Origin of the sequence: Pseudomonas sp. YQ_5, assembly GCF_043103305.1 — a bacterium.
Classification (GTDB): Bacteria; Pseudomonadota; Gammaproteobacteria; order Pseudomonadales; family Pseudomonadaceae; genus Aquipseudomonas; species Aquipseudomonas putida_Y.
In genome coordinates this window covers 1-104,253 of sequence record NZ_JBICJS010000044.1, presented here as the reverse complement: position 1 = coordinate 104,253, position 104,253 = coordinate 1, and the positions used below count along the sequence as shown (strand labels likewise).

Here is a 104,253-nt window from a genome sequence, read left to right as displayed (position 1 = left end):
GATATGTCGAGCGAGCATGGCCTTACCCATAAGATTATCTGATTGCATGCATAATAAATGAGACTTTTACCTTATGTCATGCACTGCTTAATCTTTGTCTCACACCCAGCGACATCGAGACAGCCACCATGAAAGCGATCATCGACGGTTTTCTGAAATTTCAGCAAAACGCCTTCCCGGAGCGGGTCAAACTGTTCAAGGACCTGGCCACCCAACAAAGCCCAAAGGCACTGTTCATCTCTTGCTCGGACAGCCGGCTGGTGCCTGAACTGGTTACCCAGCGCGAGCCAGGCGATCTGTTTGTAATCCGCAACGCCGGCAACATCGTGCCCTCCTATGGCCCGGAACCGGGCGGCGTTTCGGCCTCGGTCGAATACGCGGTGGCTGGCCTCAACGTCGCAGACATCGTGATCTGCGGCCACTCGGACTGCGGCGCGATGACCGCCATTGCCACCTGCAAGTGCCTGGACCACATGCCTGCCGTATCCGGCTGGTTGCGGTACGCAGACTCGGCCAAGGTGGTCAACGAAGCCCGTCAGCACCCGGACGAGCCGAGCAAAATCGCTGCCATGGTGCGCGAAAACGTCATCGCGCAGTTGGCCAACATCCAGACCCACCCATCCGTGCGTCTGGCGCTCGAAGAAGGCCGCGTGACCCTGCATGGCTGGATTTATGACATCGAGACCGGATGCATCGACGCCTTTGATGGCAGTAGCGGGACCTTCGTGTCTCTCGCAGCAAACCCGGAAGTCCACGCCGTTTCCCAGCAAGCCAGGCACGTTGCCTGAAACCTTACCTGTACCTTTGCCTACCCAGGAGATTCACCATGATCCAGACTCAAGCTACCCGCACTGCTCGCCAGGAACTGACCGAGACCATCATTTTGGCCAAGGCCCGCAAAGACCTCTCCTTCGCCGAAATCGTTGACGGCACCGGCCTGTCCGAAGCTTTCGTTACAGCAGCACTGCTCGGCCAGCATCCGCTGCCTGAAAGCGCCGCGAAGGTCGTAGGCGAGAAACTCGGCCTCGATGCTGATCAAGTCGCGCTGCTGCAATCGATGCCTATCCGCGGCAGCTTCTTCGACGGCGTGCCGAGCGACCCGACCATCTACCGTTTCTACGAAATGATGTCGGTATACGGCACCACCCTCAAAGCACTGGTGCACGAGAAGTTCGGCGACGGCATCATCAGCGCCATCAACTTCAAGCTGGACATCAAGAAAGTCGAAGACCCGGACGGTGGCCACCGCGCTGTGATCACCCTGGACGGCAAGTACCTGCCTACCAAGCCTTTCTGATGCAATTCAGCCCGGCGTCAGACGGCGCCGGGCTACATCCAACCTTGTTTGACAGGGCATGACGCTGCGCTTAGGCATATTTCTTAGCCCCGTAAACGCAGATGACAGCACCCAGCGTCACGAGCAGCATCGTCCAGCTGACATGCTCGTGCAGAAGCAACGCTGCCAGCCCAAGCCCCATGAACGGCTGAAAGAGTTGCAGTTGGCCCACAGCCGCAATCCCCCCCTGGACGAGCCCTCGGTACCAGAACACAAACCCGATCAGCATGCTGAACAGTGAAACGTAGCCAAAGCTGAGCCACGCAGGGGCACTTACCCTGGCAAAGTCATCAGGGGCTGGAAGATTGACCACCGTCAGCAGCAGCATGAACGGTAACGCTACCAGCAATGCCCAGCTGATCACCTGCCATCCCCCCAATGTCCGCGACAGACGCGCGCCTTCGGCATAACCCAACCCACAGACCGCAACCGCAGCCAACATCAGCAGATCGCCCACCGCCGATGCCTCACCTCCGTTCATCAAGGCATAGCCAGCGACCAACCCGGCACCTGTCAACGAGAACAGCCAGAACAATGGCCGAGGTCGTTCACCGCCCCGCAGAACGGCAAAGCCTGCGGTACACAATGGCAGGAGCCCGACAAAGACAATGGAGTGAGCAGAACTGATGTGCTGAAGGGCAAATGCGGTCAGTAGCGGGAAACCGATAACAACGCCGAGCGCAGTTACGGCCAAGGGCGACAAGTCCTCCCGTTTGGGTCGAGGCTGGCGTAGCACGATCAGAAAAAGCGCGCCCAGCATGGCGGCAATGGTTGCCCGGGCACAGGTGAGGAACGTCGGTTCGAAGTCGGCCACTGCCACTCGGGTTGCCGGCAACGACCCCGCAAAGATGGCGACGCCTATGAAGCCGTTGATCCACCCGCTTGCTGATTTTTCCATCGGTAAGTCCTCGATAAGCCAAGGCTCAGTACATCACCGACAGGCTCACCCAGGCCATGTACAATCCAATACACTTAAACCAAACTGTTATGCATATGACTCCAGCACAGTTGAGGGTGCGATGAAACGGGACGGAACGCGAATTCGAGCTGTCATGGGTGAAATCCAGTCGCGGATCGCCTCTCGAACCTACACACCAGGCGCGAGAATTCCCTCGGTCCGCGCTATGGCGCAGACCATGCAAGTGTCGGTTTCTACGGTTCTTGAGGCCTATGAAAGGTTGATGGCAGAGGGTGTACTCAATTCTCGCCCTGGCTCCGGCTTTTACGTAGCCGGACCAGTGGCGCCCTTGGTACTCACCGAACTCGGCCCCAGGCTTGATCGTGAAGTGGACCCGCTGTGGATCTCCCGCCAGTCGCTTGAAACCGCTAGCGATGCGTTGAAACCGGGGTGCGGGTGGCTACCTCCCTCCTGGATGTTCGAAGCGGGCTTGCGGAAAGCGCTTCGAACCGTTGCCCGTTCTGACACGCTGAAACTGACTGAGTACGCCTCACCGCTTGGGCATCTGCCACTCAGGCAATTCTTGTCACGAAGGCTGACAGGCATCGGGATCGAAGCCCCTCTCGAGCAGATCATGCTCACGGAGTCCGGCACCCACGCCATCGACCTGATCTGCCGTTTTCTGCTGGAGCCGGGGGACACCGTGCTGGTCGACGACCCCTGCTATTTCAATTTTCACGCACTGCTCAAAGCGCACAGGGTGAACATCGTAGGCGTACCCTATACGGCAATGGGCCCGGACATCGATGCTTTTGGCGCCGCCCTGCTAGCGCATGCTCCCCGGTTGTACATAACAAATGCTGGCATCCATAACCCAACCGGCGCCACCCTGTCTCCGGTCACGGCGCACAGGCTGCTGAAGCTGGCCGACAACTCCAGCCTGGTGATTGTAGAGGACGACATCTTCGGGGATTTCGAGAATGCACCAGCGCCACGGCTGTCTGCCTTCGATGGTCTCTCTCGTGTCATCCAGATAGGCAGTTTTTCCAAAACCATCTCCGCGTCGATTCGATGCGGCTACATCGCGGCTCGCAGTGACTGGATCCAGAGCCTGGTCGATCTCAAGATTGCGACTACATTCGGGGGTGGCCGCCTGGCCGCGGACATCATCCATCTGGCGATTACCGATAGCGGGTACCGCAAACACATGGAAAGCGTTCGCCTCAGGCTGGCCGAGGCCATGGAGAGAACGGTAGCGAAACTAAGGGCCGTTGGTATCAAGCCCTGGATAACGCCCCATTCAGGCATGTATGTCTGGTGCCAACTCCCTCAAGGCACGGATGCAGCCACGCTGGCCCGGGCTTGCTTGAATGAAGGTGTAGTGCTGGCGCCCGGAAATGCGTTTAGCCAGTCCATGACTGCGGGTGATTTCATCCGTTTCAACGTTGCCCAATCGGCTGATGCCAGGATTTACGAAGTGTTGAAACGAGTGCTGAGCGCCTGATAGCGAGCCCCATGGACTTTCATGATGGGGCAAGCGGTAACCAGATGCAGACTTCAAACCCGTCCTGTCGACCTGTTGCCGGGGAGACCAATTTCATCCGCGCGTTTACTCCCTGCACGATGGTTTTGGCAATCGCCAAGCCCAACCCCGAACCACTGATCTCACTGTGACCACGTACAAAACGCTCGGTCAGGTGTTCTAATACAGGCTGCGGCACTGCCGGGCCGCTATTGACTACCCGCAGCTGTGCCTGCTCGGTGAGGCTGACTTCGACCGGCTGGTCCGTTGCACCATACTTCAGCGCATTCTCAATCAGGTTGCGCAGCAGGATGCCAAAGGCGTCCGGGTCAATGATCGAATACACGCTGGTCTGGCTTGGCAACTGCAACTTGATGCGCTGCCCGCTGCGTTGGTTCCACTCGTCCACGCCATGGGCAAGCAACGGGATCAGGTCTTGTGGCGTTTCGGACAACAGCCCGCCGCCCTCGGCTTTGGCCAACTGCATGAGCTTTTCTGAAAGCCTTGAAAGCTCGTGCAACGCGTGCTCGATCTTCTGCGCGCGCACCCGCAGCGGCCCCTCCGGCGCTTCGTGGTGTAACCGCTGGATCTGCGCCAGGGTCGAGGCCAATGGTGTGCGTAGTTCGTGGGCGCTGTTGGCGGTAAAGCTGCGCTCGGCCTCAAGGGCGTTGCGTAAGCGCTCCAGCAGGTGATTGACCGCCTCAGCCAACGGATCGATTTCTGCAGGCAGGTGCTCCACCTTGATCGGAGACAGGTCACCCACACCGCGCGCTTCAATAGCACGACGGTAAGCCAGCACGCTGCGCAGGCTGAAACGCACCAATAACCAGGTGCCCACCAGGCTGACAGGAATCAACACCATGAGGGGCAACAACAACGCAAACAAGGCCTCCCGCGCGGCTTCACGACGATGACCAAGCGGTTCGGCCACCTCGATGAACAGCGTCTGACGCAATGCGCTAGCGCCATACAATCGGTACTTTTCAGAAGTGGAGAAACCTTCAGTTGGTTGTCGGTTGAAAATCTGCGGGTTGGCGTCGTGAGATTGCATCAGAATCTTGCCCTTGGCATCGCGCACCAGGTAAGTCAGGTATTCCTTGTGCATCTTCAGTGTCGCGACGTGTTGGGCTGTGCTGGATTCTTCCCGGTTGCTGATTTCCAGCACGGCCAAGGGCAGAATGCGTTGTGCAGTTTCTTCCAACGCGCTATCGAACGCTTCGTTCAACTCATGCCGCACCACTAGCCAGGCACCCACTGTCGCCACCAGCCAGAGTAAAGTCATACCAAGCGTCAGCCCTAGACCGAGACGTATTTGCAGGCTCGAAGAAGGCTTCATGCGGACATTAACCGGTAACCCATGCCTCGCACGGTTTCGATCAGCTCGCGTCCGAGTTTTTTACGCAGACGGCTGATGTATACCTCGATGGTATTGCTCTCGATCTCGGCGCCAAAAGCATACAGCCGCTCTTCGAGCTGCGACTTGGACAGTAGCGCGCCGGGGCGTTGCACAAACGCCTCGAACAGCGCCCACTCCCGCGACGTGAGGTCCACCGTCGCACTGCCCCGTTGCACCGTGCGGGCACTCATGTCGACCTGCAAATCACCGAGTTTGATCTGTGGATTGGGATTGCCGCTATAACGCCGCCCCACCGCTGCCACGCGGGCCGAGAGTTCAAACAGGTCGAACGGTTTGACCAGGTAGTCATCGGCACCGGCGTTGAGGCCGGCGATACGATCGGAAATCTGATCCTGGGCGGTCAGGATAATCACCGGGGTCACGTGTCCTGCCGAGCGTTGTTGACGCAGAAAATCCAACCCGCGCCCGTCGGGGAGCATCAGGTCCAGCAAGATCAAGTCGTAAGGCGTGCTGCGGACGCTGTTGCGCGCGTGGTCCAAGCGCTGTACCCAATCGACGGCGTGGCCATCATCGGCAATCTGCTCGCGCACCGCTTCACCCAGGCCTGGAGCGTCCTCGACCAGTAGAACCCGCATCTGACACCTCCTGTGATGGTTGTCTTGCAGCACCTTAATCGCCTTGCCTGACGTGAATCTGAAAATTCAGCTGGCTGTCAGGAAGGCCCTTTAGGTTATGCCACAGACGCCGCCCTCGACAGGAGACAAGTCATGAAATCAGGTTTTATTGCCAATGCCACGCTGATGGGCTTGCTGCTCAGCGGTTACGCCCTGGCTGGTGACGACTGCAGCGACCCGGTAAGCGACTGGCAACCTCGTGAAACCCTGCGTCAGCAGGTAGAGCGCCAATACGGCTGGCGGGTGCAGCGCATCAAGGTCGACGATGGCTGTTACGAACTCAAGGGCCAGGACCGCAAAGGCAATGACATCGAAGCCAGCTACTCCCCGGCATCGCTGCACCTGAGGACACTCGAGGTCCATTTCCGCAATGACGGCGATGCCAGGGACTATCTCGGCAGCCCGCTCGCCGAATGACAACTCACCTGTCTATGAATTTTCCTGTCGTTCAGGTTGCTGTCAGCCGGCAGGTCCAGGCTCTCGACCTAACGATCAAGAGGACACGCTCATGAAAAAGATCATCGCAGCAACCTGCCTCATCGGCGCCATTACCCTGCCGGCGCTGGCCCAGGCCCGTGAAGTGACCTTGACCACGCAGCTCAAGGACTACAGCGGCAATGATGCCTACCTGGCGATCTACGTCACCGACGCCAATGGCCAGTACCAGAAAACCCTCTGGGTGGCCGGCAAGAAGGCCAAATATTACAAGCACCTGGCCGACTGGGCCCGTGGCAGCGGGATGAACCCGAGCGAGTTCGACGGGGTCAGCGGCGCCAGCGTCGGCAGTGGGCGCACGCTGAAAGTCAGCGTAGAACTGGCGGACACCCTGATTGATGCCGGGTATCAGATCCGCATCGACAGCGCCGTCGAGGACAAACGCGACGCCCGCGGCGATGTCAGCGTGCCGCTGACATCCAAGGGTGCAGGCAAGCCCGCGACGGGCAGTACCTACGTCGACTCCTTTACTTACGATCTGTAGCACCCGCCACCTCCGGAGGCTGAACATGCTTCGTCAGTTCCATTCCCTTCCTGGCCTGATCGCCGCCCTGTTGGTCATGGTATTGGCCATCAGCGGCGCGATCCTGTCTGTCGAGCCGGCGCTGGAACGTCTGCACAATACGTCCACTTCTGCCGGGCAACTGAACGTCGGCCAACTTGCCGGGCGCGTTGCCAGCCACTTTACGGGGGTGGAGCAGATCCAGCGCTCAGCGTCCGGCACGGTGATCGTCTACTACAACCAGAACGGCAAGGCCGGGGCGGAGAAGGTCGACCCACTGACCGGCCAAGGGCTCGCCCCTTACGAGCCATCCGCGTTCACCCGCTGGGTGAAAGACCTGCACCGCTCGCTGTTCCTTGGCACGCCGGGCCATGGCGTATCGGGTGTTGGTGCCCTGCTCATGCTGGCGCTGTCAGTGTCCGGCGCGCTATTGCTGGCCCGACGCCTGGGTGGCTGGCGCAACCTGCTGCGGCCGCTGCGGGGCACTTTCAGCCAGCGCTGGCATGCTGAAGTCGGGCGACTGGCCTTGCTCGGGCTGTTGTTGTCGGCACTGAGCGGGGCCTACATGTCCGCCACCACGTTTGGTTTTATCGCCGACGGCAGTCAAGGTGAACCCGCCTTCCCTGCGCACGTCAGCGCCGGTCCGGCCTTGCCGGTGGCGAAGCTGCAGGCCTTGCAGGCCACCGACTTGAACGACTTGCGCGAGCTGGTCTACCCGAGCCCCGGCAACCCCCGCGATGTGTTCTCCCTGCGCACAGCACAGGGCGACGGTTACGTGGATCAGGCCAGCGGCGCCTTGCTGTCCTATCAAGCTCACGACCCAATGCTCAACCTCTATGAATTGGTCTACCAGTTGCACACTGGCGAAGGCCTCTGGTGGCTGGGCCTGTTGCTCGGGCTCTGCGCCCTCTGCGTGCCGTTGATGAGCGTGACCGGCATTCTGTTATGGTGGCGCCGCCGCAAGGCTGGCCCGAGCCTCCGCCACAACAGCCCTGCGCATGCCGCCGACAGCGTGATTCTGGTGGGCAGTGAAAACAACAGCACCTGGGGTTTTGCCAAAACCTTGCATGACGCCTTGCACCAGAGCGGCCATCAGGTGCACAGCGCGGCGATGAATGACTGGTTGGGCGATTACCGTAGTGCCCAACGGGTGTTCATCCTCACCGCGACCCACGGTGACGGCGATGCGCCGGCCTCGGCTTCGCAGTTCCTGGCACGGCTGGCCAATACCGGCATCAAGCCCGGCCTACCCTTTGCGGTGCTGGGCCTGGGCGACCGCCAGTTTGCGCAGTTCTGTCAGTACGCCCATCAAGTGCAGGACGCCATGTTGCAGGCCGGTGGCTCGCCATTGCTGGGGCTGGAAACCGTCAACCGCCAGTCCCCTCAGGAGTTTGCGCGCTGGGGCCACGCGTTGGGCGACGTGTTGGGGCACGCGCTGGCGCTGGTTCATACCCCGCAGCGGCCGCGTACCCATTCACTAGAGCTGACAGAGCGGATTGCCTATGGCGAACAGGTAAATGCACCGACCCATGTCCTGCGCTTCAAAGCGCGCGGCGGACTGCCGAGCTTTCTGGCCGGCGACCTGGTCGGGATTCTGCCCCCGGGCAGCCCAATCCCGCGCTTCTACTCGCTGGCCAGCGGTTCCCAGGACGGCGTGCTGGAGATCTGTGTGCGTAAACACAACGGGGGCATGTGCTCGGAGTTTCTTCACGGCCTGGACATTGGCGCCCAGATTGACGCCTTCATTCAGCCCAACCCGCAATTTCGTCCGGCATCGGGCACGCACCCGGTAATCCTGATCGGCGCCGGTACCGGTATCGGTCCTTTGGCCGGCTTTATCCGCAACAACAAGGCCCGACACCCGATGCACTTGTATTGGGGCGGGCGCAACCCGGCCTCGGACTTTCTCTACGAACCGGAACTCAACCAATACTTGTCGGACCGCCGCCTTACGCAATTGCACGCCGCCTTTTCTCAGGTCCCGGAGCGCAGCTACGTACAAGACCGACTGATCAGTGATGCCCTCGCCTTGCGCCGGCTGATTGAAAAAGGTGCCCAAGTACTGGTGTGTGGCAGTCGCGAAATGGCCAAAGGCGTGATGCAGGCCCTGGATGAAGTCTTGGCGCCCCTCAACCTCAGCGTGCTGACCCTCAAGGCACAAGGACGCTACCGTGAAGATGTCTACTGAGTTGCAGCGTTACAGCCTGAACGGCGAAACCATGGGCACCCGCTACACTGCCCTGTTTTATGCCGGGGCCGGGCTTGATACCGACGAAATTGGCCAGCAACTGGCCCGCGCCGTGGCCCGGGTGGACCAGCAAATGTCCACCTGGAAACCCGACTCGGACCTTAACCGCCTCAATGCCGCCCCCGAGCAGCAATGGGTGTCGGTACCCAACGAACTGGCCACGGTGCTGTCTGCTGCATTGCGCGTCAGCCGGCAATCCGGCGGCGCCTTCGACATCGCTGTTGGTGACCTGGTGAACGCGTGGGGCTTCGGCCCAGCGGCGCGGCAGGTCACAGCGCAGGGGACCGGCACAATTGCGCCGCGCTCCCGGCTGTCAGCCGACGCCGCATTGGAGGTTGAGCCACAACGCAATCAGGTGCGCAAGCGCGCGCCGGCGAACCTTGACTTGAGTGGGATTGCCAAAGGTTTTGGCGTGGATGAACTGGCCCGTTGCCTGGAAGGTTCAGGTATCACTCGCTACCTGGTCGGTATCGATGGCGAAATGCGCGCCCGGGGCGTCAAACCTGACGGACAATGCTGGGTCGTGGCCCTGGAAAAGCCCAAAAGGGGCGTGCGTGAGGTCATGGGTGTGATGGAACTAAGCGATACCTCAATCGCGACCTCCGGGGACTACCGACAGTGGGTTGACGTGGCCGGTCAGTCCTATGCTCACACCATGAACCCGGCCACCGGCACGCCACTGCGCAACTCGCTCGCCGCCGTCACCGTGGTGGCGTCCTCGTGCATGCTCGCCGATGCCTGGGCCACGGCGCTGATGGTCCTGGGCGAAACCGAAGGCCCTCGTCTGGCTCAGGAGCGCGGGATGGACGCGCTGTTCGTGCTGCGCGAGGGCGAACAGTTCAAAGAAATATCCATTGTCGGCGGACAGTTGCAGGCGCAAATTGAAACCCGCTGACGCCGGCTGCAGGCGCGCTCGGCACCCGTGCAACTTGAACCGCCTGATGACAGGGAGCCCGTTAAACAGTGAAATTCATGCACAGACACACCGAGGCACACAGAAGCGATCGTATCGGCTGGCTGCGCGCCGCTGTCCTGGGTGCCAACGACGGCATTGTCTCTACCGCCAGCCTGCTGATAGGCGTCGCGGCCGCCGACGCCAGCCATGCCACGTTGCTGGTCACCGGAATGGCGGGGCTGATGGCCGGGGCCATGTCCATGGCCGCTGGCGAGTACATTTCGGTACATTCCCAGGCCGATACCGAACGGGCGGACTTGACCCGCGAACGGGCAGAACTGGCCAGCGACCCGAAAGCTGAGCACATCGAACTCGCCAACATCTACATACATCGCGGGGTAGCACCCGAGCTGGCGCATCAAGTGGCCGATCAACTGATGGCCCATGACGCACTGGGCGCCCACGCGCGGGACGAACTGGGCATCAGCGCCACGCTCGCCGCCAAACCCTTGCAAGCCGCCCTGGCGTCCGCCGCCAGTTTCGTGGTGGGCGCCGCCTTGCCACTGGCGGTGACGTTTGTCACGCCGGAGCACAGCGTGGTGCCTTGGATATCGGGCATGTCATTGGTATTTCTCGGGTCATTGGGGGCTATTGCCGCCAAGACTGGCGGGGCCAGCATCATGACGGGCGCCTGTCGGGTGACCGTCTGGGGGGCGTTGGCCATGGGCGCCACGGCTCTGGTGGGTCGCTTGTTTGGCGCGGTGGTCTAGCGTAAGAAGCGGACCTCAGGCCGTGCAGTCGGCGGCCTACGAATCGATCCGCCCTGGTGCAGTTCGGCCAGGGCGCTATACATCAGGTTTAAAGCGGTTTGAAAAGGCACATCATGCAACTGCATTTCCGACCTCTCAGCGACGCCTCCATCGCTGACATCATCGCGCTCAACAACAATCCCGATGTCTTACGCCAAATGCCCTTGGGTCGTCCCGACTTTGACGAAAGCAAGTGCAAGGTGTGGGTCGCCCAAAAAGAGGCCCAATGGGCACTGAATGGCTATGGTCCCTGGGCTTTTTTCGTTGAAGATGAATTCGCCGGCTGGGGTGGCCTGCAGCAGGAAGACGGTGACGCTGATCTTGCCTTGGTGCTTCATCCAGACTACTGGGGGCTTGGCAGAGTGATTTTCGATGAGATCGTACGGCGCGCTTTCCAGGAGATGGGGCTTGAGTCGATCACCCTGTTGCTTCCACCAACCAGAACACGAATCAAAGGTATTCTTCGCCTGGGGTTTCGCCTTGACGGAGAGGTGGATATCGACGGCACGCCCTTCTCGCGCTATCGGCTACTCGCCACGGCCAAGCATTGACTTGTTGGCTGGATCGCCGGGGCACGCCCCTGCCCTTTTTGGATTGCGGTATACCCATCCGTCAGCCGCATGACGCGCTGGGTGGCGATACACCCAAGCGCTATGCTTGCTCAGGCAGGAGGGCCGCGCATGTGTGGAAGGTTGAGCCAGTACCGAGGCATACACGATTTTGTCGAAACCCTGAGCCTGCCAGAGGCCTGGCGGAACAACGTCGGCGACCAGCCACTTGGCCGGTACAACGTCGCGCCGACCACGCCGGTGGCAGTGCTGCGAATGGATGAGGCGGGCCCGCGGGCGGACCTGGTGAGATGGGGATGGCGGCCCCATTGGGCGACCGACCGTGCTGCGCCGATCAACGCCAGGGTCGAAAAGGTGACACACGGCCCCTTCTTCCGGGCAATCTGGCCGCACCGAGGCATAACGCCGATCGACGGCTGGTATGAATGGGTCGATGAAGGCGGACCGAAGAAACAGCCGTACTACATCCGACGCTGCGACGGGCGCCCTTCCCTTTGCGCCAGCATCGGCCAGTTCGCTGGCGGCGAGCATGATGGGTTCGTCATCATTACGGCCGATGCCCAGGGCGGAATGGTAGATGTGCACGACCGCAGGCCAGTGGTTTTGGCCCCAGACCTTGCGCGTGAGTGGATGCAAACCACGACGCCGGGCGAACAGGCCGAGCAGATGGCGCTCAACCTGGGCGAGCCAGCCGAGGCCTTCGAGTGGTATCGAGTGAGCACAGCCATTGGCAATGTGCGCAACCAAGGTGCCGAACTGATACAGCCGCTTCAGTGATGCGGTAGTAAGTTCTTCCGGCTCGAGTACCGGCAGCGCAACATCACCGAACGGATGTTTGGCTGGCTGAAAGAGAGGCGCCCTGACGAAAACGCATCAGTTGGTTCGCGAATTGGTCCGAAGGGCTTCGCCCAGCGCCTATGCCGCTCCGGCATAACATGCTCCACGCAGGTGCATGCTCTGCCGGCAGATTGTAGCGTCAATCATCCAAAGACCTGGTTGAGCGCCTAAATCTCGAATGTGAAAACATGGGCGCTGTCATTGAATCAAGCTGGATACAATTGATCATCTATCGAGACTGTAAGTGGCGAACGTTCTCCGCCGGTATGGAGTGTGGTATCCGTTTCAATCAACATGACCGCACATTCATCTTCGGCGATCGGTTTGTGTCGCACCCGTTTGGGAATAATGCAAAACTCCCCTGCATTCAAGACAATGGTGCGATCTTCGAGCTGAATGCAAAGCGTGCCATAGATTACTGAAAACATCTCGTCTTCATGTTCGTGCGCATGCCAAACAAATTCTCCTTTCAGTTTTGCAATTTTGACGAACTGGTTATTGACGCGACTGAGGACTCGGGGCTTCCAGTATTCTGTGAGCGTATCCAGTTCATTTCGTAGGTTGATGCTATCCAAGGTGTTGATCATTCTTGCTCATGTCCATGTGTCAGTCTGTGCCTTGCAATCTAAAGAGGAGCGTGAACTTTGAGTAGCGACGAATTATAATGCCGGTATTAACACTGCTAATGGCTTGACATGAACAAAACTCACAACCTTGATCTGGCGCTGCTCAGAGCCTTCGTCGAGGTGGCGGATACTGGGAGCATGAGCGTTGCGTCAGTCAACCTGCACCTGACACAAGGTGCTGTTAGCCAGCGAATCAAGCGTCTGGAGGCATTCCTCGACTGCCAGTTATTGCTGCGTGATACACAGGGCAGTCGTCTGACGGCTAAGGAAACTCCGAACAAGTTGCTCATCAGTCGAAAATGGGCGGCTTAGGGATGCCGAAAAGCCCGCTTTTCAGTCGCTGATTATTGGATACCAAGGCAAAGCCTTGGTTATCTGGACTCACGGGCGCACCTCTCCCGCAGCAGGCAATAATTGCCGGCGCACCATCCACAGATTCGACAGGGCAAACAGCTTGGTCAGTTGCGCCGTGTTCTTGGCCAAGCCGCGAAAACGAGTCTTTACATAGCCGAACTGGCGTTTGATCACCCGGAACGGGTGCTCCACCTTCGCACGCACTTGCGCCTTGGCCTTTTCGATCTTGCGCTTGGCTTGGTAGAGCACGCTGCGTTTGCTCAAGTGCTTGTAGGTGCTGCGGCGGGCAGCGACCTGCCATATCACCTGCCGTCCCTCGTGTTCTGGCCGCTTTTCCACGCCTGTGTAACCCGCATCCGCACAAATGACATTCTCTTCGCCATGCAATAGCTGAGCGACCTCCGTCACGTCAGCTACGTTCGCGGCGGTGCCATGAACGTGATGCACCAGACCCGATTCAGCATCCGCGCCGATGTGGGCCTTCATGCCGAAATAGTACTGGTTGCCCTTCTTCGTTTGATGCATTTCAGGATCGCGCTTGCCTTCCTTGTTCTTGGTCGAACTGGGCGCGTGGATGATGGTAGCGTCGACAATGGTGCCCTGGCGCAACGACAGGCCCTTGTCTTGCAGGTAATTGTTGATGGTTTCCAGAATGCCGGCTGCCAACTGATGCTTCTCCAGCAGGTGCCGGAAGTTCATGATCGTCGTGTCTTCGGGGATCGGAGCGCTGAGCGTCAGACGAGCGAACTGGCGCATCGAAGTGATCTCATACAGCGCCTCTTCCATGGCGGGATCGCTCAAAGAGAACCAATTCTGCAGCAGGTGAATGCGCAGCATGGTTTCCAGAGGATAAGGCTTGCGGCCACCGCCAGCCTTTGGGTAGTGAGGCTCGATCAACGCCACCAGTCCACTCCACGGAACCACCTGTTCCATCTCGGCCAGGAAACGCTCGCGACGGGTTTGCTTGCGCTTGCCGGCGTACTCGAAATCGGAAAAGCTCATCTGACTCATGGGATGGCGGACTTGTAGAAGGCAGTTGGACGGAGGGCTATTTCAGCACAGGTCAGATGGCCTGTGCTGACTTGATCGGAGAATCCCTAGACGAAGCCATCAGGCTCGGCGAGGACATAAAAATAAACCGGCCAAGTGTATACCACAGCAATAGGGAGTTGGTTGCCGAGATCCAAGAATTCAAGAACGGCCCTTACTTTGACACGCTCAGTGCCCGCTCTTACGGAAAGCTGGACCTCACAGTAAAAGAATACATATCAAAACTGACTAAAGAAGAAAAAGCCAGCGACAGCACGCCCCTGTAACCTGCCTGCATCTCTACCAGCAGATCTCACAACAAGAGCCACGCGCTTTAATCTATTTAGAGCGCGCCCTTAGGCTGCCTCTCTCATTCCGGCTAACGCGCAATCAATCCAAGCAGCGCCCGTCCTAGCCAACTCTCTCGTTTTGCCTTCGCTAAGACCATAGTTTTTGCCCGCTCGGACCATAGACCATTTGGCGCCATAGTACAGCCAGATAATCTCTCCCATCTGCTGATCCCGGCATGTGAGCTTAGCGACAGCATTATCGACAGCAATTGCCCATTCATCAGTGATGCAGTAATTCTTACTACTATAAGCCTGCGGACAAGCCTGCCGAGAAGAAGCACCTCGCGGCCTAACCCTCCGGCGTTGCCCGCCAGCGACTAAACTGCTCCGGCATTGGCTTATCTGATCTCAGTTCCGTTTATCGTCATCCGTTGGAGGGCTGTACATCCCCCTATCCTCGCTGAGTCGGTGAAAAGGCGATCGCTTCAGCCAAGGGATTGCGAAATGGTAAACAATTAACAGCATTGCCCATCCAGCAAGGCAGAAAATCGAACACTCGCTTTTGCTCAATGCCAGGGCGAAAGAGATTGCCACTATCGCAAACATGATGCTGACGAAGAAGAATCCAGTCGCCAGGACATTGACGAGGAAATTAAGCCTGTGCCAACGATCTGGGATCAGTTCGAGGGGGCCTGTGGCGATCAGAGCAATTCCAAACGGCACGGAATAGCTGATCAACGACGCAGATGGCTTTCCCAGCCAAAGAAACGCTATCCAAATCGCGAGCCCTATGAATGATGCCGTTCGGGTCTTCATCGCGGCAGCTCCTGATCTTGGCGATCTTCCTCGATCTCGCAACCCCATTACCACCCTCCTTGTTTGGTGAGCGGCGAAGCATATCACTCGGCGCTGCCCGCCAGCGCCCTCCCCTATTAAACGATAACGCCTCCCCGGCGAGGGCGGCGCTTGCAATGGAGAAGCACATGAAAGTCGACACCGAAGTCATGGCGCTGCTTAGCGCTTCCCGCACCGAAGATAACAAGCTGTTCATCACCAGCGGCCAGCTGGATCGCAGCCTTTATGCCCGCCTGGACAAGACCCTGAAAGCTGCCGGCGGCAAGTGGAACACCAAGGCCAAAGCGCACCTGTTCGCTGATGACGCCGCCGAGGCGATCGAAAACAACATCCTCACCGGCGAGATCGCGGTACCGAAGGACTTCGGCTTCTTCCCAATGCCAGGTCCTGTGGTTGATCGGCTGCTGGAATTCGCCCAGCTGGATAATGGAATGTCAGCCCTGGAAGCCTTCGGCAGGACGCGGCGCAATTGCCAGCGCCCTGGCCATCGCCGGCTTGGAAGTCGATTGCGTCGAGCTGCTGCCGGACAACGCGAAGCACCTGGAGCAACTGCCTTTCCGCTCCGGGCGCTGCACCGACTTCCTCAGCATCGAGCCTGAGCCGATCTATGACCGCGTCGTGATGGACCCGCCGTTCGACAAGAAGCGCAGTGATATTCACCACGTAATGCACGCACTGAAATTCCTCAAGCCGCGTGGCCTGCTCTGGTGGCGATCATGCCAACCGGGGTGATCTTCCGCGAAGATGCCTTGTCACGTGACTTTCGCGGCATCATCTCATCGCGCAGCGGTAGCATCGTCAACCTACCCGACGCTTCGTTCAAAACCTCCGGCACCATGGTTAACACCTGCGTCGAGATCGTCTCAGCCTGACTACCCCGCGCCTGCCCCTCCGGCGCAGCCCGCCAGCGTATCACCCCTTCCGGTATACCTCAGGTGACCATGCGCTGCTGAAGACGATGACCCCGAAGATCAGCAGATAAAGCCAATGTTGGCTCGGGTACGAGAAAGACCCTACCTGGGCGACCACATACACAGCGCCACCCACAACTAGACGCTGGCGGCGCGTGAACCTCTGCCTTAGAGCTACCAGCTTTCCCTTCCATCCCATTACCACTCTCCTTTTTTGGTAAGCGGCGAAGCATACCAGCAAGAAGCACTGCGCGGCGCTGTGCTGAGATGAGAGATTCATCCGGACTGGTGGCAGAGCAAAATAGCCAAACCGATACAGAACCAGCATGAGGTTGTGGCCTAGATGTCTGTGGCCGTAGAGCAAGCAAGGGAAGAAACAATCCAGAACGAGCGGGCGTTCCGGGTCGCCTTTGGCCAGAAACGCTTCCTAGTCCAAGCTACCCACAGAAGCTCTGAATGCGATCGGGTGGAAGCTGTGTGACCTCTTGAGTATCGAGCGGGTCAATGACTAGATTGTGCTGAAGCGAATCCGAGAAGGCTCTGACTCACGTGATGAGGGTGATCGCGCCTGCTAGAAATCACATTGATACGATCGGGATTTGCGAATAGCGAGGCTAGCCCTTGCACTGATGATCGACCGTCCGCTATCGACCCAAAGCGGACATCTACATACTCTGATTGACTAAGCTATCGCCCACCGCACGATGGTGATCAACACTCGGACTTGAACGAATGACAGACAATCCTTTCCGTATTCCAACGGATGCTGAAATTGCTGACGCAGAGAGCAGGCTCAATTTTCGCTTTCCCGATGAATACATCCGCTTCCTGAAAGGTGGCAGCGATGTCGCAAACGCCGCATTTGAACCAGCGGTGATTTTGGGGGGATGCAGCCATCTGGATATCTTTGAAATTACCGAAGCCGCCTGGGCCCAAGGCGTTCCTCGAGATTGGTTGCCTTTCATTGAAGACAACAGCGACTACTTCTGCATATCGCGGGCTGGTGTTGTCCGGTACTGGTCACACAACGGAAGCACAAACGAAAGTTGGCCAACCTTTGCCGCCTGGTTCAAACAGGTCTGTATAGCCCTTGAGTAGCGTCTGTACGATATCTGCAACCCGTACCAAATGTTCGATTCTGGCCGAACACTGCCTTTCGTCCCCGGCAGCTATGGGTCGAAAGCTGCCAGTCGCGACTGACTGTTTTCGACCCATAGCGAACGTTTGAATGCTCGGTGATTGCTTCGGTGCTTTTCAATGAGCATCATCGGGGTTCGACAAGGAGACGTCTCTATGCCCAAACCAGTGCTGCATCTCATCTCAGGAAAAATTGCATCCGGTAAGTCAACGCTAGCCAAAAGCTTGGCAGTTGAAGGATCGACGGTTCTGCTGAGTGAGGATCATTGGCTCTCACGGCTATACCCTGAACAGATCAAGTCAGTAAACGACTATGTGCGTCTTGCGCGCCAGATTCGGCAGGTGCTGGGCCCGCTCGTCATCGATATCCTTCGGGCTGGAGTGACTGTCGTTTTGGATTTTCCTGCAAATACTCCCCAAGATCGACTATGGCTGCGCAACCTGGCTGACGCAGCCGAGGTTTCACATTGCGTCCACTACATCGAGGTGGACGATGACACCTGTCGAGACAGGTTGCATCTTCGCAACCACCGTGGTGAGCATGAGTTTGCGGCGACTGACGCGGAGTTCGATCTGATCACTAGCTACTTTCGAGCGCCGCATAAGGATGAAGGGCTTCAGATTAAAATTCACCGACATTGACGATCTCTAGTGCGGATTTGGGCCACTACCGACCCAGAGCGCACCATCACCTTCGTCTATTAGCGACCTCAAGCAACGCCGCAACAATGAACGGCCCCTTTTTCTCCAGATACTCAGCCATACCGCCGATATTGGTGGCTTCCAGTTCAATCTTGAGGTCTTGATATCGCTTCCGAAGGGAGGCGTCGTTCCTGAGCAGATCTCTGAACGTCAGCATCTGGATGACTGAGTGGTGACCACGGCTGCAAATGTGAATCTTGTGGGTCCGCAGCCCGCCAACATTGCGGCGGTAAAAGTGGTGCCCTTCCGACAAGTCACTGCCGCGCACATAATCCAGCGTCAGCAACACCTCGTCTCGCGCTGCCTCATTGCGATGCTCTGAAACCTCGACCAGCACATCGATCTCAGGCTTTGCTGCAAGTTGCGGTACAGCCGTGCTGCCTACATGGTGAATGGCGAGAAGCTCATCGCCTAATACCGAGGCCAGCAGCACTTTAACCGCCTCATACCGTTGCGGCCATGCGGAATCGTAAGCCGTGATCTTGCTGGTCAGCGCCATGGGGGCCTCCTTGGGCAAGTGAAAATGTCCTGATGCGCCTACACGGCAGGCGCCTGCCGCCACTCAAGCGCGATCTGGCATCTAATGACCTTGCGCAACCTGGTCAGGCTGCGTGCCCATACTCGCGAGAAAAACATCGGTATCCCGATTGGTCCGCAGGCAGACCACGCGACAGCCCGACGGGGCCGTCGCCACGAATCGCTTTATCGCCTCCCGAGACGAGGTTTTCGTCCGCCACATGAACCTGAAAAACTCCGGCAGGTTGGCCAGCAACTCCGGGCAGTTGTCCGGCAAGTCAGGCCGGGATCGGCCGCGGTTCAACACCGTTCTGAGGAGCACGCGCCAGAATCGAAGCGGAGCCGAGCGATCAATCCATATCAACATGTCAGCGCGGGCCAGCCGGTTGTTCCATGTGGTCGAATGCCCGCCTTCGAAGATCCAGCGCTCACGGGCCTCGACCTCATGACAAAGACGCGTCTTCTCGTCCCGGCTCCGCTCGACCCACCCTGGCTGCCAATGAATCGTGTCGATGTGCACGACCGGCAAGCCAGTGCGCTCGCCAAGCTTGCGCGCCAGGGTACTTTTCCCAGCCCCTGGCTGACCAATGATCATCACCCGCTGCATTCAAGCTCCCTCTCGCCATGCCTGCTGAATTTTGGGCGCGCGATTCTACGGCAATGGGCGACGCAGTCAACTGCAAGCGCACTCATGCTCTGGGCGTCCGCCACAAGTCGGCAGTGGATCACTCCTCAAGTGATGTAACTCATCATGGCGCTGGCCACTGAGTTCGCCGTTTGGGGGATTACGGCCGAAAGCTTGGCTTGAGGATTATCGCTGACCGCCTCGAAAGCCTCCAATTTCATGTAGCGCCTGTGTAGGCCCCACTCCTCGTCCTGCACGCGAATCGCCGCAGAGAGGGAAAGGGAGCAGTGATCGAAACACCGTTCCCGCCCCCGCCGTCGAGGAATGCCGAGTACCTGAAACAGACCTCCGATCTCCATAAACAGTGGGTGCCTGTGCTGATCGGTTTGGGGATCAGGCGTCGCCCCCATACAACTGTCGCTAACCGACCCATTGCGGTCGCTCAGTGAGTACTGCTGTAAACGCCGTGGCTTGCTAGGGCGCTGTACTCATGTGCTCTGTGAATCGAGATTCCGAAGGTCTGCTCAACCACCAGTGCATGATTGCCTAGGGTCAGGGCTACCTGGGGCCTGAGTAGTCGGCCCTGTCAGCCGCAAGTGAGCATGAAGGCCGTTGGTGTAACCAAAAGTCGGTATGGCGTTGGCAAGGGTTACGGCAAACGGTGGTTCAGAGGACTCTCTTGAACTTCAGCAGCCCTGATGTCAGTAGGAAGGGCTGCTACCGGGTCTGGGCGTAGGGAAACAAGCTCAATGTCATTGCTGGCGTGTTCCTTTCCGCACTCATTGCAGATCATCTTAAAAGCTCCCGTTGCATCTACCGGTTTAATGCCTTGTACAACGTTAGGTACAATGGCTGCGGTTGCCAGCGACGGCTGGATCCATCTGGACACCTTTGGCCTGTGGCTACTGGAATGACGATTCTGATCCAGATGAGAGAACACTGTGAGTCACTACGGAGCCGCTGTGCGGGCCGACTGGCTTCACTTTCTTAGTACTTTGGGCGTCGCCTGTGGCGGTCCAAAGAGCAACCCTTACCCGGGCAGAGCCCGGAGGATGGACAAATGCACGTACTGACTTTTAGCCAGGCTCGCGCCGAACTGAAGCAGACAATGGATGATGTTTGCCGGGACCATGAGCCCGCCGTAATCACGCGACAGCGTGGCGAACCCGTAGTGATGATGTCCCTGGAGGACTACAACGGGATGAACGAGACCATTCACCTGTTGGGATCGTCCAAAAACGCTTCGCGCTTGCGCTCATCCATCGATCAGCTCCGGGACGGCCAGGCCTTGACGAAGGAACTGGACCTCAATGAGCAAGAACCAGAAGCAGCGGAACAAGGATAAAGCCCGCGACAAGGTAAGCGTGAAGTTCACCAAAGAGGGCTGGGAGGATTACTGTCACTGGCAGAGTGCCGACCTCACCATACTTGGCAACGTCAACCGCCTGATTGACGTGTGTCTACGCACCCCCTTCACGGGTATTGGCAAGCCTGAGCCGCTGAAAGGCGATTTATCTGGCGTGTGGTCCCGCCGCATCACCCGTGAGCACCGTCTGGTCTACTTCTTCGAGGCCGGTATGCTCACCGTTCTGCAATGCCGCTACCACTAAGACGACTAAAGCGCTGTACTGTGCTGTGCGCGAGCTGCCTCCGCCACTGTTACAAGGGCGGTCGGTGAACGAAATCACACGCGCGGTCGTTTGGCGCTGGGTGTCCAGTTCTTAGGGATAGGCTATCCGCAGGCTCACGCAGAGGTGCACTACCGCGCTGCACGGGAATCGCCGTTCGTCTTGCCGCCCGGTAATAATGGGGAGCACGTCAAGCAGATGTCGGACCTGCACCACCAGTGGCGGCCAAACCTGAAAGGTTTGGGCATCAGGTACCGCCCCCGTATAACTGCCGCCACACCTATGCGACAATATGCTCAATGTCTGGTCTCAACCCCGCATTTATCGCCCAACAGCTCGGGCAAGGCGTGCAGATGCTCTTATCGACTTATGCGCGCTGGATTAACTCGTCTAACGACTGGCAGGAGCTGGATAAGCTCCAAATTGGTCCGTAGCTGCGAAGAAGCCACGTAAGTTATTGATAGGTAAGCTCCTTGATCTCCACCGCTAACATCACCATGCGATTATTTTCGCGGTTTTGAGCGGTCTGGAGTGCAATGTTTTCGGGGGTTTCAGCCTCTCAACAACGCACCAAAACGCATGCATTGGCCCAAGAATTGGCCCAAGCCTGCGCCCTCCTTCGGCGTTCTGCCGGCCTAATCCCCGCTAGTTTCAGATCCATCCAGCGCCCAAAGCCTGGCCGACTCGACGATCTCCAGCATGTCGACCAGGTCGCCGTCATCTACTTCCTGTCGCCGGTGAGCGGCATAGGCCATTTCACTGAGCACAGCCGCTCTCCCATCAGGGTCAGTTAGCAGGGCCGTCTGGTCGTCCTGTTCCGCCACCCAGGCCTGTGGTATCCCCTCCATCATTCTGCCCTGCACCACCAGGACTGCGCGTAGAGCACACCGTCGATCTCCTCTACCCCGTTGATGTTGATCCCGAGCTGGGCCATGCCGTTGACCTTGGCGTCGTGCAGCCGCGGGATGATGTCCGGCCCTGGCGACGGGTTGAACACCCAGGCCTGTGTCGATACCCGTCCCAGCGGCTCGCTGTGGTGGTCGCCAATGTGGATGTCGGCCCGAAGGGGCTGGACCTTCCTGAGCTGGTCGGAAGGGATAGCCACGCCATTCACGCGGCGGCGAACGAGGAGGAAGTACATAGGGCACCAATACTGTATGAATAAACAGTATCGTATAGGCGGGATCGGTCGCGGGCAATTGCCGATCAACGGATCAGTGAAGAGGTGGCAAATCCTTGCCTCGGGCCTTGGCGATGACGCGGAGCTGGTAATCGGACACCACCTGGAACAGCGACTCGGCCAGTAGGCGCAACCGTTCGATCTCTTCCGCCGGCGCACCGCGATCCTGGGCCTGGTGATACTCCCGCAGGGCGTCGACAGCTTGCTGGATCAGCGGCTCACCGGCCTCAACCATCCCTATGAAGGTGCGCTTGTCCACTTCCCTGCTCCGATCAGTTGACTAGCGTCATCATACTCTCGCAACCCGAGTGGCGCCGGTTTGAGGGCACCAGTGCGGCTCGAAAACCTGTTATTTGAGGAGCATCTTCTTTGCCGCCAGGATGGCCGCAGCCCCCGCAAGACCAATAGGCCCTCCGATGATAGTCGCTGCGCCGATGACTGCAGCACTACTCATTGCCTCCTTCGCCGCGACCTTGACCGCCGTCTGAACCGGCTCATCAGATTGTGAGGCTGCAGTTATGACAGCAGCTATGCCCGGGACGATAGTGGTTCCAGGAATACCGGCGGCGCGGAGTACGTTTCGAATTTGCTGGCTGGTCGAAGCTCCGTAAATACACCAGCTCACAAAATGCTCGCAATTGTTGGTGACGAGGTTATAGGAGTTCTCACCTAAGCGTGAATATCCACGGGCAATTCGCTCCTCGGCATCGTAGACAGCGGCAGGGTGAGACAAAACAGTTGTGGGATTTCCGCTGCTGAACCGATCCAAGCTGACCCTGCAGATAGGTCCCGAAACACTGTCTCCGAAGCCGGAATAGTGAAGGACCTCCCCACATCCAATGTAGATACCATGATGCGTGTAACCTGCCCGCAAGCTGACGAGATGGTCTCCTCGACGCATTTGGATTCTCCTTAAAAACGGAAACCAATCATGGCACCGCGCCATCTTTAGAACAATGGTTCCAGGAAACATGTTATCTCGGGTCGCTGAATGCTCCACTGTTTCTGATTTTGTGGTGGATGGCTTCGCATGTAATTCCTGCTATTCGACTTCGCTCAAGCGCTTTCGCGAGGTCTCCCGCCATTCGGTCAGACTCTTCAAGCAATCCCCCGAGCACCACGACGGCAGAGGTTCCTGCCTGGCGCTGCTGGGCAGCGATGGCGCCGCAGAACGTTTCACAACCTGAGTCAAGGCAGTATGTGGCGCGTTGTATGTCAGCTCCGTAATTCAGGCACAGCCCCACGATCGTGCCAGACCAAAAGTTCATACCGATTTTCAGCGACGCGTCAGCACCAACCTATTCCGCTGGAAGCTTTATACTTGTAAAGCAAATAGTGCTCATCCCCATTGAAGTTAAACTTCTCGTTACCCGACTCAAAATTCGCAAGCGATTCATTCCAATGCTTGGAGCCACTCCAGGCTGGTAATCCTCGGGAATTGCACCAAGCGAGAACAACCACATAAATCGGAGGCAACTCTTCAAGCCCCCATCGCTCTCTACAGTACGAGGGTATACGTCTATCAATTAGACGCCTAACCCCTCCATCTTCACCATGGATGCGATCAACCTGACTATTCAAGGAGGCAATCAAAGCTTTAGCCCCTGAATGGAAAGTCGTCTTCCCCTCAACAATCAGAATTGCATCCGGCGACACAATTAGAAGGTCTATCCTTCCACAATCTATTTTCACTTCATAAAAGGCAGTCGCATCTTTCCACTCTTGCGCCGCCGCCGCAGCGAAGCGCACCAGTACATTCATCTCATTCGGCGCCGACCTTTCGTTGTACCAGTCGATCACTGTAGGGTAGCCCCAAGCATCGGAAAGCTGTTTAGCAGTTCTAGTCAAAATCCCCTGAAGCATAGGGCTGCGGTCCTTTTACGAATTCAGTTCTGACACCCGGCTCCACGCCTGGTCTGCCAGGCAGGATTGTATATCTGTTAGTTCGTAGTTAAAGCATCATATTCGCGCTCGCACTGGCGGCCGGCTGCACGAGCAGCGTCATAAGCTTTCGCCAGCTCTCCCGCTCTTTCATCAGACCGTGCGAGCAGGTCGGAGAGCACCATGGCGGCGCGGGTGGCTGCTTGGCCTCGGGCGATAGCGGCGGTATCCGCGCCGGGGCAACTGATGGTGGCGGCGAGCTTTCCTGCTTCGTCGCGCAGCCGCTGGCCAGCAGCATCGGCACTAGCAGCGCCAGCATCAGCAACCTTTCTTTCTTCATGCCCTTTTACCCTCGCCTCTTGCTGCGCATCTGCGCTCCGGTGTTCTTCCTGGCGCGCCGATCGCTCACCAATCACTTCGGCGAGTCGATCGCCGCTGTCCCGCTTCGCTGATTGCTGACCGGCCTTGGCAAGCTCTACTGAACGGCCGTGCTCATAGGCTGTCCAGTGGGAGACCAACAGAACCAGCACTGCAGCGCACCCAATCCAAGGGCTCATGAAGCCAGGGCTCGCCGCACGCCCTCGTCGATCACCTTGGCCTTGTAGGGGTTACCACCGTTCTCGTGGACGATGATGCCCACCACAGCCTCACGCAGCACCTGCGGCTTGGAAATGTCGATGGAGTCGCGCACGCCCACACCCAAGCGCTGGGCAATGGCCTGGGCATACGCCAAAGTGTTGTTCTCGCTGGACGGCGCCCATCGGCTGATGAACTCCAGCGGGGTGTCGATACCGGGCCGCCCGACGCCGGGCATACCGTCCTTGCCTCGGTAGTTGAGCAGCAGCTTGCCCAGGGCGCGGATGCCGTTCTCGGCTTGGTCGAACCGGGCAAAGCGCGGCTTGCCCACGCCCACCTCAATTCCCAGCTGGCCCTGCCAAGCATTACGCGGGTTGAAATCGATGTTGCCGGGGTTGTTGTTGCGAATGCCGCGTGCGGTCATGGGTTTTCTCCAGGCAAAAAAATACCGCCAGATGGCGGTTGGTGTTTTCGGTGCAGATCAGGCCGGCGGTGCAGGCCAATCAATCTCGCTGGGGTAGCCTTCCTGCTCAGGCAGGCGGCTGAGTGCAACGCGGTAGCGCTTCCATTCGATCAGTAGGGTGGCCTCAGCCTCGGTTGCCTCTTCGAGCTCGACAGCATCCTGCAACGGCGCGATGGCAGCATCGGCGACAGCGCGGCGCTGGGCGAGATCGGCAGACACCGTGACAAGCAACTGCTCGGCAGCCTCCTGTGCCTTTGCTTCAGCAGTGATGACCTGCGACCAGTCGATCACCCCGGCAGCTGCAGTCAGACGCTCGCCCAGATCTAGGCCCGGCAACTGCACCTGGCCATCAGCTGGGTAGAGGTCGACCGGGAAGCGCGCTCCCTGCGGCGCATCGGCGGCGTGCGGCAGCATCAGGGTGAGCACCAGGTCACCGTTAATACGCTCGACTGGGGAGATCACAAAATTGCAGCCCACGGCCTCGGCCGGCAAGGTCGCCCCATCGGGCAAACGGGAAAAATCCAACGCTACGCCGTTGACCTCCAACGTATCGCCCGATTTGGATACAGACAGGCTCACATCAGAGCGAACTGGTGAAAGTTTGATGATCATGGGTTGAACCACCTTCCTATGGCCACAAGACGAGCCTGGATTTGCGAGGATACGGAGTAGGACGTTAACCCCTGCCAGTAACCCGTACCGGCCGTGGAGCCGTTGGGGTGACCGGCAATGAGCGCATGAGCCAGCGTGGCGTTACCCAATGGCACCACAGGAGCAGAAAATGCCGCAGGGTAAATCCATGGATTGGCACCCGTGGTGAATAGCGAGCCAAGAGAAGTCGTCGCCGGGCTGGCTGATGTAACCAGGGCTGTGCAAATCATAAATCCGCAGGCGAACTTCCACGCCTCACCATTGGCGTTCGACACGTACTCCATCAGCGCGCCTGTCGGGACGCCGCCGGCCTGGCTTACCGTTCCGACAATGTCAGCCACAGCCGCCTTCTTCAGCCCCAGTCCGGTGCGCGCATCTGCCTGGTTCGTGCCGCCTGTCCCGCCCTTGGAAACCGGCACCACGTTTTCGGTCGAGACCGAACCCAGCCCGGCCAACGTCGAACCCCAGGTGTTGGCAATGTCGTTGAACTTGTCGGCCAGGGTCTTGGTGTAGCCCTGCACCGGCGCGATTGCATAGGTGCCGCCGGCTACGGTTGCCCCCTTATATGCCGGCAGGATGCTGATCACCGTGCCGCTGGCAATGTTGGTCACCTCGTACCAGTTGCCGTCCGGCCCCAGCAGAGCATCGCCCACCCGGGCATTCGCGGAAAAGTTGGTGCCGGTACCGGTCACCGTTGTTTGGCCAGCCGTGATCGCGACCGTGCCTGTCCTGTACCAGGGCATAGGATGCTCCGATTAGTTGAATGGGAATGGCAGGTTGTCCGTCTTGATGACGAGCGCCTGCGGGTATCGATCGGTGGGAATGTCGAAATAGGAATTGGCAGCAGTAGTGCTGTAAATCATCGTGGTGCGCGCAGCGTCGCAGGCCATGAAGTAGATGCCTCCTGTTGCACCATATGCGCCATCCATGTGTGCTTGCATGCTCGCGTAAGCCGGGAATGGCGTGCCCGGGAAAGACATTCCATCCATGATCCCTTGCCCGAACGAGCGTGAAAACGTTGTGCTGGCAGCGTACTCACCCGCCCCGATCGCGATAAAGATCCTCGCCACGCAGTAGTAGGGGCCGCTGCTGATAAACCTGGTAGCCTGCTTGGTCGCGCCGGCGAAAGGAACGCCGTACATGGCAATACCGTTGATTACCGTCGGTGTTGGGGGTGGTGGCGCGTTTATCCTGGCGACGATGTTGAGCGGATACTGCAGAGAGTTGAAGGTGAGCGCGCCGGATTCGTCGTAGCACTTTAGGCCGGCCCCATTCAGCGTGTTCCGCATGGTGTCGAAGTAGTAGAACTTCGTTGAGGGGCTGGCCCCGATGAAGTAGAACGTCGTGGTGTCACCTGACTTTGAGGATCCGCAAGAGATCCCCGAACCCGTGATGAATACGATCGGCGCTACTGCCCCCGTAACGCTGAAACCGTGGACTGCATCGGTAATCGACGACTCTGCATAACTGCTCCCTTCATTGGGTGGCAACTGGGCTGAGCGATGATAGAGGCGTGGCCAATTGACCTGGAACGAGAGATAGCCGCTTTTAAGAAGACCGTAAGTAATCTTCTCGGTATCGAACAGTAACTGCCCGTTCTCCTTGTAAACCTTCAGACCTGCTGACATTAGTAGTAGCCATAGTGAATGCGGCAGTTGAGTGAGTAGAAGCCCCAGCCGCCGGCGTATGAGTACTGCCAAGCCAGGGTGGCGGCGGAGGCCCCCACGGCTAGGGTCACCCCCGGCCGCTTGCCGAGATACTTGTTCTGGGCGGAAAGTTCGGTGATGGCGTAGAACAGCGTTCTCCCAGCCGGCGGCAGGGGAATCGAGAGCGACCCATTGGCCGCCCCCGTATCCACGTACCCCATCATCTGGCTGATCGTGCTGGTCATATCCAGCAGCGCCAGGCCGCTCGGGTCGTAGACCTTCAGGCCTGCCGTCATACGTTTACTCCCAGGTCGATCGCCAGGTTGCCGTTGGCGTGGTAGATGCGCAGGCGCTGGTTGTTGATCAACAAGCGGCCCTGCCCTGCCACCGTGCCGTTGATTTCGAACGTCCCGCTCTTGTTCAGGATCCAGCCCTGCTGGCCGGCCACGTAGTTGGTCGAGCTGATGTAACTGCCGATCTTGGCGTTGGTAATGGTGCCGTCTTGGATGAAGGCCTCATTCATGAACACCTGGCCGCCCTGCACCGCGAATGGTGAGGAAAGCGTGCCGTTGATGCCGTTGACCACCGCGAACCGGTCGGCCGAGACCAGGAACTGGCTTTGCAGGCCGGCCGGCCCGTTCTCGATGCCAAGACCAATGCCCGCAGCAACGTACTGCCCCTGGGCGTTGACCTGCATCTTGACCGACCACATCGTGCTGGCCTTGTTATCGAGCGCGGCCAAAGCCTGGCTGGTGACCTGTACCGATGCGCTGGTTTTCTGTATTTCGCCGTTGGTTTTATCCAACGCCGAATTAAACGACACCTCCAGCGTCTCGGTGCGCCGCGCCTGGACCTCAATCTCGGACGCCCGAACCTTCGACTCGTCAGCGATCTTGGCAGTGTTCTCCCAGCCCTTCAGCGCCCCAGCCAGCTCGCCCTCGCCATTGTCGTCACGCTCACCCTGCGGCACCGTGAACGACGCCTCCATGTAACCGATGCGTGTGCCGAGCGCCTGGTCGGCATCCGCGCGGGTGGTGGCCTCGTCGCTGATGGATGCCTCGCGCAGCGCACGCTCCCCGGCGACAGCATCAGCACGGTCAGCCTTCTCCTGATCGAGCGCCGAATTCGTCGCGTCTACCCTCGAGTTGACGGTCTGCAGTCGCGACGCCGTCGACGACTCGTTGTCGGTGACCGTCTTCTCCAGCGCTGAGATGCTGGCCGAGTTGGTCCCGACCTTGGTGTTCACGTCGATGAACCTGCTGGCCGTGGCCTGCTCGTTCGTGACCACCGTCTGCTCAAGGCTGCGGATGCTGCCCGTGTTGCCGTCAACGCGCGCTTCGACCGTGGTCACCCGGCTGGCCATGGCCTCGTTCTGGGTCGCTCGGGTGCGAGCCTCTTCGGAAACCTTGGCCAGGGTGTCCCAACCGCGCAGCGCGTCGTTTAGATCCCCCTCCCCGCTATCGTCACGGTACGCCGACTGAACAGCCTGGAGCATCGCGGCAGTGACCTCGATTTTGCCCTCGACTGTCTTGATGTCTGTGGTGTTCTTGGCCACTGCCTGCGCCAGCCCATTAGCCGTCTCGGCAATGCTGCCGATATCTACCCAGTAAGTCGGGTTCGGCGGGGCGCTGCTGCCATCCGCCGCCGCCGGCACATCAGCGATGGCCATGTACAAACGCCGACCGCTGCGCACCGCATCATTCGTGGCGTAAGCGGCGGTGGGCACGTACTCCAGCGGGTCGGTCAGATCGGTGATCAGGTCCTCCAGCTCCTGCTTCGCCTCGTTGATCCGGTCGTTGACGGAACCTGGGAAGTCGCCGGAAATCTTCTGGATCTCCGTCAGCAACTCCTGTCCCAGCTCACTGTTGGTGACCTGCCCGCTAATCAGCTCCAGTACTGGGCTGGCGTCCGACCCCGACTGGCCAAGCACGCCACTACCTGCCGGATACCATGGGCCGATATTGCCGGTCCGGTCCACCAGGCGCGCCCAGAAGAAGAACGACACACCGGCCTTCAGGCCTTGCATTACGTGCTCGGTCTGCGGGTAGGCCAGGTCGGCGAGCTTCGTTGCTGCCTCCAGGCTGTTCGTTGGGCCGTACCAGATCTCCGTCCGCTGGGTGTCCTCGGCGCCTGGTGGGATTCCCCACTTGAGCGATATCCCGAAGATCAGCGGATCGGCCGCCAAGTAAGTGACCGCCGGCGGCAACCCCTCCTTGCCCTTCAGCTCAGTGAGCGTCGAGTCCCGCCAGGTTGACGTTATGTCGAACGAGCTGACGGCGCGCACCCTGGCCAGGTAAGCGCCAGCGTAGATCCCAACAACGTCGACCGACGTAGTACCGGTGCGCTGCAGGCGGATCCAGTTGCCGTTGTCCTTGCGCCATTCCACATCGTAAGCAGCTGCCCCCTGGACCGCCGGCCAGCTGATGGTCATGGTGCTGACCGCGATACCCTGATCCACCGCATAGGCCGAAGTCAGCGAAACGCTGGCAGGCGGCGACACGGTAGTGACCGGAATGACGCTGATCGGGCGCTCGTCCAGCTTGGCGCCGGTGTCGATTGCTGCGAACTTGCTTGGGTTGAATTCGAGCGCAGTGATCTCGTACTCACCTTCCTGGGTGCGCACTGTCTTCAGCACGCGGAAGAGCTGCACCGCCAGGTCGTCGTAGTCGATTGCCCACTGCAGCTCGGGTTCTGGCTGCACGCTGTAGGCCACGGTAACCGTGACGGCACGCCCGTTGACCGACTGGACCGTCCTGGCCTGCGCAGTGCCGTTGGGCAGGTTCAGGATCAGGCGGTCCCCTGGCTTGATCGGTGTGTCACGGTCGAGCGTCACGACGCGCCCGGCAGCCGCCGAGATCCGGCCACCGTTGGGACGCCCCGCCCCCAGTTCGTCCGCCACCGGGATGACGAACCCAGGCAGCGGAATACGGCCCTCCATGCCAGTCTTGAAGGTGACAGTCCGGTCCTGGCTGTTGCTCAACAGCGCCCATTTTCCGCGACGCTGGGCTTCGGAGGCGCGCGTGCAGCCGATGGCTGAAATCTCAATTGGCCGGTCCCGGTACCGGCGCTGAAGCGCCAGGTCGGTCACCGGGATAACGTCGGTGTCGTAGTTGTTGGCCGGGTTGTCGTAGCTGACCAGGGCGCGGCTGTAGTGGGTGTTGCGCTCGGCCCCGCCATACACGAACTCGCCGTCGATGACGTTGGCCCGGGTGAACACGTAGTCGATGTCCTGCGCGCGCGGCATGTCTGCCTGCATGAACAGCGAGCCGTGGGCCCAGTACACCATGCCCCGGTAGATGGCCGACAGGTCGCGGAGCAAGCTCCAGGCCTCGGCGCGGCCCTGCAGGTTCATGTCGCACAAGTAACGCGGCTCCTGACCACCTACTCCATCCGGCACCAACTGGTCGCAATACTGAGCGATGCGGTACATCTCCCACTTGTCGACCATCCACGATTTGATGCGCTTGCCCAGGCCAAAACGGTCTTCAACGCACAAACCGTAGGTGACGAACGCCGGATTGTTGGTCCAGGCCTGCTTGAAAGTGCCATCCCACACGCCCGTATAGGTGCGGGTTTCGGGGTCGTAGTTACTTGGTACCGGCCAGCGCTTGGCCTTGCAATCGACAGTTACAGCCGGGATGTTCTGGAACTGCTGGGCGTCGAACTCGATGTACAGCAGCGCGGTGTTTGGGTAACGCAGCTTCTCGTCGATGATCTCGGTGTAGCCGGCAATGGTCATCGTGTCGGCTACGGTGCCGCTGTTGGCGTTCGGCGTGATGCGGCGGACACGCAGCATCCAGCCGGAAATGGCCGGGGGCAGATTCACGCGAACAGAGCGCTGGTAGCCGTTGGTGGTTTTACCGTCAACGGCGCCGCGGTGAGCCTCCACGTATGCCCCGCCGTCGGTTGCAATGTCGATCGCATATTCGATGCGGTAACCATTGGTGTTGCCGCTACTGTCCTGCTTGACCAGGCGAGGCCAGGACATGCGCACGCGCACCGCCGACAGCTGCGTATTGCTCAGCGACCGGGTGAATGGGCTGTCGCTGCGCAGCTCGACGTTGACGGTGGTTTCGCTCTCCACCGACGGGATGCCCTGAATGTAGTCCTGTTCAACGGTGCCACGCCGCCACTCCCACCTCACCCCCGGAAAGTTGACGTTGCCGCTGGCGTCCATGATAGGGGTGTTGTCGAGGTAGATGTCCCGATCGGTCGGCGTGCCATCGAACTCTCCCTCTCCAACCGCCAAGAGGATCTTCGCGATGTTCGTGGACTGAAGGCTGTCCGGTGCCTCTACCGGCGTCTTCGGCTTGCTCTCGCCGCCCTTGGCGCCGCCGATATCCAGGTGAGTTGCTGCGCCCATGCTTTCCTCCAGGCATTAAAAAACCGCCCGGAGGCGGTTTGTAAGGTGAACTGGTCCTAAGTCTTGTCTTGCGCTTCGATGGACACGGAGATAATCGCCCCGCCCCAGCGACGTTTGCCGATACAGATCGGCACGGGGTTGCCGCTGGCTGTTGTGTTCCTGGCACTACCAAAGGCATAGGACGGCTTGTTCTCAGCCGCAGCGCTCAGTGATAGACCTTGAGCCTGAGGGCTGAGCAGTTGGATTACGCCGCCGATGGCCATGGATGCCCCCACCGCGGCTGCAACCCCCCAACCACCAGCGCCAGCACCAAAGGCCGCACCAAGCCCGCCAGTCGCGAAGGTTGCTGCAGCAATCAGGGCTATCCCAACGACGGTCTGCAGTAAGCCGCCGCGCTTGCTCCCGCCGATTACCGGAACAATACGCAGCTCGCGAACACCACCGCGGTCAAACGCATCTGCGCCGACGTTCTGCCGGTTCCGGAAAACCGCGAACCGTAGGCCCAGGCCATCGAGGCGGCGGATTTCGTCTTCGAATCCTACCAGTGTGGCTTTCAAGGCCTGGAACGCCTCCCAAGTGTCGCAACTATCGAGCTGCCGGCGGTGGGTACGGCCAAACTTCTGAGCCAATGAGCCGGACAACTTAATGGTTGTCATGGGGGTGTAGTGGATTGCTGAACTAGACATACCGGCCTCCAGGCAATAAAAAACCGCCCGAGGGCGGTTTGATCAAAGGCAGCTTTCGACTGCCTCGATTCGTCGATTTTTTCTCCAGTCCATCAAGCCAGTTTGGAAATAAAGGCGCACCTGGGTTTTGCCTTTCGCAGCCTGAAAATCCACGAATTCGACCTCTCCGGCGCTTATTACCGTTTTCCCTCCACCAGCCAATGGCTGTAATGCGGCAGCGTAATGAGCCCCCATCAAAGACTGGTTCTGCCATGCGAACAAAACACACTCTGCGACTTGGTCCACGGATTTCGAACTGTTGGCGGTAAAGGCTGGCCCCTCAGCACGCTTCTCATTCATCGAAGCGCATCCGCCCAAGAGCGCAAGGCTTAGTATCGTGACCGCTACTCGCATGTGATCCCTCCCTGAAAAGCAAGACTGTACCAGCCGGCCTGGCCAGGTATCCAGCGTGGATGAAATGCCAGTACCGCGCCAGCATTTCGCCATAGTAGCTTTGCACCTCCAACGAACCGCCCCGGTCCGCTGCCGGAAAGCCCATGGACTGGGGCATGATGACCTAGGAGGTCGATGTGAGCCACGAGCATGAACCAATGACCGAAGACACAATTGCTGGATCCCACAATTATGGGGTCTTGAGTGTTTTGCAGGTATTAGCGGGAGTCGTTTATGAGTCGGGGAGCCCTGCACTAAGAGCGCACCTTAAAGAGCAGATCGCGAACGCGAAAAAGAATCCGATTAAGGCATGGAACCGCAAGGAAGAGATTGACGCATTCGAAACCCCATTTGAATCCGTTGAGATAGCTTTTAAGACGGTCGACGCGGCTGCCAAGTAAAAGACTTGACAGCCTCTTTTATGGTAGCCATAGCAGCGACCCTGCTCCGCAGATCAAGTTGATCTGCGGTTTTCGCTTTTACAACGCTTCCTGAAAGCATAATCACTCCTGCGGCCTGGCCGCTCACTTCGCGTCTCGATGACGCAACACAAGACGCGTTCGGTCGAGCCATGGCCCGCCGAACACGACGATTTCAGATAGCCGCCCCAGCAGGTGGTGCAGCATGAACGGGCCAGGCCCGAAGACCTCCACCGCTTCCTCCGGCAGCCGAGCGTCAGCGCCGAGGTAGATGCCAGCATGGTTCGGGTGAGCCGTTCGGCCAGCGGCCATGACGATCATGTCGCCGCGCTGCGGCTGGCTGACCTGATAGAACCCGGCGGACTCGTAGGCCTGCTCGTAAAGGCTCGGGCCATCCGCCTGCTCCCACCATCCCTCCTCCCGGGCATAGTCCGGAAACTCCAGGCCCCACTCCCGCTTGTACCAGTCCGCGCAGACCTGCCAGCAGTCCCATGCTCCGTGCACGAACGGCCGCCCGAGCAGCGGTGCGTGACCAGTTGGCGTGACGGTGCGCAGATCACCCTCCGGCCAGGACAGGATGTACCAGGGCAGCTCAGTGGCCTCGCACATGGCCAGGTCACGGGGCGACGGCCTGCTGGTGGCATCTGGATGCGAGTGCACGATGCCGATCACCTCACCCTGATCTTCGGCCGCGGCGTACTGCTCCGGCGAGATACGGAACTCCTCCGCTGGATCGGTTGCAGTGTTCTCGCACGGGACGTACCGCTGGGCGCGGCCCACGGAGATGAGCAGCCCGCAGCACTCCCGCGGGTACTCCGCCGCAGCATGCGCTTGCACGGCGGCGAGGATGTGTTTTCGCATGGTCAGCTCCGTGCGATGAGGGAAACAGCCGGGAAGCCGCCAAATGGCAGTTGGTTGCCCTGACCAAACCTAACGGTGCAGCCTGAGTCCAGGCAGCCGTTGCATTGGTCCTTGGCCGGATCATCCGTGGGGTTGCCGTCAAGGTCGAAGTAAGGGCCGGTGTATCCGCAGTTGGGGCCGCGGTAGCCGGCGGTCATCGCCCAGTGGCAAAGCTGGGTCATCTGCCGGCCGATCGTCTCCCCGCCAACGTCGCCAGGGCTGGCCAGCTCCCAGGCCACCGTCTTGCCGTTTTCCGACACCTTCTGATCGATGTACCAGACCTCGATGGCTTCCTCGGTTGGGTCGGCCTCCGGGTTGCCTGCCTGAAAATTCACCGCATCCAGATAACGCGCCATCGTATGGCGCATGGTCAATTTGAACTCGAGCAGGTTGTCGAAGGCCACGCACAGCGCCGTGATTCTACCGTTGACGTTCCCAACCGTCAGCGTTGGGCGCACGGCGGTACCGTCCGAGTTCGCTTCGATGCCCTCGATCTGCATGGGCCAGGCGCCGTACTCGTTGCCCTGCCACCAGATCGACTTGGCCGGCAGCTGGTCGGCGTTCGCGCCAACCGCTGCAAGCTCCTGAGGCGTGTGTGGAATCGCATGCCCGTGGAAACGCAGCGTGTCGGCACCAAAGTCCGAGCCATCCAGCTCGAACAGCAGTACTTCGCTGCCAGGCTCCAGGGTCTGGATGTCCTTGATCAGTGACATGGACGTTCCTTACGGGTGGAAAGCCCGCTCAAAGGTGGCTGATATTTTGAACCGACCTCCACCCACAGGGGTGGGCTTAGGGTCTGCGCAGGTGAACAGGCCCAGATCACCGAGCGGCGTAGACCAAAGGAAAGCCTTGGCGCCGCCGTGCCGATCGAAGAACTCCATGATCTTGCGGACCTGGACCTTCGTGCCGGTTACGGTGATTGGGTAGCTGTCCTCCTTGTTATTGGGGCCGTCGCCCACCACCTGACGGTACCCGCCGCCAAACCTGGACTCGCGGACCCGGTAGGTGATGTCTGGTGCTTCGCCGCGATGCGTCGGCCAGTTGAACGTCTCGATGGCCATCAGCGCCCTCCTTTAGTGTTCCGGTAGCTCACTCCGCCGGGTCGCCAAGAATCTGCGACAGCCTTCTCGGCAGCGAGCTGCATCTGCTTCTGCATGTTTTGCTGAAGCAGCGTCTGGTCGAGCTCCATGCCTTCTTCACTTCGATCAGCCACGGCCACGTTGACCGGTGCCGACACGCTGATCATCGTGCCTGAAGCGTTCGTGGTAGTGAGGGCTGGAGCGGGCCCAGTGCCGAGCGGGGTGATGGTGCCGCCCTGCTCCCCCATCATCAGATAGGTCTTACCCCCCTGGCTCAGCAGTTCTGGCCCAAGCTCGTTGACCTGGTAGAGCGAGTTTGCTGCTACCGGGCCGCCACCTGCGCGCTGGCCGGAGACGAAGTTATCCATGATGTCCGGGCTGTATCCGGCCTGGGTCGATCCTGCGGAAGTCGTTCCGCTGCCGAACCACGCAGAGGCTGCCGTAGCCCCCCAGCCGGCCAAACTGCTGAGCAAGCCAGACGCTGCGCGCTGTGTTTCGATTCTCACCATGTCCGCCAGTATCGACTTGGTGAAGTCAGCGAACGAGAACTTGCCGGTCATGGCGAAGTTCACGACAGCATCTTCCATAGAGCTGAAGGCGTTGCTGAACAGAGTTTTCGTCTGCCCCGCAACATCCCGCGCTTGCTCCAGGTAGTTCTGGAAGGCCGACGACGCCCCCTTGCGCCAATCCCCCTGCGCGGCGGTCATCTGGTCGTAGTTGGCGATGGTGGTTTCCTGCAGGTCCTTTTCGGTCTTGCTCAGGGCCGCAAGCTTCTGGTTGTACTCATCGAGGCTCATGCCGCGGGAACCGTCGCCATACTGGTTGGCAAGGTCAAGCCGCTGCTGGTTCATCCGGTCGGTGATGCCGCTCTGCTGATCCTGCAAGCCGCGCTGTCGATCGCCGAGGCCAAGGCCTTCAGCGGAGCGCTTCCCCTGTAGCCTCAGCGCCTGGACCTGCTGGTCGAGTGCGTCGGTGTAGGTCTGCACGGCCCTGGCCTGCTTGGCCAGACGGCCCTGCTCGTTGGTCGCGAGCACCGCCAGTTCGGTGTCGGCATCCTTCTGGGCCTTTACCATAGCAGCTCGGGCATCGGCGATCTTTTGGTCCAGCTGGATGCGCTGCGCGGCGCTGGTGCTGCTGCGGGCCTTGGCATCCTCCAGGGCCTTGATCTCAAGCTCGTAGGCGTTCGTGACCTCAGCCTTCTGCTGTTCGATGATCGCTGCGCGCTGGGATGCATACGGCTCTTGGGAGATCAGCCCGGCCTTCTGCGCCGCGTCCAGCTCCTTCTGGTGGTTCTTGTATTCGGCCAGAATGGCGCTCAGCGCGTTCTTCTGGTCGTTGAACCCGGAGAGGTCGACTGGCGTAGTGCGGCCAGTAGCGTCCTTGTACTGCTTGTCGATGTCCGCTTTGACGCGGGCGATACTCTCCGGCTTGAGGCGCTCGTCATTGGGGCTAACCTTGCGGATCGCATCCAGTGATTTTGCGTATTCCTTCTGCGCATCAGCTCGCTTCTCGGCGTTAGTCCTGGCCGACTTTTCCAGCGCATCGATCTTGCCTGTAGCGATGATTGCCGCCTGTTGCTGTTGGGCATCCAGGGCGCGCGCCTTGGCGATTGCGTCGAGGGTGTCCCGCTGCTGAATGAGACCCTTCAGCTCAAGGTTGGCGTTGGTCAGCTTTTTCTGAGCATCGCTGTCATCTTTGTCGGCATTGACGGCGCTTTGTGCTGCCGCTACCTGGCGCTGAAGATCGACGATACGACTTGCGATATCCTGATCCCGGCCAATGTTCTTGACCGAATCGACCGTGGCAGCAACCTCACCACGCAGAGTCTTCCATCCGCGCTCCCAGATGGACAGGTTCTCGGTGACTTCCTTGCTGCGGTTTTTGATGGTATCGACGTAGGTGTCGGTGAGCAGCTTTGCAGCCCCAATAGTGTCGCCCTGCTCCTTCAAGGCAACGATCTGCGAGTAGGTCGCAGCAGTCAGGAAGTTGTACTGCTCGTTGAGGTCCTTGGCGGCAGCCACTGGATCCTTCCCGATCTTCACGAACTCGGCCACGGTCTCCTCGACCGCTGTACCGGTCGCCGAGCGCCACTCCAGTGCGGCCTCGGTGATTTCGACGAAGCTATCGGAGGCGATCTTCCCGCTACCGGCCAGCTGGGTGAGAACCTCAGCCGCGGCACCAGTGGTGCCGACGGTCGCCGCGACCTGCCGAGCCATTCCGGACATCTGATCCGCCGTTGTGCCGGCGGCATTACCGGTCTTGATCAGCTCCTTCTGGAAGCCGACCGCCTCCTCGCTGCCCGAGTAGTAGGCGTACCCGAGCACGCCCACTGCTGCAGCCGCGACGGTGAACGGGTTCACCAGGCCCATGACATAGCCGCCGAGCGCCTGAATGGCCGGACCCACACCGCCAAACATATCCTTGAGCTGCCCGCCCTGCTGCAGCAGTACAGTGAGCGGCGCCTGTCCGCCCTGCAGGGATACCACGATGTCGGTGAACTGTGCCGGAACGCCCCGCAGTGCAGCAGCGGTGGCCTTTGCCGACATCCCGGTCTTGTTCAGCGCAGCATCGGCACCGCCCAACGCTGTGCGCGCCTGGTCGATCTTCGTCTGATACTCGCCGAATGTCTCCGCATCAAGCGCGCCACTGGTGCGGAAGCCCTTCAGCTTCTGCTCCATCTGATCCAGGCGGCTCATGGCTGCGACGGCCGGGTCAATCTTGCCCAGCAGCTCTTCCAGCGCCTGGCCTTCTTCCCGATGCGCGCCGGCGGCCTTCTTCGCCGCCTCCGCTTGGCGCTCTTCCGTGGCGATGAGGGCCTGGGCCCGGCTGTTGATGGACGCCTGACGGCTGGCACTGTCCGACAGCACGGCGTTCGCCTGGGCGGTGACCTCGGCGCTCTGCTCGGTCGCCCGGTTCAGCGACTGAACGTATTGGCTGGCCTCCAGCGAGGCCTTGGCCACGGCCAAAATCCTGGCCTGCTGCTCGTCTGCTGATTCGGCAGCGCGCCGACCAGCTTGGGCGCCGGCATCCGTGGCGCTGGTGAGCGCCTCCTGAACCTTGCCCGCCTGCGCGGCCTCAGTCCGAAACGCGCCCATGTTCGCTGCGGCGGTGCTGAAGGCCGTAGAGGCGCTGGTGACAGCGCGGCCCACGGTGGCCATCTGCTGCGCCAGTTCAGTCTGCTTGGCGTTGAGCGCCTGCAGCTCCTGCACTATCTGCCGGGTGTCGCCCTGCAGGCTGCCCAAGGCAGTCTCCCAGGCACGCCCAGTTCGTCCAGCCGACTCCTCGCTGCGTTTGCCGGCGTCCGTCAGCTGGTCGAGGTTGTCCTTAGCCTCGACGGCATCACCGGAGTCGATCTGAAGACCGAGGGAGGCAATGGTGGTCATGATCTACTCCATCGATTCGGCCATGACGGCCAAGGCCTCAACCTCCATGACTCGGAGATCGGGGAAAATATCAGTGAGGTCTCGGCGCTTGATGCCGAGCATTGAGGCAGTTGCGGGGATGGCGGTGTAGTCCAGGCCCGAAGCCCCGCCCTGCCCAACCCGCCACTGCGTGCCCATCGCATCGAACAGGCGGAAGGCTGGCCATGCATCTGGCCAGACCTCTACCACCTCCTCCTCGATGTCATCGAGGGTCAGCCCCAGCGCCGCCAGTTGCTCGGCGGACGGGCCGCGCTCGTAGCAGGCCCGTGCCGCCGCCCTCAGTTTCCCAGGCGGGCCGGGCTGTAGGCGGACTGGAAGGCGTCGATGACCGCCTTCGGAGCGCCGGTGCAGGTGCGCACCAGGTCGGCGATGGCCTCGGCGCTGAACTCGTCCTCGAGATCCCAGCCAGTGACGATCTCGCCCAGTTGCTCGGCCTGCAGAGCGATTTCACCGGTGGTGACCTCCTCCCACGTCGCCCCGTCCTTCTGTGCCTTCTCCGCCCAGGCATCACGCGCCTTGTTCCAGCGGTCGAACATTGCGGACAGGGCCACGCGGTCCATGTAGCGGAACTGGAATACCACCGACGCCGGCTCGGCGCCAATGCGCGGAACCTGCACCACGGCGGTGAACGTTGGGTTCTGCGCGATCTTGATCTTCGCCATGAGAACTCCTTACGCGCCGGCCAGGATGCGAACAGGACGACCCGACAGCGCGATGCTGATGGTTCGCGTCATGAGGCTGTTCCGGTCCATGGTCGGGGTAGTGGTGATGCTCACGTAGCCTGGGTAGAGGATCTGGTCGCCCCCTGGCAGCTTGAGGCGCACCACCGCGAGCTCCTTGCTGTCACCGTAGTTTTCGACCAGAGCCACGTAGGCTGCGGTCGGCTGATCCTCAACGGTGATCGACAGCGTGATCGGGTTGCGGTTGGTCGGGAACTGGCGGTCGTCGTCATCCTCCAGGTAACCCACGGTGAGGTACTGCTGCTCACCGCCAGCCGAGGTGAACGCGGTCACCTTGGAAATCTGCGCCCAGGCGGTCACAGGCAGAACCGAGCCTACGCCAGCACCAGGGGTGTACTTGTCCACGTTGGTGGTGTTGAGGCCTTTCAAGGCGAACGTGTCGGCGGCCACGCTTGCGGCACTGACGGCGCGGTCGGCGATGAGCGCCCAACCGGAGCTGACCAGCAGGACATCGCCATTCTCGATGTCGTGACCGGCAGAGGTGGCCACCGGTGGCGCGGCGTTGGTCAGGGCGGTAAAGGCGACGGCGGCGCCAAAAACGCTGGCGATTTCCAGCACAGAACCGTTCGGCAGCGGGAATTTTGCGGCCATGAAGTGTTTCCTCGTTATTGCCCGCCGGGCGGCGGTTGGTTATGCCCCAGCGGGCGGTTGGTCCGCGACACCGCGGTAGGTGAAGCTGGCCGGGACCGTGTAGGTCGCCGACTCGGGGATTGTTGGGCCCTGGTCAACCGGTTCGGTCACCAGGCCCTCGAAGCCGTCGCGGCTGAGTTCCGAATCAACCCGGAAGAGGCTCGAAAGCTCGCCGACCAAGGCCTCGGCAGTAGCTAGTGGCTGGCCAGCCGGGCAAACGATGCTCACCTGGTAAACTCCGGTGTACTCGTAGGCATCGCTGCCCAGGTAGCGGCAGGTGGTGCCCGCAGGTAGCTGGAACGCCTGCAGGTAGGTTTCGTCGGGACCGGCCTCGAATCCTTGCTCGAAGTTCGCGACCCGTATCGGGCGCGCCGTGGCCCAGGCCATCAGCTTGATCTCGATGGCCTGTCTGGCACGTGCTTGGCTCATACTCGATGCGTCCTGATGGCTTCTTCGACGATGCGCTGGAAGTCTGCGACGGTGACGCGCACCATGCCGCCAGGCGCCTGTGAACTGTGGCCGTACTCCAAGGGGATGGCATACGGCAGGTTGTTGACGATAAAGGCGACCTCGCCGGCGGAGAGATCACCGGCAGCCAGAAGAAGCCTGTCCAGCGTCTCTCCGGCGCTCTCGATATCCTCGATCTCGCCAGCTGCTGGGGCGTCAGTGGTGAGCTGCCAGTTGCTGCGGAAGCGCCCGCCCACATAGCCCTGGCCAACCCGCCGAACGCCGAACCCGAAGTTCTCGCGCTGCTCGCGCTTGGTCAGCGGCTTACGCAGCCGCAGGCCGCCCTTCAGGTTTCCGCTCTTGGTGTAGTTGGATTGATCGGATGTGATACCGGCATTGATGGCCGCCGCCTTGGCGTTGTAAGCCGCGATCTGCTCCGCAGCGCTGCCTTGGGCCTCGACGTTTACCTTCCAGAGATCCGGGTTGCCGACCGGCGACATGGTCACCAGCCTGCGGCCAACCATGATGACGACCTCACGGAAGGTCAGGTCCATCGCCTCCTTGGCTGCCTCTGCGAACTGTTCCAGCTGCGCGGCAAAGCCTCCATCCAGCCCGCCGTAGCGGCTGGTCATGTATGAGCCGCGGGGCATGTTCACTTCCTCAGTTGGATGGTCCAGGTGGCCTTGGCCGCGTCCTGTCCGACGTTCATGACTCGGTAGCCGCTGATGCGATCACCGATCGCTGGGGTGGCAAGGCTATCCGTGACCACGCCGCCTTCATTCATCAGCAGCTCGTTCTGCAGCGCCTTGAGGCGGACGTCGGACGCCAGAATGCGTGTGCCGTCGATCTCCCTGGCCTTGTACTGGCCGAAGACTCCCCGACCGGTGTAGTGCAACGTTGTCGCTGGCGTATTCCCGCCCTTTTCGGGGTCATACGCCCCCGGCACCGTCCGGCTACCATCGACCGCCGCCACCGCATCGGCCAGATCCATATCGAAGGCCCGGCCCAGGTCGGCCTGCAACTCGCTTCGAAGCCCCATGTCACCCCCTGACGATCTTGACCTGACCAGTGCCCAGATACCGAGCCAGCAGGGCCAGAGCGAAGGATTCGCCCGCACTGATGGCCTTTGAAGTGGCCGAGTAGGTCTTGCTGCTCGACACACCGTCAGCATCCACGGACTTGCTCAGCACGCCAGTTTCCTTCGCCTGGTACAGGTTGCCTGCTGCAGCCTCCACCGCCACCTCTGCGCCGGCCTGCGCGACGCCGGCGGGAACCGTGTCGAACTCAGGCAGGCCCTGATTGGTGAGCCAGGTGTTGGCCATCAGCACCGCTCGCGCCTTCTTTTCATCCGGCGCCCAGGTCTGGCCCAGCAGCGCGTCGACCTGCTCGATGCTGATGTAGGTCGTCATTACGCGGCCCCGTCCAGCAGCTTCTGCAGGTCTTCCAGGCTGGCATCAGGCGCGAACTGCACGCCCTTCTCAGTCAATGCAGCCTGAAGCTTTGCCTTCAGTTCAGCCTCTTCAGCGGCTTTCGTTTCAGCTGCGGACTTGCCGCCCTTTGAGGTTTTACCCTCTTTGACCGGCTCGGGATGCTCATAACCATCCGGCGCGAACTTGGCGTCGACGATCTTGTAGCCTTTGCGGCGCAGGTAGGCCTTGCGCTCCGCCGAGACGGGGTGTTGCTCGTAAATGATGGTCTCGCTCATGGCGATCTCCTGAGAAATGCGCCCCGGAGGGCGCGAACCGGTTACTTGGTGGCGTCGCCTATGGTCAGGACGCCGGCCGAGCCCTTGATGCTGTTCGCCACCAGGTCCCAGTTGGTACCGGTGGACAGCTCGGAGTTGGTCGGCGACTTGCCGCCGTTGGCGGTGTCCCAGGTGTAGCCCTTGAGGCCCAGGCCGAAGGTGTAGTCGGCCTGCATGGTGGTCTCGATGCGCTCCTTGCCGTTGGAGGTCTGGATGTTGGTGATCAGGTCGGAACCGTCCATCACCATTGCGGCGCCGTCGGCAAGGCTCAGCACCTTCTGCTTGTTCGGGGTGCCGGCTTCGAACAGCGCTGGGGCGTCGGTGACAATGACCGATTTACCCAGCACATCTACGACCAGAACACCGCCGGCCTGGAACAGTTGCTCGTTGTTCGCCAGGTTCTTGCCGATCAGGGCGTGGTACTGGGCACCGGTCATGACCTGGGCGATGAGGCGGGCAGATGCGTCGCCGAAGAGTGCGTGCGCGCCGTTGATGGCGATGTAATCGACACCGGCGGTAGCGGATACGTCGTTGATCGCGCCTGGTTGATTGCCGATGGCGGCGACCAGAGCGGCGATGGCGGTGTTCAGCTGATCCGAGACGATCGCCTCGGACAGGTTGCGGCTGATAACTTCCAGCGCTTCCTCGGGGTTCTTCTGAACCCAGGACAGCTGTGCAGGCTCCCACAGGATCGGCCCAAAACCGCCGGCGATCTTCACCGAGTCGTACTGCTTCTGCGACAGCGGGGTCGCGGACTGGTTGCCGTTGGCGGCGTAGCGATCGACGCGACGCTGAGCGCCGTGCAGGCCCGCCCAGAACGATTCCTGCAGGAAGTCACCGTCGATGCCCTGAGTGGTCAGACGGATCGCACCGGCCGAGGCCGCGTTGAACTTGTCGACGTCCTGGGTCAGGGTTTCGATGGTGGCGTGGCGAAGGTATTCGTTAAACACCTTCATGTTCGAAAGGGCCATTGGGCCTCCTTATTCGCTTGCGATCAGGCCCTTCATGGCTTCCAGGCGCTCTGCCTTGGTGCCGCCGAAGTTGCCCTTTGTGGTTTTGGTGCTGCCACCGCCGTTCGGAGCGCCGCCGCCATTGGCACCGGAGCTCTTCAGGATGTGGTCGCGATGGGGGTACTGCGAGACGAGGGTTTCGAGCGCTTCGTTGAAGTCGGCCAGCTCACCAGGGCGGCTGCGGCTGAAGATTTTCTGGCCTTGGGCGTCGTAGGCGACGACCTTGCCTTCCTCGATCTTGAAGCTGTTGCCGAAGGTGGCCTGGACCATGTCAGCCGGTACCGCCATCTTCTCGGCGATGAACTGGGATCGGGCGAAGCTGCCACCGATCTTCTCGGCGTACAGCTGCTGCTCGAAGCCCTGCGCCTTGGTGTTGGCTTCGTCCAGCTGGGTCTGGAAGGCCTTGCTGATTTCACCCTTCACCTTCTCGATCTCGCCGGCATCCACCAGTTTCTTGGCGTCGAGGTTGGCGACGATCTCCAGCGCCTTCTTGGCGGCCGCGGCATCTTCGATGCCTTCGAACGCCTTGGCGGTCTTCTCAAAGCCGTCGGCGCGCTCGCGGTGCGACTTGGCTTCGGCATTCAGCCGGGTGATGGTGTTACGGGTGCCCACAGCATCGAAGGCGACTTCCTTGCCATCGTCCTCGACGTAGACCGGCTTGCCATCTTCGATCACGGCGTACTGCTTGCCATCCACTTCAACGGTCTTGAGTTTCATGTCGTCTCTCTGGGCCATCCGGCCAGTTGATGAGCCATCCGGCTCCAGTTGCGCCCCGTCCATCCGAACCGCAGGCATAAAAAAGCCCCGGCATTGGCCAGGGCTGTTGGTTGCAAAGTCAGAAGCTAGAGGTAGGATCCGAGGCTCGCTTACCTGAGAACCTTGGAGCTTCAAATGGAATTAGGCGCATCCACAACCGCGCGATGGACGATTGCAATTGGATTTCTTGGAGTCGTTGCCAGCGTGTGCGCGGCGGCGCTGACGTATTACGCCAGCTACCTCTCCACCCACCAGGCCGCCATTGAAACGTGCATGCGGCGAGTCGACAAGCAGGAAGCAGTCATCAGAGAAAAATCCGAAGCTGTGCTGGGCTCAATCGCGGCATTTGGCAGTAAAATCCAGGCGCCCGACAGTACTAAAGACAAGCAAGCCCTTTTCCACGTTCTCGGTCAGGCCGTGGTCGAAAGTTCAATGCGCCTCGTTGCATATGCGCCCGCAGAGCTAGTCGTTCCGACGCTCAAGCTTGCAGCTACCGTCCAAATAGGGCTTATGGCAGAGACGACCGAAGAGAAGCTCGAATCGCTATCGATGGCCCCTACAGCAATGAAGGATTGGCCAAAGCAGTATTTTTCCCTGATGGATAAATTTGAAAGCCGGAGAAAAGACTGTTTCAAATAAACTCGCGCCACAGATTGGAAGCTCTCTATTTCGTGGCGCGGGATTAGTTAAGCCGATGCTTTAACTCATCGAGAGTCAAAAGCTTCCCCTTGTCATTGTAAAACGCGCCGAGCTTCAACCCGCCCTGGCGCATCAGCCGGGCGCGCTCAGGTCCGAGTATCTCGTCCTGACGTGCTGCTGACTGCTTCCTGAGCCATTCGGCATAGGTGGTCGACTCCGGCACTTGGCCATCCATGCTCGCCCGCGTAGCTCCGTCGCTGAAGCCCAGGGCCTTGGCGCTCTTGAGCACCGGAACCTTGGAGGAACGGCAGCAGAAGTGGATACGCCCAGGCCCGGCCAGCCACGGGATCGTATGGCCGATGGGCTTGTAGTTGCCCAGCGTGTACGGCAGTCGGTCACGCATCCGGCAGTCGCTTGATGTGTGGTTGTCCAGCGTACTCAGCCACTCAACGTGGCTGATGATGTCGCTGTTTGCCTCGTACGCTGCGTCGCTGGCTGTTTCAGCCGTGTGGGATACCGCAGACCGCACTACCGCCTCTACGTCACGCCTGGACTTCTGGAGGGCACCGTCGGCGTATTGCTGAGCCCGGCTGCCCATGACCGTGCGCACGATCTCGGCAGTGGTACGCCCATCGACCAAGCCCGAGCGTACAGCGTCGCGCACTGCAGCAGCACGGCCGGACTCGATACCGACCATCCACTCCCTCAGCAGGCGACCCTGGAACGGTCGCGCCTGTGCGATCGCCTTCACTACACTGAACGCCGGGGAGACTACCGGGTATGCCTCCTGCACCAGCGCCGGGAGGACGGCCCGCAGCGCGCTCTGCTGGAACGTCAACTCGTAGCTGATCAGCCCGTCGGTCACCTGGTCCATGGCCAGGCGGATTTCGACGAAGGTCTGCTGGTTGATCCGTAGCACCGCCGACAGCGCGACATCGACAGCTGCGGCCGATAGGTCGGTGCCAAGGTTGTCGATGGCCCCGATCAGCGCGGCGCGCAGGTCGGCGTCTTTGCTGTTGAGGATCTTGATGATTGTCACAACCTGGCTGTTGCTCAGTCTGGATAGATCAACCTCATGGCCGATCAGTTCGTCCAGAAGCCTTTCGTTGGCCGTCTTCATCACAGCGTACCGAGAGCCGGGCCCTGGGCCTCAATCTTCGCCAGTTCCTCGTCCCAGTCGTATTCATCACTGATTACGCCCCGGCGCTGCATCTCGGTGAACAGCGTTTCCTTGCTGATCATCCCGGCATTGGCCATAGACACCAGCGTCGGCAGCGACACCTCAGGCATGTAGTCGACATCGAAGTTGCCGCGCATCTCGACCGTACCGCCGTCGCCCAGGCCGCGATAATCGGCCATGAACTGGAGCAGCTGGGCCAGGCAGTCGGCGAAGTGGTGCGCCATGCGTGCCAGTGGCGACAACTCCTGCGCTGCCTCCTCCTCCGCCTGGGTGGCGGTCTTGGTAGCCGTTCTGTCCGGCGTCAGCAGCTTGGCCCCGGCCATGCGCATCTCGTTGATCAGATCCTGCAGCGCGGTGCGACCCGCATCGACGGCCTGGCCGGTGTGCTCGACGTACTTGAGGTCGCCGTCCTTGGGCAGATCGGTCAGCTGGCCAGTGCCCACCTTGAACTCTGGTGGGACCACCCTCCCCTGATTGTCGTACTGGGTCTGGATGCCGATGCGCACCAGGATCGGGACGCGGATAACGTGCAGGATGTTGTCCTGGTCGCTCTGGCTCTGCCAGTGCTTCACGTTTAGGTGCGCCAGTTCGATCAGTGGTGGCTTGGCCGTCATGAAACCGGTGCGGCCGGTGTAGAAGGTCACCCAAGGGATAGCGGTCAGGCTATTGGTGCCCTCGTCGTACAGCTTCCAGGTTCCGCCAGATGCAGCCTGCTTGCCCCGTACGGCCTTGGCTGACCTGCGATAGGTCCGCCAGGATCCCGGCTCCAGCACGCGAATCTGCTCGACGCACTCGGAGCCGAACTCTCCGTCCTCCTCCTCGACCACCTCGATGTAGCGAATCATGGTCAGGACGCCGGCCTTCGAACGCCAGCCCAGCACTTGCTCGGGCCTCACCATCACAACGTATGGGCGCACACCGGCTGCCTGCTCGTCGGCCTGGGTCTTCAATTCGGCCGCGGGCGGGTGATCGACGAAGGCGTGGCATAGGCCGTGACTCAGGCCCTCCGTGAAGAACCCCACCGCCCACGAGTTAAGGTCGTTGCCAGCGTGGTCAATGTCCGCGGTCATCTCGACAATGGCCCCTGGCACATCGTCACCCACCTGCAGCGGCTCGGCGAACACACGGGACGTCATGTTGCCGACTGTTTCGGAGTAAGCAGGCAGCAGGGTCGAGAGACGCAGGCGTTCCTTGTAGGCCTCGTCGTCTTCGGCTGGATACTGCGGCAGCAGGGCCTTGCCCGCCGCGCGCATCGCCATCGTCCCGCCCATGAGCGGCGAGATCACGGCCCAGTAGGCGCGCATCGCGTCGACAGCGGGCAGCGTGATGCTCGGGTTATCGCTCATGGTCACATTCTCAGGGATTGGGTCGTGAAGACCGGTCGCTCAATTGGGTAGTCGTGGTGGATGAAGTAGCCACCCGCGTCGTTCGCGTGGTCCACGCCGGACTTCTTGTCGGGCTCACCGTTTGGCGCCCACACCTGCTGCTCCAGGCCATCCGCATAGGTCGGGCAGCGCAGCGGGTTGATCAAGTAGCGGCGCTCGCCATTGGCGTTGCAGAACATCGCGTTCATGGCGTTGATCCGGTCCTTTACAGGCGGGTTGGCGTCGGGCGCGATCACGCTGAAGCCGGCCTGGCGCAGGATGGCGATATCCGTCTCGCTGGCATTGACCGACTTGCGCGACCCGCCCGACGCATCCGGATAGATCCTGATCTCGCAGGTCTTCTCGTAGTCCCTGCCGTTGTGCCGCCAGTAGCGCTCCTTGATGCGCCGGATCATGTCCGGAGTGTCGAACCCATCGATCAGCTCATCCACGGCCCGAGGCCTGCCGTCTGCGCGCTTGACGTGCGTGATAGCCGCCATTTTGCCGACGTTGAAGTCCATCCCGATGAATAGGGGCTCTCCAGGCTCTACAGTGTCGAAGCAGGAATTCAGCTTCCGGTCGTAGGCGTGGTAGATCGACCCGGCGTTCAGGTTGACGAACTGGCCGTTCAGGTACGCCAGGATCAGTTGGGCCGGGTAGGATTCCATCAGTGATGGTATGTAGTCCGGGGGCAGGTTCAGCTCGTTGTCGAACGTGCTGGCCTGCACCAAGCCGTACATGCCCTGCAGGGCCGGCTTCTCGCGCAACTGCCTCACGAACTGCTGATAGACGAACTTGAACCCCTCCGGGGTCGTCGTCACATCCACGCCGTTCTTCAGCCCAGGGACGTTGTAGCGCATCCGGGCAATGATCTTGCGCCAGGCGTGCTCAGCCTTCAGCGCGGGCAGAACATCGAGTTCGTCGACCAGGGCGTGGCCGATCTTGAAGCCCACGATGGTCTGCGGCTTCTCCATCGAGCGGCAGATGGTCGTGCTGCGATACTGGCCGCCACTGTAGAACTCGACCTCCTTGTCGCTCTCCTTCGTCTTGACCTTCAGGCCCCAGTCGAAGGCGACCTCCTCGATGGTCGGAAAGAAGATGTCACGGATCTGCGGGTAAGTCGGGGCGAAGTAGCCGGAGTCGATCCGAGGCCACTCCCAGACGTGCTTGCATAGCGCTGCACAGCCTACCCAGGTCTTGCCGGAGCCGAAACCGGCCACGAACCCGCGAAACTTGTTCTCCATGCGCAGGAAGCTGGCCTGGGGCACGTTAAGTGACGGCATCAGGCTTCCTCGCATCCACCACATCGACCTGCACCCGGGTGGGCGGCACGTTGTCGTGGGGATTCTCGTTCTTGGTCTGGCGGTTCACGTAGACATCGCCGACCTCTTTGGCCGCCTGTTCCAGAAGCTGGGCAGTCAGGGCCATGTTCTTCATCGACTCGGCCTTTTCCGCCATCCTGGCAAGCGCACGTAGGCGATAGGCACGGTGCGCGATAGGAATATCGGCCGTCTCGGTAGTGAACCGCTCTCGGCATGCATGGAACATTTCCACCCAGCGCTTTGCCAGGCCGCGCCCGGCGTACTTGGTTGGGTCATGCCCTTCGCACACTTGGCGACTGACATCTACCCCGAATTCTTTCTTGACGGCCTCCACCACCTGGGTCGGTGTATCGAAGCAGGCCAGAGCCTGAACAATGAAGGCTTTGACCTCGCTTCGTAGTGCTGCCATGTGAATGTCATCCGTCAGGACCTGTCAGGATTCAGGCCGACTTGAGTAGGCAGGTTCCGCAGGCCCTCGAAATGTTGATCTTGGCCACCTCTGGCGGCCGACTTGCAGCGTCGATCAGTTGCTGGACTTCTTCGCTGGCACCGTAGCGCCTCACCACGCCGACGAACTCTTCTACGTCATGTCCGCGCATCTTGAGCTTCGGCATGCCTTCCTCTGTGAAGGCCGGGGCGCCATACTTATCGGTCGCCTGTGCAATGTGATAGAGCTCATGCTCGACCAGAGCGCTGAACTCGAGATCTGAGCATTGGGAGCAGTAATCGGCAGCCAAGGTGATGAGGTAGGCTGGCACACGGCCGAACCACTCCACCATCTGCTGCTCCATCCGGGCCTTCTGCCATCCGCCAGCGCGGAAAGCGACCTGCTCGGCTTGGCCAAGAACAGTTCGCCCCTGCTTCTCGAAGTGTGAACTTGCCCAGAGGACTCCAATGTCAGCATCGATCAGGTGAGCATGGTCGGGATTATGGATGTCCCCGGTTTCGACCAGCACTTGAGCCTCTATCCACTCCCATATTTCAGTGGCTGGCTCCAGGCGGATATTCAGTTCAGCGAACTCTGAAAGCTCAAGCAGCGCAGCTGGCGGGAATGGTCGCTTCATCTCCACCCTCAAATCTGCCAGTTGATTAACTTGTCCAGCCAAACCGCCAAATTAGGTATGCCACCAACAATGCAACCGGTATCCCGAGTATGACCGGCACCAAATGCTCAGTCAGGAGACTCAGAAAGGTTCGTTTGGGTGACTCTACCGACTTGGCAGGAGGAGTGACAGCAAAGGAGTCCTTGACCTCAATTCGCTTCAAGGCTTCCCCCTCGACTAATGTCGATGAGTTGGTCTTACACCCATCAATTTTGATGTCTTCCGAGTCCTTGAGATTAAACATTGCCATGAATGACTCTCCAGACGGCCATTGCGAGTGGCGAAACTCTTGGAGCCCAACCGGCATCACTGTGCTGAACATTTTTGGCGGCAAGCCTTCGCACACGCTCACCAGTTACAGCTGTTCGGGTTGAGTGAAGCTGAACGTCATTCAATCGGATGTCTTCGGAGTCGTAAATTTCAAATGCAGTGTCCAACCCCTCCATCGAAACGTTATTAATTCTCACATCCGTGCAGTTTCGCATCACAATTCCAGTAACCATTAACTACTTCCTGCCAATCCCGACACAAATAGATGGCACAACAATAGCACTGCCAGTTACTTTGCGCTGCCTCACGCATGCTTGCGCCACAAAACGGCGCCTCTCGAATTTGTGGCGCCCTACCCCGGCTGGAACACATGGCCGCGCCGGGCGACGGCATACAGGACGATGCCGAGCTTCATGATCACGCCGTACAGGGTGGGCACATGGCCGCCCATGGCCAGGACGAACGAGCCGAAGGCGCCGATGGCCACCAGGTAGAACGCGACCGCCAGCAGCGGGTGATCCATTGGCCTGATCCGGCGCAGGTAGTCGCACGCGGCGATCACCACCAACACGCTCAGGAAAGCATTCGCGCCGATCAGAACTGAAATCAGGGTCGAGCTCATCAGGTAGCTCCCTTGGCTCCGAACTGACCCACGAGCGACTTCAGCACCGGGATGATGTTCATTGCCAGAAGGCCTATCAGAAAGGCCACGCCGTATTGGGTTTCTCCGCTTGTGCCAAGGCTGAAGTAGCTGATGGCGAGCGGGGTGCAGAAGACTGCTGAAGCGAAGCCGGTGAAGAAGGCGGCGACCGCCTGGCCCCGGGTGAGGCCTCGCAGGAAGGTCAGCGAGAGGATCGCTCCTGCGAAGCCGCCAATGATCACGCCGTACTTCACCAGCAGGACGCCGGCAGTCGTGCTTGCTGGTTCGGCCATGAGTGGTTCCTAGAATAAAAGGCCCGATTGAGGCCCTTTAAAGAGCCAGGGCAAGGGCGGAGCAGCACAAACGAAAAAGCCCCGGCAACGCCAGGGCTTAGAAATGCAAATCAATATTGAAAAGGGGCAACTCTTTTAGGCATCACCAACCGGCGCGCGAACTCGGCGTCGCAGATCTTTAGGAGCAAGCACATCACCAGCTACGGAAAATATGCCGACTCCTCCGGCTAGAGCCATGGAACCTTTAGTAGTCATTGCCAGCTCAAGAAAATCAGGGCTGAAGGCCGAAGAGACCAGAACCGCGAATGGAACAATTGTTGCGCCATTGAGGAATGCGACTACGCACTCATCTTTCTTGATGCTGAAGCCTTGCATCAGGTACCGAAGCACCACCGCAACGAAGCCAACAACAACAGTCCAGGCATCCAGCCCTAAGTCGAGTGGCATATCAGATGATGGCCACGAACTTCAAAGCAGCGACGGTGCCGCCTGCACCGATAAGAGAAGCAACACCTGCCGCCCCGAATGACGAAGTATCGAAGCCGAGTAGACCGGCGATAGCTACGCCAACGATCGCGCCGGAAAACACCAAGCGTAACGTTCTGAAATCCAGAGTCATATTCATCTCCTTGGCCTTGGCCGACTATTCGAAAGCGGGCGCATTCTGCGTCACACGTTTACGTTATGCAACGTTTCGACAGCCAAATCTAGAGGGAGATCCACACGATTTCGTGGGAATTCCTATTAATTTTGGCGGAGATTCGATGACATAGTGTCACTATGCCCCCAAATTTATCTCTAATCGTCGATGATCGCGCCACAATTTCAATTTTCATGATTTCGTGGCGCGCGCTTCAAAATCACAACAAATTTCGACGGACGGATCATTTTCTCGGGCGCGAAAAAAACCCAGCGCTATGGCTGGGCTTTCGTAATCACTCCTCAACACGCGCAGGAATGACAGGATGCAAGAATTTTGTTGCACCGTTGCAGAGTTGTCAAGCGGCATCTGCCATCAAAACGCCTTCCTCCTCCAAGATCTTGCTGGAGGCAGCCAAAGCCTCGGCGACCATATCGTCCAGCACCTTCTCAATCCCCTTCTTCCAGCGCCAGTACGTGGTCCGATTCAGGCCCTGGCCATCCCAGGTGTTGATGTCGTAGAACTCGGCCGGCAGCACGATCATGTCGGTTGAGCGCTTCACGTACTGCTCACGGCGCGCCTGGCCGGCATCCTCTGGCATCTCGCCTCCCTCCAGGTGCTTGACCACGCCTGCATGCAGCGAGTCGAATTCTGCACGCTCACGGGCAGCGCGGCTGGCCACCTCATGCCCCGAATGCGCTTGCACTCCTTTCACGGGAGGGATCGCCCAGGCGGTGACCGCCTTGTACCGGAACAGGTTCGGCGCCTGCGTGGCAATCAGCGGCACCAGCTTGCCGATCGCCTCCACCTTCTTGGCCTTGTGGGTCGAGAACCTAGCTGTCAGGGCATTCCAGTGCCGAGGGATCAACTTGCTGTGCAGGCGGGCGTGCACCCAGCAGTCCACCAGCATCGCTGCATCCTTCCCGGTGATCTCGCCCTTCAGCCTCGAAGCCTGGACCTTTGGCTCGAAGTCCCCACCACCCACGCCGCTCACGGTATCTGCCGCCAGGGCGCGCACTACCGCTGCCAACACGCTTTGGTATTTCATCGGCCCTGCTCCTTTTTCATTCGATCTTGGATTTTCATAGCCCGCCATACGCACCAGTTCGAGAGCAGGATGATGGCCAGGGCAAACACGTGGATCAGCTCGCTCCATGTCCAGATCATGCTGCAGCCCTCCTCAGGTCTTTGAGCTTCTGCCTGTACAGGGCCTTGATGGCCTGCAGGTCTTCGATGGTCAGGCGCTGGGGCTTATGAGGCCCTTCGAGCCATTCAACCTGGTCGGCGCCGATGCGCTTCACCAACCGGATGCGGTACTCGATCGCGTTACCAGACAGGTTCCGGTTGCACTTCACGCACTGGCGGTGGACGTTGAGCGGTTCAAACCGCAACTCAGGGCATGCACCCACCGACCGGTAATGCCCGGCGTCCCAGCGGCTGCCGGTGATGAGGTCGTGGTCGCTTGGGTTCGAATCGCAGCTGATGCACGGCAGACCGGCATCGCGCTCGCGGATGTAGGCATTGAACGCGGTCTGTGCCTCGGCCATGTGCTCGCGGCGGGTCTTCAGCTTCTCCCGGCGCTCCTTGAGGTCCTCCCGGGCCTGCTTGGTGATTGCCCTGGCCGCAACCTTCTGCAGCTTCGGATCTTTGGCCATGGCCTTGGCACAGGCGATGCTGCATACCTTCTGCGTGGTCATGGTCGGCTTGAAGGGCTTGCCGCAACCTGGCGCCTTGCACTTCTTCGGTTTGATCTCGGCTACGCGCATGGCTCGGCCTCCTTGGCTTTCTGCTGCTCGGGTTCAAAGTCGCCGCGCAGACGCATAAGGAACTGCTCTCTGCATGGCCCTTCGGAGGTCGTCACGCCGCGCTTGTCGGTGTACTGGCCATCGGTCAGCCGAACGAGCCAGATACGGTTCTCCTCGACGTTGTCTACCCAGCCGCCAGCCTCAAGGAAAATCACCCGGCCATTCCCAAGGTATTCAATCAGCTCCACCGTTCTGCCCAGCGTCTCGTATGCCGTGAGGGTGCCGACGATCAGCGCAAGGTCACCAGCCTTGAATTGATGCCTCATGCCGCTTCCTCCCCCAGCAGGTCAGCGAAGTGCACGCCCCGCGGCGTGAACTCCTCGACGATCCGGTCGGTGTACTGGCAGCCCTGTGCACGGTCGAACAACCGGGTGACCGGGAACCCATCCGGCCCGAACATGGCACACGGCCCCATGAGGCGCAGCTTCACGTCGTAATCCAGGTGGATGAATGACTCAGCCCAGCCGTTGCGGAACTCGGCGCAGCCGGCGCGCATGATCGGCACGCCAAGGTGCAGCTTGCAGTAGCGGCGCACGTCCTCGATGTCGCCCATCTCGGTGCTCTTGGCGATGCGTTCGTACATGGCGAACCACAGGGCGTTCTGATCCAGGGTGCGGTCCTTGCCCGGGCGCATGGTGACCACGACGAACTTCTTGTCGCGGAACAGGCGGGTGAGCATGGTGATGGCTTCGGACAGCTTGGCCTGGCTGTTGACGCTGATTTTCTCTGTCATGCCGCCTCTCCCTTGCCAAGTTTGAAGGCGTAACGCTCCATCAGGTACGCGCGATCAACGAATGCGTCGATGACGAAGCCGTTGAGCTTGACCTCGGCAAACGCGCCATCACGGACGGCGGCCACGTAGTACTTGCAGCCCTGGCGCCCCATGGCAGGGTCGTGCACGACCATCATCCCTTCGAAGCACTCGACGATGACCTGGTGCATGCCACCCTCCAAATTCAGTGAAGGCACGCCAACCAAGTAGGCGCCGTCGCGATCAAGCTTGGGCAGGTCAGCGGTATCGAACGACTTGAATGGTATGGCCTGCTGTTCCAGCGCCTCGCGGGTGCTCATATCCCCGGCGAAGTAGCGTTCGTGCAGTTGGGCAACCACCACGCCAACTGGCTCGGCTTTGATCATCGCCAAGCAGGTCGAGAAACAGGTGTTGTGCGTCGGCTGGGTTTGGTGCGAGATCAAGTAGCTCATGGCGCCACCTTCAGGCCTTGGGCCTCGATCAGCTCACGCACAGACTCGGCATCGCAGTAGTCGCGGCCCTCAAGGCGGTAAGTGACTGGCATCTCCACTTCGGTGACCGGAGAATCCTGCTCGCGAAGGATCTGAAGCAGCTGGTCATGCGCAGCGTGGAGTTCGGCGAGGCTTTCAAAACTGATCCGGATGCACTGTTTGCCATTTCCAGACTCGGTGATGATCAAACCTTTCTTGAGTGCTTCGACGCTTATGGTGTTGTCGCGCATCTTGTTGGTGTCCATCAGTGCTTCTCCCAAGGCAGGAAAATCGCTTCGCAGGCGCGGGCAATCTCAGAAAAGTCGCGACGGTTCTGCCAGAGCACGGCCCCGGCAAACAAAACCGGCATCACTGGCAGCAGCACCAGCAGGTAGATTCGGGCCAGCCACGGGCAGCGGATCATCCACGGCTTGATGCCGCGCGGATTGAACTTGCGCATCACACCCCCTCCCCGGCCGGCTGCCCGGCGCGCTTGATGTTCAATTGAGCAATGGCGACGCGTGTCTGCCGCTTGCGTAGGTAGGTGTCGACCCGGCGGCGCTGGGATTCCTTGGCGCGCTCGCGGTCTTTCTTGGCTTTCGAGGCGGTCAGGATGCAGCGCACCTCGGCCAGCTTTTCGCGCACCTTAGGGCTGGCCTCGGCTCGCACCTCGCCAGTGATCAGTCCTGCGATGGCGCGGCCATCCTCGGAGGTAGGAGCAATGCACAGGTGAGCCAGATGCTTTGCTCCAGTCTCTTGAGTGATCAGCTTCGAACGCACGGCGGATTCGATTGCGGCAACACGCCGTGCAGGGTCGTAACCCAAGGAGACTTCCCACTTGGCCGGGGAAGCCTCTGCCCTGGCAGCGATGACTAGGCGCTCGTAGGCGCTCATGAAGGCCATACGGGCGCCCACCTTGTCGCCAACCTCAAGCACGGGGCAGGATGCAGTCATTGCCTGGCGAATCTCGGCGGTCATCACCACTGTCTCGCTTTCGTCGCTGGCAGACAGGGCGATGGCCCAGGCCTCGTCCTTGCCGGGGTGCCCATCAGCGGCCTGAGCGTGTCGGAGGACTGCGGCTACGGTCAGGCGACCACCTTCACGGCGGCAAGTGCGAAGCGCATCAGCCAGCACGCCCTCGCTGTACTCGCGCAGATCCTCGACCATCAGCAGCGCAGCGCCCTGGGTGAGCTGCTGACCCATCACCTCGGCGGTGGCGAACAGGGAGAGCAGCAATTGATCTTGCTGGGTGTCATTCAGCATGGGTTGCAGCCCTCTTGGCTCGGAGCGCTTCCAGGGCCTGCTCAGCGGCGCTGACGTTGGCTTGGGTTTGCTCGATCTGGCGGGCAGTGGTGCCCGTCATCTGGCGATTTGTGACCCACTGGGTGTGGTAGGCCTCGGCCTTGGCCAGCAGGTCGCCCAGGTTGTGGCAGCCGTTGATCAGCTTGGCGTCGTTGATCCGCAGGTAGAACGCGGCCACGTGGTGGGCAACCTCTATCCCGAGGCGATCAATCAGCTGGCCCATCTGCCCACCGGCCTTGGCATTCCAGACCGGCCAGGTGTGGTAGCGCTTGCGGTAGGCCATCGCGTAGTTGGCCCAGGCCTTGAAGGTTTTGCAGGATTGGTCCTTTGGCCCTGGCATGTCTGCCGGGATTTCGCAGCGCGGCTCTTCGCCCCCAACGGGGATCAGTGCAACCACTTTTCCGGCAGGCTGGTTCGGCTCGTCCGAACCTTCCTGCGAACACTGACTCGTACCCTGATTGGTATCCTGATTATTGGTATCCTGATTTGTCGGATTTTTTTCCGACCTTGGCTCGGATTTTTTTCCGACCATGCTCGGATTTTTTTCCGAGGTAGATCGGATTTTTTTCCGACCTTTGGTGCCAGTTGGTGGGGTCGGATATTTTTCCGACCCATCCAGTTTCTGATTCCACTCGGTGGCCTTCTCCGTCAGGCGGAACAGGGTGATGCTGGAGGTGCTGGAAAGCTCGATCAGGCCGACCTCTTCCAGGGCTTTCAGCATACGGTAGGCGGTGTCGGGCTTGCCGGTCAGCAGTGGCAACTCGTCGGTGATCTTGGCCTTGCTCAGAGCGAAGTAGATGCCGTCAGGCGTCTGCATAGGCTTTGCCCAGCTTGGGCAGCCGTAGACGAACGAGAACAGCAGCGCCTGCTGGGAGTTGAGCCCCCATTCCAGAGCTTTTACCTGGTTGATGGTGAGGGTGAACTGCATATCAAATACCCCCCTGGGCTTTTTCGGCGCGGCGCTTGTCGCGGTAGGCATACACCTCTTCAAGGCCTTCCTCGATCTTCGCCACCTCACGGTCGAAGTAGGCTTGGGCCTGCGTTTCTTCTTCCGGAGGCAGCTCGCCTGGGCCGGCCAGGCCATTCCAGATCCACTGCATCGCGGCGTCGGCACCCTTCCCTTTCTTCCACTCGACCACAGAGGCGCGCATACCTAGCAGGTAGCGCCCGAACGTTAGGTCGAGTTCCTTGACTTGCATGCGCAGCGCCTCGTTCTCTGCGAGCAGTTCCAGGATCGAAGCTGGGCTGGCGGCGGCGATGAACGCGGCATCGGGCATAGAGCGGCATTGGGCAACGCGATAATCTTCGACATCGTCGTTATGAACTTCGAAGCCGTCCTGGTCCCAATGGCCTTGGCTTGCAGCCCGAGCCATCGCCTTGAGTTGATCCTTGTCGATAGTCATGACGGCTCATTCCCCGCACGCATGGCGCGCAGCTTGTCGCGCCTGATGATTCCGGTGCAGGCTTCCACGCCGTGGTAGCACTGATCTGGCATGCCTTCGTTGAACGTGTAACAGCAATCGGCGCATACCCATGGGCACTCACCGCGAGCTGCCTTATCGGTCCAATCGCGCATCATCCTGTTCATGCCTTCGAGATATTCAGGGAATTCACTCGCTGGCATCTCGGTGACCTTCACGAAGTCGCTCATGCCGCACCCCGCACTGCCTTGTCGTGGGTGTGCAGGCCGTCCCAGTTCTTCTTCATGGGCAGCTCGCCGGCCAGGTACAGCTCGTACAGGCGTACGGCGCCCTTGCGCAGCAGGATCGGCGTGTAGCTGATGAACGCCTCTTTCCCGTGCGGGGTGATCTCCTGCTGGTGCTCGGTCATGTACTTGTCGCGGGCGTAGGCGGCGACGCGGTAGCGGGTACCGGACTTGCTCTCGTTGTAGAGCCAGTTGCGGCCTTCAAGGAAGTGGCCCACCTGCATGACGTTGACCCCATTGAGGCCCTTGCAGAACTGGACCGGGCTCATGCCCTCCTTGAACAGGTTCTCCAGGTGATCGATCTTCTTGGCCTGGGCCTGAACCTCGACGGTCAGCAGCAGCCGCGCCTTCTCGGCGGCCTCCTTCTGCTCGACCTGGTCAGCCCATGCGCGCGCGGCGGCAGCCGGGTTGGTGAAGTCTGGCAGCGCGACGGCGACCTGGGACTCCAGCTCTTGCCAGCGGTCGATAACCCGAGCGCGGTGCTCATCGCTGTAACCGGCTACCACCAGGTGGGTATCCCGCTCAATCAGGTCGTAGACATCGACTGGGCGCCCGCCAGTAGCCTCGCGGCGGCTTTTACGACTTGATCGTAAAAGGTTTTTGGCGAAGAGCCGCTCGATGGTGGCGACCACATCGTTGTGGCGAGCCTCCACCAATTCTGCGATTTCACGCGACGACATCGTGCGCGCCACGAAATCGTGGTTCGCATTTTGTGGCGCGGGCCGGATGAGGGCCTGTACACTTGGGGTCTGTGGATGCATAATTGGTCTCACTTTTATGCGTTGCAGAGAGCCGGGCCGCTATCCCGGCTTTTTTGTGCCCGTGATTCGGGCTTATCAGGGCCTGTTCAGGCCTTGCGCTGGAACGGAAGTACCGTTCCCCTCGCGTTTCGAGGTTTCGTTCGGCTGGCCAGCTCTCGATCAATCAGCTCGGCTGCTAGCGCTTCCGGGGTGATCCCCCGCTTTCGCGCCTCTCGCTCAAGCAACTCCATCGATCCCTGGTCCAGACCGAATTGTTCGGTCGGCATAGGGCCTCCTCGCGGCCTTCAGGCTGCGGTTTGATCGCCGGTATTCTCCGAAGCCAGCGCAGCCAACTGCGCCTCCAGCAGTTCGCGGCACAGCACGGCACGCTGAGTGCGGTGATACGCGGCCAATGCCTGGATCAGGTTGAATGTGTCCTCATCGACCCGGACCTTGATCTCACGGTCATGCAGGTGCTTGGGGTTGGCGTACATGCGGGGATAGCTCCTTGCAGTTGGAAATGGTTAAGCGGCGGATTTCTTGAGCGAGTTGGCCGGGTCGTCCTCGCGTTTCGCGATCAGCGCCCCGCTTGACTCTTTCTCCAAAACGCATTGCATTGGGTAGGAGAACCCGCCTGTCGTACGGCACTGAGAAACGCGGCTGCCGGTAACGCCCAGGGCGTCTCCGATTGCGCGGCCGGTGCCGAAATATTTCAGGGCTTCGTCGTAGGTCATGGGTGTTTCTCCGATGTCTGTTACCGAGTTTAGAGTTCTAAACTGAACAAGGCAAGTTATCTAAACAATGAAGTGTTTAGAATCCTTAATATGGAATTCAAAGACCGCGTCGTAGCGCGCATGAAGGAGCTAAATCTCAGCTCCACCGACCTCGTCAAACTGACTGGCGTGTCCAAGGGAACCGTGAGCTTCTGGATCAACGGAACGAACGGCGCCAAGGGCAAGAACCTGCTCGCCCTGGCGAAAGCACTTGAATGCTCAGCCGAATGGCTGTCGGACGGCACCGGCCAGGCTACTGATCAGTTCTCATCTGCCGGTGCTGCGTCGACTACTGCAGAGTTGGTTGCGCAGATGCTGGCCTCCAAGGCCGGGAAGAACCTCTCCGAAAAAGCGCGCGAGGTGATGATGGCCGCCGCGGCTGAGGCTGACAGTCCGGACCATGGGCAGGAGTATCTGCCTTCCGCCTACTCGAGCCTGAAGCCCACCCAGGAAGAGATCCTGATCCCCCAGTACGACGTTCGGGCAGCCATGGGCCACGGTCAGGTGCCGGCCGACTACAACGAGGCGGTACGCAACCTGGTGGTACGCGAGGAGATCCTGCGCGAAAAAGGCGTCACCTATACCGCCCCCTCGGCACTGGCGATGATCACCGGCTGGGGCCAGAGCATGGAAGGCACGATCAACGACAAGGACCTGGTCATTGTCGATCGCGGGATCAGCGAGTTCATTGGCGAAGGGATCTACGTCATCACCTGGCACCAGGAGCTGTACATCAAGCGCCTGATGCGCCTCGATGAGGACCACTTCCGCCTGATCTCGGACAACAAGCACTACGAGAACCAGACCGCGCGGATCGATGACGTTACGGTGCACGCTAAGGTGCTGCTGATCTGGAACGCAAAGAAGGCGTAGCCATGCCCCTAACCAAGCCCAACCAGCAGTTGCGCCGGGACCTGAAGGATGCTGCCTTCGCCTTGGAGAGCGCCGCACTGGAGATCTTCCACAAGGCCCAAGGTGGTGAGGAAGCCCAGTTCCTGGAGGCGATGAAGCGTGTCGGCGTGCTGCATGAGCTAGCCGATCGGTTGGTGGGGTATGGGGACGAGGTGAAGGCGGGAAGGATTGAGCGAGCTTAGGTAAGGTGGTCACGCGCCGCGAACAACGCAGAAGCCAGGAAAACAAAGACAAGGATTTCACATGCAGGTTGACGCATTCATTGAGCACGACTTCACGCTGCCGTTTGAGATTAGGTACGAAGGCCGTGATGCCGAGCACCACCTGATCGACATGGCGGCTCTCGCTGAATCCCTAGACGGGTTCAGTAGAATTTACGCGGTTGTTGGTCATTTCGTTTCCACTGGCCAATACGCAAAGCAGATGCAGGCCCTGAACGTCAGGGCCTATGCTCAAGAGTCGGAAGCAAAGTGCTTCAATGTCAGCGCGATACTTGATTTCGCTTCATCGGCAGGACTGTTTCAAGGGGTGATGGGAGCAGCGCTTACAGCTATAGTGGCTTACGTGATCCATCGGAGCAGCGGAAACAAGGAAGAGATGAAGCACCTCAAAGACCTGCTTGAGCAGCAGCTAGGTTTCAGCAAGCAAGTCACCGAGCGCATGATGGATACCATTGATCGCTTGGCTGATGGCCTCCGGCCGTCTGTCAAAAAGGCCGTGTCACCAGTAGGTGATACCTGCTCCCGAATCGACCTCTACATGGGCGGTGAGAAACACCAAACTATGGATCAGAGCCTAAAGGATTCTCTTGAGTGCGACGGCGAGAGCCAAGTTCTTCCGGAAAAAATATACGTTGTTGTAATCAGTGAGATGGACCGGATCAAGCGAACTTGCAAAGTTCACCTGGTCGGACACGATACCGAGGAGTCTACCGATGAAGATGGCTCCCCTCGTAGGATTAACGCTGACATTACCGATCCTGCGGCGCTGATCGAGCCAAATGTCTACATGGAGGCGTGGTTCAAATCCTCCAAACTGAACGTGAAGGCTAAGGCGCTTCTCAGAAATGGTCTTATCTCGAAAATGTATATTTCCGACACGGCTTGACGATGTCTCACAAGCTCTGCCTAGCCCGCTCCGGCGGGCTTTTTCATGCCTTCACGCTTTTTTCACGCCCTACCCTGCACAGTGAAGGCTCATCCGATTCCCTACGTTAGCCCGCATAGCAGTGCGGGCTTTTCTTTGCCTGCGCGCTGAAGGAACCCGAATGAAGGCAGCCATATCGTTTCTCGTCCTGAGTGTTCTCCTCGGATACGCCGCTCTAGTTCCTGCGGCGGTCATACCCAAACCATACGGCCTATGGATTTCGATCCCCCTCCTCTTTGCTAGCACCTTTGCCGCTATTGGCCTAACCATGAGAATCGACGAAGGACGGCTGCGCCGCCTGGCTGATGTCGCCGCCGCACTGAACGATGGGAAAGACCTTTTCTTGTCATGGGCGATCTACATGGGGTCGATTACCATCGTTGGTGCAGTCATCGCTCTACTAGCTTGCGCGTGATGATTGAGTGATGGCTCAGGGCCAGAGTGGTAGGATGGCGGCTTAGTTCACAGGGAGGTCGTCATGCTTCGCAAAATCCACCGTTTCCTTCTAGTTGCCGTAGTCGTAGCCCTCGCCGGCTGCGCAGGAACACCATTTACCTTTGGCCAGGCCAGCCAGGTCAAAGTCGGAATGACCGAAGACCAGCTCTACGAGATCATGGGTAACCCCTACATGGTGGTATCCAAGGAAGACGGCCAGTCCTGGGTCTACAGTCATGCAACAGCCTTCAGCGGCGCTAAATCCATTTCTTTCGTGACCAAGGATGGGGTAGTCACTCAAGTCCCGTACATCCCGAAGGACTTCATCGCAAAGCCAAGCCCTGATGAATGACGCCTTATCTCGAAAGCCCGCATACAGCGGGCTTTTTGTTCCGCGCTAGAACGGCGCCGGCTCCTCGATCGCCACGAACTCATCCTGGTTCTGCGCCTGCGGGTCATCATCCGAGAATGCCTCCCAACGCAGCGTAACCGAGGCATCCTCCTCGTTGAACTCCATTTCTATCCCGTCAGTTTCCTTGAGAACCCCCATCACCTCTTCCCACTCCCGGTCACCATCGGTGTCCAGGCGGTGAATCAAGACCCACCTTTGCTGCTGCGCGATCGGGTGGTTGATCATCGATGACACTCGAAGGCCAAGGCGCTCCACGCCCGACATAACCGCTCTCTCCTGCCGCTTCTGGGGCTTTGCCATCTGTCACTCCAATAACTGTATATCCATACAGTGATAGCACAAGATTAGCCGATCTCCTACAGAGCAGGAAGTCTTGACATTGCGTCGCCTGTAATAGCTTCCGTTCGTCTTGACTGTTTAGATATCTAAAATAATTCTTGACGTGATCTGTTTAGTTTTCTAAATTGACCTCAAGCAGTCACTCACCAGGGACTGCGGAGGCCCTCAAGCCTCACCGCTCTTTCACATTGATGGGAACCTCGCGGATCGATCCCGGCAACGGTACAGCGCGAGCAATAAATTCGATCCCCATGCCAGCTCTGGAACTGGTGAACAGACCGCATTGCCTCTACCGGCGACCGGCGATCAGACAGCCCCGAAAGGCTGCCCACGACAGGGACAACCCTGTACGGCTGACGAAGGTGAAACGCCTAAACCGAGAGAACGACCCGGGCATGCAATGCGCCCCGCCACCCCGGCGGTAATGGGACAGAACGATTCACTGAAGCACCTGGGCGACCGGGTGCTTTGGGAATCCACTGGAGGAACACGAAATGGGCTTGGACGTTTCTGCATTTAGCAAACTGGTCGAGGCGCCTGACGCCGAGCGTGATGAACACGGCGACCTGGTCGACTACGACAACTACCGCGACTTCTACTTCAACAAGGACTTCCCAGGCCGCGCCGAGGGCCTGAAAGAGGGCATGACCTACAAGCTTGGCGAGGAAGGCTCTGGCTTGAGCACTGGCTACGGTCGCTACAGCGCATGGCGCGATGAGCTGGCGAAGCTTGCCGGCTACACCCCGGATGCCAGCCCAAGCGACGAATACGAAAAGCGCTTCCCCTACTTCGGAGGCGCGAACAAGGCAGGTGAAGGCCCGTTCTACGAGCAGATCCTGTTCTCGGACTGTGACGGCACCATCGGCCCTGTAGTCAGCACGAAGCTGGCCAAGGACTACGCCGACTTTGCCGAGAAAGCTGAGGCTGTTGGCGGCTACTTCTGGGAAAAGTACCAAGAGTGGAAAGTTGCCTTCGAGGTTGCGGCCGACGGCGGCGCCGTCGTCTTCCACTGAAAATCCGTCAGCCTGACGTTAACTGCCCGATGCCCTGCTCCCCATCGCAGGCTGCATTGGAGTGCAAGTTCGCAGGAAGCATCTGCGCGCGGGGACAGAAGTCGCGGGAGTAGCTGCCCAAGACTACCTGGCCGTGGCCTGCCTGATCACCAGGCCGAGAAAGTCCGACGCAGATAGCGGTTCGATTCCGCTGAGCTTGCACCCCGATGCATCCCGCATCCCCTTCCCTTCACATACGACCGCATCGACAGGTGCCGGGCTTGGCTTTTCACGCCCAGCTTGGTCCCTGGTGCCCGGCACCTGATCAATGCGGTTGGCTACCGAGGATCACCAAATGAGCGGAATGAGCATTTCCGGCCAGATCATGATTCAAGAACCTTCGAGCAGCGGGTTCTCGGCCCATGTCTACCCGACGCGCCTTGATGCGGCCATTCAGTTGCTGCGCGTGGTGATTCGCCGCGCCCCTGACGAGCAGCAGGCCATGTCTCAAATCGAAAATGCCGTAGCCAAGCTGATCAGCGAGGAGCGACATGATTTGGATATGGAAATGGCAACCGAGCGCCGGCGCCGTGGAGAAGAGCCATGAGCAGCTGGATTAAGTGCAGCGACAGACTGCCGGTCAGCGGTTACGTGCTGGCCTACCGACCGTCAGCACCCCATGACAACAAGGTGGCCACGCTGCAGTACGAGTCTCATCGAGAGCGCTTCGGCGGCCAGTATCAGGTAACCCACTGGCAGCCCCTGCCTCCCCCACCCACCAAGTAAACCACCACCTGGAGGCGACCATGGGCGCACTTCAAGCAGCACAACGGCACTACGACAACCAGTTGCCTCCTCCGGTGAGCGAAACGCCGCAGGAGCGCACAGAGCGCCACTGGATCGAGGAAGGCGTCGACCAGCTCATGCGCGGCTCGGACTACCTGTTCCAGCGCCGCATGCGTCCCCAGCAGGGCGTGACCTACGAGCGGTTCGCCTTGGCCGTGGATGAGTTCGCAATGGATCGGCTTGCCCAGTCTCGCAGCAACTCTGCCTTGGGCCACCTGGTGCTGGACGGTCACCGCCGAAATGGCGCAGACGCTCAGATAAGCACGCACAAGCTGCTTTCAGTAGCCGATCCTGACGCCGCATTGCGCCAAATCGCTGCAGAGCTGCTGGCTCCCTTTGCTGAGCAAGGAGTTCTGGCCCAGGCCGAGGAGGCGCAATGAAAAGCCCTCACGTCCTGATCGACGAAGAGCTTGAGGCCATGGCTCACCCTGAGACACCACTGTCCTGGCAGGCCATGGTCCTCAAGCTCCTCACCGAAATGCTGGCCGACCAGCGCATCACCATCGAAGAGTTCAACCACTACTGCGGGCGCCTCAACAAGATCGTTGATGGGCGCAAGGAGGTTGCATGACAACTCCAATCGTGAAAACGCTCATTGACGAGCAGGTCGAAGGCCTGGGAGACGTACTCAAGCTACCGCGCGAAACCCTCGTTTGCGAGCTGGAATGCCCCGTCAAAGGCAGCTGGCAACAACCACCTCGCGACACCAGCGCGCTCATGGAGGGCGACTGGGGCGTTGATCCCCGCGGTCGTTTGGTGGAGCTATGACCAGCTACCAGAAAGCAAAGCGCCTTTACATCTGGCGCGGCTCCTTCTCCATGCTCTTCGCCTGCACCTTCTTCATGCTTGCCAGCGCCCTGGCCGGCAGCATCACTTCCTGAATCACACGCACCCGAGCCCGGCGGGCCCTTAGGGGATAACCGGACCTACCCGGAGCGTAAGCGGCGAGAGCGCGCAACCATCCACCGCAGCCAGGGCCTGGAGCGTACCTCCGTGCCTGGGTGACCTGGCATTTCTCTATTCCAACTGACGGCGCCGGCCTGGCGCGAGGTTTTCTAATGTCCGCAGAACAGAAACTGATCGCGATCGATGAGATCAGCGAGGCGAACGCCCCGGCCATCTACGTGGCCGGCGGCCTGCAGCAATTCATCGACCTGGTGAAGAGTGAGGTACTGGGCGAAGTGCCTGACCTGAAAACCCGCAAGGGCCGCGAGCGCATCGCCAGCCTTGCCGCCAAAGTCAGCAAGTCGAAGACCGCTGTCGAGAAGCCGGGCCGCGACTACCTGCGCCGGCTCAAGGAAATGCCGAAGGTGGTCGAGGCCGAGCTGCGCGAGTTCGTGACCAAAATGGACGCGCTACGGGACGAGACCCGCCGGCCGCTCACCGAGTGGGAAGCTGCCGAGGATGCTCGGATCGACCGCCACAACGACGCAATCAACCGTATGAAGGACCTGGCCGCCGAGCTGGGCGCCTTGGACGCCGAGCAGCTGCAGGCGCGCATTACCGAACTGTCTGCTTTCGTCCTGGGCGATACCTGGGAGGAATTCGAGGCAGAAGCTGCCCGGGCCAAAGAGACTTCGCTGAATGCTGTGCAGGCCGCCCTCGCAGTTCGCCAGAAGTACGACGCCGAACAGGCCGAGCTGGCCCGCCTGCGCCGCGAGGCAGACGAGCGCGCCGAGCAAGACCGCATCCGGGCAGCGCAGGAAGCCGCAGTCGAGCTGGAGCGACAGCGTGTGGCCCAAGAGCAGCAGGCAGCGCGTGAAGCCGCAGCCCGCCGCGAGCAGGAACTGCTTGACCAGGCTGCCGCACAAGAGCGCGAAGCCGAGAACCAGCGCCTGCAGCTCAAGCTGCAAGCCGAACAAGCCGAGCGCGCCCGGATTCAGGCCGAGGCCGACCGCGTTGCGGCCGAGCAGCGAATGGAGCAGGAGCGCCAGGACGCTGCCCGCCGGCAAGAGGAGGCAGCCGAGCAGGCGCGCCAGGACGAACGCCGCCGTGCTGATGCAGCAGCAGCCGAGATCCTCCGGCAGCAAGAGGCCCGCGAACGCGACAAGGCGCACCGGGCCAGCATCAACCGCGCCGCATTGGAGGCCTTCGTTGCCGGCGGCATGACCGAGGAATGCGCCAAGCAGGCAATTACCCTGATCGCCCAGCGCAAGATCCCGAACATCGTTATCACCTACTGAGGAACCGACCATGACCAGCGCAATCATTGTGCCGGAACAGCGCCGCCAGGCAGTGGCTGCGCCTGGCCCCGTCGACAACAGCATCATGGCGGTCATCAGCCGGGCAGCCGCCGATCCAACCTGCGACATCGAGAAGATGGAGCGCCTTCTGGCCATGCATGAGCGCATGCAGGCCAAGACAGCAGAAGCCGCCTTCAACGCCGGCATGGCGCAGATGCAATGCGAAATCCCGACCGTGTTCGAAGCGGCGGTGAATCTGCACACCGGCAACGCCTACGCCACGCTCGACGACATCACCCGGGTGGTCAAGCCGATCATGCAGCGGCACGGCTTCGCGATCACCTTCAAGGTGGAGAACCAGGACAAGTCGATCAGCGTCACCGGCATCCTGATGCACCGCGACGGCCACCGCGAGCAGACAACCATGACCCTGCCGGCCGACATCGGCAAAGGCCGGAACGATGTTCAAGCCGTCGGCTCGTCCACCACCTACGGCAAGCGCTACGTGATGTGCGCCTTGCTGAACATCACAACCGGCGACGTCAGGGACGACGACGCGCAATCGTCGGATGGCTCCGATACGGCGGAAATGCGGGCCCAGGCGCTAAACGACATCCTTGCCCAAGTCGAAGCGGCCGCCACGCCAGAAGAGCTCAAGGATGTATGGCAGGCATCCGTGAAGGTCATGCAGGCGAGCGGTGACAAAGCCGGATACGACGCGGTGAAGATCGCCGTGACTAAGCGGAAAACTGCAATGGAGACTCCCCAATGATCATCGTCAATTGCGCTCAGGGCTCCGCAGAGTGGCACGCAGCGCGTGCAGGCGTCATTACCGCCAGTATGTTTGGCGACGCCAGGGCCCGGCTGAAATCTGGTCCCAACAAAGGCGAGCCCACCGCAAAAGCTCTCGACTACGCATTCAGGCTGGCAGTCGAGCGGATCAGCGGAAAACCGCTGGATAACGGGTTCGAGACCTGGCAAATGAGGCGAGGCCACGAACTCGAACCCGAAGCTCGTATGGAGCATGAAATTCAAACGGGCCTGATCGTCACTCAAGTCGGCCTGGTCAAGACTGACGACGGCGCGTTTGGCGCCAGCGCGGACGGTTTTATCGGCGAGGATGGCGGCAGCGAGTACAAGTGCTTTCTAGCACCCGAGAAGCTGCGGTCCTTCCACATCGACAACGATGCCAGCGAGATCATGGACCAAGTCCAAGGCTGTATGTGGATCACGGGCAGGAAGTGGTGGCACATCGGCCTCTATTGCCCGGATCTGCGCCCCGTCGGCCGCCAGCTCTGGTGGCAGGAATTCAAACGTGACGACAACTACATCGAGAAGCTGGAGGAAGACCTCTGGCAGTTCAAGCTGCTCGTTGACGAATACGAGATCAAGCTGAGGAGCAAAGCAGCATGAGAGGCGTCAACAAAGTCATCCTGGTCGGCACCTGCGGCCAGGATCCCGAGGTCCGCTACCTGCCCAACGGCAACGCGGTCACGAATCTAAGCCTGGCCACCAGCGAATCGTGGAACGACAGGCAAACCGGCCAGAGGGTCGAGAAGACCGAATGGCACCGCGTGGTGCTGTTCGGCAAGGTCGCTGAGATTGCCGGCGAGTACCTGCGCAAGGGCTCCCAGTGTTACATCGAGGGCAAGCTGAAAACCCGCGAATGGGAGAAAGACGGGATCAAACGCTACGCCACAGAGGTGCACGTCGACATCAACGGCACCCTGCAGTTGCTCGGGGGGCGGCCTGACAACCAAGGCGGCGGCCAGCAGCAACAGCAACAACGCCAGCCTCAGCAGCAACGACAGCAACAACGTCAGCAGCCGCAGCGCCAGCAGTACCAACAGCAGCGCCAGGCGCCGCAGCAACAGAACCAGCAAGCAGGGTATGGGCCGGACCCCGAAAGCTTCGACGACGACATCCCGTTCGCCCCGCTCCACCACCTGGCGGGCGCATGATCGCCACCATGTCTCAGCCTGTGCCCGCCGTGAAGTACGCGGCGGCCATGGCCAGGTCCACTGGTCAGCCTTGGGGCGTATACCGAGGAAACAAGCGTCTACTGGTGGTTATGCCGTCTGGCTCGACGAAGAAAACGCCCATTGAGGTGTGCCACCCATGAGACGCATCCAGAAACTCACGCAGCAGCGTCGCCGCCAGCTGCACATACACATGCCGCCCAGCGGAATCATGGAGGTGCCGTATGGCGATGTCACCCAAGGAGCGCGACGCGAAACGCCGCGCCAAAGCCGCCCGGTTGCAGGAAGAAGACCTGCGCTTGAAGGTTCGACCAGGGACTAAACAGGCCCTGCTGGACCTGATGGAGTGGGCCGGGATTGAGGAACAGGGCGAGGCGATGACGCTGATGATTCATCACATCGAAGCGCTCGGGCATCACGCGCTGTTCAGGATCGCGCGCCACGAAATCGAAGCTCACCGATCTGTGGCGCGGACTGAGCCGCTGCGGCTGTCGGCCAGGACGCGAACCGGCCAGCACCTGCGGGCGATTTGCGACTGGGCCGATGCTACATACAGCCAGATGATCGAGGGGCTGATCCATGGCATACACGCCTTGGGCAGGCTGCACGCGGCGAAATTTCTCACCCCGCCGCGCCACGAGATCAGTATATCGCCGCGCCTGGCCCTGGCGTTCGACCGGAAGAGCATGCTGATGATTCAGCAAGACTCCGGTGACGAGATCCTACCGCCTGCCGCTCTTTGCTAGCGACGGTTCTGATGCCAGGTGGCGATAAGGCCGCTAGCGAACTTTCTGCCTTCTTTTTCCGCCCCGTCGACGTCTTCCCAGTTCTTTGGAAGAGGCTGACTGGACTGGCTGAAATTGTCAGGCTTCGCAATTTCGGCGACGTGAACTTTTACGCCTGTCGGAACTACACCGGGCTCAGCCCAAGAGAAAATCAGGGAAACCTGATAATCACCATCTTTGTAGAAAATGTTGCGAGGACGATCTTCACCCATCTTGATTTCTTCCATTTCATATACCCCTGGCCCTATGCCAGTCACCCGTAATACCCCATCCCAAACCAAATTGCCACCATGCCAAAGGTCAGTTGGGTGAGTTCTTTTGAGAGTGGAACGGCGCGAAGATCATGCCGAAAAACCAACCTGCGATCATCGCCAGCCATATTGACTGGTACCCATCGACGCTATAGGCGAGCCAATAGTTGACAGCGGTCACCACGACGAACGCTGAGAAAAATTGCTTACGGGAATACCTGCTCAGGTAAAGGGTTGCTGAGGCATTGAGGTCTTTGAGCTTCTTCACTGCGGTTCATCCTTGAAAAGACCCTGCAATCCTACCCTATCGCCCCATTTTGACACCAGGCCGCATCCGGCTCCTCGGAGGCATGACGCTGCCAACACAAATCAGGAGATCGCGATGAGCAAAGCTCTGAAGCTGGTTTATGGTGTCGGAGCAAACGATGCCGACTACCAGGTCTGCCTTACCGAAACGGTAGGCGGACGTCGACGATCCATATGGACCTGCCCGTTCTACAAGGCATGGACTGGAATGCTGGAGCGCTGCTACAGCGAGAAGTTTCAGATCAGAAACCCCACCTATCACGACTGCTCGGCGTCCAGCGACTGGTTCATCTTTTCGTCATTCAAGGCATGGATGTCCACGCAAGATCATGAAGGCAAGCACCTGGACAAAGATCTGCTTGTGCCAGGCAACAAGGTGTATTCACCGAACACTTGTGCATTTATCCCGCCTGACCTGAACCGATTCATGGTCGATAGCCAGGCGATACGGGGCGACCTGCCAATCGGAGTTTCCTGGCACAAGGCGCGGCAGAGGTTCGTGGCTCAGTGCAGGAACCCCTTCACCGGTCGTCACGAGTTTCTCGGCTATCACGCCAGCGCCTCCGAAGCGCACCAGGCGTGGCGAGAGCACAAGCACCGGATTGCAATTGCCTACGCCGAGACGCAGTCGGATCCTCGTATCGCCGCCGCACTACGGACTCGATACGCCGCCTGACCCTCCGGCGCTGCCCGCCAGTGCCTTCCCCTATTCAACGATAACGCCTCCCCGGCGAGGGCGGCGATTGCGCGCGTTATGCGAATAGCGGTTTGATCAAACCAACTACCCAATCGCCGAATCCGTTTACCATTGTCCCAAGTATCAGAAGGCTGATCTCAACATTCCGTACACGCTCGACCCTGCGCTGAATGTATGTCCGGAAAACCTCTTCAGTTTTGTTTCTGACGCCCTGTAGGAGTCGCTCTTTGAATGATGCATCTAAAGGCCCTCCCCAGAATTTCTCCCAAGCATCCTCAAGTTGCTTCAATTGCTCAGGCTCATGCTTCTTCCTGAAGTCTTCAATTTGCTGCTGAAGAATATCCTTCAGCTTGAAGGCTGCGACTGCCACGCCAACAACGATGATCAATGAGCCGCACCGATTGAGCCAGACGGCCTCCTTGGTGAAGCCGGCCCAGACACCTACTCCCAAAACGGTGGCCGACAGCCCCACTGAGATCCTTTCTAGCCAAGTAGTTCGCAACACTTACCCCCTCATGAACGAGCCGTAGCTCAAAAGCCGGCATTACATCATCACGCGGTGCATTGAGGTATCCCCATGCCCACAGAAAACCGATCCAGCAACACAGAGATGGTCAGCTTCCCCCGCGAGCTGTCCGATGAACTAGCGGAACTGATCGCCACCCGCGCCCGTGTATGCGGAGGCGGTGCCTTCGATATCTGGGAGGCCATTTGCGAGGGTTTCGCAGCGCCATCCCCGCAGCCCCACCCCGAGCCTATAGCCTGGATGGTTGGTACTGCCTTCTGGTGGACCAAAGAAGAGGCAGAACGGGATGCGGCGGCGACTGGGCTGCCGATTGTTGGCCTGGGGCCGATGACCGGCGCTGCGCCTGCAGAGCAGCACCAGGGCGAGCCGGTGGCGTGGAGAGGGCTAAATGAGCTTGGCGAGGTCGTCACCGACTGGATTGACGGATTTCCGCCATCGAGCATGGTGGACTTGTGCGGAAATCCGGCCAGCTTTGCCAGTATCGAGCTGGCCTACACCCACACCGCCCCTGGCGAGGTTGAGCGGCTGCGCACGATGCTTGATCAAACCGATGCAGACCTGCGCTCAGTTACGGCAGATCGCGACACTCTGCGCGCTGAGACTGATCGGCTGCGCCAAGAGGTTGCATCGATAGACAAGAAGCTCAGGGGAAATGTGAGTGATCCAGATCCGCTCAAACCCATCATGCCAGGCGCCCTGAGCATAACGACGACCTACGGCCTTGTGGCCGGCATCGTCCGCGAGCGTGACCAGTTGAAGAAGGCCTTGGAGCGCCAGCCTTCCTAAGAAAGAGCACATTTGTACTCCTTGCTGTAACCCCTCTCCCCTCTATTCACTGCCGCGATATGGCGGCCAAGGAGCAACCGTGCGCCTCAAGAAAGCTGAGCGTGAGCAGGTCCGCATGAAGTACGGCGGCCGCTGCGCCTACTGCGGCAACGAACTCGGCCAGCGCTGGCACGCCGACCACCTCGCCCCGGTGATTCGCCTACCTGACGACCGGGTGGCCGAGCAGCTGCAGAACCACAACCTGGCCAACATGATGCCTGCCTGCGCCCCCTGCAACCTGAGCAAGCACCGTATGCAGCTGGAGGACTGGCGCCGCTGGCTGGCCGGGCACGTCAACAGCCTCAACCAATACCACCCCATCTACCGCCTGGCCAAAGCCTACGGCTTGATCGCCGAGACTGGTGCCGAGGTCGTTTTCCACTTCGAAAAGGTGCAAAGAGATGCCATCGAAAACCTATCCGCTTGAGGTGCAAAGCGTCGGTAGCGACACCTACATCGCAATGAGCAAGGGTCACCACGACCTCGAAGTGTTCATGGCTGAAGCCGTGAAGGAGTGCCCGGGATGGTTCTTGGGCGGGCCGCAGCACAAATGGTGCAAGACGGTACCGGATCGTTCGGGTGAGTTTGCGCACCGCTACGTGTTCGTCGACGAAGGCACGCCAGGCGCATGGCCAGCGACCTACTGCTGGGAGTTCGGCGAGGACTACAAGCGCTACAACGCCGAGGTGCAGCCATGACCCGCCTCGCCCTCTGCCTCCTGCTGCTGGCCACTGGCGCCAGCGCAGACCCACGCGAAACAAGAGGAATGCCCTACGTGTTCCAGGTGTTTCACGACGACCAGCGTGCAGTGACGTGCTGGTCCTACTCGGGCGGCCTGAGCTGCATCCCCGACAGCCAGCTGCAGGCCGGCAACCAGCGCCAGCTCTCCCCGCACGAAACACAACCCGAACCTACACCCGCACTGGCGCCTGGGCGCTGGATTGATGAGAGGTATCAGCTGTGAGCGAAGCGAAGACAGTGCAGCAGCAGTTCGAGGCTTGGCACCGAAACACCTTGAGGGTACTTCAAGGAACCGGGCAGGTCAGCGCGGCACGGAAGATGATCGACCACAAGGACCTGATGCAAGTCGTCTGGGAGGAGTCCCGGGCCGAAGCGGTCGTGCAGTTCCCGATGCGCACGCCATATGTGGAGTACCCCGTTGACGTTGAAGGGGGTGAGTTCAACTACATCCGATACTTGGATGACCTCAAGAAGAACATCACGGCTCTCGGCCTGGGTATTGAGGTGTCGACATGACCGACATGATCGAAGTGAAGACGGCAGACTTGACCGGCGAGGCGCTGGGGTGGGCCGTCGGCAAGGCGGAGGGCCTGGACGTGTTCCTGGCCCCGCCAGAGTACGGCAACCCATGGCGCGTGTTCGCTCGCTACAGCTACACGGTGACCGAGCACACCAAGCGGTACAACCCTTGGGAAAACTGGGCGCTGGGTGGACCGCTGATTGATCGTCTCCGAATAGACCTATCTGCGCCTCCGGCCATTGACCTCAACAACGAAATTGGATGGCAGGCCAGGCCTGATGACGGGATGACGTTCTGGCATTCAGGAACCACAGCACTGATCGCCACCTGTCGCGCCATCGTTGCCGCAAAGCTCGGCGATACCGTCCAGGTGCCGAAGGAGCTGAGGCCATGTTCTTGATCCCGCTCGCAGCACCACTACTCATGGCCTACCTGATCTACAGGGGGCCGCGATGACCGAGATGAGCAAGATCTACCCGCATATGACAGAGAAGGAGGAACAGGAGTACTTCCGGAAATTGCTCGAAGAGGACGAGCGCCAGCGTATCGCCCAGTTCGCCTTGCTCAAGGCTGAAGATCACCACACCCACTGCCGCGACTGCGGACGGTTCGTCGACAAGGGCCGCTGGCTGCTCAAGGCCTCGGCATGGGCGCAGCGCGGCCAGCGCCCACTGTGCGCGCCCTGCTTCGCCGAATACGACTTCGACTACTAACCCCTCCCCCTACAACTCAAGCCCGCCGACATGCGCGGGCGAGGATGACCTATGTCCGCAACAGAACGATTCCACCACACCGCGAATGACTGCCTTGAGCGCCTGGCGGCAGATCTCTGGCCTGACGCCAAGCTGGCCCTGGTCATCTACACCCCGAACAAGCCTGAGCTCGACATCGTGCTCAAGGACAGCGGCCTGAACGTCGACGAGGTGATCAATACGCTGCGCCGGCGCGGCGGCCTCAGTCTTGACGGCGAGAACGTCTACAAGCGCTCGGTCTGTGACGTCATCATCGGCGCCCTCGCCACGGGCAAGCAGAACAGCAACCCACCGCCAGTCGGCCACTGGGGTCAGGAATTTTGGGATATCGGCCGGGCCGAGGGAGCGCTGCAGGAAGAACTGGTTCAGGCCCTCCGCCTAGCTCGCAAAGAGCTGGACGCCTGCCAGAGGGTGATCCACTACGCCGGCGGCTTCGATCCAGCTTACGTGGATGATGCCCGGGCCGCGATCAAGATCACCGACGCAGTGTTGGCCAAGACCCCAGCCTGACCACCAACCTGCCGCCACCGGCGGCGTGGAGACCATCATGCATTTAAAAAGGAAGAAGCCAGGCGATGAACACGCCAGGCTCGGAGAGGCAGTTGCCCAGGAAATGGACAAGGTAACGGAGGAAAAGATGGCCGAACTGCTGGGGATCACGCTGCGAGCGCTTCAGACCCGGCGCCAGCGCGGGAAAATCCCTGAAGGCGTCTGGAACAAGAACGGCCGCAACATCATGTACAGCAGATGGAGATATGAGGAATGGCTCGAAAGCCTGTGGGTCTGCCCCCTGGAATTGAAATCCGAGGAGACTCGCTCCGAATCCGTTTCACTTGGAACGGTGAGCGTCGCGGGGAAACCCTCGCCCATCCCCCGACGGCGCAGGGCATCCGCGCAGCCAGCCGTGTACGTGATCAAGTAGTAAACCTGATCCGCCACGGCCTGCTGGACGACGAGAAGTATGCCGAGCTATTCCCGGGCTCGGAGGTGGCCCGCCGGACGGCGGAGTCCATCCCGAGCCTGGGCGCCTACACCCAGATGTGGCTGGATAGCCGCCACATCGTCGAAGGCACCCGTAACAACTACAAGAGCGTGTTCAACATCTACTGGATGCCATACCTCGGCCTACGCCGGATAGACATGATCACGCCGACCATGCTTCGTGGGGTCATTTCGCAGATCCAGTGGACCTCAGTTGGCGTCAAGCGGAATGCGATCATCAAGCTGTCCAGCGTTTTCAAAACAGCGGTCCTCGATGGTTTGATCGCCAAGAACCCCACCACCTCGCTCGATAAGCCAAAGGCCGTCAAGAAAGTCGTAGACCCTTACACCAGGGCGGAAGCAGAGGCGATAATCTCCCACCTGTATGCGACGCTTCAGAAATACTCGCAGATCTACGCAGCGTTCTTCGAGTTTTGCTTCTTCACTGGGGTCCGCCCTGGCGAAGCAATGGGTCTGAAATGGGAGGATATCGACGTTGATCAGCGCTCCGCGACGGTTCGCCGGATCATCGTCAACCGTGCGCCCCAGGAACGTACGAAAACCAAGCATCATCGGGTGGTCCTGTTGAACGAGCGCGCATTGAACGCCATCAACCAGGCCCAGCGAATGGCTACCCTTCGTCGAATGGCGTCCAAGTCGGCCCACCCGACTAGTCCCTTCGTGTTCCAACCTAGCAAAGGTGGGCTGTGGATCAACGAGCCAAGTGTTACAATCCGCCACTTCAAATCGGCGCTGAAGGCGCTGAACATCCGTGAACGCCGTCAGTACGACACCCGCCACACCTACGCAACCATGTGCCTGATGTCTGGGATGAACCCCGCGTTCATCGCGAGCCAGCTTGGCCACAGCGTCGAGATGTTGCTCTCTACCTACGCGAAATGGATCAGCTCCTCCTCGGACTGGAGGGAGCTGGAGAAGCTGCCGCCCCGAGTCGAATTGGCCCAAAATTGGCCCAAAACTGACGAGAGGGCCTAAATACACCTCTGGAACCCCCGCAGGACAAGCACTTGATTTCTACCGCTAACATCACCATGCAGTTCGGCTCCAAGCCACTGTTCGAAAACGTTTCCGTCAAATTCAACAACGGCAACCGCTACGGCCTGATCGGCGCCAACGGTTGCGGCAAGTCGACCTTCATGAAAATCCTCGGCGGTGACCTGGAGCCGTCCGCAGGCCAGGTCATGCTCGAGCCGAATACCCGCCTGGGCAAGCTGCGCCAGGACCAGTTCGCCTACGAGGAATTCACCGTGATCGACACGGTGATCATGGGCCACGGCCAGCTGTGGAAAGTCAAAGCCGAGCGTGACCGTATCTACTCGCTGCCGGAAATGACCGAAGAAGACGGCATGGCCGTCGCCGAGCTGGAAACCGAATTCGCCGAAATGGACGGCTACACCGCCGAGTCCCGCGCCGGTGAACTGCTGCTGGGCCTGGGTATTCCGCTGGACCAGCACTTCGGCCCGATGAGCGAAGTGGCACCGGGCTGGAAGCTGCGTGTACTGCTGGCCCAGGCGCTGTTCTCGGACCCGGACGTGTTGCTGCTCGACGAACCGACCAACCACCTGGACATCAACACCATCCGCTGGCTCGAAACGATCCTCACGGCGCGTAACAGCACCATGATCATCATTTCCCACGACCGGCACTTCCTCAACAGCGTCTGCACCCACATGGCTGACCTGGATTACGGTGAGCTGCGCCTGTTCCCGGGCAACTATGACGAGTACATGACCGCAGCCACCCAGTCGCGTGAGCAGCTGCTGTCGGACAACGCCAAGAAGAAAGCCCAGATCGCCGAGCTGCAAACCTTCGTCAGCCGCTTCTCGGCCAACGCCTCCAAAGCCAAGCAGGCCACTTCACGTGCCAAGCAGATCGACAAGATCCAGCTGGCCGAGGTCAAGCCGTCCAGCCGCGTCAGCCCGTTCATTCGCTTCGAACAGACGAAAAAACTGCACCGCCAGGCCGTAGTCGTCGAGAAAATGGCCAAAGCCTTCGACGACAAGGTGCTGTTCAAGAACTTCGACATCACCGTCGAAGCGGGCGAGCGCGTTGCGATCATCGGCCCCAACGGTATTGGCAAGACCACCCTGCTGCGCACCCTGGTCGGCGAGATGACCCCGGATGCCGGTTCGGTAAAGTGGACCGACAGCGCCGAAGTGGGCTACTACGCCCAGGACCACGCCCACGACTTCGAAGACGACATGAGCCTGTTCGACTGGATGGGCCAGTGGACCTCTGGGGAGCAGGTGATCCGCGGCACCCTGGGGCGCATGCTGTTCTCCAACGACGAGATCCTCAAGTCGGTGAAGGTGATTTCCGGTGGTGAACAAGGTCGCATGCTGTTCGGCAAGCTGATCCTGCAGAAGCCGAACGTGCTGGTGATGGACGAGCCGACCAACCACCTGGACATGGAATCGATCGAAGCGCTGAACCTGGCGCTGGAAAACTACCCGGGTACCCTGCTGTTCGTCAGCCACGACCGTGAGTTCGTGTCGTCGCTGGCCACGCGCATCATCGAGCTGTCGGCCGATGGTGTGGTGGACTTCAGCGGTACTTACGATGACTACCTGCGTAGCCAGGGTGTGCTGGTCTGATTGAAGGCCAAGGCCTGGCCACCTTGTGTGGCTGGGCCTCTTCGCGGGCTTGCCCGCGAAGCCCCCTCCCACCAACTGACACTACCCGACGAATAATTCGTTAGCCTGCTTTCTTTTCCTTCGCGCACCAGCCATGATGGGTCCACGCCCAACCGCCCGCCCGCGAAAGAGCCCATGATCGCGCAACAACCTGCCCCCGACAGTAATACGCTGCACATCACCCTGCAGATCCTGTCGATCGTTTTCTATACCTTCATTGCCTTCCTCTGCATCGGCCTGCCGATTGCGGTACTGCCCAGCTATGTGCACGATCAACTCGGCTTTGGCGCAGTAATCGCCGGTGTAACGATTGGCCTGCAGTATCTGGCCACGCTGCTGAGCCGCCCGTTTGCAGGGAGGGTGGCGGACACCTTGGGAGGGAAACAGGCCATCCGCTTTGGCCTGCTGGGGATTGCCGGTTGTGGGGTGTTGACGTTGCTGTCAGCCTGGACCCTCACCTTACCGCAGCTGAGCCTGGCACTGCTACTCGGTGGACGTTTGCTGCTGGGCATCGCCCAAGGGCTGATCGGCGTGGCCACCTTGAGCTGGGGCATCAGCCAGGTCGGCCCCGAGCACACTGCCAGGGTTATCTCGTGGAACGGTATCGCCTCCTATGGCGCGATCGCCATCGGTGCGCCAATGGGCGTGCTGGCCGTGGACGGGCTGGACTTCAGCGTGCTGGGGCCGGCTTTGCTGGTGCTGGCAACCCTTGCCCTGCTGGTGCTTCGCAAGCGCCCCGACGTGGTCGTGGTACGCGACGAGCGCCTGCCCTTCTGGTCGGCGTTCGGCCGGGTTGCCCCGTGCGGCCTGGGTCTGACCCTGGCCTCGATCGGTTACGGCACCCTGACCACCTTCGTCACCTTGTATTACCTCGAGCGCGGCTGGGCCGGCGCGGCCTGGTGCCTGAGTGCATTTGGCGTGTGCTTCATCATTTCACGGCTGCTGTTCGTCAACGCGGTCAACCGCTTTGGTGGCTACAACGTGGCGGTCGCCTGCATGGCCACCGAAGTGCTTGGCCTGAGCCTTCTGTGGCTGGCGCCGTCGCCGCCCTGGGCGCTGGTTGGCGCCGGGCTGACCGGTTTCGGGCTGTCGCTGGTGTACCCGGCATTGGGCGTGGAGGCGATCAGGCAAGTCCCCAGCAGCAGCCGCGGCGCGGGGCTGGGTGCCTATGCAGTGTTCTTCGACATGGCCTTGGCCATTGCCGGCCCAGTGATGGGGGCCGTCGCTGCGCACCTGGGGTATGCCTCGATCTTCTGCGTGGCTGCCCTGCTCGCCTTGGCCGGGGTCGGCCTAACGTTGTTGCTGGCGCGGCGCGCCCGTCGCAGCTGAACGCTCAGCCGGCGCTGGCGCACCCAGCGCCTGGCTGAAGAACGCCGCCGTTTCTCGCTGCAGCGAGCGATGGATATGCCGGCGGTCGACGCCATCGGCATCCTTGCACAGCGCTGCCATCCGCGCGTACTGCTCGGCATCGCAACGGGCCATGAATACGAAGTGCCCGGCACCGGCCAACAGGCGGTAGTCCGGTGTGACCGGCAGTTTGCGGGCCAGGGCCTCGGCATTACGGTCCACAGCCACAAGCTGATCGCTGTCGCCACTGTAGATCAGCACGGGTACCTGCACCCCGGCCAAGGCATGGCGCCCGAACAACAGGCTCAGCGGCGCCATCAACATGATCGCACCCACCCGCTGGTCGGTCTCAGGCGCCAGTTCGCTGCGGTCGGCAATCAGTATGCCGTGGGTTTTGCAGGCGTCTGCGTCCTTCGGGCGCTCCAGGCAGTACTGACGCAGGCGGTCCAGATCAGGGCGTGCGCCAGACAGGATCAACGCGGTTTCTCCGCCGGCCGAGTAGCCGATAACACCCACCTTGCCTTCGTTCAGATAAGGCCCGACCACCCTATCAGCGCGCGCTGCGGTGATCGCCGCGCTGAGTTGTAGCGGCCGTCCATAAAGGTTGCTCAGGGTGCCAAGGCGACTGTGGTCGCGCACGTTGTCCCCCGGGTGCACAACCGCCACCACCACGAACCCTTGCCGCGCCAGCGACGTGGCCAGGTAATGCAAGGCCAATGGGCTGCCCGTATTGCCGTGAGACAGCACCAGCAACGGAAATCGGCCCATGGCCACGGGCGCCTCCTCGGCCACGTCGACGGGATACCCGTCTATTCGGCTGCGACGGGTCTTGCCAATGGCCGGGTAGAACGCAAGCGCTTGCATTGGGCGGCTATCGACCGGGTCGGTCAAGGTCATAAGATGCAGGCCGGCAACCCATGGCGCGGCCTCGGCGCGGGCCAACAGGCCGCCGAGCAGGACCAGCGCCAACACGCAGCGTGCAATGGTCATCGGCCAGCGGTTCCTTGCAGGACGAGGAGATAGCTCAGCATAAAGACGGCCGGGCTCGTGCCGGATGAAAACTGGATGAAACCGCCGTCATGCATGTTGCGCCGGCGCCCCGTGCATTTGCGTATCGCATCGAACCCGTGGCATAGATGCAGGTCCACGTTGTTACGTGATGTTCTCGCGCCATTGAAGGAGATTCATGCATGAGCAAGCCTGCCTATGTGCCACCCAAAGTCTGGCGCAACGACGCAGCCTCCGGCGGCCAGTTCGCCAGCATCAACCGCCCGGTAGCCGGCCCGACTCACGACAAGGACCTGCCGCTGGGCAAGCACCCGCTGCAGCTGTATTCCCTGGCCACGCCCAATGGCGTCAAGGTCACCATTGCCCTTGAGGAGCTGCTTGCCCTGGGTCACGCCGGTGCCGAATACGATGCCTGGCTGATTCGCATCGGCGAGGGTGATCAGTTTTCCAGTGGCTTCGTCCAGGTCAACCCCAACTCGAAGATTCCTGCCCTGCTCGACCGTAGCGTGGAGCCGCCGGTGCGGGTGTTCGAATCAGGCTCGATCCTGCTGTACCTGGCTGAGAAGTTCGGAGATTTGCTGCCAAAATCGCCGGCTGCGCGCACCGAAAGCCTGAACTGGTTGTTCTGGCAGATGGGTGCGGCGCCTTACCTGGGCGGTGGCTTTGGCCACTTCTACGTGTATGCACCAGAAAAGTTCGAGTACGCCATCAACCGCTTCACCATGGAGGCCAAACGTCAGCTGGACGTACTTGATCGTCGCTTGGCCGAAAGCCGTTATCTGGGCGGCGAGGAATACAGTATTGCCGATATTGCCGTGTGGCCTTGGTATGGCCAGCTGGTACGCGGCAACCTGTATGACGCCGCACAGTTCCTGGCGGTTGACGAGTACCCGAACGTACAGCGCTGGGCCGAGGAAATTGCCCTGCGCCCTGCGGTGCAGCGCGGTACACGGGTGAACCGTACCTGGGGAGATGAAAACAGCCAGGTGCCGGAGCGCCATAGCGCCGCAGACCTGGCCTGTTGACGCAGACGGTGTGGGGGCGGCCTTTGTCAACAAAAGGCCGCCCCGGCAAAGGACCGCGTAATGCCTGTTAATGCCCCCCGACAATGCCCCCCTGCATAAAACCATTTGCCCCTGCGCAAACCTGCGCCCACCAAGCCCTTCTTGTACACTCCTCGCATTAGCCCCTACCTGCACATTTTTTTTTGGTGAACGCATGATCGAGGTAACCGAGGTTTCCATTGCCGAGCTGCGCGACGCGCTCGAGTCGGGCCGCACGACGGCGGTCGAGCTGGTCAAGGCCTACCTGGCACGTATCGACGCCTACGATGGCGCCGACACCGCCACTGCCCTCAACGCCGTAGTGGTACGCAACCCGGAGGCGCTGAAAGAAGCCGAGGCCTCCGACGCCCGCCGTGCCAAGGGCCAGGTGCTTAGCCCGCTGGACGGTATCCCCTACACCGCCAAGGACAGCTACCTGGTCAAAGGTTTGACTGCCGCCTCCGGCAGCCCTGCCTTCAAGGACCTGGTCGCCCAGCGCGACGCCTTCACCATCGAGCGCCTGCGCGCCGCCGGAGCCGTGTGCCTGGGCAAGACCAACATGCCGCCCATGGCTAACGGTGGCATGCAGCGCGGCGTCTATGGCCGCGCCGAAAGCCCGTACAACGCCAACTACCTGACCGCGCCCTTCGCCTCGGGCTCGTCCAACGGTGCCGGTACCGCCACCGCCGCCAGTTTCAGCGCCTTTGGCCTGGCCGAAGAAACCTGGTCCAGCGGCCGTGGCCCGGCGTCCAACAACGGCCTGTGCGCCTACACCCCGTCGCGCGGGGTGATTTCGGTGCGTGGCAACTGGCCGCTGACGCCGACCATGGACGTGGTGGTGCCCTATGCCCGCACCATGGCCGACCTGCTGGAAATCCTCGACGTGGTGGTCGCCGATGACGCCGACAAGCGCGGCGACCTGTGGCGCCTGCAGCCGTGGGTGCCGATCCCGGCTGCCTCGACGGTACGTCCGGCGTCGTACCTTGAGCTGGCGGTGGATGCCAGCGCGCTCAAGGGCAAGCGCTTTGGCGTACCACGCATGTATATAAATGCCGACCCCGAAGCAGGCACCTCCGAAAAGCCGGGCATCGGCGGGCCGACCGGCCAACGCATCAACACCCGCGCTACGGTGATTGACCTGTGGCAACAAGCACGCCAAGCCTTGGAAGCAGCGGGTGCCGAAGTACTGGAAGTGGACTTCCCGCTGGTGTCCAACTGTGAAGGTGACCGCCCAGGCGCGCCGACCGTGTACAACCGCGGCATCGTCAGCAAAGCGTTCCTGCATGACGAACTGTGGGAACTGTCGGGCTGGGCCTTTGACGACTTCCTGCGCGCCAACGATGACCCCAAGCTTAACCGCCTGGCCGATGTCGACGGGCTGAAGATCTTCCCGCACGACCCGGGCACCTTGCCCAACCGTGAAGACGACCTGGCTGCCGGCATGGACGAGTACGTCAACATGGCCAAACGCGGTCTGAAGACCTGGGACCAGATCGAAACACTGCCCGACGGCCTGCGCGGCCTGGAGCAGACCCGCAAGCTGGACCTGGAAGACTGGATGGACAAGCTGGGCCTGGACGCGGTGCTGTTCCCCACCGTAGCTGACGTTGGCCCGGCCGATGCCGATATCAGCCCGGTATCGGCGGACATCGCCTGGAGCAACGGTATCTGGGTAGCCAACGGCAACCTGGCAATCCGTCACCTGGGCGTGCCGACCGTGACCGTGCCGATGGGCGTGATGGCCGATATCGGTATGCCGGTGGGGCTGACCTTTGCCGGGAAGGCCTATAGCGACAACGCGCTGCTGAGTTTTGCTGCCGCCTTCGAGTCGACCGGCTCGCGCCGGATGATCCCGCCGCGCACGCCGGCGCTTGGCTGAGTCTTACAGGGCCCCTAAAAGCAGATCGCGAATTTCAACCATATGTGTAAAAATACACAAACAGTTGATTTTGCGATCTGCCATGCCTATCACCCCCAGCGAAGAACGCCAACTCACCCTCACCGTGCTCAAGGCCGCCATCCAGGCCCTGGGCAGCGTTGCCGCGCGCAACATGGAAATTCTCCTGCACGACCTTGACCACCCCGAGCACTCGGTGGTGGCGATCGTCAATGGTCATCTTTCCGGCCGCAGCCTGGGCAGCCCGATCCTCGCCGCACCGGAGCAGGACCAGGGTTTCAAGGCACTGATGCAGGCCTCGGCCGACCAGCACGGCTGTGAGCCGGTGGTGCTGCCCGATTACCCCACTACGCTCAAAGGCCGCACGCTACGAAGTGCCACGGCAATTTTCCGTGACAGCAGCGGCCACCCGTTCGCCAGCCTGTGCGTCAACACCGACGTCACCGGCCTCGATGCTGCCATGAGCTTTCTCCAGCAGTTGCAGCCGCTGGGGGCCATACCGGCGGTCAACGAACCAGCCGACATGGAGCTGCTGATGAGCGAGATCATCCAGGCCGCCCTGCAGCGCAGCGGCCAGGGGCGAATGAACAAACAGGCCAAGGTCGAGGCCGTGCGCGTCATGCAGGAACGCGGCCTGTTCATCGTCAAGGGCGGCGTCGAGAAGGCTGCCAGCGCCCTCGGCGTGACGCGCTACACCATTTACAACTACCTCGAGCAACTACGCGGAGCCAGCCAATGACCTTGCACATTCATACACCCCTGATCGAATCGCGCCCGCTGTCGTTGGCTGCCGGCCGTAATATCTGGCTCAAGCTCGACGCCCTGCAACCCTGCGGTTCGTTCAAACTGCGCGGTGTAGGCCACGCCTGCGAGGTACACCAGGCGCGCGGCGCCCGGCACTTTGTGTCCTCGTCAGGCGGCAATGCCGGTTTGGCAGTCGCCTACGCCGGACGCAAGCTGGGGGTGCCGGTGACCGTGGTGGTACCCGAAACCACCACCGCACGGGCAAAGGAGTTGCTGCATCTGGAAAACGCCAAGGTGGTGGTGCACGGCAGTTCCTGGCAAGAGGCCAACGCCCTGGCACAGACACTAGTAGGCCCGAACGATGCCTTCATCCACCCATTCGACGACCCACTGCTGTGGGCCGGGCATGCCAGCCTGGTGGATGAAGTGGCCGAGGCTGGCCTGAAGCCGGACGCGGTGGTGCTGTCAGTCGGCGGTGGCGGCTTGCTCAGCGGCGTGGTGGAGGGCCTGAAGCGCAATGGCTGGGGCGACGTGCCGGTGCTGGCGGTAGAAACCGAGGGCGCGGCGTCGCTGCATGCGGCCATGCAGGCCGGCCATTCGGTGGAGCTGGAGCGTATCGCCTCGGTGGCGACGTCGCTGGGGGCCAAGCGTGTGGCTGATCAGGCGCTGATATGCGTGCAGCAGCATCCGGTGCACAGCCACCTGGTCAGCGATCGCGCAGCGCTGGAGGCCTGTGAGCGGTTCTTGCTGGACCACCGTGTGCTGGTCGAGCCCGCGTGCGGGGCGGCGCTGGCAGTGGCCTATGATGCCAAGGCACTGGGCGCCTTGCGCAATGTACTGGTGGTGGTCTGTGGCGGCGCTACCGCAACACTGGAGCAGATCAGGGCGTGGCTGCAGCAGGCAGACTGAAGCTGCCATCTGTCGGGGGTGATTACGACAGTCACATGCACCTGATCTACTAGGCTCGCCGCAACCGAAAAGCCCTCGCAATCGCGTCAACCCTGACGAAATGCGTATCCCGCCCTTTCGGTCTGCGGCAAGTGAAGGCACAATGCGTGTCCTTTTTTTGGCCGGCCTGGCCGGGGGCCTTTAAATGATCAAGACGCCGTATTACCTCATCGATAAAACCAAGCTGCTCAGCAACATGGAGAAGATCGCCTACGTGCGCGAACACTCCGGTGCCAAGGCGCTGCTCGCCCTCAAGTGCTTCGCCACCTGGTCGGTGTTCGACCTGATGCAGCAGTACATGGACGGCACCACCTCGTCCTCCCTGTTCGAGCTCAAGCTCGGCCGCCAGAAGTTCGCCGGCGAAACCCATGCCTATAGCGTGGCCTGGGCCGACGACGAGGTCGAGGAGATGCTTGAGAACTGCGACAAGATCATCTTCAACTCGATCGGCCAGCTGCAGCGCTTTGCCGAACAGTCCGAAGGCAAAGTGCGTGGTCTGCGCGTCAACCCGCAGGTCAGCAGCTCCGACTACCTGCTGGCCGACCCGGCCCGCCCGTTCAGCCGCCTGGGCGAATGGGACCCGGCCAAGATCGAGCAGGTGATCGAACAGATCTCCGGCTTCATGTTCCACAACAACTGCGAGAACGGTGACTTCGGCCTGTTCGACAAGATGCTCACGCACATCGAAGAGCGTTTCGGCCACCTGCTGCACAAGGTCGAGTGGGTCAGCCTTGGTGGCGGCATTCACTTCACCGGTGAAGACTATGCAGTGGACGCCTTCTGCGCGCGCCTGAAGGCGTTCTCGGAAAAATACGGCGTGCAGGTATACCTGGAGCCCGGCGAAGCAGCCATCACCAACAGCGCCTCGCTGGAAGTGACCGTGCTCGATACCCTGTACAACGGCAAGCACCTGGCCGTGGTCGACAGCTCGATCGAAGCGCACCTGCTCGACCTGCTGATCTACCGCCTCAACGCCAAGATGGCCCCCAATGACGGCGAGCATACCTACATGGTCTGCGGCAAGTCATGCCTGGCCGGTGATATCTTCGGCGAGTACCAATTCGACCGTCCGCTGGCCATTGGCGATCGCCTGTCGTTCATCGACACGGCGGGTTACACCATGGTCAAGAAAAACTGGTTCAACGGGCTGAAGATGCCTTCCATCGTGGTCAAGCAGCTCGACGGCAGCGTCGAAGTCGTCCGCGAGTTCGGTTTCGAAGACTACGTTTCCAGCCTGTCGTAAGACCGGCTTTCAAGTAAGGAGCAAAAGGTAAATTGAAGAAGAACGTTCTTATCATTGGTGCAGGAGGTGTCGCCAAGGTGGTGGCCCACAAGTGCGCGCAGCATAACGACGAACTGGGTCGTATCGCTATCGCGTCACGGAACATCTCCAAATGCCAGGCCATCATCGACAGCGTCAAGGCCAAGGGTAGCCTCAAGGTGCCCGCCGACATCCAGGCCTTCTCGCTCAATGCCCTCGATGTCGAGGCAACCAAGGCACTGATCCGCGAAACCGAATCGCAGATTGTGATCAATGTGGGTTCCGCCTTCCTCAACATGTCGGTGCTGCGTGCCTGCATCGATACGGGTGCCGCCTATCTGGACACCGCCATCCACGAAGAGCCGGGCAAGATCTGCGAGACCCCGCCGTGGTACGGCAACTACGAGTGGAAACACCTCGAAGAGTGCCAGGCCAAGAACATTACCGCCATTCTCGGCGTCGGATTCGACCCGGGTGTGGTGAACAGCTACGCCAAGCTGGCGCAGCAGCAATATTTCGACAGCATTGATTCGATCGATATTCTCGACGTCAATGCCGGTTCCCATGGCAAGTACTTTGCCACCAACTTCGACCCGGAAATCAACTTCCGCGAGTTCACCGGACAAGTGTGGAGCTGGCAGAACAGCCAGTGGACCAGCAACACCATGTTCGAGGTCAAGCGTACCGACGACCTGCCAGTGGTAGGCTCGCAAAACCTGTACCTGACCGGCCACGATGAAGTTCACTCGATTTCGAAGAACCTCAATGTACCGAACGTGCGCTTCTGGATGAGCTTCGGCGAGCACTACATCAACGTGTTCACTGTTCTGAAAAACCTGGGCCTGCTCAGCGAGCAGCCGGTGAAAACCGCCGAAGGCCTGGAAGTGGTGCCGCTGAAAGTGGTCAAGGCCGTACTGCCAGACCCAGCCTCGCTGGCCCCTGGCTACACCGGCAAGACCTGCATCGGTGACCTGGTCAAAGGCACCAAGGATGGCCAGCCGCGCGAAGTGTTCATCTACAACGTGGCTGACCACGAAGAAGCCTACGCCGAGACCGACAGCCAGGGCATTTCCTACACCGCCGGCGTACCACCAGTGGCTGCCGCCCTGCTGGTTGCCCGTGGCGAGTGGGATGCCAAGCGCATGGTCAACGTCGAGGAGTTGCCAGCCGAGCCGTTCCTCAAGGCGCTGGACGTGATGGGCCTGCCGACCCGCGTCAAAGATGAAAAAGGCGATCGTCCTTGGGACGCTGAAGCCTAAGCAACAAACAGCAGGGGCGCCACATGGCGCCCCTTCTGCTTTCCAGGTCCAGGATCGTCACAGGCCTGAAACAAGCACGTAACCTGTGGGAGCGGGCAAGCCCGCGAAGAGGCCGGCGCAGGCTTACCTCTACTTGCGGGCCTCCAGAATCAGGTTGAACGGCGTCTGCGTCGCCCGCCGGAACCTGCTGAACCCCGCCTCCTCGAAGACGGCCCGCAAGCGCGCTTCTCCGGCTTGTGCGCCCAGCCCAAAGCCCACCTCCTGCGACAGCGAATTCGGCGTGCAGATGAAGGTAGACGCGGCATAGAACAACCGTCCGACCGGTGTCAGGTTACCCTCCAGCGAGTCCTCGGCATAAGGCTCTACCAGCATGACCGTGCCATCCGCTTTCAAAGCACGGTAGGCATGCCGGGCTGCCCCGACCGGGTCACCCATGTCGTGCAGGCAATCGAAGAAACACACCAGGTCATGGTCATGCCCCGGGTAGTCCTTGGCGCTGGCCTGCTGGAAGCTCACCCGCGCCTCCAGCCCCGCTTCACGTGCACGCTCGTTGGCGGTTGCGATCGAAGGCTCATGATAGTCGTACCCCACGAAGGTCGACGCCGGAAACGCCTGCGCCATCACCAGCGTCGAGGCACCATGACCGCACCCCACGTCCGCCACCTTGGCGCCCGCCTGCAGCTTGGCCACCACACCCTCCAGCGCCGGCAGCCAATCCGCCACCAGAAAGGTGCGATACCCCGGCCGAAAAAACCGCTCGGTACCACTGAACATGCACGGGTGGTGATCGCCCCAGGCCAGCCCGCCATCGCCGCGCATGGCGGCTACCAGCTTGTCCTTGTCATGGAACAGCGCCGCCACCACTGCCGCGCCACCGGCCATATAGGCCGGGGAGTCCTCCAGCGCCAGGGCCATGGCCTGTTCCTCAGGCAGCACGAAATGGCCCTTGTCATGGACCATGTAACCCGAGGCCGCCTGGGCATTCAACCATTCGCGCACCAGCCGCGGGTGGCAGCCGGTCTTTTCCGCCAGTTGCTCCGGGGTGACCGCCTGGCTGTCCGCCAAGGCCCGGTACAGCCCCAGTTCATCGCCGAGGATGACGTTGGCCAGCGTCGCCGCTGCGCCCATGTCGCTCACCAGCTTGCCCATGAAATCGTGAAGCTTTACCTCGTCCATGACCTGCCCTCCTCTGCAAGAAGGCCATCGCCAGCGAGGGACGTCCACTCCGGGGAGGCGGTGGTCGGTTCAAGGGTGTCGGTTCGCGGTACGATTCGCTACCGCGAGCTGTCAGTAAGTTTAGATGCTCTGCCTGGGCGCCGCGGAATAACGGCCTCATGGCCCACGAAACATCCTTCAGGTAACAATTCCTAAACAACGATGTGACATTTTTTTTCAGCTTTCTTATCAAGGAGCTGTCAAATGAAGGTCACGGTTTTCGGAACCGGCTACGTCGGCCTGACCCAGGCGGTGTGCCTGGCCCAGGTGGGCCATTCGGTGCTGTGCATGGATGTCGATGCCGATCGGGTTGCCAGCCTGAGTGAAGGCCATTGCCCGATCTTCGAGCCCGGCCTTGCGCCGCTGCTGAAGAAGAACCTCGCCTGCGGTCGCCTGTCCTTCACCACCGACGCCGCAGCGGCCGCCAACTATGCCAGGTTGCAGTTCATTGCCGTCGGAACCCCGCCGCAAGCCGACGGCAGCGCCGACCTGAAGCATGTTTTTGCCGTGGTCGACAGCATACTCGAACATGCCGACGGGCCCAAAGTGATCGTCAACAAGTCCACCGTGCCGGTGGGTACGGTACACCGCATCAAGGCTCGCATCGCCCAGGCCGTGGCCGATACCAGCCGCTTCCAGGTGATCAGCAACCCGGAGTTTCTCAAGGAAGGCTCTGCGGTGGATGACTGCATGCGCCCCGAACGCATCATCATCGGCGGCGCAGAGGCGCCCGAAGTGGAGTTGCTACGCGAGCTTTACCTGCCGTTCAGCCGCAACCGCGAAAAGCTTATGGTCATGGACGCGCGCAGCGCCGAGCTGACAAAGTACGCGGCCAACTGCATGCTGGCCACCAAGATTTCCTTCATCAACGAAATCGCCAACCTGGCCGAGCACCTGGGGGCCGACATCGAAATGGTGCGCCGTGGCATCGGCTCGGACCCGCGCATCGGTTATGACTTCATCTACGCCGGCTGCGGTTTTGGCGGTTCTTGCTTCCCCAAAGACCTGCAAGCCCTGCGCCACAGTGCCGAGGCAGAAGGCTTCGAGACACAGTTGCTGCGCGCAGTAGAGTCGGTCAACGAGCAGCAGAAGGGCCGGCTGTTCAGCAAGATCCAGCGCCACTACCCCGGCGGCCTGCGGGGCAAGGTGTTTGCCCTGTGGGGGTTGTCGTTCAAACCCAATACCAATGATATCCGCGAAGCCTCCAGCCGGGTCTTGCTGGAAGCGTTGTGGGCCGCGGGTGCGCGGGTCCAGGCCCACGACCCTCAGGCCATGGAAGAAATCCGGCGCCATTACGGCCCGCGTGCCGACTTGCAACTGGTGCCCTGCAAGGACGATGCATTAAAGGGCGCAGATGCCTTGGTGATCGTCACCGAGTGGCAGGACTACCGCGTACTCAATCTGGACAAGGTGCCGCAGCAGTTGACCGACCGGGTGGTGTTCGACGGGCGCAACCTGTTCGAGCCCGAGCACATGGCCGCCGCCGGCCTGACTTATTACGGGATCGGCCGTGGCCAGGTGCAGCCAGTATGCCCGTACTGATTACCGGTGTGGCAGGTTTCATTGGCTACCACGTGGCGCGGCGCCTGTGCGAGGCCGGCATCGAAGTGGTCGGTATCGACAACCTTAATGCCTACTACAGCGTCGAGCTCAAGCGGGCGCGCCTGCAGGCGTTGTTCGGTTTTTCCAGCTTCCACTTCCATACCCTCGACATCGCCAACCCTGCCGATTTGCAACCGCTGTTCGCCAGGCAGGCGTTCAGCGAGGTGATCCACCTGGCGGCCCAGGCCGGCGTGCGCTATTCACTGGACAACCCTGGTGCCTACGGGCAGGCCAACCTGGTTGGTTTCCTCAATGTTCTCGAGGCCTGCCGAGCGCAGCCACCACGCCACTTGATCTACGCCTCCAGCAGCTCCGTGTACGGGGCCAATGCCAAGCTGCCGTTCAGCATCGACGACCCGGTCGAGCAGCCAGTGTCGCTCTATGCCGCCAGCAAGCGCGCCAATGAACTGATGGCGCACAGCTACGCGCACCTGTACCGCCTGCCGACCACCGGCCTGCGTTTTTTTACCGTCTATGGCCCCTGGGGCCGCCCCGACATGGCGCTGTTCAAGTTCACCCGCGCCATGCTCGAAGGCCGGCCGATAGCGCTTTACAACAACGGTTTGATGGGCCGCGACTTCACCTACATCGACGACATCGTCGAGAGCATCGTGCGCCTGCGCCTTAAACCGCCCCGGCCGGCCGAAGGGAAACCACCCTGCCAACTGTTCAATATTGGCCGCGGTCAGCCGGTAAGGCTGCTGCACTTTGTCGACTGCCTGGAGGACGCCTTGGGTATCAAGGCCCAGCGCGACTACCTACCGCTGCAAGCGGGGGACGTACTGGAAACCTGGGCCGACGTCAGCTCACTGACACGCTGGATCGACTTCTCCCCTGGCACGTCGCTGGAACATGGCGTCAACGCCTTCGTTGGTTGGTACCGGGATTTCTACCGGGTTTGATCCACGCACTCACAACACGATCACAGGTAGCCTCATGAGCGATCCACTTGACCTCTCGGTACTCATCCCCGCCAAGAACGAGGTCGACAACCTGCCGTCACTGCTGATGGAGATTCGCGCTGCACTCACGGCCGAAGACTACGAAGTGCTGGTGGTCGACGACGGCAGCAGCGACGGCACCCTGAACGTACTGCAACAACTGAAAAGCCAGGGCTACAGGCAATTGCGCATCCTGCGTCACGACCGTTCGCTGGGCCAGAGCACCTCGCTGTGGCATGCCGCCCAGGTGGCCCGTGGCCACTGGCTGGCGACCCTGGATGGCGACGGCCAGAACGACCCGGCAGACATCCCCGGCATGCTAGCCCTGGTGCGCGCCAGCCAGAACCTGGCCGGCGGCGTCAAGTTGGTGGCAGGGCACCGGGTCAACCGGCGTGACAGCGCCAGCAAGCGCTGGGCCTCGCGCTTTGCCAACGGCCTACGCAGCCGCCTGCTCAAGGATGCCACGCCCGACACCGGCTGCGGGCTGAAGCTGATCGAGCGGGCAGCCTTCCTGCGCCTGCCCTACTTCGACCACATGCACCGCTACATTCCGGCACTGATCCTGCGCCACAACGGCCGCATGCTGGTGCACCCGGTCAACCACCGGCCACGCCACGCCGGTGTCTCCAAGTACGGCAACCTGGACCGCGCCCTGGTCGGCATCCTCGACTTGTTCGGGGTGTGGTGGCTAATCCGCCGCACCCGCCTGCACAGCCGCCCGCAGGAGCTTGAAGGATGACCCGCGAAACCCTCTGGCTGATCATCGGCTTCGCGGGTCAGGCCGTTTTCACCGGGCGCTTCGTGCTGCAGTGGCTGTACAGCGAACTCAAACGCCGTAGCGTGATCCCGGTAGGCTTCTGGTACCTGAGCATGCTCGGCAGCGCGCTACTGCTGACTTACGCCATCTACCGCCAGGACCCGGTCTTCATTATCGGCCAAAGCTTCGGCTTTCTGGTCTACCTGCGCAACCTGCAACTGATTGCCCGTCACCAGCACCTGAAGGAATAGCCCTTTGCCTAAGTTCAAGACGCTCGGGGCCGAACGCCTGGCCCTGATTGCCCTCGCCGTATTGCTGGTGGGCGCGGGAATCGGCTGGCGTCAGCCGATGAATGTCGATGAAGAACGCTTCCTCGGCGTGGCCCTGGAAATGCTCCAGAGTGGCGACTGGTTCATTCCGCACCGGGCAGCGGAGATCTATGGCGACAAGCCACCGCTGTTCATGTGGACCGTGGCGCTGTTCAGCTACCTGACCGGCGCACCCAAAGTTGCTCTCTACCTGCCAGGGCTGCTGTCGGCGGCGACCATAACCTGGGTACTGCATGACCTCGGGCGGCGCCTGTGGAACCGGCGCACCGGCGTGATCGCTGCCTTGTTGTTCCTGGCCACCTACCAGAGCTACAGCATCCTGCGCACCGGGCAGATCGACAGTTTCCTGTGCCTTTGGGTTGCGCTGGGCCTCTACGGCATGCTGCGCCACCTGCTACTGGGGCCCGCCTGGGGCTGGTTCTACCTGGCTTGCGCATCCATGGGCCTGGGCATTATCAGCAAGGGAGTGGGTTTTGTTCCGGCGCTGATATTGCTGCCTTATGCCTGGGCGGTGCGCCATCGCTGGCGCGGCGTAGTCGCCATGCCCGGCCAGGGATGGCGCTGGAGCCTGGGGCTGCTGTGGTTACTCGCCGGTTGCGCCGTGTGGCTGCTGCCGCTGCTGGTGTCGATCGCCCATGGCGGCGGCGCCGCAGAGCTGGCCTACCTGAAGGAAATCCTGCTGCGTCAGACCGCCAGCCGCTACGCCAATGCCTGGGACCATCGCGAGCCGTTCTGGTACTTCTTCGTCAAGGTCATCCCCAAGTACTGGCTACCTCTGATCCTGGCCCTGCCCTGGCTGATACCGGCCTGGCGCCGGCAACTGCAAAAGCGCGATGGCCGCTTCCTGCTACTGCTTGGCTGGGTGGCATTAGTGCTACTGTTCTTCAGCCTCAGCACCGGCAAGCGCAAGCTGTACATTTTCCCGGCGCTGCCTGGCTTGATTCTGGCAATGGCGCCGCTCGTGCCGTGGCTGCTCAAGCGCTGGTGGCAGCGCCGGCCGGGCTGGCGCAAGGCGTTTACCACAGTAGCCCTGGTATGGTTCGCCCTGTGGTTCGCGCGTGGTTTCGTCGAGCCCGCCAAGGAGGGCCGCAACCCGCATGAGACGCTGATGAGCGACGCCGCACAGGCCACTGCCGGTGCCGAACTGGTGCTGGTCAACTGGCGCGAGGGGCATTGGCTGTTTGCCCGGCAACCCATCGTGCACTTCGGCTTCACCGGCCAATCCAAAGTGAATGCAGCGGTCTATTGGCTGCGCCAGCACCCCACCGCCTTCGCCTTGGTTCCTGCCAACCAACTGGGCCAGTGCTTCAGCGCCGACAAGGCCCGCAAGCTGCGTGAGACCTCGCGGGCCGAATGGTATGTAGTCGGTGCAGATGCCGACAACGGCCAGTGTCAGGCCAGTGCCCCCAACAACGTCTACCACTTCGCCTGGGCCGACACGGGGCACAGCCCGCCGGCGATTGAGGAACGGACCGGGCATTGACCAGCCAGCCCCTGCCGGGTGGGTGTTCTGGCGAATGACGACTCAAGGTCGAACTCGCGCTCCCCCGCCCATTACGCTTGCAATCCATCAAATCTCAAAATACTGTATGAATATTCAGTATAGCGAGACACCGCCATGCAACTCATCGCCAAACTCGGCATCCTGGCCGACGCCGCCAAGTACGACGCTTCCTGCGCCAGCAGCGGCGCGCCCAAGCGTAACTCGCGTGGTGCTGACGGCCTGGGTGCTACCAATGGCATGGGTATCTGTCATAGCTACACACCTGACGGTCGCTGCGTATCTCTGCTCAAGGTACTGCTGACCAACTTCTGCCTGTATGACTGCCAGTACTGCGTCAACCGCCGCTCCAGCAACGTGCCACGCGCGCGCTTCAGCCCCGAGGAAGTGGTACGCCTGACCCTGGACTTCTACCGGCGCAACTGCATCAGCGGCCTGTTCCTCAGCTCCGGCATCATCCGCTCAGCGGACTACACCATGGAGCAGCTGATCCGTGTGGCCCGGCTTTTGCGCGAAGAGCACAGCTTCCGCGGCTACATCCACCTCAAGGCCATCCCCGATGCCGACCCGCTGCTGATCGAAGAGGCCGGGCGCCTGGCCGATCGCCTCAGCGTCAACATCGAACTGCCCACCGAGGCCAGCCTCAAGCGCCTGGCGCCGGAAAAGCAAGGGCGCACCATTCGCCAGGCCATGGGCGTGATTCATCAGGGCCAGCAGGCCGTGGCCAATGAGCCCAGGGCGCCGCGCTTTACCCCGGCCGGTCAAAGCACCCAGGTCATCGTCGGCGCCGACAGCACCGACGACAGCACCTTGCTGCGCAATGCCGAATCGCTGTACCAAGGCTACGGCCTCAAGCGCGTGTACTATTCCGCCTTCAGCCCGATCCCCGACAGCCCCGGCAGCGTGCCCCTCGCCGCACCACCGCTGCTGCGCGAACACCGCCTGTATCAAGCCGACTTCCTGCTGCGTGGCTATGGCTACAAGGCTGGCGAGCTGCTGGGCCACAGCGGTAACCTGGCACTGGACATCGACCCCAAACTGGCTTGGGCACTGGCCAACCGCGAAGTGTTCCCACTGGACGTGAACCGCGCCGAACCGGCGTTACTGGCGCGTATCCCCGGCATCGGCCTGCGCAGCGTACAGCGCCTGGTCGCCCTGCGGCGGGAGCGGCGCATCCGTTATGACGACCTGATCCAGCTGCGCTGCGTGCTGGACAAGGCACGTCCATTCATCGTCACCAGCGACTACCGCCCCGCCCAGGCCGAACTGCGCAGCGGCTTGCTGCGAGCGCGCTTGAGTGAGCCGCCAGCGCCCGTGCAGATGGGGTTATGGGGGTGATCGCGCTCGACTGCGACGACCTGTTCGCCACCTGGCGCGATCAGGCCCGGGGCTTGTTGGGGCATGGCATCGACCCATCGGAAGTCACCTGGTCGCAAGGCCCGATGGCGGACCTGCTGGCCGTGCCGGCAGCGCCGCCTGAAGGGCCTGGCCCTTTCCGGGCCAAAGTCCCGGCCGCACTGCTGAGCCAGTTGGAGCAGGCCTCTCGCTACCGTGGCGAACAGCGCTGGAACCTGCTGTATGAAGTACTGTGGCGCGTCGCCCATGGCGACCGCACGGCAATGCTGGCGGGTGACCGGCTGGGCAGTGAGCTGCAACGGCGCATCAAGCAGGTAACCCGCGAGGCGCATCACTTGCACGCGTTTGTACGCTTCGTGCCGCTGCCTGAGGAACTGGCTGAGCACTTGCAGCTCGACCTGGTGGCCTATCACGAGCCGGCACACGACATTCTGCAAAGTGCCAGCGCCCACTTCGCCGACCGCCTGGGGCGTTTGCGCTGGTTGATTGCCACGCCACAGGATGGCATTCGCTTCGACGGCCAGGCGTTCGACTACCAGCGCCAGTGCCCCGAGCCCTGGCGCCAGTGGGCACGCAACGCCGAAGACCCCGGCGCCGAACTCTGGCGCACCTACTACCGCCACACCTTCAACCCGGCCCGCCTCAACCCGGACGCCTTGCGCCTGCACATGCCAGGGCGGTTCTGGCGGCATTTGCCGGAAGGCATGCTGATACCGCAGCTTGAAGGCCTGGCGCGCCAAGGCAAACAGCGGGACGGCCAAGCCCTTGAGGTGGCCTCGCAAACCGGCAAGACCATCAGCAAGCCTGCGCGCTCGGTGTAGCCGCGGAGCCCGTTGCGGCCCCGTCGAGACACAAGGCCGCAGCTACAGCGAAAACATCATGCTCAACTGAAGAGCCTGGCCAGGCAGGCCAGCTTCTTCTTGTACGAACGCCGCGCCTCCAGTGCCTGCTCCAGGCTCACCGGCAGGAACCGCGCCTGCTGGTTGGGCTGCATCTGCCCGATCAGGTCGAGGTCGGCACTGATCACCGTGCCGATCATGGCGTAGCCGCCCCCCGACACTGCATCGCGATGCAGGATGATCGGTTCCAACCCTGCAGGCACCTGGATCGATCCGATCGGGTAGCAGCTGTCGACGATATTGGACGGGTCCGACCCCGCACCGAACGGCTGCTCGCGCGGTTGGAAACTCAAGGCGCTGCCGCCTTTGTAGCGATAGCCGATACGGTCCGCTTCGGAGCCAACCGTCCAGGCGTCGGTGAAGAAACGTTGCGCTGCAGCTTCGGTCAGGCGGTGGAAGTACAGCCCAGGCACCACCCGCAACACCACCTCGCCCCCCAGGGCCTGACGCAGGGCCATGGGCAAGCTTGCACCGGCACGGGTCTTGCCGCTGGGCACGCCCACCGGCAGCAGGTCGCTCGCCATCAGTTTGCGCCCATGAAAGCCACCCAACGCGCCCAGCACGTAGGTGGACCGGCTACCCAGTACCTCGGGCACATCGATGCCTCCGGCCACTGCCAGGTAGGCCCGGGCGCCCGCTGTTGGAAACCCGAAACGCAACACTTGCCCCGCCCGCACGGCAAACGCAGTGTCCGGGCGCTGCTCGCGGCCATCGAGCAACGCTGGCATCTGCGCACCGCACACAGCGACCAGTGCGTCCTGCTGGAACTCCAGCTCCGGCCCCACCAGCGCACACTCCAGGCCCGCAGCGCCGGCCGGGTTGCCCACCAGGTGATTGGCTGCGCTCAAGGCGTACTGGTCGAGTGCGCCGGACGGAGGGATACCCAGGTGGTAGTAACCTTCGCGGCCCAGGTCCTGTACAGAAGTGGCCAGCCCCGGTTTGAGTACCTTGATCATGCCAGCACCTCCTGCAACGATTTGGGGTAGCCGACCGGGTCGGCGAGAAAGGCGTCCAGGAAAAACTCCACGGGACGAATGCGCAGGTCAAAACGGCCCTCCTCCACATCCGCCACCGCCTGGTCATAGGCACGGCGGTCGATGGGTTTGAACTGCACGATGTCACCCGGGCGGAAGAACACCATGTGCTCCTTGAGGTAGTTCAAGGTCTGTTGCGGGTCGTAGATCGGTGCCGGGGTGACGCCGAACATCTGGTAGCCGCCAGCCCCGCGCACCGAGTAGATGCAACCAAAGCAGCCGCCATGGCCCAGGGTGAGCTTGGGCGTGTCGGTACGGGGGCGCAGGTATTTGGGCACCTGCAGCTGCCGCTCGCGCTCGACCATCTGGAACATGAACGGCAGGCCGGCGACAAAGCCCACCATCGACACGAACCATGGCGCGCCACTGTGGGCGGCGATGAATGCCTCGACATCGGCCAGGCCGTTGATGCGCGCGGCGTACTCCAGGTCTGTGCTGGTCGGGTCCTGGTGGCGATCCCGAAAGCGCATCAGGGTTTCATGGGTCCAGGGGTCGTTGTACAGCACCGGGATCTCGATGATCCGCGTCTGCAACGAACGCTCGGCCACCGCCTGCGCCTCGGCGCCGCGCACGGCTTCAAGCAGTGCCTCGGGGGCGATACGGTCCGGGTCGAAGCGGATCTGGAAAGACGCGTTGGCCAGGCACACATCAAGCACGCCATCCAGGGCCAGCCGCTCCACCGCCCGGGTGACGGCCATACCCTTGAAAAAGGCCTCCAGCGACATGCTTTCGCTGACTTCGGCAAACAGGTGCTCGTCGGCGCCGAAGCTGTAACGAATCGGGGTTGTAGCAAGCGGTTCGGCCATGACAGTTCCTTTTCTTGGAATCTTTATAGAAAGGCAGGCGAAAACAAAATGCACGGGCTCCGGCTTGTGTGTTTGCCGGATGCCTGACGGGTTCAGCGCGGTGCCCGCACCACGATGCCAGCCGTATCCAGGGCCTTGCGCGTGGCCTCGACCAGGTCCAGCGCGCCCGGGGTGTCACTGTGCAGACAGATGGAGTCGAATTCGATGGCCAGGTCCTGGCCTTCGACCGTGCGCACCACGCCTTGGCGGCAAGCGCGCAGCACCCGCTCGGCGACCGCCTGGGGCTCGTAGCCCCGCACATTGCGGGTAAACACGATCGACCCGCTCAGGTCGTACTCGCGGTCGGCGTAGAACTCACGAACTACCGGCTGGCCCAGTGCCTGGGCAATGCGACAGATCACCGAACCTGGCATGCAAAACAGCAGCAGTTCCGGCTCGATCACCCGCAGGTTTTCCACCAGCAAATGTGCGGCTTCTTCGTCACGCGCCAGGTGCATGTACAACGCCCCGTGCGGTTTGATGTGCTGCAGACGCACGCCCTGGGCACGGGCTATTTCGCGCAGCGCGCCCAGTTGGTAGAGCATGTCGTCGACCAGCTCCTGCGCCGGTGCATTGATGTGCCGGCGGCCAAAGCCGACCAGGTCACGGAACCCCGGGTGTGCACCCACCGCAACGCCCAGTGCCTTGGCGCGCTCGACGGTGCGGCGCATGGTGCCGGGGTCACCGGCATGGAAACCGGTGGCGATGTTGGCGCTGCTGATGTAACCCATCAGCTCATTGTCGACACCATCGCCAATGGTCCACGGGCCAAAGCCCTCACCCATGTCCGAGTTGAAATCCACTGCTTGCATGACGGCATCTCCTGGCACTTGTGACTGCATGCAAGCCACGTTAGATTCTCTGCACCCCCTTGGGAAGATCTATAAACAGATGGGGTGTCTTCTGAAAATCAGATACTCCGGGAGCCTACCGTGTCACTCACCCTGCGCCAGGTCCGCTACTTCGTTGCCACCGCTGAAATCGGCCAGATCTCCCAAGCGGCGATCCACCTGAACATCTCCCAGTCGGCAGTGACCACGGCCATCAAGGAGCTGGAAGCGATGCTCGGTGTGCTGTTGTTCCAGCGCTCGGCCCAAGGCATGAGCCTGACCGAGGCCGGCCGGCACTTTTTGAACCGTGCCTACGTCATCCTGCGCAGTGTCGACGATGCGTTGAACAGCCCGCTTCCGGACGTGCGCGCCAGTGGCCTGTTGCGCCTGGCGGCGAGTTACACGGTGATCGGCTACTTCCTGCCGCACCACTTGCAGCGCCTGGAGCACTGGCATCCGGGGGTGACCCTGGAGCTGTACGAGCAGGAGCGCAGCGCCATCGAACAAGGGCTGCTGGAGGGGCGTTTTGACATGGCGGTGGTGCTCACCGCCAACCTCACCCACCCCGACATCGTTTCGGAAACCCTGTTCAACTCCGAGCGCCGGCTGTGGTTGCCCGCACACCACCCGCTGTGCGAACGCTCGGCGGTGAGCTTGGCCGATGTGGCCTGTGAGCCGTTCATCCTGTTGACCGTGGATGAGGCCGAGCAAAGTGCCATGCGTTACTGGGAGCAGGCCGGGCAGCGGCCGGGCGTAAGGGTGCGTACCAGCTCGGTGGAGGCCGTGCGCAGCATGGTGGCCAATGGCAGTGGCGTGGCAATCCTGTCAGACCTGGTGCACCGCCCGTGGTCGCTGGAGGGCAAGCGTATCGAGACGGTGACCATCAGCGACCCGGTCGCACCGATGAGCGTGGGGTTGGCCTGGCACCGGGAACGGGCATTCAGCCCGGCGATGCAGGCGGTGCGCAATTACTTCCATGATGCGTTTCTGGCGCCGCAGCAGTTGTCGGCCCGGCGCTGAGCCTACCTTTGCAGGCCCGCGAAGAAACCAACTCCCATCTCGAGCCGAACGTTCAGGCCGCAATGCCGTCATAATCTGAGCCTGTGCCGACACGCAAAGAGGACGCGAAATGACCCAGCCTGACCCGTCATACGTCAAATGGCTCGAAGACCGCGCCATGCTCAAGGCCTCCCAGGACCGCGCCAGCCTGTACTCAGGCCAGTCGCGCCTGTGGCAACAACCCTACGCCGAGGCCCAGCCCCGCCGCGCCACCGAAATCGCCTCGGTCTGGCTCACCGTCTACCCCGACGCCATCATCGCCCCTGAGGGCTGCTCGGTGCTCGGTGCCCTGGCCCACGAAGCATTGTGGAAGCGCCTGTCGGAAATCGGCGTGCAGGGCCTGCACACCGGCCCGATCAAGCTGTCCGGCGGCATTCGCGGCCGCGAGCTTACCCCCAGCGTGGACGGCAACTTCGACCGCATCAGCTTCGACATCGACCCGCTGTACGGCAGCGAGCAGGAGCTGATCCAGATGAGCCGCATGGCCGCTGCGCACAATGCCGTGACCATCGACGACCTGATCCCCTCGCACACCGGCAAGGGCGCCGACTTCCGCCTGGCCGAGATCGCCCATGGCCCTTACCCTGGGCTGTACCACATGGTCGAGATCCGCGAAGAAGACTGGCCGCTGCTGCCCGAGGTGCCCGCCGGACGCGATGCGGTCAACCTTTTGCCCGCGCAGTGTGACGAGCTGAAGGCGCGCCATTACATCGTTGGCCAGCTGCAACGGGTGATCTTCTTCGAGCCGGGCGTGAAGGAAACCGACTGGAGCGCCACGCCACCGGTCACGGGCGTGGACGGCAAGACCCGCCGCTGGGTGTACCTGCACTACTTCAAGGAGGGCCAGCCGTCGCTGAACTGGCTGGACCCGACCTTCGCCGCCCAACAAATGATCATTGGTGATGCGTTGCACGCCCTGGACTGCCTCGGTGCCCGCGGCCTGCGCCTGGACGCCAACGGCTTTCTCGGCGTGGAAACCCGCGCCAGCGGCACCGCCTGGTCGGAAAGCCACCCGCTGTCGATCGTCGGCAACCAGTTGATCGGCGGCATGATCCGCAAGGCCGGCGGTTTCAGCTTCCAGGAGCTGAACCTGACCCTCGATGACATTGCGCAGATGTCCAGGGGCGGTGCCGACCTGTCCTACGATTTCATTACCCGGCCGGCCTACCAGCATGCGCTGCTGACCGGCGACACCGAGTTCCTGCGCCTGATGCTCAAGGAGATGCACGCCTTCGGCATCGACCCGGCCTCGCTGATACATGCCCTGCAAAACCATGACGAACTGACCGTGGAGCTGGTGCACTTCTGGACACTGCACGCGCACGACATGTACCTGTACAAAGGCCAGACCCTGCCTGGCAGCATCCTGCGCGAACATATCCGCGAAGAGATCTACGAACGGCTGTCGGGGGAACATGCGCCGTATAACCTGCGTTTCGTGACCAACGGCATTGCCTGCACCACCGCCAGCCTGATCGCCGCTGCACTGGGTATTCGCGACCTCGAACAGATTGGCGCAGCGGATATCGAGTTGATCAAGAAGGTGCACCTGCTGCTGGTCATGTACAACGCCATGCAGCCGGGGGTAGTCGCCTTGTCCGGTTGGGATCTTGTCGGCGCCCTGCCCCTGCCCGCCGAAGCGGTTGCCGAACGCATGCTCGATGGCGATACCCGATGGATTCACCGGGGCGGCTATGACCTCGCCGGGCTCGACCCGCAGGCAGAGGCTTCAGTGCGTGGCATGCCGCGCGCCAGGGCGCTGTACGGCAGCCTCGACAGCCAGCTGGACGAGGGTGATTCATTTGCCTGCAAGGTGAAGAAACTGCTGGCTGTGCGCCAGGCTTACGGCATCGCTACCAGCCGTCAGGTGCTGGTACCTGAGGTGAGCAGCCCGGGGCTGCTGGTGATGGTGCATGAGCTGCCAGCCGGGCGTGGTATCCAGATCAGTGCGCTGAACTTCGGCCAGGACGCGATTGCCGAGGAACTGCTGTTGACGGGGTTCACACCTGGGCCGGTGGTCGACATGATCAACGAGACGGTTGAAGGCGATTTGACCGAGGACGGGCGCCTGATGGTGAACCTGGACCCGTACGAGGCACTGTGCCTGCGGATCGTCAACAGCAGCGGGCATGTTTGAATCTGGTGTGGCCCTGCCGTCGGCAAACAGGTTTCGCCCACAAGCACGCCGCCTGCCCAACGCTGGCGCCGGACCCGCAAGCCGGCTTGCCAACCAAGAAGCCGGTCTTGCATTTACTGCGCTACGGGCATAGCGTTCGGAAGTTTTCTTTTCCGTGCCCAGGAGCTACACCATGTACACCGGCATCGTCCAGGCCGTCCGCCCTCTGCTTGATGTGACCACCTATCCGGGCCACAACCAGTTCACCATCGACCTCACCCCGGAATTGCTCGACGAGCTGAAAATCGGTGCCAGCGTCAGTGTCGAAGGTACCTGCCTGTCCGTGACCGAAATCGACGGCAGCCAAGTCAGGTTCGACGCCATGACCGCTACCCTCGAGCGCACCAATCTGCGCAACTTCAAGCCCGGCCAGCACGTGAACATCGAACGTTCAGCGAAGATGAACGCCGAAGTCGGCGGTCACCTGATGGCCGGCCACATCGCCACCACCGCCGAAATCATCGAGCTGTCGATCAAGGAAACCGGCGCCTTCATCAAGTTCCGCATGCCGCCGCAATGGGGCAAGTACGTGTTTCCGCGCGGTTTCATCGGGGTCAATGGCTGCAGCCTGACGGTCGCTGACGTGGAGGACAACGTGATCACCATCAATTTGATCCCGGAAACCCTGCGCCAGACCACCTTCGCCAGCTACCGTGCCGGTGAGCTGCTCAATATCGAGGTCGACCACCAGACCATGGTGCTGGTCGACGTGGTGGAGCGCACCATCAAAGGTACCCTGGCCCGCGAAAACCTGCTGCCCTGAGGCCTGCACATGCTCCCTAACGCCCTCCCCGCGCGCACAGCCAGGCGTTTGCGCCTGCAGGTAATGCGTGGTCGCGTCGGCCTCGGCCTGGTCGCCGCCCTGTCGGTGCTGGCCGGCATGACCGATGCCATCGGCTTGCTGGCACTGGGCGATTTCGTCTCGTTCATGAGTGGCAACACCACACGCCTGGCGGTGGCCATCAGTGAAGCAGACCTGGCCCTGGTACTGCGCCTCAGTGGCGCCGTACTGGGCTTTGTCGCGGGCAACGCGCTGGGCGTGCTCCTGGCTCGCGGATTGCGCCGTCGAGCCTGGCCGGTGCTGCTGGTGGTTGCCGCACTGCTGGCTTTCGCGGCAGCGTGGCCGTTGCCTGCCACCTTCCCTGCGCTGTTAGCCGCCACGCTGGCCATGGGCATGATCAATGCGGTAGTCGAACAGGTGAATGGCCTGCCCATCGGCCTGACTTACGTGACTGGCGCCCTTTCGCGTTTCGGCCGCGGCCTGGGGCGCTGGCTGCTGGGCGAGCGGCGCAATGGCTGGCGGGTGCAGTTGGTGCCTTGGGCAGGCATGCTGCTGGGCGCCGCACTGGGCGCCTGGTTGCAACAACACCTGGGCCTGCAGGCGCTGGCCGGCAGCTGCGCGCTGGCCTGCGTGCTGGCGCTGGTATCGCGGTTCATCCCGCGGTCCTGGCAGCGTGGCTACATGCCGCGCTGATCATTCGATACGCGGGTGCTGCAGGGCCAGTTTCTCGCGCTTGGCTTCCAGCTCGGCGATCTGCGCATCGATGTCCTCGATTTTCTGCTCGATGTTGTCGTGGTGCTCCTGCAGCAGTTCACGCGCCTCTTCGATGTCCGATGCCGCGGGTGCCGCGCCGCGCAGGGGCTTGTTGGCAGTTTCCTTCATGGTCAGGCCGGTGACCAGCCCGACAGCGGCGATCACCATCAGGTAATAGGCCGGCATGTACAGGTCGCCTGTGCTCTCCACCAGCCACGCAGCGAGGGTCGGGGTAAGGCCGGCGATCAGCACCGAGATGTTGAAGGCGCTGGCCAGGGCACTGTAGCGGATGTGCGTGGGGAACATGGCCGGCAGCGTCGAGGCCATCACGCCGATGAAGAAATTCAGCAGCACGGCAATGATCAGCAGGCCGGCGAAAATAAGCCCGAGCACACCACTGTTTATCAGCATGAACGCCGGAATGGCCAAGGCCAACAGGCCGACACTGCCGACGATGATGAACGGCCGTCGGCCGAACTTGTCGCTGAGCAGGCCGATCATCGGCTGCACGAACAGCATGCCGACCATGATCGCGATGATGATCAGCACGCCATGGTCTTCGCTGTAGTGCAGGTTGTGCGACAGGTAGCTTGGCATGTAGGTAAGCAGCATGTAGTAGGTGACGTTGGTGGCAATCACCACGCCGATGCAGGTCACCAGGCTGCGCCAGTGCTGGGTGGCCACTTCCTTGAACGACACCTTGGGCCCGGAGGCCAGGCCTTCACGATCGCCCTGCTCCAGCTTGTCGACGTGCTGCTGGAACGCAGGTGTTTCTTCCAGTGCATGGCGCAGGTAGAGGCCGATGATGCCCAATGGCAGGGCCAGGAAGAACGGCAGGCGCCAGCCCCATTCGAGGAACTGTTCTTCACCCAGCACCGTGGAAATGAGCACCACCACCCCTGCGCCCAGCACAAAGCCGGCAATCGAACCGAAATCCAGCCAGCTGCCGAGAAAACCGCGCTTGCGGTCAGGTGCGTACTCGGCAACGAAGATTGAGGCGCCGGTGTATTCACCGCCCACCGAAAAGCCTTGGGCCATCTTGGCCAGCAACAACAGGATCGGCGCCCAGATACCAATGCTCGCGTAGGACGGTATCAGGCCGATGGCGAAGGTGCTGAGGGACATGATCACGATGGTCGCGGCGAGGATTTTCTGCCGCCCGAACCTGTCGCCCAAGGCACCGAAGAACAGCCCGCCAAGAGGCCGGATCAGGAACGGCACCGAGAAGGTGGCCAGGGCCGCGATCATTTGCACGCCGGGGTCGGCGTTGGGGAAGAACACCTTGCCCAAGGCATAAGCGACGAAGCCGTATACGCCAAAGTCGAACCACTCCATGGCGTTGCCCAGCGCGGCGGCTGTGATCGCCTTCTTCATCTTGGCGTCGTCGACGATGGTGATGTCCTTCAGGCCGATTGGCTGGACGCTTTTCTTGCGAGGTTTCATACCCGTATCCCTGTCGATGAATGCTCTAAGGGATCAGATACAACAGGACACTAAATAATTCAGCGCTTACTGTTTTTTTGTGCGTTTGCGGCACCACCAAACGGCG

General features: G+C 60.9%; 137 protein-coding genes and 3 pseudogenes (1 of these 140 only partly in view). 67 read left to right on the top strand and 73 right to left on the bottom strand.

Features of this window, described 5'->3' with window-relative positions; translation table 11 throughout:
• Positions 1 to 18, bottom strand: partial view of a transcriptional regulator CynR gene (gene cynR, locus ACF8EA_RS08720; RefSeq protein WP_028697198.1) — the start only. Its footprint begins 864 nt before the window's first position; only the first 18 of its 882 coding nucleotides appear in the window; the start codon lies at positions 16 to 18; its stop codon lies beyond the left edge, outside the window.
• Positions 19 to 128: 110 nt separating this feature from the next.
• Here cynR and ACF8EA_RS08715 point away from each other — a divergent pair, with 110 nt between their 5' ends.
• A complete protein-coding gene (locus ACF8EA_RS08715; RefSeq protein WP_392521619.1) occupies positions 129 to 788 on the top strand; it encodes a carbonic anhydrase in 660 nt (219 codons plus the stop codon).
• Positions 789 to 826: 38 nt separating this feature from the next.
• Positions 827 to 1,297 carry a cyanase gene (cynS, locus tag ACF8EA_RS08710; protein WP_021782921.1) on the top strand — a complete coding sequence of 157 codons (471 nt, stop codon included), beginning with the start codon at positions 827 to 829 and terminating at the stop codon, positions 1,295 to 1,297.
• Positions 1,298 to 1,367: 70 nt separating this feature from the next.
• Here the strand turns inward: cynS and ACF8EA_RS08705 are convergent, their stop codons facing one another.
• Complete coding sequence (locus ACF8EA_RS08705; RefSeq protein ID WP_101196010.1) at positions 1,368 to 2,234, bottom strand: DMT family transporter; 867 nt, start codon at positions 2,232 to 2,234, stop codon at positions 1,368 to 1,370.
• Positions 2,235 to 2,355: 121 nt separating this feature from the next.
• Between ACF8EA_RS08705 and ACF8EA_RS08700 the strand changes: the two genes are divergently transcribed.
• Complete coding sequence (locus tag ACF8EA_RS08700; protein WP_392521617.1) at positions 2,356 to 3,738, top strand: PLP-dependent aminotransferase family protein; 1,383 nt, start codon at positions 2,356 to 2,358, stop codon at positions 3,736 to 3,738.
• 19 nt (positions 3,739 to 3,757) lie between these two features.
• On the opposite strand, the gene ACF8EA_RS08695 is transcribed toward ACF8EA_RS08700, so the two are convergent.
• On the bottom strand, positions 3,758 to 5,092 hold the full coding sequence (locus tag ACF8EA_RS08695; protein ID WP_392521615.1) for an ATP-binding protein: 1,335 nt from the start codon (positions 5,090 to 5,092) through the stop codon (positions 3,758 to 3,760).
• The gene (locus ACF8EA_RS08690) at positions 5,089 to 5,748 is read right to left on the bottom strand and encodes a response regulator transcription factor (RefSeq protein WP_392521613.1); all 660 of its coding nucleotides are present in this window, start codon (positions 5,746 to 5,748) and stop codon (positions 5,089 to 5,091) included. Before ACF8EA_RS08690 ends, ACF8EA_RS08695 begins: the two co-directional genes overlap by 4 nt.
• Before the next feature lie 132 nt (positions 5,749 to 5,880).
• Here ACF8EA_RS08690 and ACF8EA_RS08685 point away from each other — a divergent pair, with 132 nt between their 5' ends.
• The 7 genes from ACF8EA_RS08685 (at position 5,881) to ACF8EA_RS08655 (ending at position 12,082) form a co-directional block, all read left to right on the top strand.
• Entirely contained in the window at positions 5,881 to 6,204 is a 324-nt protein-coding gene (locus ACF8EA_RS08685; RefSeq protein WP_101196008.1) for a PepSY domain-containing protein, read from the top strand.
• Positions 6,205 to 6,295: 91 nt separating this feature from the next.
• Entirely contained in the window at positions 6,296 to 6,766 is a 471-nt protein-coding gene (locus ACF8EA_RS08680) for a DUF2271 domain-containing protein (protein WP_392521611.1), read from the top strand.
• Positions 6,767 to 6,791: 25 nt separating this feature from the next.
• Entirely contained in the window at positions 6,792 to 8,972 is a 2,181-nt protein-coding gene (locus ACF8EA_RS08675) for a PepSY domain-containing protein (RefSeq protein ID WP_392521609.1), read from the top strand.
• The gene (locus ACF8EA_RS08670) at positions 8,962 to 9,927 is read left to right on the top strand and encodes an FAD:protein FMN transferase (RefSeq protein ID WP_392521953.1); all 966 of its coding nucleotides are present in this window, start codon (positions 8,962 to 8,964) and stop codon (positions 9,925 to 9,927) included. Before ACF8EA_RS08675 ends, ACF8EA_RS08670 begins: the two co-directional genes overlap by 11 nt.
• Before the next feature lie 68 nt (positions 9,928 to 9,995).
• The gene (locus ACF8EA_RS08665) at positions 9,996 to 10,697 is read left to right on the top strand and encodes a VIT family protein (RefSeq protein WP_392520731.1); all 702 of its coding nucleotides are present in this window, start codon (positions 9,996 to 9,998) and stop codon (positions 10,695 to 10,697) included.
• A gap of 113 nt (positions 10,698 to 10,810) precedes the next feature.
• Complete coding sequence (locus ACF8EA_RS08660; RefSeq protein WP_021782911.1) at positions 10,811 to 11,287, top strand: GNAT family N-acetyltransferase; 477 nt, start codon at positions 10,811 to 10,813, stop codon at positions 11,285 to 11,287.
• A gap of 129 nt (positions 11,288 to 11,416) precedes the next feature.
• Positions 11,417 to 12,082, top strand: a complete 666-nt coding sequence (locus ACF8EA_RS08655; protein WP_103469739.1) for an SOS response-associated peptidase — start codon at positions 11,417 to 11,419, stop codon at positions 12,080 to 12,082.
• 266 nt (positions 12,083 to 12,348) lie between these two features.
• Here ACF8EA_RS08655 and ACF8EA_RS08650 read toward each other — a convergent pair whose 3' ends face one another.
• Positions 12,349 to 12,729, bottom strand: coding sequence for a cupin domain-containing protein (locus ACF8EA_RS08650; protein WP_319298699.1), 381 nt, complete (start codon positions 12,727 to 12,729; stop codon positions 12,349 to 12,351).
• Positions 12,730 to 12,837: 108 nt separating this feature from the next.
• On the opposite strand from ACF8EA_RS08650, the gene ACF8EA_RS08645 reads away from it, so the two are divergent.
• A complete protein-coding gene (locus ACF8EA_RS08645; protein ID WP_392521607.1) occupies positions 12,838 to 13,080 on the top strand; it encodes a LysR family transcriptional regulator in 243 nt (80 codons plus the stop codon).
• A gap of 69 nt (positions 13,081 to 13,149) precedes the next feature.
• Here the strand turns inward: ACF8EA_RS08645 and ACF8EA_RS08640 are convergent, their stop codons facing one another.
• On the bottom strand, positions 13,150 to 14,133 hold the full coding sequence (locus tag ACF8EA_RS08640; protein ID WP_392521605.1) for an IS5-like element IS2000 family transposase: 984 nt from the start codon (positions 14,131 to 14,133) through the stop codon (positions 13,150 to 13,152).
• A gap of 71 nt (positions 14,134 to 14,204) precedes the next feature.
• Between ACF8EA_RS08640 and ACF8EA_RS08635 the strand changes: the two genes are divergently transcribed.
• The gene (locus ACF8EA_RS08635) at positions 14,205 to 14,438 is read left to right on the top strand and encodes a hypothetical protein (protein WP_392521604.1); all 234 of its coding nucleotides are present in this window, start codon (positions 14,205 to 14,207) and stop codon (positions 14,436 to 14,438) included.
• A 411-nt stretch (positions 14,439 to 14,849) separates the two neighbouring features.
• On the opposite strand, the gene ACF8EA_RS08630 is transcribed toward ACF8EA_RS08635, so the two are convergent.
• Entirely contained in the window at positions 14,850 to 15,257 is a 408-nt protein-coding gene (locus ACF8EA_RS08630) for a hypothetical protein (RefSeq protein WP_274103629.1), read from the bottom strand.
• A gap of 167 nt (positions 15,258 to 15,424) precedes the next feature.
• Here ACF8EA_RS08630 and ACF8EA_RS08625 point away from each other — a divergent pair, with 167 nt between their 5' ends.
• The 4 genes from ACF8EA_RS08625 (at position 15,425) to ACF8EA_RS08610 (ending at position 17,986) form a co-directional block, all read left to right on the top strand.
• Positions 15,425 to 15,895 (top strand): hypothetical protein, encoded by a 471-nt coding sequence (locus ACF8EA_RS08625; protein ID WP_274103627.1) that lies wholly within the window; start codon positions 15,425 to 15,427, stop codon positions 15,893 to 15,895.
• Positions 15,896 to 16,003: 108 nt separating this feature from the next.
• A complete protein-coding gene (locus ACF8EA_RS08620; RefSeq protein WP_392521601.1) occupies positions 16,004 to 16,168 on the top strand; it encodes a hypothetical protein in 165 nt (54 codons plus the stop codon).
• Positions 16,169 to 16,939: 771 nt separating this feature from the next.
• Positions 16,940 to 17,305 carry an SMI1/KNR4 family protein gene (locus ACF8EA_RS08615; RefSeq protein ID WP_021782107.1) on the top strand — a complete coding sequence of 122 codons (366 nt, stop codon included), beginning with the start codon at positions 16,940 to 16,942 and terminating at the stop codon, positions 17,303 to 17,305.
• A 195-nt stretch (positions 17,306 to 17,500) separates the two neighbouring features.
• Positions 17,501 to 17,986 (top strand): ATP-binding protein, encoded by a 486-nt coding sequence (locus ACF8EA_RS08610; protein ID WP_274101628.1) that lies wholly within the window; start codon positions 17,501 to 17,503, stop codon positions 17,984 to 17,986.
• A gap of 46 nt (positions 17,987 to 18,032) precedes the next feature.
• Here the strand turns inward: ACF8EA_RS08610 and ACF8EA_RS08605 are convergent, their stop codons facing one another.
• Both ACF8EA_RS08605 and ACF8EA_RS08600 read right to left on the bottom strand, forming a co-directional pair.
• Positions 18,033 to 18,545 carry a GrpB family protein gene (locus ACF8EA_RS08605; protein WP_392521599.1) on the bottom strand — a complete coding sequence of 171 codons (513 nt, stop codon included), beginning with the start codon at positions 18,543 to 18,545 and terminating at the stop codon, positions 18,033 to 18,035.
• Positions 18,546 to 18,626: 81 nt separating this feature from the next.
• Positions 18,627 to 19,169 carry an AAA family ATPase gene (locus tag ACF8EA_RS08600; protein ID WP_392521598.1) on the bottom strand — a complete coding sequence of 181 codons (543 nt, stop codon included), beginning with the start codon at positions 19,167 to 19,169 and terminating at the stop codon, positions 18,627 to 18,629.
• A 272-nt stretch (positions 19,170 to 19,441) separates the two neighbouring features.
• On the opposite strand from ACF8EA_RS08600, the pseudogene ACF8EA_RS08595 reads away from it, so the two are divergent.
• The 4 genes and pseudogenes from ACF8EA_RS08595 to ACF8EA_RS08580 form a co-directional block, all read left to right on the top strand.
• Positions 19,442 to 19,608, top strand: a pseudogene (locus tag ACF8EA_RS08595) (site-specific integrase); the annotation flags it as partial.
• Positions 19,609 to 20,247: 639 nt separating this feature from the next.
• Positions 20,248 to 20,532, top strand: a complete 285-nt coding sequence (locus tag ACF8EA_RS08590) for a type II toxin-antitoxin system Phd/YefM family antitoxin (protein WP_392521596.1) — start codon at positions 20,248 to 20,250, stop codon at positions 20,530 to 20,532.
• Positions 20,498 to 20,797, top strand: coding sequence for a Txe/YoeB family addiction module toxin (locus ACF8EA_RS08585; protein ID WP_392521595.1), 300 nt, complete (start codon positions 20,498 to 20,500; stop codon positions 20,795 to 20,797). Before ACF8EA_RS08590 ends, ACF8EA_RS08585 begins: the two co-directional genes overlap by 35 nt.
• A gap of 165 nt (positions 20,798 to 20,962) precedes the next feature.
• Positions 20,963 to 21,249 (top strand): annotated as a pseudogene (locus ACF8EA_RS08580) (site-specific integrase); the annotation flags it as partial.
• Positions 21,250 to 21,450: 201 nt separating this feature from the next.
• On the opposite strand, the gene ACF8EA_RS08575 reads toward ACF8EA_RS08580, so the two are convergent.
• From ACF8EA_RS08575 to ACF8EA_RS08505, 15 genes and pseudogenes are all read right to left on the bottom strand, one after another.
• Positions 21,451 to 21,666, bottom strand: coding sequence for a hypothetical protein (locus ACF8EA_RS08575; RefSeq protein WP_392521594.1), 216 nt, complete (start codon positions 21,664 to 21,666; stop codon positions 21,451 to 21,453).
• The gene (locus tag ACF8EA_RS08570; protein WP_392521592.1) at positions 21,663 to 21,956 is read right to left on the bottom strand and encodes a hypothetical protein; all 294 of its coding nucleotides are present in this window, start codon (positions 21,954 to 21,956) and stop codon (positions 21,663 to 21,665) included. Before ACF8EA_RS08570 ends, ACF8EA_RS08575 begins: the two co-directional genes overlap by 4 nt.
• A 73-nt stretch (positions 21,957 to 22,029) precedes the next feature.
• Positions 22,030 to 22,254 carry a hypothetical protein gene (locus ACF8EA_RS08565; RefSeq protein WP_274297644.1) on the bottom strand — a complete coding sequence of 75 codons (225 nt, stop codon included), beginning with the start codon at positions 22,252 to 22,254 and terminating at the stop codon, positions 22,030 to 22,032.
• A gap of 90 nt (positions 22,255 to 22,344) precedes the next feature.
• Positions 22,345 to 22,896 carry a lecithin retinol acyltransferase family protein gene (locus tag ACF8EA_RS08560; protein ID WP_392521590.1) on the bottom strand — a complete coding sequence of 184 codons (552 nt, stop codon included), beginning with the start codon at positions 22,894 to 22,896 and terminating at the stop codon, positions 22,345 to 22,347.
• Positions 22,897 to 22,969: 73 nt separating this feature from the next.
• Positions 22,970 to 23,188, bottom strand: a pseudogene (locus ACF8EA_RS08555) (DUF2514 family protein); the annotation flags it as partial.
• 94 nt (positions 23,189 to 23,282) lie between these two features.
• Positions 23,283 to 23,858 (bottom strand): hypothetical protein, encoded by a 576-nt coding sequence (locus ACF8EA_RS08550; protein WP_392521589.1) that lies wholly within the window; start codon positions 23,856 to 23,858, stop codon positions 23,283 to 23,285.
• 77 nt (positions 23,859 to 23,935) lie between these two features.
• Entirely contained in the window at positions 23,936 to 24,433 is a 498-nt protein-coding gene (locus ACF8EA_RS08545; RefSeq protein ID WP_392521587.1) for a DUF2514 domain-containing protein, read from the bottom strand.
• Positions 24,430 to 24,876 carry a structural protein P5 gene (locus ACF8EA_RS08540; RefSeq protein WP_392521585.1) on the bottom strand — a complete coding sequence of 149 codons (447 nt, stop codon included), beginning with the start codon at positions 24,874 to 24,876 and terminating at the stop codon, positions 24,430 to 24,432. Before ACF8EA_RS08540 ends, ACF8EA_RS08545 begins: the two co-directional genes overlap by 4 nt.
• Before the next feature lie 57 nt (positions 24,877 to 24,933).
• Positions 24,934 to 25,527, bottom strand: a complete 594-nt coding sequence (locus tag ACF8EA_RS08535; RefSeq protein ID WP_392521583.1) for a tail fiber assembly protein — start codon at positions 25,525 to 25,527, stop codon at positions 24,934 to 24,936.
• Positions 25,524 to 26,309 (bottom strand): phage tail protein, encoded by a 786-nt coding sequence (locus ACF8EA_RS08530; RefSeq protein ID WP_392521582.1) that lies wholly within the window; start codon positions 26,307 to 26,309, stop codon positions 25,524 to 25,526. The genes ACF8EA_RS08535 and ACF8EA_RS08530 overlap by 4 nt, the downstream gene beginning before the upstream one ends.
• Positions 26,310 to 26,321: 12 nt before the next feature.
• The gene (locus ACF8EA_RS08525; protein WP_392521580.1) at positions 26,322 to 27,194 is read right to left on the bottom strand and encodes a hypothetical protein; all 873 of its coding nucleotides are present in this window, start codon (positions 27,192 to 27,194) and stop codon (positions 26,322 to 26,324) included.
• Positions 27,194 to 27,508 carry a hypothetical protein gene (locus ACF8EA_RS08520; RefSeq protein WP_084850500.1) on the bottom strand — a complete coding sequence of 105 codons (315 nt, stop codon included), beginning with the start codon at positions 27,506 to 27,508 and terminating at the stop codon, positions 27,194 to 27,196. The genes ACF8EA_RS08525 and ACF8EA_RS08520 overlap by 1 nt, the downstream gene beginning before the upstream one ends.
• Positions 27,505 to 31,575, bottom strand: coding sequence for a phage tail protein (locus tag ACF8EA_RS08515; protein WP_392521579.1), 4,071 nt, complete (start codon positions 31,573 to 31,575; stop codon positions 27,505 to 27,507). The genes ACF8EA_RS08520 and ACF8EA_RS08515 overlap by 4 nt, the downstream gene beginning before the upstream one ends.
• A gap of 56 nt (positions 31,576 to 31,631) precedes the next feature.
• Positions 31,632 to 32,261 (bottom strand): tail assembly protein, encoded by a 630-nt coding sequence (locus tag ACF8EA_RS08510; protein ID WP_392521578.1) that lies wholly within the window; start codon positions 32,259 to 32,261, stop codon positions 31,632 to 31,634.
• Positions 32,262 to 32,303: 42 nt separating this feature from the next.
• Complete coding sequence (locus tag ACF8EA_RS08505; RefSeq protein ID WP_392521576.1) at positions 32,304 to 32,600, bottom strand: hypothetical protein; 297 nt, start codon at positions 32,598 to 32,600, stop codon at positions 32,304 to 32,306.
• 251 nt (positions 32,601 to 32,851) lie between these two features.
• Between ACF8EA_RS08505 and ACF8EA_RS08500 the strand changes: the two genes are divergently transcribed.
• Positions 32,852 to 33,094, top strand: coding sequence for a hypothetical protein (locus tag ACF8EA_RS08500; protein WP_392521575.1), 243 nt, complete (start codon positions 32,852 to 32,854; stop codon positions 33,092 to 33,094).
• A gap of 123 nt (positions 33,095 to 33,217) precedes the next feature.
• Here ACF8EA_RS08500 and ACF8EA_RS08495 read toward each other — a convergent pair whose 3' ends face one another.
• The 14 genes from ACF8EA_RS08495 to ACF8EA_RS08430 all read right to left on the bottom strand — a co-directional run bounded on the left by ACF8EA_RS08495 (position 33,218) and on the right by ACF8EA_RS08430 (position 43,801).
• Positions 33,218 to 33,973, bottom strand: coding sequence for a C40 family peptidase (locus tag ACF8EA_RS08495; RefSeq protein WP_392521573.1), 756 nt, complete (start codon positions 33,971 to 33,973; stop codon positions 33,218 to 33,220).
• A gap of 2 nt (positions 33,974 to 33,975) precedes the next feature.
• Positions 33,976 to 34,725, bottom strand: a complete 750-nt coding sequence (locus ACF8EA_RS08490; protein ID WP_392521572.1) for a phage minor tail protein L — start codon at positions 34,723 to 34,725, stop codon at positions 33,976 to 33,978.
• 9 nt (positions 34,726 to 34,734) lie between these two features.
• Positions 34,735 to 35,073 (bottom strand): phage tail protein, encoded by a 339-nt coding sequence (locus tag ACF8EA_RS08485; RefSeq protein ID WP_392521571.1) that lies wholly within the window; start codon positions 35,071 to 35,073, stop codon positions 34,735 to 34,737.
• On the bottom strand, positions 35,073 to 38,474 hold the full coding sequence (locus tag ACF8EA_RS08480; RefSeq protein WP_392521570.1) for a phage tail tape measure protein: 3,402 nt from the start codon (positions 38,472 to 38,474) through the stop codon (positions 35,073 to 35,075). The genes ACF8EA_RS08485 and ACF8EA_RS08480 overlap by 1 nt, the downstream gene beginning before the upstream one ends.
• A 3-nt stretch (positions 38,475 to 38,477) precedes the next feature.
• Positions 38,478 to 38,729 carry a DUF1799 domain-containing protein gene (locus ACF8EA_RS08475; RefSeq protein ID WP_392521951.1) on the bottom strand — a complete coding sequence of 84 codons (252 nt, stop codon included), beginning with the start codon at positions 38,727 to 38,729 and terminating at the stop codon, positions 38,478 to 38,480.
• Positions 38,730 to 38,791: 62 nt separating this feature from the next.
• Positions 38,792 to 39,175: a phage tail assembly chaperone gene (locus tag ACF8EA_RS08470; RefSeq protein WP_392521568.1), complete on the bottom strand. Its 384-nt coding sequence runs from the start codon at positions 39,173 to 39,175 to the stop codon at positions 38,792 to 38,794.
• Between the two features lie 9 nt (positions 39,176 to 39,184).
• Positions 39,185 to 39,844, bottom strand: a complete 660-nt coding sequence (locus tag ACF8EA_RS08465; protein WP_392521567.1) for a phage tail protein — start codon at positions 39,842 to 39,844, stop codon at positions 39,185 to 39,187.
• A gap of 39 nt (positions 39,845 to 39,883) precedes the next feature.
• Positions 39,884 to 40,312, bottom strand: a complete 429-nt coding sequence (locus tag ACF8EA_RS08460) for a phage tail terminator-like protein (protein WP_392521566.1) — start codon at positions 40,310 to 40,312, stop codon at positions 39,884 to 39,886.
• A complete protein-coding gene (locus ACF8EA_RS08455; protein ID WP_392521565.1) occupies positions 40,309 to 40,962 on the bottom strand; it encodes a hypothetical protein in 654 nt (217 codons plus the stop codon). Before ACF8EA_RS08455 ends, ACF8EA_RS08460 begins: the two co-directional genes overlap by 4 nt.
• 20 nt (positions 40,963 to 40,982) lie before the next feature.
• Positions 40,983 to 41,369: a hypothetical protein gene (locus tag ACF8EA_RS08450; protein ID WP_392521563.1), complete on the bottom strand. Its 387-nt coding sequence runs from the start codon at positions 41,367 to 41,369 to the stop codon at positions 40,983 to 40,985.
• A gap of 1 nt (position 41,370) precedes the next feature.
• Positions 41,371 to 41,739: a hypothetical protein gene (locus ACF8EA_RS08445; RefSeq protein ID WP_392521561.1), complete on the bottom strand. Its 369-nt coding sequence runs from the start codon at positions 41,737 to 41,739 to the stop codon at positions 41,371 to 41,373.
• The gene (locus tag ACF8EA_RS08440; RefSeq protein ID WP_392521560.1) at positions 41,739 to 42,035 is read right to left on the bottom strand and encodes a hypothetical protein; all 297 of its coding nucleotides are present in this window, start codon (positions 42,033 to 42,035) and stop codon (positions 41,739 to 41,741) included. Before ACF8EA_RS08440 ends, ACF8EA_RS08445 begins: the two co-directional genes overlap by 1 nt.
• Positions 42,036 to 42,076: 41 nt before the next feature.
• Positions 42,077 to 43,045 (bottom strand): major capsid protein, encoded by a 969-nt coding sequence (locus ACF8EA_RS08435; protein ID WP_392521558.1) that lies wholly within the window; start codon positions 43,043 to 43,045, stop codon positions 42,077 to 42,079.
• Positions 43,046 to 43,054: 9 nt separating this feature from the next.
• Positions 43,055 to 43,801 carry a DUF6651 domain-containing protein gene (locus tag ACF8EA_RS08430; RefSeq protein ID WP_392521557.1) on the bottom strand — a complete coding sequence of 249 codons (747 nt, stop codon included), beginning with the start codon at positions 43,799 to 43,801 and terminating at the stop codon, positions 43,055 to 43,057.
• 174 nt (positions 43,802 to 43,975) lie between these two features.
• Here ACF8EA_RS08430 and ACF8EA_RS08425 point away from each other — a divergent pair, with 174 nt between their 5' ends.
• Positions 43,976 to 44,479: a hypothetical protein gene (locus ACF8EA_RS08425; protein WP_392521556.1), complete on the top strand. Its 504-nt coding sequence runs from the start codon at positions 43,976 to 43,978 to the stop codon at positions 44,477 to 44,479.
• Positions 44,480 to 44,522: 43 nt separating this feature from the next.
• On the opposite strand, the gene ACF8EA_RS08420 is transcribed toward ACF8EA_RS08425, so the two are convergent.
• The 25 genes from ACF8EA_RS08420 to ACF8EA_RS08300 form a co-directional block, all read right to left on the bottom strand.
• Positions 44,523 to 45,599: a hypothetical protein gene (locus ACF8EA_RS08420; RefSeq protein ID WP_392521555.1), complete on the bottom strand. Its 1,077-nt coding sequence runs from the start codon at positions 45,597 to 45,599 to the stop codon at positions 44,523 to 44,525.
• Complete coding sequence (locus ACF8EA_RS08415; RefSeq protein WP_392521554.1) at positions 45,599 to 47,005, bottom strand: DUF4055 domain-containing protein; 1,407 nt, start codon at positions 47,003 to 47,005, stop codon at positions 45,599 to 45,601. The genes ACF8EA_RS08420 and ACF8EA_RS08415 overlap by 1 nt, the downstream gene beginning before the upstream one ends.
• Before the next feature lie 2 nt (positions 47,006 to 47,007).
• A complete protein-coding gene (locus ACF8EA_RS08410) occupies positions 47,008 to 48,306 on the bottom strand; it encodes a terminase large subunit domain-containing protein (protein ID WP_392521552.1) in 1,299 nt (432 codons plus the stop codon).
• Positions 48,293 to 48,754, bottom strand: a complete 462-nt coding sequence (locus ACF8EA_RS08405; protein WP_392521551.1) for a DUF2280 domain-containing protein — start codon at positions 48,752 to 48,754, stop codon at positions 48,293 to 48,295. Before ACF8EA_RS08405 ends, ACF8EA_RS08410 begins: the two co-directional genes overlap by 14 nt.
• Before the next feature lie 31 nt (positions 48,755 to 48,785).
• The gene (locus ACF8EA_RS08400; RefSeq protein WP_392521550.1) at positions 48,786 to 49,409 is read right to left on the bottom strand and encodes a putative metallopeptidase; all 624 of its coding nucleotides are present in this window, start codon (positions 49,407 to 49,409) and stop codon (positions 48,786 to 48,788) included.
• A gap of 661 nt (positions 49,410 to 50,070) precedes the next feature.
• The gene (locus ACF8EA_RS08395; RefSeq protein WP_392521548.1) at positions 50,071 to 50,340 is read right to left on the bottom strand and encodes a hypothetical protein; all 270 of its coding nucleotides are present in this window, start codon (positions 50,338 to 50,340) and stop codon (positions 50,071 to 50,073) included.
• Positions 50,340 to 50,651 carry a hypothetical protein gene (locus tag ACF8EA_RS08390; protein ID WP_016711287.1) on the bottom strand — a complete coding sequence of 104 codons (312 nt, stop codon included), beginning with the start codon at positions 50,649 to 50,651 and terminating at the stop codon, positions 50,340 to 50,342. The genes ACF8EA_RS08395 and ACF8EA_RS08390 overlap by 1 nt, the downstream gene beginning before the upstream one ends.
• Positions 50,652 to 50,786: 135 nt before the next feature.
• On the bottom strand, positions 50,787 to 51,098 hold the full coding sequence (locus ACF8EA_RS08385; protein WP_367868858.1) for a hypothetical protein: 312 nt from the start codon (positions 51,096 to 51,098) through the stop codon (positions 50,787 to 50,789).
• A gap of 1 nt (position 51,099) precedes the next feature.
• The gene (locus ACF8EA_RS08380; RefSeq protein ID WP_157767133.1) at positions 51,100 to 51,270 is read right to left on the bottom strand and encodes a hypothetical protein; all 171 of its coding nucleotides are present in this window, start codon (positions 51,268 to 51,270) and stop codon (positions 51,100 to 51,102) included.
• Positions 51,271 to 51,649: 379 nt separating this feature from the next.
• Positions 51,650 to 52,339, bottom strand: coding sequence for a hypothetical protein (locus tag ACF8EA_RS08375; RefSeq protein WP_392521547.1), 690 nt, complete (start codon positions 52,337 to 52,339; stop codon positions 51,650 to 51,652).
• Positions 52,336 to 52,458, bottom strand: a complete 123-nt coding sequence (locus tag ACF8EA_RS08370; protein ID WP_392521545.1) for a hypothetical protein — start codon at positions 52,456 to 52,458, stop codon at positions 52,336 to 52,338. The genes ACF8EA_RS08375 and ACF8EA_RS08370 overlap by 4 nt, the downstream gene beginning before the upstream one ends.
• Complete coding sequence (locus ACF8EA_RS08365; protein WP_392521544.1) at positions 52,455 to 53,057, bottom strand: recombination protein NinG; 603 nt, start codon at positions 53,055 to 53,057, stop codon at positions 52,455 to 52,457. Before ACF8EA_RS08365 ends, ACF8EA_RS08370 begins: the two co-directional genes overlap by 4 nt.
• Positions 53,048 to 53,362 (bottom strand): hypothetical protein, encoded by a 315-nt coding sequence (locus ACF8EA_RS08360; RefSeq protein ID WP_392521543.1) that lies wholly within the window; start codon positions 53,360 to 53,362, stop codon positions 53,048 to 53,050. Before ACF8EA_RS08360 ends, ACF8EA_RS08365 begins: the two co-directional genes overlap by 10 nt.
• Positions 53,359 to 53,829, bottom strand: coding sequence for a hypothetical protein (locus ACF8EA_RS08355; protein WP_392521542.1), 471 nt, complete (start codon positions 53,827 to 53,829; stop codon positions 53,359 to 53,361). The genes ACF8EA_RS08360 and ACF8EA_RS08355 overlap by 4 nt, the downstream gene beginning before the upstream one ends.
• Complete coding sequence (locus tag ACF8EA_RS08350) at positions 53,826 to 54,299, bottom strand: hypothetical protein (protein ID WP_392521541.1); 474 nt, start codon at positions 54,297 to 54,299, stop codon at positions 53,826 to 53,828. Before ACF8EA_RS08350 ends, ACF8EA_RS08355 begins: the two co-directional genes overlap by 4 nt.
• Positions 54,296 to 54,583, bottom strand: a complete 288-nt coding sequence (locus ACF8EA_RS08345; RefSeq protein ID WP_392521539.1) for a hypothetical protein — start codon at positions 54,581 to 54,583, stop codon at positions 54,296 to 54,298. The genes ACF8EA_RS08350 and ACF8EA_RS08345 overlap by 4 nt, the downstream gene beginning before the upstream one ends.
• A complete protein-coding gene (locus tag ACF8EA_RS08340) occupies positions 54,583 to 54,777 on the bottom strand; it encodes a hypothetical protein (protein ID WP_392521538.1) in 195 nt (64 codons plus the stop codon). The genes ACF8EA_RS08345 and ACF8EA_RS08340 overlap by 1 nt, the downstream gene beginning before the upstream one ends.
• Entirely contained in the window at positions 54,777 to 55,580 is an 804-nt protein-coding gene (locus tag ACF8EA_RS08335) for a hypothetical protein (RefSeq protein WP_392521536.1), read from the bottom strand. Before ACF8EA_RS08335 ends, ACF8EA_RS08340 begins: the two co-directional genes overlap by 1 nt.
• Positions 55,570 to 56,547, bottom strand: coding sequence for a phage replication protein (locus ACF8EA_RS08330; RefSeq protein ID WP_392521534.1), 978 nt, complete (start codon positions 56,545 to 56,547; stop codon positions 55,570 to 55,572). Before ACF8EA_RS08330 ends, ACF8EA_RS08335 begins: the two co-directional genes overlap by 11 nt.
• A 1-nt stretch (position 56,548) precedes the next feature.
• The gene (locus tag ACF8EA_RS08325; RefSeq protein WP_392521533.1) at positions 56,549 to 57,022 is read right to left on the bottom strand and encodes an ead/Ea22-like family protein; all 474 of its coding nucleotides are present in this window, start codon (positions 57,020 to 57,022) and stop codon (positions 56,549 to 56,551) included.
• Positions 57,019 to 57,270: a hypothetical protein gene (locus tag ACF8EA_RS08320; protein ID WP_392521531.1), complete on the bottom strand. Its 252-nt coding sequence runs from the start codon at positions 57,268 to 57,270 to the stop codon at positions 57,019 to 57,021. The genes ACF8EA_RS08325 and ACF8EA_RS08320 overlap by 4 nt, the downstream gene beginning before the upstream one ends.
• Positions 57,267 to 58,085 (bottom strand): Rha family transcriptional regulator, encoded by an 819-nt coding sequence (locus ACF8EA_RS08315; RefSeq protein WP_392521530.1) that lies wholly within the window; start codon positions 58,083 to 58,085, stop codon positions 57,267 to 57,269. Before ACF8EA_RS08315 ends, ACF8EA_RS08320 begins: the two co-directional genes overlap by 4 nt.
• An 86-nt stretch (positions 58,086 to 58,171) precedes the next feature.
• Positions 58,172 to 58,351, bottom strand: coding sequence for a hypothetical protein (locus ACF8EA_RS08310; protein ID WP_084850610.1), 180 nt, complete (start codon positions 58,349 to 58,351; stop codon positions 58,172 to 58,174).
• Between the two features lie 18 nt (positions 58,352 to 58,369).
• The gene (locus ACF8EA_RS08305; protein ID WP_004573832.1) at positions 58,370 to 58,558 is read right to left on the bottom strand and encodes a hypothetical protein; all 189 of its coding nucleotides are present in this window, start codon (positions 58,556 to 58,558) and stop codon (positions 58,370 to 58,372) included.
• A 30-nt stretch (positions 58,559 to 58,588) separates the two neighbouring features.
• Entirely contained in the window at positions 58,589 to 58,798 is a 210-nt protein-coding gene (locus ACF8EA_RS08300; protein WP_084850611.1) for a hypothetical protein, read from the bottom strand.
• 90 nt (positions 58,799 to 58,888) lie between these two features.
• Here ACF8EA_RS08300 and ACF8EA_RS08295 point away from each other — a divergent pair, with 90 nt between their 5' ends.
• From ACF8EA_RS08295 to bamE, 5 genes are all read left to right on the top strand, one after another.
• Complete coding sequence (locus ACF8EA_RS08295; RefSeq protein ID WP_392519489.1) at positions 58,889 to 59,710, top strand: S24 family peptidase; 822 nt, start codon at positions 58,889 to 58,891, stop codon at positions 59,708 to 59,710.
• Positions 59,711 to 59,712: 2 nt separating this feature from the next.
• On the top strand, positions 59,713 to 59,931 hold the full coding sequence (locus ACF8EA_RS08290; protein WP_392521528.1) for a hypothetical protein: 219 nt from the start codon (positions 59,713 to 59,715) through the stop codon (positions 59,929 to 59,931).
• A gap of 61 nt (positions 59,932 to 59,992) precedes the next feature.
• Positions 59,993 to 60,856, top strand: a complete 864-nt coding sequence (locus tag ACF8EA_RS08285; protein ID WP_020193005.1) for a hypothetical protein — start codon at positions 59,993 to 59,995, stop codon at positions 60,854 to 60,856.
• Between the two features lie 160 nt (positions 60,857 to 61,016).
• A complete protein-coding gene (locus ACF8EA_RS08280) occupies positions 61,017 to 61,310 on the top strand; it encodes a hypothetical protein (RefSeq protein WP_392519491.1) in 294 nt (97 codons plus the stop codon).
• A gap of 63 nt (positions 61,311 to 61,373) precedes the next feature.
• Positions 61,374 to 61,682 carry an outer membrane protein assembly factor BamE gene (bamE, locus tag ACF8EA_RS08275; protein WP_392519492.1) on the top strand — a complete coding sequence of 103 codons (309 nt, stop codon included), beginning with the start codon at positions 61,374 to 61,376 and terminating at the stop codon, positions 61,680 to 61,682.
• Positions 61,683 to 61,727: 45 nt separating this feature from the next.
• Here bamE and ACF8EA_RS08270 read toward each other — a convergent pair whose 3' ends face one another.
• Positions 61,728 to 62,042, bottom strand: a complete 315-nt coding sequence (locus ACF8EA_RS08270; protein WP_392521526.1) for a DUF1654 domain-containing protein — start codon at positions 62,040 to 62,042, stop codon at positions 61,728 to 61,730.
• 533 nt (positions 62,043 to 62,575) lie between these two features.
• On the opposite strand from ACF8EA_RS08270, the gene ACF8EA_RS08265 reads away from it, so the two are divergent.
• The 11 genes from ACF8EA_RS08265 to ACF8EA_RS08215 all read left to right on the top strand — a co-directional run bounded on the left by ACF8EA_RS08265 (position 62,576) and on the right by ACF8EA_RS08215 (position 68,827).
• Positions 62,576 to 63,094, top strand: coding sequence for a hypothetical protein (locus ACF8EA_RS08265; protein ID WP_392521524.1), 519 nt, complete (start codon positions 62,576 to 62,578; stop codon positions 63,092 to 63,094).
• A 334-nt stretch (positions 63,095 to 63,428) separates the two neighbouring features.
• Positions 63,429 to 63,680, top strand: a complete 252-nt coding sequence (locus ACF8EA_RS08260; RefSeq protein WP_392521523.1) for a hypothetical protein — start codon at positions 63,429 to 63,431, stop codon at positions 63,678 to 63,680.
• The gene (locus tag ACF8EA_RS08255) at positions 63,677 to 63,859 is read left to right on the top strand and encodes a DUF551 domain-containing protein (RefSeq protein WP_392521521.1); all 183 of its coding nucleotides are present in this window, start codon (positions 63,677 to 63,679) and stop codon (positions 63,857 to 63,859) included. The genes ACF8EA_RS08260 and ACF8EA_RS08255 overlap by 4 nt, the downstream gene beginning before the upstream one ends.
• Positions 63,860 to 63,879: 20 nt before the next feature.
• Positions 63,880 to 64,299 carry a hypothetical protein gene (locus ACF8EA_RS08250; protein ID WP_392521519.1) on the top strand — a complete coding sequence of 140 codons (420 nt, stop codon included), beginning with the start codon at positions 63,880 to 63,882 and terminating at the stop codon, positions 64,297 to 64,299.
• The gene (locus tag ACF8EA_RS08245) at positions 64,296 to 64,490 is read left to right on the top strand and encodes a hypothetical protein (RefSeq protein WP_014859727.1); all 195 of its coding nucleotides are present in this window, start codon (positions 64,296 to 64,298) and stop codon (positions 64,488 to 64,490) included. Before ACF8EA_RS08250 ends, ACF8EA_RS08245 begins: the two co-directional genes overlap by 4 nt.
• Positions 64,487 to 64,687, top strand: a complete 201-nt coding sequence (locus ACF8EA_RS08240; protein ID WP_392521518.1) for a hypothetical protein — start codon at positions 64,487 to 64,489, stop codon at positions 64,685 to 64,687. The genes ACF8EA_RS08245 and ACF8EA_RS08240 overlap by 4 nt, the downstream gene beginning before the upstream one ends.
• Positions 64,688 to 64,977: 290 nt before the next feature.
• Positions 64,978 to 66,102, top strand: a complete 1,125-nt coding sequence (locus ACF8EA_RS08235) for a hypothetical protein (protein ID WP_392521516.1) — start codon at positions 64,978 to 64,980, stop codon at positions 66,100 to 66,102.
• A 10-nt stretch (positions 66,103 to 66,112) separates the two neighbouring features.
• Entirely contained in the window at positions 66,113 to 66,874 is a 762-nt protein-coding gene (locus ACF8EA_RS08230) for an ERF family protein (RefSeq protein WP_392521515.1), read from the top strand.
• Positions 66,871 to 67,515 carry a lambda exonuclease family protein gene (locus ACF8EA_RS08225; protein WP_392521513.1) on the top strand — a complete coding sequence of 215 codons (645 nt, stop codon included), beginning with the start codon at positions 66,871 to 66,873 and terminating at the stop codon, positions 67,513 to 67,515. Before ACF8EA_RS08230 ends, ACF8EA_RS08225 begins: the two co-directional genes overlap by 4 nt.
• Entirely contained in the window at positions 67,512 to 68,063 is a 552-nt protein-coding gene (locus tag ACF8EA_RS08220; protein WP_392521512.1) for a single-stranded DNA-binding protein, read from the top strand. The genes ACF8EA_RS08225 and ACF8EA_RS08220 overlap by 4 nt, the downstream gene beginning before the upstream one ends.
• A 242-nt stretch (positions 68,064 to 68,305) precedes the next feature.
• On the top strand, positions 68,306 to 68,827 hold the full coding sequence (locus tag ACF8EA_RS08215; RefSeq protein ID WP_392521511.1) for a hypothetical protein: 522 nt from the start codon (positions 68,306 to 68,308) through the stop codon (positions 68,825 to 68,827).
• Here the strand turns inward: ACF8EA_RS08215 and ACF8EA_RS08210 are convergent.
• Positions 68,824 to 69,093 (bottom strand): hypothetical protein, encoded by a 270-nt coding sequence (locus ACF8EA_RS08210; protein ID WP_392521509.1) that lies wholly within the window; start codon positions 69,091 to 69,093, stop codon positions 68,824 to 68,826. The genes ACF8EA_RS08215 and ACF8EA_RS08210 overlap by 4 nt on opposite strands.
• A 73-nt stretch (positions 69,094 to 69,166) precedes the next feature.
• Positions 69,167 to 69,385 (bottom strand): hypothetical protein, encoded by a 219-nt coding sequence (locus tag ACF8EA_RS08205; protein WP_392521508.1) that lies wholly within the window; start codon positions 69,383 to 69,385, stop codon positions 69,167 to 69,169.
• 114 nt (positions 69,386 to 69,499) lie between these two features.
• On the opposite strand from ACF8EA_RS08205, the gene ACF8EA_RS08200 reads away from it, so the two are divergent.
• Positions 69,500 to 70,099, top strand: a complete 600-nt coding sequence (locus ACF8EA_RS08200) for a hypothetical protein (RefSeq protein ID WP_392521506.1) — start codon at positions 69,500 to 69,502, stop codon at positions 70,097 to 70,099.
• Between the two features lie 76 nt (positions 70,100 to 70,175).
• Here the strand turns inward: ACF8EA_RS08200 and ACF8EA_RS08195 are convergent, their stop codons facing one another.
• Complete coding sequence (locus ACF8EA_RS08195) at positions 70,176 to 70,592, bottom strand: hypothetical protein (RefSeq protein WP_392521505.1); 417 nt, start codon at positions 70,590 to 70,592, stop codon at positions 70,176 to 70,178.
• Between the two features lie 105 nt (positions 70,593 to 70,697).
• On the opposite strand from ACF8EA_RS08195, the gene ACF8EA_RS08190 reads away from it, so the two are divergent.
• The 11 genes from ACF8EA_RS08190 (at position 70,698) to ACF8EA_RS08140 (ending at position 78,448) form a co-directional block, all read left to right on the top strand.
• On the top strand, positions 70,698 to 71,432 hold the full coding sequence (locus ACF8EA_RS08190; protein WP_392521504.1) for a hypothetical protein: 735 nt from the start codon (positions 70,698 to 70,700) through the stop codon (positions 71,430 to 71,432).
• A gap of 79 nt (positions 71,433 to 71,511) precedes the next feature.
• Positions 71,512 to 71,898: an HNH endonuclease gene (locus tag ACF8EA_RS08185; protein WP_392521502.1), complete on the top strand. Its 387-nt coding sequence runs from the start codon at positions 71,512 to 71,514 to the stop codon at positions 71,896 to 71,898.
• Positions 71,873 to 72,169 carry a hypothetical protein gene (locus ACF8EA_RS08180; protein WP_392521500.1) on the top strand — a complete coding sequence of 99 codons (297 nt, stop codon included), beginning with the start codon at positions 71,873 to 71,875 and terminating at the stop codon, positions 72,167 to 72,169. The genes ACF8EA_RS08185 and ACF8EA_RS08180 overlap by 26 nt, the downstream gene beginning before the upstream one ends.
• Positions 72,166 to 72,435 carry a hypothetical protein gene (locus ACF8EA_RS08175; RefSeq protein WP_392513863.1) on the top strand — a complete coding sequence of 90 codons (270 nt, stop codon included), beginning with the start codon at positions 72,166 to 72,168 and terminating at the stop codon, positions 72,433 to 72,435. The genes ACF8EA_RS08180 and ACF8EA_RS08175 overlap by 4 nt, the downstream gene beginning before the upstream one ends.
• Positions 72,432 to 72,728, top strand: coding sequence for a hypothetical protein (locus tag ACF8EA_RS08170; RefSeq protein WP_392521498.1), 297 nt, complete (start codon positions 72,432 to 72,434; stop codon positions 72,726 to 72,728). The genes ACF8EA_RS08175 and ACF8EA_RS08170 overlap by 4 nt, the downstream gene beginning before the upstream one ends.
• A complete protein-coding gene (locus tag ACF8EA_RS08165) occupies positions 72,725 to 73,132 on the top strand; it encodes a DUF2591 domain-containing protein (protein ID WP_392521496.1) in 408 nt (135 codons plus the stop codon). The genes ACF8EA_RS08170 and ACF8EA_RS08165 overlap by 4 nt, the downstream gene beginning before the upstream one ends.
• Before the next feature lie 52 nt (positions 73,133 to 73,184).
• A complete protein-coding gene (locus ACF8EA_RS08160) occupies positions 73,185 to 73,445 on the top strand; it encodes a hypothetical protein (RefSeq protein WP_392521495.1) in 261 nt (86 codons plus the stop codon).
• 51 nt (positions 73,446 to 73,496) lie between these two features.
• The gene (locus tag ACF8EA_RS08155) at positions 73,497 to 73,994 is read left to right on the top strand and encodes a hypothetical protein (RefSeq protein ID WP_392521493.1); all 498 of its coding nucleotides are present in this window, start codon (positions 73,497 to 73,499) and stop codon (positions 73,992 to 73,994) included.
• A gap of 252 nt (positions 73,995 to 74,246) precedes the next feature.
• On the top strand, positions 74,247 to 75,461 hold the full coding sequence (locus ACF8EA_RS08150) for a tyrosine-type recombinase/integrase (protein WP_101196649.1): 1,215 nt from the start codon (positions 74,247 to 74,249) through the stop codon (positions 75,459 to 75,461).
• A 32-nt stretch (positions 75,462 to 75,493) separates the two neighbouring features.
• Positions 75,494 to 77,080: an ABC-F family ATPase gene (locus ACF8EA_RS08145; protein ID WP_003248141.1), complete on the top strand. Its 1,587-nt coding sequence runs from the start codon at positions 75,494 to 75,496 to the stop codon at positions 77,078 to 77,080.
• Between the two features lie 174 nt (positions 77,081 to 77,254).
• Positions 77,255 to 78,448, top strand: coding sequence for an MFS transporter (locus ACF8EA_RS08140; RefSeq protein WP_392521491.1), 1,194 nt, complete (start codon positions 77,255 to 77,257; stop codon positions 78,446 to 78,448).
• Here the strand turns inward: ACF8EA_RS08140 and ACF8EA_RS08135 are convergent.
• Positions 78,410 to 79,456, bottom strand: coding sequence for an alpha/beta hydrolase family protein (locus ACF8EA_RS08135; protein WP_392521489.1), 1,047 nt, complete (start codon positions 79,454 to 79,456; stop codon positions 78,410 to 78,412). The genes ACF8EA_RS08140 and ACF8EA_RS08135 overlap by 39 nt on opposite strands.
• 200 nt (positions 79,457 to 79,656) lie before the next feature.
• Here ACF8EA_RS08135 and yghU point away from each other — a divergent pair, with 200 nt between their 5' ends.
• The 6 genes from yghU (at position 79,657) to ACF8EA_RS08105 (ending at position 86,626) form a co-directional block, all read left to right on the top strand.
• Positions 79,657 to 80,499 (top strand): glutathione-dependent disulfide-bond oxidoreductase, encoded by an 843-nt coding sequence (yghU, locus tag ACF8EA_RS08130; protein WP_392521488.1) that lies wholly within the window; start codon positions 79,657 to 79,659, stop codon positions 80,497 to 80,499.
• A 193-nt stretch (positions 80,500 to 80,692) separates the two neighbouring features.
• Positions 80,693 to 82,396: an amidase gene (locus tag ACF8EA_RS08125; protein ID WP_338444858.1), complete on the top strand. Its 1,704-nt coding sequence runs from the start codon at positions 80,693 to 80,695 to the stop codon at positions 82,394 to 82,396.
• Between the two features lie 82 nt (positions 82,397 to 82,478).
• Positions 82,479 to 83,153, top strand: coding sequence for a transcriptional regulator (locus ACF8EA_RS08120; protein ID WP_103444498.1), 675 nt, complete (start codon positions 82,479 to 82,481; stop codon positions 83,151 to 83,153).
• Positions 83,150 to 84,067 (top strand): pyridoxal-phosphate dependent enzyme, encoded by a 918-nt coding sequence (locus ACF8EA_RS08115; RefSeq protein WP_021782416.1) that lies wholly within the window; start codon positions 83,150 to 83,152, stop codon positions 84,065 to 84,067. Before ACF8EA_RS08120 ends, ACF8EA_RS08115 begins: the two co-directional genes overlap by 4 nt.
• A 184-nt stretch (positions 84,068 to 84,251) precedes the next feature.
• Positions 84,252 to 85,349, top strand: a complete 1,098-nt coding sequence (nspC, locus tag ACF8EA_RS08110) for a carboxynorspermidine decarboxylase (RefSeq protein WP_003248125.1) — start codon at positions 84,252 to 84,254, stop codon at positions 85,347 to 85,349.
• A 32-nt stretch (positions 85,350 to 85,381) separates the two neighbouring features.
• Positions 85,382 to 86,626, top strand: coding sequence for a saccharopine dehydrogenase family protein (locus ACF8EA_RS08105; RefSeq protein ID WP_021782415.1), 1,245 nt, complete (start codon positions 85,382 to 85,384; stop codon positions 86,624 to 86,626).
• 129 nt (positions 86,627 to 86,755) lie between these two features.
• Here the strand turns inward: ACF8EA_RS08105 and ACF8EA_RS08100 are convergent, their stop codons facing one another.
• The gene (locus tag ACF8EA_RS08100; protein WP_392521486.1) at positions 86,756 to 87,802 is read right to left on the bottom strand and encodes a class I SAM-dependent methyltransferase; all 1,047 of its coding nucleotides are present in this window, start codon (positions 87,800 to 87,802) and stop codon (positions 86,756 to 86,758) included.
• Positions 87,803 to 88,045: 243 nt separating this feature from the next.
• Between ACF8EA_RS08100 and ACF8EA_RS08095 the strand changes: the two genes are divergently transcribed.
• The 7 genes from ACF8EA_RS08095 (at position 88,046) to ACF8EA_RS08065 (ending at position 95,148) form a co-directional block, all read left to right on the top strand.
• Entirely contained in the window at positions 88,046 to 89,383 is a 1,338-nt protein-coding gene (locus ACF8EA_RS08095) for a UDP-glucose/GDP-mannose dehydrogenase family protein (protein ID WP_021782413.1), read from the top strand.
• Complete coding sequence (locus ACF8EA_RS08090; RefSeq protein WP_392521484.1) at positions 89,371 to 90,345, top strand: NAD-dependent epimerase/dehydratase family protein; 975 nt, start codon at positions 89,371 to 89,373, stop codon at positions 90,343 to 90,345. Before ACF8EA_RS08095 ends, ACF8EA_RS08090 begins: the two co-directional genes overlap by 13 nt.
• A gap of 34 nt (positions 90,346 to 90,379) precedes the next feature.
• Positions 90,380 to 91,123, top strand: coding sequence for a glycosyltransferase family 2 protein (locus tag ACF8EA_RS08085; protein WP_392521483.1), 744 nt, complete (start codon positions 90,380 to 90,382; stop codon positions 91,121 to 91,123).
• On the top strand, positions 91,120 to 91,392 hold the full coding sequence (locus ACF8EA_RS08080) for a lipid-A-disaccharide synthase N-terminal domain-containing protein (RefSeq protein WP_021782410.1): 273 nt from the start codon (positions 91,120 to 91,122) through the stop codon (positions 91,390 to 91,392). Before ACF8EA_RS08085 ends, ACF8EA_RS08080 begins: the two co-directional genes overlap by 4 nt.
• A gap of 4 nt (positions 91,393 to 91,396) precedes the next feature.
• Entirely contained in the window at positions 91,397 to 92,953 is a 1,557-nt protein-coding gene (locus ACF8EA_RS08075) for an ArnT family glycosyltransferase (RefSeq protein ID WP_392521481.1), read from the top strand.
• Between the two features lie 135 nt (positions 92,954 to 93,088).
• The gene (locus ACF8EA_RS08070; protein WP_392521479.1) at positions 93,089 to 94,309 is read left to right on the top strand and encodes a putative DNA modification/repair radical SAM protein; all 1,221 of its coding nucleotides are present in this window, start codon (positions 93,089 to 93,091) and stop codon (positions 94,307 to 94,309) included.
• On the top strand, positions 94,300 to 95,148 hold the full coding sequence (locus ACF8EA_RS08065) for a TIGR03915 family putative DNA repair protein (protein ID WP_392521478.1): 849 nt from the start codon (positions 94,300 to 94,302) through the stop codon (positions 95,146 to 95,148). The genes ACF8EA_RS08070 and ACF8EA_RS08065 overlap by 10 nt, the downstream gene beginning before the upstream one ends.
• 62 nt (positions 95,149 to 95,210) lie before the next feature.
• On the opposite strand, the gene ACF8EA_RS08060 is transcribed toward ACF8EA_RS08065, so the two are convergent.
• The 3 genes from ACF8EA_RS08060 to ACF8EA_RS08050 form a co-directional block, all read right to left on the bottom strand.
• Positions 95,211 to 96,182 (bottom strand): biotin-dependent carboxyltransferase family protein, encoded by a 972-nt coding sequence (locus ACF8EA_RS08060; protein WP_392521476.1) that lies wholly within the window; start codon positions 96,180 to 96,182, stop codon positions 95,211 to 95,213.
• The gene (locus ACF8EA_RS08055) at positions 96,179 to 97,066 is read right to left on the bottom strand and encodes an allophanate hydrolase subunit 1 (protein ID WP_021782405.1); all 888 of its coding nucleotides are present in this window, start codon (positions 97,064 to 97,066) and stop codon (positions 96,179 to 96,181) included. Before ACF8EA_RS08055 ends, ACF8EA_RS08060 begins: the two co-directional genes overlap by 4 nt.
• Before the next feature lie 92 nt (positions 97,067 to 97,158).
• Positions 97,159 to 97,917, bottom strand: coding sequence for a 5-oxoprolinase subunit PxpA (locus ACF8EA_RS08050; protein WP_021782404.1), 759 nt, complete (start codon positions 97,915 to 97,917; stop codon positions 97,159 to 97,161).
• A gap of 120 nt (positions 97,918 to 98,037) precedes the next feature.
• On the opposite strand from ACF8EA_RS08050, the gene ACF8EA_RS08045 reads away from it, so the two are divergent.
• The 4 genes from ACF8EA_RS08045 to ACF8EA_RS08030 all read left to right on the top strand — a co-directional run bounded on the left by ACF8EA_RS08045 (position 98,038) and on the right by ACF8EA_RS08030 (position 102,644).
• Positions 98,038 to 98,955 (top strand): LysR family transcriptional regulator, encoded by a 918-nt coding sequence (locus ACF8EA_RS08045; protein ID WP_275966970.1) that lies wholly within the window; start codon positions 98,038 to 98,040, stop codon positions 98,953 to 98,955.
• Between the two features lie 109 nt (positions 98,956 to 99,064).
• Positions 99,065 to 101,131 (top strand): maltose alpha-D-glucosyltransferase, encoded by a 2,067-nt coding sequence (gene treS / locus ACF8EA_RS08040; protein WP_021782402.1) that lies wholly within the window; start codon positions 99,065 to 99,067, stop codon positions 101,129 to 101,131.
• Between the two features lie 172 nt (positions 101,132 to 101,303).
• Positions 101,304 to 101,933 carry a riboflavin synthase subunit alpha gene (locus tag ACF8EA_RS08035; RefSeq protein WP_392521474.1) on the top strand — a complete coding sequence of 210 codons (630 nt, stop codon included), beginning with the start codon at positions 101,304 to 101,306 and terminating at the stop codon, positions 101,931 to 101,933.
• Positions 101,934 to 101,942: 9 nt separating this feature from the next.
• Positions 101,943 to 102,644 carry a YoaK family protein gene (locus tag ACF8EA_RS08030; RefSeq protein WP_392521472.1) on the top strand — a complete coding sequence of 234 codons (702 nt, stop codon included), beginning with the start codon at positions 101,943 to 101,945 and terminating at the stop codon, positions 102,642 to 102,644.
• Here the strand turns inward: ACF8EA_RS08030 and proP are convergent, their stop codons facing one another.
• Positions 102,645 to 104,147 carry a glycine betaine/L-proline transporter ProP gene (gene proP, locus ACF8EA_RS08025; protein WP_021782399.1) on the bottom strand — a complete coding sequence of 501 codons (1,503 nt, stop codon included), beginning with the start codon at positions 104,145 to 104,147 and terminating at the stop codon, positions 102,645 to 102,647.
• Positions 104,148 to 104,253 lie beyond the last annotated feature (106 nt).

Excerpts from the sequence above, each read along its gene's own strand:
- ACF8EA_RS08715 (WP_392521619.1), top strand. The coding sequence starts at position 129 with ATGAAAGCGATCATCGACGGTTTTCTGAAATTTCAGCAAAACGCCTTC.
- cynS (WP_021782921.1), top strand. The coding sequence starts at position 827 with ATGATCCAGACTCAAGCTACCCGCACTGCTCGCCAGGAACTGACCGAG.
- ACF8EA_RS08705 (WP_101196010.1), bottom strand. The coding sequence starts at position 2,234 with ATGGAAAAATCAGCAAGCGGGTGGATCAACGGCTTCATAGGCGTCGCC.
- ACF8EA_RS08700 (WP_392521617.1), top strand. The coding sequence starts at position 2,356 with ATGAAACGGGACGGAACGCGAATTCGAGCTGTCATGGGTGAAATCCAG.
- ACF8EA_RS08695 (WP_392521615.1), bottom strand. The coding sequence starts at position 5,092 with ATGAAGCCTTCTTCGAGCCTGCAAATACGTCTCGGTCTAGGGCTGACG.
- ACF8EA_RS08690 (WP_392521613.1), bottom strand. The coding sequence starts at position 5,748 with ATGCGGGTTCTACTGGTCGAGGACGCTCCAGGCCTGGGTGAAGCGGTG.
- ACF8EA_RS08685 (WP_101196008.1), top strand. The coding sequence starts at position 5,881 with ATGAAATCAGGTTTTATTGCCAATGCCACGCTGATGGGCTTGCTGCTC.
- ACF8EA_RS08680 (WP_392521611.1), top strand. The coding sequence starts at position 6,296 with ATGAAAAAGATCATCGCAGCAACCTGCCTCATCGGCGCCATTACCCTG.
- ACF8EA_RS08675 (WP_392521609.1), top strand. The coding sequence starts at position 6,792 with ATGCTTCGTCAGTTCCATTCCCTTCCTGGCCTGATCGCCGCCCTGTTG.
- ACF8EA_RS08670 (WP_392521953.1), top strand. The coding sequence starts at position 8,962 with ATGTCTACTGAGTTGCAGCGTTACAGCCTGAACGGCGAAACCATGGGC.
- ACF8EA_RS08660 (WP_021782911.1), top strand. The coding sequence starts at position 10,811 with ATGCAACTGCATTTCCGACCTCTCAGCGACGCCTCCATCGCTGACATC.
- ACF8EA_RS08655 (WP_103469739.1), top strand. The coding sequence starts at position 11,417 with ATGTGTGGAAGGTTGAGCCAGTACCGAGGCATACACGATTTTGTCGAA.
- ACF8EA_RS08650 (WP_319298699.1), bottom strand. The coding sequence starts at position 12,729 with ATGATCAACACCTTGGATAGCATCAACCTACGAAATGAACTGGATACG.
- ACF8EA_RS08645 (WP_392521607.1), top strand. The coding sequence starts at position 12,838 with ATGAACAAAACTCACAACCTTGATCTGGCGCTGCTCAGAGCCTTCGTC.
- ACF8EA_RS08640 (WP_392521605.1), bottom strand. The coding sequence starts at position 14,133 with ATGAGTCAGATGAGCTTTTCCGATTTCGAGTACGCCGGCAAGCGCAAG.
- ACF8EA_RS08630 (WP_274103629.1), bottom strand. The coding sequence starts at position 15,257 with ATGAAGACCCGAACGGCATCATTCATAGGGCTCGCGATTTGGATAGCG.
- ACF8EA_RS08625 (WP_274103627.1), top strand. The coding sequence starts at position 15,425 with ATGAAAGTCGACACCGAAGTCATGGCGCTGCTTAGCGCTTCCCGCACC.
- ACF8EA_RS08615 (WP_021782107.1), top strand. The coding sequence starts at position 16,940 with ATGACAGACAATCCTTTCCGTATTCCAACGGATGCTGAAATTGCTGAC.
- ACF8EA_RS08610 (WP_274101628.1), top strand. The coding sequence starts at position 17,501 with ATGCCCAAACCAGTGCTGCATCTCATCTCAGGAAAAATTGCATCCGGT.
- ACF8EA_RS08605 (WP_392521599.1), bottom strand. The coding sequence starts at position 18,545 with ATGGCGCTGACCAGCAAGATCACGGCTTACGATTCCGCATGGCCGCAA.
- ACF8EA_RS08600 (WP_392521598.1), bottom strand. The coding sequence starts at position 19,169 with ATGCAGCGGGTGATGATCATTGGTCAGCCAGGGGCTGGGAAAAGTACC.
- ACF8EA_RS08590 (WP_392521596.1), top strand. The coding sequence starts at position 20,248 with ATGCACGTACTGACTTTTAGCCAGGCTCGCGCCGAACTGAAGCAGACA.
- ACF8EA_RS08585 (WP_392521595.1), top strand. The coding sequence starts at position 20,498 with ATGAGCAAGAACCAGAAGCAGCGGAACAAGGATAAAGCCCGCGACAAG.
- ACF8EA_RS08575 (WP_392521594.1), bottom strand. The coding sequence starts at position 21,666 with ATGATGGAGGGGATACCACAGGCCTGGGTGGCGGAACAGGACGACCAG.
- ACF8EA_RS08570 (WP_392521592.1), bottom strand. The coding sequence starts at position 21,956 with ATGTACTTCCTCCTCGTTCGCCGCCGCGTGAATGGCGTGGCTATCCCT.
- ACF8EA_RS08560 (WP_392521590.1), bottom strand. The coding sequence starts at position 22,896 with ATGCGTCGAGGAGACCATCTCGTCAGCTTGCGGGCAGGTTACACGCAT.
- ACF8EA_RS08550 (WP_392521589.1), bottom strand. The coding sequence starts at position 23,858 with ATGCTTCAGGGGATTTTGACTAGAACTGCTAAACAGCTTTCCGATGCT.
- ACF8EA_RS08545 (WP_392521587.1), bottom strand. The coding sequence starts at position 24,433 with ATGAGCCCTTGGATTGGGTGCGCTGCAGTGCTGGTTCTGTTGGTCTCC.
- ACF8EA_RS08540 (WP_392521585.1), bottom strand. The coding sequence starts at position 24,876 with ATGACCGCACGCGGCATTCGCAACAACAACCCCGGCAACATCGATTTC.
- ACF8EA_RS08535 (WP_392521583.1), bottom strand. The coding sequence starts at position 25,527 with ATGATCATCAAACTTTCACCAGTTCGCTCTGATGTGAGCCTGTCTGTA.
- ACF8EA_RS08530 (WP_392521582.1), bottom strand. The coding sequence starts at position 26,309 with ATGCCCTGGTACAGGACAGGCACGGTCGCGATCACGGCTGGCCAAACA.
- ACF8EA_RS08525 (WP_392521580.1), bottom strand. The coding sequence starts at position 27,194 with ATGTCAGCAGGTCTGAAGGTTTACAAGGAGAACGGGCAGTTACTGTTC.
- ACF8EA_RS08520 (WP_084850500.1), bottom strand. The coding sequence starts at position 27,508 with ATGACGGCAGGCCTGAAGGTCTACGACCCGAGCGGCCTGGCGCTGCTG.
- ACF8EA_RS08515 (WP_392521579.1), bottom strand. The coding sequence starts at position 31,575 with ATGGGCGCAGCAACTCACCTGGATATCGGCGGCGCCAAGGGCGGCGAG.
- ACF8EA_RS08510 (WP_392521578.1), bottom strand. The coding sequence starts at position 32,261 with ATGTCTAGTTCAGCAATCCACTACACCCCCATGACAACCATTAAGTTG.
- ACF8EA_RS08505 (WP_392521576.1), bottom strand. The coding sequence starts at position 32,600 with ATGAATGAGAAGCGTGCTGAGGGGCCAGCCTTTACCGCCAACAGTTCG.
- ACF8EA_RS08500 (WP_392521575.1), top strand. The coding sequence starts at position 32,852 with ATGACCGAAGACACAATTGCTGGATCCCACAATTATGGGGTCTTGAGT.
- ACF8EA_RS08495 (WP_392521573.1), bottom strand. The coding sequence starts at position 33,973 with ATGCGAAAACACATCCTCGCCGCCGTGCAAGCGCATGCTGCGGCGGAG.
- ACF8EA_RS08490 (WP_392521572.1), bottom strand. The coding sequence starts at position 34,725 with ATGTCACTGATCAAGGACATCCAGACCCTGGAGCCTGGCAGCGAAGTA.
- ACF8EA_RS08485 (WP_392521571.1), bottom strand. The coding sequence starts at position 35,073 with ATGGCCATCGAGACGTTCAACTGGCCGACGCATCGCGGCGAAGCACCA.
- ACF8EA_RS08480 (WP_392521570.1), bottom strand. The coding sequence starts at position 38,474 with ATGACCACCATTGCCTCCCTCGGTCTTCAGATCGACTCCGGTGATGCC.
- ACF8EA_RS08470 (WP_392521568.1), bottom strand. The coding sequence starts at position 39,175 with ATGGCGAAGATCAAGATCGCGCAGAACCCAACGTTCACCGCCGTGGTG.
- ACF8EA_RS08465 (WP_392521567.1), bottom strand. The coding sequence starts at position 39,844 with ATGGCCGCAAAATTCCCGCTGCCGAACGGTTCTGTGCTGGAAATCGCC.
- ACF8EA_RS08460 (WP_392521566.1), bottom strand. The coding sequence starts at position 40,312 with ATGAGCCAAGCACGTGCCAGACAGGCCATCGAGATCAAGCTGATGGCC.
- ACF8EA_RS08455 (WP_392521565.1), bottom strand. The coding sequence starts at position 40,962 with ATGACCAGCCGCTACGGCGGGCTGGATGGAGGCTTTGCCGCGCAGCTG.
- ACF8EA_RS08450 (WP_392521563.1), bottom strand. The coding sequence starts at position 41,369 with ATGGGGCTTCGAAGCGAGTTGCAGGCCGACCTGGGCCGGGCCTTCGAT.
- ACF8EA_RS08445 (WP_392521561.1), bottom strand. The coding sequence starts at position 41,739 with ATGACGACCTACATCAGCATCGAGCAGGTCGACGCGCTGCTGGGCCAG.
- ACF8EA_RS08440 (WP_392521560.1), bottom strand. The coding sequence starts at position 42,035 with ATGAGCGAGACCATCATTTACGAGCAACACCCCGTCTCGGCGGAGCGC.
- ACF8EA_RS08435 (WP_392521558.1), bottom strand. The coding sequence starts at position 43,045 with ATGGCCCTTTCGAACATGAAGGTGTTTAACGAATACCTTCGCCACGCC.
- ACF8EA_RS08430 (WP_392521557.1), bottom strand. The coding sequence starts at position 43,801 with ATGAAACTCAAGACCGTTGAAGTGGATGGCAAGCAGTACGCCGTGATC.
- ACF8EA_RS08425 (WP_392521556.1), top strand. The coding sequence starts at position 43,976 with ATGGAATTAGGCGCATCCACAACCGCGCGATGGACGATTGCAATTGGA.
- ACF8EA_RS08420 (WP_392521555.1), bottom strand. The coding sequence starts at position 45,599 with ATGAAGACGGCCAACGAAAGGCTTCTGGACGAACTGATCGGCCATGAG.
- ACF8EA_RS08415 (WP_392521554.1), bottom strand. The coding sequence starts at position 47,005 with ATGAGCGATAACCCGAGCATCACGCTGCCCGCTGTCGACGCGATGCGC.
- ACF8EA_RS08410 (WP_392521552.1), bottom strand. The coding sequence starts at position 48,306 with ATGCCGTCACTTAACGTGCCCCAGGCCAGCTTCCTGCGCATGGAGAAC.
- ACF8EA_RS08405 (WP_392521551.1), bottom strand. The coding sequence starts at position 48,754 with ATGGCAGCACTACGAAGCGAGGTCAAAGCCTTCATTGTTCAGGCTCTG.
- ACF8EA_RS08400 (WP_392521550.1), bottom strand. The coding sequence starts at position 49,409 with ATGAAGCGACCATTCCCGCCAGCTGCGCTGCTTGAGCTTTCAGAGTTC.
- ACF8EA_RS08395 (WP_392521548.1), bottom strand. The coding sequence starts at position 50,340 with ATGAGCTCGACCCTGATTTCAGTTCTGATCGGCGCGAATGCTTTCCTG.
- ACF8EA_RS08390 (WP_016711287.1), bottom strand. The coding sequence starts at position 50,651 with ATGGCCGAACCAGCAAGCACGACTGCCGGCGTCCTGCTGGTGAAGTAC.
- ACF8EA_RS08385 (WP_367868858.1), bottom strand. The coding sequence starts at position 51,098 with ATGCCACTCGACTTAGGGCTGGATGCCTGGACTGTTGTTGTTGGCTTC.
- ACF8EA_RS08380 (WP_157767133.1), bottom strand. The coding sequence starts at position 51,270 with ATGACTCTGGATTTCAGAACGTTACGCTTGGTGTTTTCCGGCGCGATC.
- ACF8EA_RS08375 (WP_392521547.1), bottom strand. The coding sequence starts at position 52,339 with ATGAAATACCAAAGCGTGTTGGCAGCGGTAGTGCGCGCCCTGGCGGCA.
- ACF8EA_RS08370 (WP_392521545.1), bottom strand. The coding sequence starts at position 52,458 with ATGATCTGGACATGGAGCGAGCTGATCCACGTGTTTGCCCTGGCCATC.
- ACF8EA_RS08365 (WP_392521544.1), bottom strand. The coding sequence starts at position 53,057 with ATGCGCGTAGCCGAGATCAAACCGAAGAAGTGCAAGGCGCCAGGTTGC.
- ACF8EA_RS08360 (WP_392521543.1), bottom strand. The coding sequence starts at position 53,362 with ATGAGGCATCAATTCAAGGCTGGTGACCTTGCGCTGATCGTCGGCACC.
- ACF8EA_RS08355 (WP_392521542.1), bottom strand. The coding sequence starts at position 53,829 with ATGACAGAGAAAATCAGCGTCAACAGCCAGGCCAAGCTGTCCGAAGCC.
- ACF8EA_RS08350 (WP_392521541.1), bottom strand. The coding sequence starts at position 54,299 with ATGAGCTACTTGATCTCGCACCAAACCCAGCCGACGCACAACACCTGT.
- ACF8EA_RS08345 (WP_392521539.1), bottom strand. The coding sequence starts at position 54,583 with ATGGACACCAACAAGATGCGCGACAACACCATAAGCGTCGAAGCACTC.
- ACF8EA_RS08340 (WP_392521538.1), bottom strand. The coding sequence starts at position 54,777 with ATGCGCAAGTTCAATCCGCGCGGCATCAAGCCGTGGATGATCCGCTGC.
- ACF8EA_RS08335 (WP_392521536.1), bottom strand. The coding sequence starts at position 55,580 with ATGCTGAATGACACCCAGCAAGATCAATTGCTGCTCTCCCTGTTCGCC.
- ACF8EA_RS08330 (WP_392521534.1), bottom strand. The coding sequence starts at position 56,547 with ATGCAGTTCACCCTCACCATCAACCAGGTAAAAGCTCTGGAATGGGGG.
- ACF8EA_RS08325 (WP_392521533.1), bottom strand. The coding sequence starts at position 57,022 with ATGACTATCGACAAGGATCAACTCAAGGCGATGGCTCGGGCTGCAAGC.
- ACF8EA_RS08320 (WP_392521531.1), bottom strand. The coding sequence starts at position 57,270 with ATGAGCGACTTCGTGAAGGTCACCGAGATGCCAGCGAGTGAATTCCCT.
- ACF8EA_RS08315 (WP_392521530.1), bottom strand. The coding sequence starts at position 58,085 with ATGCATCCACAGACCCCAAGTGTACAGGCCCTCATCCGGCCCGCGCCA.
- ACF8EA_RS08310 (WP_084850610.1), bottom strand. The coding sequence starts at position 58,351 with ATGCCGACCGAACAATTCGGTCTGGACCAGGGATCGATGGAGTTGCTT.
- ACF8EA_RS08305 (WP_004573832.1), bottom strand. The coding sequence starts at position 58,558 with ATGTACGCCAACCCCAAGCACCTGCATGACCGTGAGATCAAGGTCCGG.
- ACF8EA_RS08300 (WP_084850611.1), bottom strand. The coding sequence starts at position 58,798 with ATGACCTACGACGAAGCCCTGAAATATTTCGGCACCGGCCGCGCAATC.
- ACF8EA_RS08295 (WP_392519489.1), top strand. The coding sequence starts at position 58,889 with ATGGAATTCAAAGACCGCGTCGTAGCGCGCATGAAGGAGCTAAATCTC.
- ACF8EA_RS08290 (WP_392521528.1), top strand. The coding sequence starts at position 59,713 with ATGCCCCTAACCAAGCCCAACCAGCAGTTGCGCCGGGACCTGAAGGAT.
- ACF8EA_RS08285 (WP_020193005.1), top strand. The coding sequence starts at position 59,993 with ATGCAGGTTGACGCATTCATTGAGCACGACTTCACGCTGCCGTTTGAG.
- ACF8EA_RS08280 (WP_392519491.1), top strand. The coding sequence starts at position 61,017 with ATGAAGGCAGCCATATCGTTTCTCGTCCTGAGTGTTCTCCTCGGATAC.
- bamE (WP_392519492.1), top strand. The coding sequence starts at position 61,374 with ATGCTTCGCAAAATCCACCGTTTCCTTCTAGTTGCCGTAGTCGTAGCC.
- ACF8EA_RS08270 (WP_392521526.1), bottom strand. The coding sequence starts at position 62,042 with ATGGCAAAGCCCCAGAAGCGGCAGGAGAGAGCGGTTATGTCGGGCGTG.
- ACF8EA_RS08265 (WP_392521524.1), top strand. The coding sequence starts at position 62,576 with ATGGGCTTGGACGTTTCTGCATTTAGCAAACTGGTCGAGGCGCCTGAC.
- ACF8EA_RS08260 (WP_392521523.1), top strand. The coding sequence starts at position 63,429 with ATGAGCGGAATGAGCATTTCCGGCCAGATCATGATTCAAGAACCTTCG.
- ACF8EA_RS08255 (WP_392521521.1), top strand. The coding sequence starts at position 63,677 with ATGAGCAGCTGGATTAAGTGCAGCGACAGACTGCCGGTCAGCGGTTAC.
- ACF8EA_RS08250 (WP_392521519.1), top strand. The coding sequence starts at position 63,880 with ATGGGCGCACTTCAAGCAGCACAACGGCACTACGACAACCAGTTGCCT.
- ACF8EA_RS08245 (WP_014859727.1), top strand. The coding sequence starts at position 64,296 with ATGAAAAGCCCTCACGTCCTGATCGACGAAGAGCTTGAGGCCATGGCT.
- ACF8EA_RS08240 (WP_392521518.1), top strand. The coding sequence starts at position 64,487 with ATGACAACTCCAATCGTGAAAACGCTCATTGACGAGCAGGTCGAAGGC.
- ACF8EA_RS08235 (WP_392521516.1), top strand. The coding sequence starts at position 64,978 with ATGTCCGCAGAACAGAAACTGATCGCGATCGATGAGATCAGCGAGGCG.
- ACF8EA_RS08230 (WP_392521515.1), top strand. The coding sequence starts at position 66,113 with ATGACCAGCGCAATCATTGTGCCGGAACAGCGCCGCCAGGCAGTGGCT.
- ACF8EA_RS08225 (WP_392521513.1), top strand. The coding sequence starts at position 66,871 with ATGATCATCGTCAATTGCGCTCAGGGCTCCGCAGAGTGGCACGCAGCG.
- ACF8EA_RS08220 (WP_392521512.1), top strand. The coding sequence starts at position 67,512 with ATGAGAGGCGTCAACAAAGTCATCCTGGTCGGCACCTGCGGCCAGGAT.
- ACF8EA_RS08215 (WP_392521511.1), top strand. The coding sequence starts at position 68,306 with ATGGCGATGTCACCCAAGGAGCGCGACGCGAAACGCCGCGCCAAAGCC.
- ACF8EA_RS08210 (WP_392521509.1), bottom strand. The coding sequence starts at position 69,093 with ATGGAAGAAATCAAGATGGGTGAAGATCGTCCTCGCAACATTTTCTAC.
- ACF8EA_RS08200 (WP_392521506.1), top strand. The coding sequence starts at position 69,500 with ATGAGCAAAGCTCTGAAGCTGGTTTATGGTGTCGGAGCAAACGATGCC.
- ACF8EA_RS08190 (WP_392521504.1), top strand. The coding sequence starts at position 70,698 with ATGCCCACAGAAAACCGATCCAGCAACACAGAGATGGTCAGCTTCCCC.
- ACF8EA_RS08180 (WP_392521500.1), top strand. The coding sequence starts at position 71,873 with ATGCCATCGAAAACCTATCCGCTTGAGGTGCAAAGCGTCGGTAGCGAC.
- ACF8EA_RS08175 (WP_392513863.1), top strand. The coding sequence starts at position 72,166 with ATGACCCGCCTCGCCCTCTGCCTCCTGCTGCTGGCCACTGGCGCCAGC.
- ACF8EA_RS08165 (WP_392521496.1), top strand. The coding sequence starts at position 72,725 with ATGACCGACATGATCGAAGTGAAGACGGCAGACTTGACCGGCGAGGCG.
- ACF8EA_RS08160 (WP_392521495.1), top strand. The coding sequence starts at position 73,185 with ATGACCGAGATGAGCAAGATCTACCCGCATATGACAGAGAAGGAGGAA.
- ACF8EA_RS08155 (WP_392521493.1), top strand. The coding sequence starts at position 73,497 with ATGTCCGCAACAGAACGATTCCACCACACCGCGAATGACTGCCTTGAG.
- ACF8EA_RS08150 (WP_101196649.1), top strand. The coding sequence starts at position 74,247 with ATGGCTCGAAAGCCTGTGGGTCTGCCCCCTGGAATTGAAATCCGAGGA.
- ACF8EA_RS08140 (WP_392521491.1), top strand. The coding sequence starts at position 77,255 with ATGATCGCGCAACAACCTGCCCCCGACAGTAATACGCTGCACATCACC.
- ACF8EA_RS08135 (WP_392521489.1), bottom strand. The coding sequence starts at position 79,456 with ATGACCATTGCACGCTGCGTGTTGGCGCTGGTCCTGCTCGGCGGCCTG.
- yghU (WP_392521488.1), top strand. The coding sequence starts at position 79,657 with ATGAGCAAGCCTGCCTATGTGCCACCCAAAGTCTGGCGCAACGACGCA.
- ACF8EA_RS08125 (WP_338444858.1), top strand. The coding sequence starts at position 80,693 with ATGATCGAGGTAACCGAGGTTTCCATTGCCGAGCTGCGCGACGCGCTC.
- ACF8EA_RS08120 (WP_103444498.1), top strand. The coding sequence starts at position 82,479 with ATGCCTATCACCCCCAGCGAAGAACGCCAACTCACCCTCACCGTGCTC.
- ACF8EA_RS08115 (WP_021782416.1), top strand. The coding sequence starts at position 83,150 with ATGACCTTGCACATTCATACACCCCTGATCGAATCGCGCCCGCTGTCG.
- nspC (WP_003248125.1), top strand. The coding sequence starts at position 84,252 with ATGATCAAGACGCCGTATTACCTCATCGATAAAACCAAGCTGCTCAGC.
- ACF8EA_RS08100 (WP_392521486.1), bottom strand. The coding sequence starts at position 87,802 with ATGGACGAGGTAAAGCTTCACGATTTCATGGGCAAGCTGGTGAGCGAC.
- ACF8EA_RS08095 (WP_021782413.1), top strand. The coding sequence starts at position 88,046 with ATGAAGGTCACGGTTTTCGGAACCGGCTACGTCGGCCTGACCCAGGCG.
- ACF8EA_RS08090 (WP_392521484.1), top strand. The coding sequence starts at position 89,371 with ATGCCCGTACTGATTACCGGTGTGGCAGGTTTCATTGGCTACCACGTG.
- ACF8EA_RS08085 (WP_392521483.1), top strand. The coding sequence starts at position 90,380 with ATGAGCGATCCACTTGACCTCTCGGTACTCATCCCCGCCAAGAACGAG.
- ACF8EA_RS08080 (WP_021782410.1), top strand. The coding sequence starts at position 91,120 with ATGACCCGCGAAACCCTCTGGCTGATCATCGGCTTCGCGGGTCAGGCC.
- ACF8EA_RS08070 (WP_392521479.1), top strand. The coding sequence starts at position 93,089 with ATGCAACTCATCGCCAAACTCGGCATCCTGGCCGACGCCGCCAAGTAC.
- ACF8EA_RS08065 (WP_392521478.1), top strand. The coding sequence starts at position 94,300 with ATGGGGGTGATCGCGCTCGACTGCGACGACCTGTTCGCCACCTGGCGC.
- ACF8EA_RS08060 (WP_392521476.1), bottom strand. The coding sequence starts at position 96,182 with ATGATCAAGGTACTCAAACCGGGGCTGGCCACTTCTGTACAGGACCTG.
- ACF8EA_RS08055 (WP_021782405.1), bottom strand. The coding sequence starts at position 97,066 with ATGGCCGAACCGCTTGCTACAACCCCGATTCGTTACAGCTTCGGCGCC.
- ACF8EA_RS08050 (WP_021782404.1), bottom strand. The coding sequence starts at position 97,917 with ATGCAAGCAGTGGATTTCAACTCGGACATGGGTGAGGGCTTTGGCCCG.
- treS (WP_021782402.1), top strand. The coding sequence starts at position 99,065 with ATGACCCAGCCTGACCCGTCATACGTCAAATGGCTCGAAGACCGCGCC.
- ACF8EA_RS08035 (WP_392521474.1), top strand. The coding sequence starts at position 101,304 with ATGTACACCGGCATCGTCCAGGCCGTCCGCCCTCTGCTTGATGTGACC.
- ACF8EA_RS08030 (WP_392521472.1), top strand. The coding sequence starts at position 101,943 with ATGCTCCCTAACGCCCTCCCCGCGCGCACAGCCAGGCGTTTGCGCCTG.
- proP (WP_021782399.1), bottom strand. The coding sequence starts at position 104,147 with ATGAAACCTCGCAAGAAAAGCGTCCAGCCAATCGGCCTGAAGGACATC.